93 protein-coding genes, 1 tRNA gene and 2 other annotated features are annotated in these 95,681 nt (G+C 37.5%); of the genes, 74 read left to right on the forward strand and 20 right to left on the reverse strand.

Translation table 11 applies throughout. The annotated features are described in order from the left end of the window. The 4 genes from CBF35_RS09515 to rlmD form a co-directional block, all read right to left on the reverse strand. A partial coding sequence (locus tag CBF35_RS09515; protein WP_148112181.1) for an IS3 family transposase occupies window positions 1–425 on the reverse strand: 425 nt, incomplete at its 3' end. Continuing rightward, complete coding sequence (locus CBF35_RS09520; protein WP_126780510.1) at window positions 394–726, reverse strand: helix-turn-helix domain-containing protein; 333 nt, start codon at window positions 724–726, stop codon at window positions 394–396. The genes CBF35_RS09520 and CBF35_RS09515, both read right to left, overlap by 32 nt. Before the next feature lie 116 nt (window positions 727–842). Beyond that, window positions 843–2,123: a serine hydrolase domain-containing protein gene (locus CBF35_RS09525; RefSeq protein ID WP_126780512.1), complete on the reverse strand. Its 1,281-nt coding sequence runs from the start codon at window positions 2,121–2,123 to the stop codon at window positions 843–845. A gap of 200 nt (window positions 2,124–2,323) precedes the next feature. Continuing rightward, a complete protein-coding gene (gene rlmD, locus CBF35_RS09530) occupies window positions 2,324–3,706 on the reverse strand; it encodes a 23S rRNA (uracil(1939)-C(5))-methyltransferase RlmD (protein WP_126780514.1) in 1,383 nt (460 codons plus the stop codon). Window positions 3,707–3,900: 194 nt separating this feature from the next. Here rlmD and recX point away from each other — a divergent pair, with 194 nt between their 5' ends. The 3 genes from recX (at window position 3,901) to ntdP (ending at window position 6,558) form a co-directional block, all read left to right on the forward strand. Beyond that, window positions 3,901–4,698 (forward strand): recombination regulator RecX, encoded by a 798-nt coding sequence (gene recX / locus CBF35_RS09535; RefSeq protein WP_126780516.1) that lies wholly within the window; start codon window positions 3,901–3,903, stop codon window positions 4,696–4,698. Continuing rightward, window positions 4,691–5,896: an A/G-specific adenine glycosylase gene (gene mutY / locus CBF35_RS09540; protein WP_126780518.1), complete on the forward strand. Its 1,206-nt coding sequence runs from the start codon at window positions 4,691–4,693 to the stop codon at window positions 5,894–5,896. Before recX ends, mutY begins: the two co-directional genes overlap by 8 nt. Window positions 5,897–6,024: 128 nt before the next feature. Next, window positions 6,025–6,558 (forward strand): nucleoside tri-diphosphate phosphatase, encoded by a 534-nt coding sequence (gene ntdP, locus CBF35_RS09545; protein WP_126780520.1) that lies wholly within the window; start codon window positions 6,025–6,027, stop codon window positions 6,556–6,558. 64 nt (window positions 6,559–6,622) lie between these two features. On the opposite strand, the gene CBF35_RS09550 is transcribed toward ntdP, so the two are convergent. Next, the gene (locus CBF35_RS09550; protein WP_126780522.1) at window positions 6,623–7,051 is read right to left on the reverse strand and encodes a GNAT family N-acetyltransferase; all 429 of its coding nucleotides are present in this window, start codon (window positions 7,049–7,051) and stop codon (window positions 6,623–6,625) included. A 186-nt stretch (window positions 7,052–7,237) separates the two neighbouring features. Here CBF35_RS09550 and CBF35_RS09555 point away from each other — a divergent pair, with 186 nt between their 5' ends. Together CBF35_RS09555 and CBF35_RS09560 are read left to right on the forward strand one after the other, a co-directional pair. Continuing rightward, window positions 7,238–8,359 carry an AI-2E family transporter gene (locus CBF35_RS09555; RefSeq protein WP_126780524.1) on the forward strand — a complete coding sequence of 374 codons (1,122 nt, stop codon included), beginning with the start codon at window positions 7,238–7,240 and terminating at the stop codon, window positions 8,357–8,359. 100 nt (window positions 8,360–8,459) lie between these two features. Beyond that, entirely contained in the window at window positions 8,460–9,827 is a 1,368-nt protein-coding gene (locus CBF35_RS09560) for a hemolysin family protein (protein ID WP_126780526.1), read from the forward strand. 47 nt (window positions 9,828–9,874) lie between these two features. Here CBF35_RS09560 and recQ read toward each other — a convergent pair whose 3' ends face one another. The 3 genes from recQ to CBF35_RS09575 all read right to left on the reverse strand — a co-directional run bounded on the left by recQ (window position 9,875) and on the right by CBF35_RS09575 (window position 14,322). Continuing rightward, window positions 9,875–11,692: a DNA helicase RecQ gene (gene recQ / locus CBF35_RS09565; protein WP_126780528.1), complete on the reverse strand. Its 1,818-nt coding sequence runs from the start codon at window positions 11,690–11,692 to the stop codon at window positions 9,875–9,877. A 135-nt stretch (window positions 11,693–11,827) separates the two neighbouring features. Beyond that, window positions 11,828–13,045, reverse strand: coding sequence for a glycoside hydrolase family protein (locus CBF35_RS09570; RefSeq protein WP_126780530.1), 1,218 nt, complete (start codon window positions 13,043–13,045; stop codon window positions 11,828–11,830). 71 nt (window positions 13,046–13,116) lie between these two features. Next, window positions 13,117–14,322 (reverse strand): glycoside hydrolase family 3 N-terminal domain-containing protein, encoded by a 1,206-nt coding sequence (locus tag CBF35_RS09575; RefSeq protein WP_126780532.1) that lies wholly within the window; start codon window positions 14,320–14,322, stop codon window positions 13,117–13,119. 276 nt (window positions 14,323–14,598) lie between these two features. Here CBF35_RS09575 and CBF35_RS09580 point away from each other — a divergent pair, with 276 nt between their 5' ends. Next, window positions 14,599–16,176 carry a peptide chain release factor 3 gene (locus CBF35_RS09580; RefSeq protein WP_126780534.1) on the forward strand — a complete coding sequence of 526 codons (1,578 nt, stop codon included), beginning with the start codon at window positions 14,599–14,601 and terminating at the stop codon, window positions 16,174–16,176. Window positions 16,177–16,413: 237 nt separating this feature from the next. Here CBF35_RS09580 and CBF35_RS09585 read toward each other — a convergent pair whose 3' ends face one another. Then, complete coding sequence (locus CBF35_RS09585; RefSeq protein ID WP_126780536.1) at window positions 16,414–17,193, reverse strand: DUF1266 domain-containing protein; 780 nt, start codon at window positions 17,191–17,193, stop codon at window positions 16,414–16,416. A gap of 114 nt (window positions 17,194–17,307) precedes the next feature. Between CBF35_RS09585 and CBF35_RS09590 the strand changes: the two genes are divergently transcribed. From CBF35_RS09590 to CBF35_RS09635, 10 genes are all read left to right on the forward strand, one after another. After that, a complete protein-coding gene (locus CBF35_RS09590; protein ID WP_126780538.1) occupies window positions 17,308–17,751 on the forward strand; it encodes a hypothetical protein in 444 nt (147 codons plus the stop codon). 299 nt (window positions 17,752–18,050) lie between these two features. Next, window positions 18,051–18,100 (forward strand) — a sequence feature (sodium ion sensor (DUF1646 type); this cis-regulatory element may regulate processes involved in with the transportation of sodium ions). Between the two features lie 136 nt (window positions 18,101–18,236). Beyond that, the gene (locus CBF35_RS09595) at window positions 18,237–18,560 is read left to right on the forward strand and encodes a hypothetical protein (RefSeq protein ID WP_126780540.1); all 324 of its coding nucleotides are present in this window, start codon (window positions 18,237–18,239) and stop codon (window positions 18,558–18,560) included. Continuing rightward, the gene (locus tag CBF35_RS09600) at window positions 18,547–20,511 is read left to right on the forward strand and encodes a V-type ATP synthase subunit I (RefSeq protein ID WP_126780542.1); all 1,965 of its coding nucleotides are present in this window, start codon (window positions 18,547–18,549) and stop codon (window positions 20,509–20,511) included. Before CBF35_RS09595 ends, CBF35_RS09600 begins: the two co-directional genes overlap by 14 nt. A 26-nt stretch (window positions 20,512–20,537) precedes the next feature. After that, complete coding sequence (locus CBF35_RS09605; protein WP_126780544.1) at window positions 20,538–21,008, forward strand: V-type ATP synthase subunit K; 471 nt, start codon at window positions 20,538–20,540, stop codon at window positions 21,006–21,008. A 19-nt stretch (window positions 21,009–21,027) separates the two neighbouring features. Then, complete coding sequence (locus CBF35_RS15025; protein WP_244922588.1) at window positions 21,028–21,642, forward strand: hypothetical protein; 615 nt, start codon at window positions 21,028–21,030, stop codon at window positions 21,640–21,642. Then, a complete protein-coding gene (locus CBF35_RS09615) occupies window positions 21,643–22,647 on the forward strand; it encodes a V-type ATPase subunit (protein WP_126780546.1) in 1,005 nt (334 codons plus the stop codon). It abuts the gene before it with no gap. Further along, window positions 22,637–22,948 (forward strand): V-type ATP synthase subunit F, encoded by a 312-nt coding sequence (locus CBF35_RS09620; RefSeq protein ID WP_126780557.1) that lies wholly within the window; start codon window positions 22,637–22,639, stop codon window positions 22,946–22,948. The genes CBF35_RS09615 and CBF35_RS09620 overlap by 11 nt, the downstream gene beginning before the upstream one ends. A 31-nt stretch (window positions 22,949–22,979) precedes the next feature. Next, on the forward strand, window positions 22,980–24,764 hold the full coding sequence (locus tag CBF35_RS09625) for a V-type ATP synthase subunit A (protein WP_126780559.1): 1,785 nt from the start codon (window positions 22,980–22,982) through the stop codon (window positions 24,762–24,764). After that, window positions 24,757–26,133, forward strand: a complete 1,377-nt coding sequence (locus CBF35_RS09630) for a V-type ATP synthase subunit B (protein ID WP_126780561.1) — start codon at window positions 24,757–24,759, stop codon at window positions 26,131–26,133. Before CBF35_RS09625 ends, CBF35_RS09630 begins: the two co-directional genes overlap by 8 nt. A gap of 6 nt (window positions 26,134–26,139) precedes the next feature. Beyond that, the gene (locus CBF35_RS09635) at window positions 26,140–26,769 is read left to right on the forward strand and encodes a V-type ATP synthase subunit D (RefSeq protein ID WP_126780563.1); all 630 of its coding nucleotides are present in this window, start codon (window positions 26,140–26,142) and stop codon (window positions 26,767–26,769) included. A gap of 46 nt (window positions 26,770–26,815) precedes the next feature. Here the strand turns inward: CBF35_RS09635 and CBF35_RS09640 are convergent, their stop codons facing one another. From CBF35_RS09640 to CBF35_RS09655, 4 genes are all read right to left on the reverse strand, one after another. Continuing rightward, entirely contained in the window at window positions 26,816–27,187 is a 372-nt protein-coding gene (locus CBF35_RS09640) for a hypothetical protein (RefSeq protein WP_126780567.1), read from the reverse strand. Between the two features lie 38 nt (window positions 27,188–27,225). Then, entirely contained in the window at window positions 27,226–28,521 is a 1,296-nt protein-coding gene (locus CBF35_RS09645; RefSeq protein WP_126780569.1) for a Y-family DNA polymerase, read from the reverse strand. A gap of 143 nt (window positions 28,522–28,664) precedes the next feature. Continuing rightward, window positions 28,665–28,976, reverse strand: a complete 312-nt coding sequence (locus CBF35_RS09650) for a DUF1827 family protein (RefSeq protein WP_126780571.1) — start codon at window positions 28,974–28,976, stop codon at window positions 28,665–28,667. Window positions 28,977–29,145: 169 nt separating this feature from the next. After that, complete coding sequence (locus CBF35_RS09655; protein WP_126780573.1) at window positions 29,146–31,344, reverse strand: ATP-dependent Clp protease ATP-binding subunit; 2,199 nt, start codon at window positions 31,342–31,344, stop codon at window positions 29,146–29,148. A 190-nt stretch (window positions 31,345–31,534) separates the two neighbouring features. On the opposite strand from CBF35_RS09655, the gene CBF35_RS09660 reads away from it, so the two are divergent. The 13 genes from CBF35_RS09660 to CBF35_RS09720 all read left to right on the forward strand — a co-directional run bounded on the left by CBF35_RS09660 (window position 31,535) and on the right by CBF35_RS09720 (window position 43,818). Beyond that, a complete protein-coding gene (locus CBF35_RS09660) occupies window positions 31,535–31,723 on the forward strand; it encodes a hypothetical protein (protein WP_126780575.1) in 189 nt (62 codons plus the stop codon). A 173-nt stretch (window positions 31,724–31,896) separates the two neighbouring features. Beyond that, window positions 31,897–32,163 carry a phosphocarrier protein HPr gene (locus CBF35_RS09665; RefSeq protein WP_126780577.1) on the forward strand — a complete coding sequence of 89 codons (267 nt, stop codon included), beginning with the start codon at window positions 31,897–31,899 and terminating at the stop codon, window positions 32,161–32,163. Continuing rightward, window positions 32,163–33,884, forward strand: coding sequence for a phosphoenolpyruvate--protein phosphotransferase (gene ptsP, locus CBF35_RS09670; protein WP_126780579.1), 1,722 nt, complete (start codon window positions 32,163–32,165; stop codon window positions 33,882–33,884). The genes CBF35_RS09665 and ptsP overlap by 1 nt, the downstream gene beginning before the upstream one ends. Window positions 33,885–34,129: 245 nt before the next feature. Then, window positions 34,130–35,182, forward strand: a complete 1,053-nt coding sequence (locus tag CBF35_RS09675; protein ID WP_126780581.1) for an LTA glycolipid anchor biosynthesis glycosyltransferase, IagA/BgsA family — start codon at window positions 34,130–34,132, stop codon at window positions 35,180–35,182. 26 nt (window positions 35,183–35,208) lie between these two features. After that, window positions 35,209–36,450 (forward strand): glycosyltransferase family 4 protein, encoded by a 1,242-nt coding sequence (locus CBF35_RS09680; protein ID WP_126780583.1) that lies wholly within the window; start codon window positions 35,209–35,211, stop codon window positions 36,448–36,450. A gap of 22 nt (window positions 36,451–36,472) precedes the next feature. After that, window positions 36,473–37,534 carry a lysylphosphatidylglycerol synthase transmembrane domain-containing protein gene (locus tag CBF35_RS09685; protein ID WP_126780585.1) on the forward strand — a complete coding sequence of 354 codons (1,062 nt, stop codon included), beginning with the start codon at window positions 36,473–36,475 and terminating at the stop codon, window positions 37,532–37,534. Between the two features lie 78 nt (window positions 37,535–37,612). Further along, window positions 37,613–38,494, forward strand: a complete 882-nt coding sequence (locus tag CBF35_RS09690) for an NAD(P)-dependent oxidoreductase (protein ID WP_126780587.1) — start codon at window positions 37,613–37,615, stop codon at window positions 38,492–38,494. Between the two features lie 120 nt (window positions 38,495–38,614). Beyond that, complete coding sequence (locus CBF35_RS09695) at window positions 38,615–38,848, forward strand: YkuJ family protein (RefSeq protein WP_126780589.1); 234 nt, start codon at window positions 38,615–38,617, stop codon at window positions 38,846–38,848. Between the two features lie 98 nt (window positions 38,849–38,946). Further along, the gene (locus CBF35_RS09700; RefSeq protein WP_126780591.1) at window positions 38,947–39,891 is read left to right on the forward strand and encodes a hypothetical protein; all 945 of its coding nucleotides are present in this window, start codon (window positions 38,947–38,949) and stop codon (window positions 39,889–39,891) included. A 114-nt stretch (window positions 39,892–40,005) separates the two neighbouring features. Next, complete coding sequence (gene tig, locus CBF35_RS09705; protein ID WP_126780593.1) at window positions 40,006–41,286, forward strand: trigger factor; 1,281 nt, start codon at window positions 40,006–40,008, stop codon at window positions 41,284–41,286. Window positions 41,287–41,472: 186 nt separating this feature from the next. Next, window positions 41,473–42,717, forward strand: a complete 1,245-nt coding sequence (gene clpX, locus CBF35_RS09710) for an ATP-dependent Clp protease ATP-binding subunit ClpX (protein ID WP_126780595.1) — start codon at window positions 41,473–41,475, stop codon at window positions 42,715–42,717. 180 nt (window positions 42,718–42,897) lie between these two features. After that, a complete protein-coding gene (yihA, locus tag CBF35_RS09715) occupies window positions 42,898–43,494 on the forward strand; it encodes a ribosome biogenesis GTP-binding protein YihA/YsxC (RefSeq protein ID WP_126780597.1) in 597 nt (198 codons plus the stop codon). An 18-nt stretch (window positions 43,495–43,512) separates the two neighbouring features. Beyond that, on the forward strand, window positions 43,513–43,818 hold the full coding sequence (locus tag CBF35_RS09720; protein ID WP_126780599.1) for a nucleoside triphosphate pyrophosphohydrolase family protein: 306 nt from the start codon (window positions 43,513–43,515) through the stop codon (window positions 43,816–43,818). 25 nt (window positions 43,819–43,843) lie between these two features. Here CBF35_RS09720 and CBF35_RS09725 read toward each other — a convergent pair whose 3' ends face one another. Together CBF35_RS09725 and CBF35_RS09730 are read right to left on the reverse strand one after the other, a co-directional pair. After that, complete coding sequence (locus CBF35_RS09725) at window positions 43,844–44,581, reverse strand: hypothetical protein (protein ID WP_126780601.1); 738 nt, start codon at window positions 44,579–44,581, stop codon at window positions 43,844–43,846. Window positions 44,582–44,743: 162 nt separating this feature from the next. Next, window positions 44,744–46,663, reverse strand: coding sequence for a fructose-1,6-bisphosphatase (locus CBF35_RS09730; RefSeq protein ID WP_126780603.1), 1,920 nt, complete (start codon window positions 46,661–46,663; stop codon window positions 44,744–44,746). Window positions 46,664–46,876: 213 nt separating this feature from the next. Between CBF35_RS09730 and CBF35_RS09735 the strand changes: the two genes are divergently transcribed. After that, entirely contained in the window at window positions 46,877–47,560 is a 684-nt protein-coding gene (locus tag CBF35_RS09735) for an O-methyltransferase (RefSeq protein ID WP_126780605.1), read from the forward strand. Window positions 47,561–47,650: 90 nt separating this feature from the next. On the opposite strand, the gene CBF35_RS09740 is transcribed toward CBF35_RS09735, so the two are convergent. Next, a tRNA-Arg gene (locus tag CBF35_RS09740) sits at window positions 47,651–47,724 on the reverse strand. Between the two features lie 321 nt (window positions 47,725–48,045). On the opposite strand from CBF35_RS09740, the gene CBF35_RS09745 reads away from it, so the two are divergent. The 17 genes from CBF35_RS09745 to recN all read left to right on the forward strand — a co-directional run bounded on the left by CBF35_RS09745 (window position 48,046) and on the right by recN (window position 60,997). Then, window positions 48,046–48,678: a TetR/AcrR family transcriptional regulator gene (locus CBF35_RS09745; RefSeq protein ID WP_126780607.1), complete on the forward strand. Its 633-nt coding sequence runs from the start codon at window positions 48,046–48,048 to the stop codon at window positions 48,676–48,678. Window positions 48,679–48,762: 84 nt separating this feature from the next. Beyond that, window positions 48,763–48,838, forward strand: a sequence feature (ribosomal protein L21 leader region). Window positions 48,839–48,857: 19 nt separating this feature from the next. Continuing rightward, on the forward strand, window positions 48,858–49,166 hold the full coding sequence (gene rplU, locus CBF35_RS09750) for a 50S ribosomal protein L21 (RefSeq protein WP_126780609.1): 309 nt from the start codon (window positions 48,858–48,860) through the stop codon (window positions 49,164–49,166). Window positions 49,167–49,195: 29 nt separating this feature from the next. Further along, window positions 49,196–49,561, forward strand: a complete 366-nt coding sequence (locus tag CBF35_RS09755; RefSeq protein WP_126780611.1) for a ribosomal-processing cysteine protease Prp — start codon at window positions 49,196–49,198, stop codon at window positions 49,559–49,561. Further along, window positions 49,555–49,842: a 50S ribosomal protein L27 gene (rpmA, locus tag CBF35_RS09760; protein ID WP_126780613.1), complete on the forward strand. Its 288-nt coding sequence runs from the start codon at window positions 49,555–49,557 to the stop codon at window positions 49,840–49,842. Before CBF35_RS09755 ends, rpmA begins: the two co-directional genes overlap by 7 nt. A 139-nt stretch (window positions 49,843–49,981) precedes the next feature. Continuing rightward, window positions 49,982–51,208, forward strand: coding sequence for a chloride channel protein (locus CBF35_RS09765; RefSeq protein WP_126780615.1), 1,227 nt, complete (start codon window positions 49,982–49,984; stop codon window positions 51,206–51,208). A gap of 102 nt (window positions 51,209–51,310) precedes the next feature. Beyond that, on the forward strand, window positions 51,311–51,727 hold the full coding sequence (locus tag CBF35_RS09770; RefSeq protein ID WP_126780617.1) for a phosphate-starvation-inducible protein PsiE: 417 nt from the start codon (window positions 51,311–51,313) through the stop codon (window positions 51,725–51,727). A 180-nt stretch (window positions 51,728–51,907) separates the two neighbouring features. Further along, a complete protein-coding gene (locus CBF35_RS09775; protein WP_126780619.1) occupies window positions 51,908–52,981 on the forward strand; it encodes a M24 family metallopeptidase in 1,074 nt (357 codons plus the stop codon). 100 nt (window positions 52,982–53,081) lie between these two features. Continuing rightward, a complete protein-coding gene (gene efp / locus CBF35_RS09780; protein ID WP_126780621.1) occupies window positions 53,082–53,639 on the forward strand; it encodes an elongation factor P in 558 nt (185 codons plus the stop codon). A gap of 26 nt (window positions 53,640–53,665) precedes the next feature. Beyond that, window positions 53,666–54,091, forward strand: a complete 426-nt coding sequence (locus CBF35_RS09785; protein ID WP_126780623.1) for an Asp23/Gls24 family envelope stress response protein — start codon at window positions 53,666–53,668, stop codon at window positions 54,089–54,091. After that, window positions 54,084–54,533, forward strand: coding sequence for a transcription antitermination factor NusB (gene nusB, locus CBF35_RS09790; protein ID WP_126780702.1), 450 nt, complete (start codon window positions 54,084–54,086; stop codon window positions 54,531–54,533). Before CBF35_RS09785 ends, nusB begins: the two co-directional genes overlap by 8 nt. A gap of 117 nt (window positions 54,534–54,650) precedes the next feature. Further along, window positions 54,651–55,481: a bifunctional methylenetetrahydrofolate dehydrogenase/methenyltetrahydrofolate cyclohydrolase gene (locus tag CBF35_RS09795; RefSeq protein ID WP_126780625.1), complete on the forward strand. Its 831-nt coding sequence runs from the start codon at window positions 54,651–54,653 to the stop codon at window positions 55,479–55,481. 23 nt (window positions 55,482–55,504) lie between these two features. Continuing rightward, window positions 55,505–56,854, forward strand: a complete 1,350-nt coding sequence (gene xseA / locus CBF35_RS09800; protein ID WP_126780627.1) for an exodeoxyribonuclease VII large subunit — start codon at window positions 55,505–55,507, stop codon at window positions 56,852–56,854. 1 nt (window position 56,855) lies between these two features. Next, window positions 56,856–57,086: an exodeoxyribonuclease VII small subunit gene (locus tag CBF35_RS09805; protein WP_126780629.1), complete on the forward strand. Its 231-nt coding sequence runs from the start codon at window positions 56,856–56,858 to the stop codon at window positions 57,084–57,086. A 2-nt stretch (window positions 57,087–57,088) separates the two neighbouring features. Further along, complete coding sequence (locus tag CBF35_RS09810; RefSeq protein ID WP_126780631.1) at window positions 57,089–57,985, forward strand: polyprenyl synthetase family protein; 897 nt, start codon at window positions 57,089–57,091, stop codon at window positions 57,983–57,985. A 15-nt stretch (window positions 57,986–58,000) separates the two neighbouring features. After that, the gene (locus CBF35_RS09815) at window positions 58,001–58,831 is read left to right on the forward strand and encodes a TlyA family RNA methyltransferase (protein WP_126780633.1); all 831 of its coding nucleotides are present in this window, start codon (window positions 58,001–58,003) and stop codon (window positions 58,829–58,831) included. Between the two features lie 19 nt (window positions 58,832–58,850). Continuing rightward, window positions 58,851–59,306 carry an arginine repressor gene (locus CBF35_RS09820; protein ID WP_126780635.1) on the forward strand — a complete coding sequence of 152 codons (456 nt, stop codon included), beginning with the start codon at window positions 58,851–58,853 and terminating at the stop codon, window positions 59,304–59,306. Window positions 59,307–59,317: 11 nt separating this feature from the next. Continuing rightward, window positions 59,318–60,997: a DNA repair protein RecN gene (gene recN, locus CBF35_RS09825; RefSeq protein ID WP_126780637.1), complete on the forward strand. Its 1,680-nt coding sequence runs from the start codon at window positions 59,318–59,320 to the stop codon at window positions 60,995–60,997. Between the two features lie 31 nt (window positions 60,998–61,028). Here recN and CBF35_RS09830 read toward each other — a convergent pair whose 3' ends face one another. Together CBF35_RS09830 and CBF35_RS09835 are read right to left on the reverse strand one after the other, a co-directional pair. Continuing rightward, on the reverse strand, window positions 61,029–61,142 hold the full coding sequence (locus CBF35_RS09830; protein WP_126780639.1) for a DUF4044 domain-containing protein: 114 nt from the start codon (window positions 61,140–61,142) through the stop codon (window positions 61,029–61,031). 132 nt (window positions 61,143–61,274) lie between these two features. Further along, a complete protein-coding gene (locus CBF35_RS09835) occupies window positions 61,275–62,228 on the reverse strand; it encodes a magnesium transporter CorA family protein (RefSeq protein WP_170174770.1) in 954 nt (317 codons plus the stop codon). A 285-nt stretch (window positions 62,229–62,513) separates the two neighbouring features. Here CBF35_RS09835 and CBF35_RS09840 point away from each other — a divergent pair, with 285 nt between their 5' ends. From CBF35_RS09840 to ileS, 17 genes are all read left to right on the forward strand, one after another. After that, window positions 62,514–62,882: a DUF3397 domain-containing protein gene (locus tag CBF35_RS09840; protein ID WP_126780643.1), complete on the forward strand. Its 369-nt coding sequence runs from the start codon at window positions 62,514–62,516 to the stop codon at window positions 62,880–62,882. 181 nt (window positions 62,883–63,063) lie between these two features. Further along, on the forward strand, window positions 63,064–63,495 hold the full coding sequence (gene mraZ, locus CBF35_RS09845) for a division/cell wall cluster transcriptional repressor MraZ (protein WP_126780646.1): 432 nt from the start codon (window positions 63,064–63,066) through the stop codon (window positions 63,493–63,495). A 23-nt stretch (window positions 63,496–63,518) separates the two neighbouring features. Further along, window positions 63,519–64,472, forward strand: coding sequence for a 16S rRNA (cytosine(1402)-N(4))-methyltransferase RsmH (gene rsmH / locus CBF35_RS09850; RefSeq protein WP_126780648.1), 954 nt, complete (start codon window positions 63,519–63,521; stop codon window positions 64,470–64,472). Window positions 64,473–64,490: 18 nt separating this feature from the next. Continuing rightward, a complete protein-coding gene (gene ftsL, locus CBF35_RS09855; protein ID WP_126780650.1) occupies window positions 64,491–64,868 on the forward strand; it encodes a cell division protein FtsL in 378 nt (125 codons plus the stop codon). Continuing rightward, window positions 64,865–66,733 carry a peptidoglycan D,D-transpeptidase FtsI family protein gene (locus CBF35_RS09860; protein WP_126780652.1) on the forward strand — a complete coding sequence of 623 codons (1,869 nt, stop codon included), beginning with the start codon at window positions 64,865–64,867 and terminating at the stop codon, window positions 66,731–66,733. The genes ftsL and CBF35_RS09860 overlap by 4 nt, the downstream gene beginning before the upstream one ends. Window positions 66,734–66,775: 42 nt before the next feature. Then, a complete protein-coding gene (gene mraY, locus CBF35_RS09865; RefSeq protein WP_126780654.1) occupies window positions 66,776–67,741 on the forward strand; it encodes a phospho-N-acetylmuramoyl-pentapeptide-transferase in 966 nt (321 codons plus the stop codon). 15 nt (window positions 67,742–67,756) lie between these two features. Next, window positions 67,757–69,121, forward strand: coding sequence for a UDP-N-acetylmuramoyl-L-alanine--D-glutamate ligase (murD, locus tag CBF35_RS09870; RefSeq protein WP_126780656.1), 1,365 nt, complete (start codon window positions 67,757–67,759; stop codon window positions 69,119–69,121). Window positions 69,122–69,136: 15 nt separating this feature from the next. Then, window positions 69,137–70,231, forward strand: coding sequence for an undecaprenyldiphospho-muramoylpentapeptide beta-N-acetylglucosaminyltransferase (gene murG / locus CBF35_RS09875; protein ID WP_126780658.1), 1,095 nt, complete (start codon window positions 69,137–69,139; stop codon window positions 70,229–70,231). A 16-nt stretch (window positions 70,232–70,247) separates the two neighbouring features. Further along, window positions 70,248–71,345 (forward strand): cell division protein FtsQ/DivIB, encoded by a 1,098-nt coding sequence (locus tag CBF35_RS09880; protein ID WP_126780660.1) that lies wholly within the window; start codon window positions 70,248–70,250, stop codon window positions 71,343–71,345. Between the two features lie 134 nt (window positions 71,346–71,479). After that, the gene (ftsA, locus tag CBF35_RS09885) at window positions 71,480–72,817 is read left to right on the forward strand and encodes a cell division protein FtsA (protein ID WP_126780662.1); all 1,338 of its coding nucleotides are present in this window, start codon (window positions 71,480–71,482) and stop codon (window positions 72,815–72,817) included. A 26-nt stretch (window positions 72,818–72,843) separates the two neighbouring features. Next, window positions 72,844–74,118 carry a cell division protein FtsZ gene (gene ftsZ / locus CBF35_RS09890; RefSeq protein WP_126780664.1) on the forward strand — a complete coding sequence of 425 codons (1,275 nt, stop codon included), beginning with the start codon at window positions 72,844–72,846 and terminating at the stop codon, window positions 74,116–74,118. 15 nt (window positions 74,119–74,133) lie between these two features. Further along, window positions 74,134–74,805 carry a YggS family pyridoxal phosphate-dependent enzyme gene (locus CBF35_RS09895; protein ID WP_126780666.1) on the forward strand — a complete coding sequence of 224 codons (672 nt, stop codon included), beginning with the start codon at window positions 74,134–74,136 and terminating at the stop codon, window positions 74,803–74,805. Between the two features lie 21 nt (window positions 74,806–74,826). Beyond that, on the forward strand, window positions 74,827–75,456 hold the full coding sequence (locus tag CBF35_RS09900) for a cell division protein SepF (RefSeq protein WP_126780669.1): 630 nt from the start codon (window positions 74,827–74,829) through the stop codon (window positions 75,454–75,456). Window positions 75,457–75,485: 29 nt separating this feature from the next. Further along, complete coding sequence (locus CBF35_RS09905; RefSeq protein WP_126780704.1) at window positions 75,486–75,743, forward strand: YggT family protein; 258 nt, start codon at window positions 75,486–75,488, stop codon at window positions 75,741–75,743. A 30-nt stretch (window positions 75,744–75,773) separates the two neighbouring features. Beyond that, window positions 75,774–76,556: a YlmH family RNA-binding protein gene (locus CBF35_RS09910; protein WP_126780671.1), complete on the forward strand. Its 783-nt coding sequence runs from the start codon at window positions 75,774–75,776 to the stop codon at window positions 76,554–76,556. Window positions 76,557–76,575: 19 nt separating this feature from the next. Next, window positions 76,576–77,346 (forward strand): DivIVA domain-containing protein, encoded by a 771-nt coding sequence (locus CBF35_RS09915; protein WP_126780673.1) that lies wholly within the window; start codon window positions 76,576–76,578, stop codon window positions 77,344–77,346. 321 nt (window positions 77,347–77,667) lie between these two features. Continuing rightward, the gene (gene ileS, locus CBF35_RS09920) at window positions 77,668–80,454 is read left to right on the forward strand and encodes an isoleucine--tRNA ligase (RefSeq protein WP_126780675.1); all 2,787 of its coding nucleotides are present in this window, start codon (window positions 77,668–77,670) and stop codon (window positions 80,452–80,454) included. Between the two features lie 47 nt (window positions 80,455–80,501). On the opposite strand, the gene zwf is transcribed toward ileS, so the two are convergent. Next, window positions 80,502–82,025, reverse strand: a complete 1,524-nt coding sequence (zwf, locus tag CBF35_RS09925; RefSeq protein WP_126780677.1) for a glucose-6-phosphate dehydrogenase — start codon at window positions 82,023–82,025, stop codon at window positions 80,502–80,504. 157 nt (window positions 82,026–82,182) lie between these two features. Further along, on the reverse strand, window positions 82,183–82,836 hold the full coding sequence (locus CBF35_RS09930) for a metal-dependent transcriptional regulator (protein WP_126780679.1): 654 nt from the start codon (window positions 82,834–82,836) through the stop codon (window positions 82,183–82,185). A gap of 209 nt (window positions 82,837–83,045) precedes the next feature. Between CBF35_RS09930 and CBF35_RS09935 the strand changes: the two genes are divergently transcribed. The 10 genes from CBF35_RS09935 (at window position 83,046) to CBF35_RS09980 (ending at window position 95,531) form a co-directional block, all read left to right on the forward strand. Then, window positions 83,046–83,777 carry an acyl-[acyl-carrier-protein] thioesterase gene (locus tag CBF35_RS09935; protein WP_126780681.1) on the forward strand — a complete coding sequence of 244 codons (732 nt, stop codon included), beginning with the start codon at window positions 83,046–83,048 and terminating at the stop codon, window positions 83,775–83,777. Window positions 83,778–84,001: 224 nt separating this feature from the next. Beyond that, window positions 84,002–85,687 (forward strand): potassium-transporting ATPase subunit KdpA, encoded by a 1,686-nt coding sequence (gene kdpA, locus CBF35_RS09940; RefSeq protein ID WP_126780684.1) that lies wholly within the window; start codon window positions 84,002–84,004, stop codon window positions 85,685–85,687. A gap of 63 nt (window positions 85,688–85,750) precedes the next feature. After that, window positions 85,751–87,781 carry a potassium-transporting ATPase subunit KdpB gene (gene kdpB / locus CBF35_RS09945; RefSeq protein WP_425330185.1) on the forward strand — a complete coding sequence of 677 codons (2,031 nt, stop codon included), beginning with the start codon at window positions 85,751–85,753 and terminating at the stop codon, window positions 87,779–87,781. A 13-nt stretch (window positions 87,782–87,794) separates the two neighbouring features. Continuing rightward, the gene (locus tag CBF35_RS09950; protein ID WP_244922589.1) at window positions 87,795–88,361 is read left to right on the forward strand and encodes a potassium-transporting ATPase subunit C; all 567 of its coding nucleotides are present in this window, start codon (window positions 87,795–87,797) and stop codon (window positions 88,359–88,361) included. Window positions 88,362–88,431: 70 nt separating this feature from the next. Further along, a complete protein-coding gene (locus CBF35_RS09955; protein ID WP_244922590.1) occupies window positions 88,432–91,116 on the forward strand; it encodes a sensor histidine kinase in 2,685 nt (894 codons plus the stop codon). 15 nt (window positions 91,117–91,131) lie between these two features. Further along, window positions 91,132–91,818 (forward strand): response regulator, encoded by a 687-nt coding sequence (locus CBF35_RS09960; RefSeq protein WP_126780691.1) that lies wholly within the window; start codon window positions 91,132–91,134, stop codon window positions 91,816–91,818. A 292-nt stretch (window positions 91,819–92,110) separates the two neighbouring features. Continuing rightward, on the forward strand, window positions 92,111–93,292 hold the full coding sequence (locus CBF35_RS09965) for a betaine/proline/choline family ABC transporter ATP-binding protein (protein ID WP_126780693.1): 1,182 nt from the start codon (window positions 92,111–92,113) through the stop codon (window positions 93,290–93,292). Then, the gene (locus CBF35_RS09970; RefSeq protein ID WP_126780695.1) at window positions 93,292–93,924 is read left to right on the forward strand and encodes an ABC transporter permease; all 633 of its coding nucleotides are present in this window, start codon (window positions 93,292–93,294) and stop codon (window positions 93,922–93,924) included. Before CBF35_RS09965 ends, CBF35_RS09970 begins: the two co-directional genes overlap by 1 nt. Window positions 93,925–93,929: 5 nt before the next feature. Further along, window positions 93,930–94,862, forward strand: a complete 933-nt coding sequence (locus tag CBF35_RS09975) for an osmoprotectant ABC transporter substrate-binding protein (protein WP_280530457.1) — start codon at window positions 93,930–93,932, stop codon at window positions 94,860–94,862. 3 nt (window positions 94,863–94,865) lie between these two features. Further along, entirely contained in the window at window positions 94,866–95,531 is a 666-nt protein-coding gene (locus CBF35_RS09980) for an ABC transporter permease (protein WP_126780699.1), read from the forward strand. The last annotated feature ends 150 nt before the right edge of the window (window positions 95,532–95,681 follow it).

The raw sequence follows: 95,681 nt of genomic DNA on the forward strand, positions 1-95,681 counted from the left end.
AGATAAAGTCTCTTAGGTCCATAATCAAGATAAGTAATGTCCGTTGTGATTTTTTCTAATGGTTTCTTTGAATGAAATTTTCTGTCAATCAAGTTAGATGTTTTGAAATAAGCCGATCCTGGTCGATATGCTTTTTTTGTTTTAACTCGACAATTCCAACCGTAGGTTTGCATAATTCGTTGAACAACCTTGTGATTAACTTGCCTTTCTTTTCTAAGAAGAAAAGTAATTTTTCGATAACCATAAGTATAATTATGTTCGTTGCAGAGTTCTTTAATACGAGCAACTCGGCTATCTGTTTTGTCACTTCTCTTAGTCCAACGATAATATGTGCTTCTAGGAATATTAAAATAATCGCATAACCAAGTGATTGAAACCTTTCCTTTAAACGAATCAACTAATTCTATAAATGTTTCTGCTTCCACTTCCTTTCCAACTCTTTGTATTTTTTAAGACATCAATTTCCTGCTTTAAATACTTATTTTCCTGTTTCAATCGCTCTTCAGAACTTAGTTCCTCTCTTCCTTTACCATAACTGTATTGTTTACCTACTCCTTGTGAGAATCGATAAGATTCTCCTTTTCTGTACCATTGCCACCACGTGCTTACTTGTGTTTTATTTCTGACATTTAATTCTGTCATGATTTCTCTAGTTGTTTTTCCTTCCAACTTCATTCGTATAGCTGCTTCTTTAACTTCTAATGGGTATGAAATTCGTTTGACCATAAAAATACACCGCCGTTTTCTTCATTTTACACGAATTCAACGGGGGTGTTTTTATATTTGTCTCAACCTATGGGGTCAGTTCATAAAGTGAGCCTTCCTTTTTATTGTCTTATTAACTATTCTTGAAGCTGTTGGAAAATACTATTTGTCAATTCGATGTTATTAGAATCGGCTAAGTAATAATTAGCTAAAGTAATCACAGCGGTGGAACCATCGTAAGAGAAAACAACGGTTGGTTCGTAGCCGTTAAATAAGCCATGAGAGCGAATGAAACTTTCTTTGTGGTAAAGGCCTGCCGTATAGGAATAATAAAACATCGTCGGTGATTGAGTCCACATGTCTTGTAAAAGTTCTGGTGGGACGATTTTTTTATCGATAATTCCTTGATAAACAGTTAACAAATCAGCTACGGAACTATAGACATTACCTGTCCCAAGCTCAATGGCATATCGTTCATGGGAAATAGTAATAGCTTTTTTGTAGGGAGAACTGTAATCTACTGCTCGGTATGATACAGCTTGGTCTGGCCGCTGAGAGTAGTCAGTATAAAAACCAGTATGAGTTAATCCTAACTTATCAATAATTTCTTGTTGAAAAAAGTCTTGATAGCTTTGTTTACTTAAGCGACGGATGATCCCAGCTAACAAGACATAGTTAGTGGAAGAGTAACGCCATTTAGTTGGTGCTTCATAAGTTAGATTCGCAAGGGTATAATCTAGAGCAGCTTGTTCATCTTGGACACTTTCGTCAGTACCTTTACTATAATAACCTGAAGTCATTGAGAGTAAATCGCGAATAGTTAAAGTTTTAGCATTAGGTAAATCAGGGTAAAATTCTGCTACTGGCGTGCCTAATGTCAACAAGTCTTGTTCAACTAGTTTCATGATCAGTAAAGCTGTAAACTGCTTTTGAAGTGAAGCAATCATAAATTCAGAACTATGGGTATTTAACTTATTCTCTTTTTTATTAGCATAACCATAGCCTTTTTCTAAAACTAACTGGTTATTTTTAACGACAATAATGCTTCCAATAAAACCAGAGTCATTGATTTGTTGATCTATCTGACGACTTAAGTTTTGAAATTTGGGATCAATTGATTTTGGGTCTAAGTTCATTCTAGGTTTAAAGCGTTGGGCCTCTTCGATTTGATTTGTTGTCTGTTTTTGCAGCCCTTGATTGGCTTGAGAACTAGAGTTAATAATTTCCGAAGCACCAGCCTTTAAAATCCTTCCCTCTGGTTTGACTACTGGTAATTGAGAACTATGCTGCTGAAAATAAAAGTAGCTAAGAAGACTGCCAGAAATGACAATCAAAGCCATCATTAAAGTCAGTAAGCGTCTGCGCCGTTTACGGGCTTGTCTTTTTTTATTTAAACGTTTTCGACGAGTAGGGTTCATTTCAACTTAACCTCCTATGGACAAATAAACAACTAGGATAGTTATATCATTAATACGAGGAATAATAAATAGTTATCATACAACCTTACAAAACCGTAACTAAAAGCTGTTTTAAAAGGTAGGTTTAAGTTAAAAAGGAAGATAAAAGCTTAATAAAAAAGAGCAGATTTCTCTGCTCCAATCAATTTTTTGGCAATGTCTTAACGAATTAAAGTTAACTTAGCAACAACTTCTGCCCGGGCTGTTTGGGGAAACATATCAACGGATTGTAAGTAGTCAACTTTGTAACGTTTCGATAGTTCGACTAAATCACGAGCTAAAGTTGAAGGATTACAAGAAACATAGACGAGTTTCTTACTTGGGTATTTTAAGAGGGCGTCAATTAAAGTGCCATCTAAGCCAGTCCGTGGGGGATCAACAACAATCCCATCTGGTTTAAAACCTGATTCTAACCAACGAGGTAATAATTCTTCAGCGGTTCCAACTTCGTAATTACTATTTAAGATTTTTAGTCGGCGGGCGTTACTAATGGCATCATCAATGGCGGCGGGGATCGTGTCCATGCCACGGACTTCTTTGACTTGTTTAGCCACACTTAAACCAATCGTCCCAACGCCACAATAAGCGTCAACAATTCGGTCTTGAGGTTGTGGATTTAAAGCTTTACGGGCTTCAGCATAAAGAATCGCCGTTTGTTCTGGGTTTAATTGGAAGAAGGCTCGTGGTGAAAGATCAAAAACTAAGTCTTCCAGCTGTTCTTCAATACTTTCTTTCCCCCATAAGTGAATCGTTTCATCGCCCATAACGAGAGAGGTTTTTTTCGATTGGACATTTTGCATAATTGAAACAACATCAGGTATCTCTGTCTTAATATCAGCGATTAGTGGGTTTTTCTTCGGTAGTTTAGGGCTATTAGTAATAAAGACTACTTGGAGTTCACCAGTAGCAATGCCGACCCGAATCATCACAGTTTTGACGATGCCGCTGTTCTTTTCTTCGTTGTAAATCGGCACATTATGCTTTTCTAGTAAACTGACAATTTTATTTAAGGTAGTCATTGTGGCTGGTTGTTGAACTAAACAGTCTTTAATCGCCACTAAGTCATGAGAATCAGCTTGATATAAACCAGCTTCAACTTTTGCTGTTTCCCCATTTTGCCTAATTTGAAATTGGAGTTTATTCCGGTAATGCCAAGGCTTATCCATACCGATTGTCGGTAAAAACTTATATTTTTCAAAGCCAGCAGGTTTGTATTTAGTCATGGCTTGTTTAACAACGTCTTTTTTAAAGTCTAGTTGTGATTTATAAGCTAAATGTTGGAGCTGACAGCCACCACATTCTTCATAAACTGGACAAGGGGGTGTGACACGGTCACTTGCCGCCTTATGAATAGTTAGTAAGCGACTTTCTACGAAACGAGGCATGACTTTAGTCACTTCGACAGTGACGGATTCAGTTGGTAAGGCACCAGGAACGAAAACAATCGTTTTTTTGTAGTAGCCAATGCCTTCCCCGTTAATACCTAAACGTTTAATAGTTACTTTTAGTTGTTGTGCTAATTCGATTTGATGTTGAGTTGTCATAAGCTCACCTTTTCTTCTTTAATCAATAGTAGTATCTTACCATATTTTTTAGTTAGAAAGACTTATTTTACTGGATAAAAGGAAAAGTAAGTCTTAAGTGTCCTTTGGCTTTTAAAAAATCCAATGCTTATCATCCAGCGGCAATCTGTGCTATATTAAGAAGAGAGATTAATTAAAAGGTTGGTGTAATTTTATTGGAAACAATTCAGAAAATATCCTTAGAGAAAAATAATCGCTATAAAATTTGGCTAGCTTCTGGCAAAAGTTTTCTTGCCTCGGAAGATGCCTTAGTGAGTTACCGATTGTCAAAAGGGATGGAAATTAGTTCGGAAGTGATTGCTGGCGCCAAAAAGGCCAGTCAATTAGATCACGGTTACCAAATGGCATTGAACTATTTAAGTTATCAATTACGATCTCAAAAAGAAATTGAAGATTATTTAGATGGCAAAGAGATTGAACGAGGGAGTATTAATGACATTGTCATCCGGTTAAAAGGTCTTATGTTAATTGATGATGTGGTTTATGGTGAAAGCTATGTCCGAACTCAGATGCGCTTGTCAGATAAAGGGCCACGAGTAATTAGACAACAATTGAAAAAAAGAGGTTTAAAGGAGGAGGTGATTGATATCGCAATGGATCAGTATTTAGACGAAGAACAATTAAGAGTGGCTTTAGAAGCCGGCACCAAAGCTGAACGTAAATACAGCAAACATAGTCACTACGAGAAGGGTCAGAAGATTCGGCAATATTTAATGACGAAAGGCTTTAGTGGCGAAGTCATCACAATGACTCTTGAAGCGTTGGCATTAGAAAAAGATGATGAAGTCGAAGAAGATTTAGTCGCTATCCAAGGAGATAAATTATGGCGTAAAAATCAACGCTTTGATTTAAAGAAAAAGAAGCAAAAAGTCACGACGTCTTTGTATCAAAAAGGCTTTAGTTTTGATTTAATCAATGAATACATTAGTCAGAAAGAGTTAGAAGATGAGTAACGAATATCTTGAAGCTTTAGTAGCAAATTGGGATGAACAAAAAATTAGTGAGTTTCAAACCGAGTTTTTAGCCTGGTATGACCGAGAAAGACGGTTACTGCCATGGCGAGAGAGCAACAACCCTTATTATATTTGGGTGTCAGAAATCATGTTACAACAAACCCAAGTAGTGACAGTGATACCGTATTTTCATCGTTTTATGGAATGGTTTCCGACAATTGCTGATTTAGCTGACGCCCCAGAAGAAAAAATTTTAAAAGCTTGGGAAGGCTTAGGTTATTACTCACGGGTTCGTAATATGCAAATTGCCGCCCAACAGATTATGACGGAATTTAATGGGGAGATGCCTCAGACAATTTCCGAAATTAGTACTCTTAAAGGCATTGGCCCTTATACAGCTGGTGCTATTGGTAGTATTGCTTTTGGTTTACCGGAGCCTGCTATTGATGGCAATGTCATGCGAGTTTTTAGCCGTTTGTTTGAAATTTCTGATGATATAGCGAAAGCGTCTTCCCGGAAAACTTTTGATTTTGTTGTCCGTAAGTTAATCTCTCATGAGGACCCTAGTAGTTTTAACCAGGCAATTATGGATTTAGGCTCAGGTACTTGTACGCCAACGAGTCCGAAATGTGAGGAATGTCCTTTAAAAAGCTATTGTTTAAGTTTTGAAAATCAGCGGATGACGGATTTTCCAGTAAAATCTAAAAAAGCTAAAAGTAAGCCACTGTATTATTTAGCTAATGTGATTCAAAACCAAGAAGGTGCCTTTTTATTAGAACAACGGCCAAGCCAAGGACTACTTGCTAATCTCTGGACGTTTCCCTTAAGCGAAGTGCCAGTAGAAGAGTATCAAGGGATCAAAGAAAATTGGTTAAGTTATCAAGAAAGTCAGGCTAATCAACTGAGTTTAGATTTAGTAGCAGAAGAAGATGCCCAGTTAATAACATGGGCTAAAAACCATGTTATGAGTCAAGAAGTGATTTGGCAAAAACAACCAGTCGGTGAGATTACCCATATCTTTAGTCATTTAAAATGGCATGTGATGCCAGTCTATGGCAAAGTAGCAGAGTCTCAGGAAATTAACATAAGTCCGAGGCAAAAATGGGTAAACGTTTCAGACTTTGAAAAATACCCCTTTCCGAAACCCCAACAAAAACTAGTCCAGTTATTAGAAAATTATCAATATCTAAAGGAATAAAGGCTAGTTTTTAACTCAGAGTATTTATTACTGTCTATTAATAAAATTTATGATATAATAATTCTGATGCCGGTGTGAATCACACCCTAACGAAATGGCTGAATCATTTCTAAGAAAGTAGGGTACTTATGCGTGTTCCTAGAGAAGGGGAATTCATAACCATTCAAAGCTATAAACACGACGGCAATTTGCACAGAACTTGGCGAGATACCATGGTATTAAAAACAAGTGAACATTCGCTTATTGGAGTAAATGATCATACATTAGTCACTGAGTCAGATGGTCGGAGATGGGTAACTAGAGAGCCAGCTATTGTTTATTTTCATAATAAATATTGGTTCAATATTATTGCAATGATTAGAGAAAAAGGGGTTTCTTATTACTGTAACTTAGCTTCCCCTTATTTGCTGGATGAAGAGGCACTAAAGTATATCGACTATGATTTAGATATCAAAGTTTTTCCTGATGGTGAAAAGCGTTTACTTGATGTGGATGAGTATGAAGAGCACCGAAAAGAGATGAATTATCCCCCTGAAATTGATTTTATCTTAAAAGAAAATGTCAAAATTTTAGTTGATTGGATAAATAATCAAAAAGGGCCATTCTCACCAGAGTATGTTGAACTATGGTATGAACGTTACCAACAATTGTCGCGTAAGTAGTAGTAATATGAGTTCTGAAAATAAAAAACACTTCCTCTTAGAAGGAAGTGTTTTTTGTTAAGACTTAAAGTGCTTTTTCCATATTATGATGAGGAATATTAGCATCCATAAATTCAGGGCCAGTAATGTGATAGCCTAGCTTTTCGTAAAATCCAATGGCCGTATTTTGAGCACCAAGAACAATGGTTTGAATGCCACGATTTTTAGCAATCTCTTCAGTTTCAGTGATTAAGATTTTTCCGAGATTTTGTTTACGGGACTCTTTACTAACAGCCATTCGTTGCAGTTTAGCTGTTGTTGCTGATTTTAGTAATAGACGACAAGTTGCCACAGGCCGGTGAGTATCATAAAGGACAAAGTGGAGGCACTCAGCTTCATTTTCATATTCTAATTCAGCTGGGACCCCTTGTTCATCAATGAAAACTTTTTTTCGAATTGTTAGGGCGTCATCGTATATTAAATTATTAAGGTTATCAGTATAGTTAACAATCATATAAATCCTCCTTTTAAAATTATCTATGGCTATCATATAATAAGAAGGAAGGAAAAAGCAAGAAACTGAAAAAAAATTTCACTTATCAGTCTTAAGTGTGAGAGCATTCCAAGTGAAATAGGTTATAATATAACATAGTTAAAGTGTTTATTAATTAAAAAATAAAAAAACAAGGAGGTTAGACTAATGTTTGAAAGAATCAAAGAGTCAAAATTAATGTTTTGGTCGCTAGAATTATTAATAATTGCCACCTTAATTTTTGTCGGAACAAAGATTAATTTTATGTTTAAACCAATTGGTACCTTATTTACGACGTTATTTGCACCAATCTTAATTGCTGGCTTTTTCTACTATATGTTAAACCCATTAGTTAAATTATTAACAGGAAAAATGAAAGTAAAAAGAAATTTAGCCATTGTTTTAGTTTTTTTACTATTAATCGGAATTCTTGCAGTCATTATTGTCGGAGTTATTCCTAACTTAGTGAAGCAAGTAGGACAACTAGTTAACGGTTTACCAGAGCTGGTAAAAGGCATGGAAACTTGGGCCAATGAGATGTTAAGACACCCGTGGTTACAAAACGTTGATTATGAAGAGTATTTAGGCAAATTAGATCTCTCTTTTGGTGAAATCGGTAAAAACCTTATTAATGGTTTATCGACAAGTGTTGGTACGATAGTCTCATCAATTGCTAATACAACAATCATAATTGTCACGGTGCCCTTTATTTTGTTTTATATGCTAAAAGATGGTAAAAAATTTGTACCTGGAATTGAAAAATATTTTCCGAAAGCCCATAAAAATGAAATTGTGGAATTGCTACATAAAATGAGTGAGACGATTTCGGCTTATATTAGCGGTCAAGCCTTAGAGTGTTTATTCGTTGCAGTGGCAACCTTTATCGGCTATCAACTAATTGGTGTTCAATACGCCTTTTTATTCGGTTGTATTGCGGGAGCCACAAACATGATCCCTTATTTAGGACCTTACATTGGGTTAGCACCAGCTGTCTTAGTCACCGTTTTCGATTCACCATTTAAAGCACTCCTAGCTTGTGGTGTCGTATTAATCGTTCAACAAATTGATGGCAATGTTATTTACCCATTAGTAATTGGCAAAAGCCTTGATATCCACCCCTTAACAATTATTTTAATCTTATTAGTTGCTGGCAATATGGCAGGACTTTTAGGCATGATTTTAGGGGTACCATTTTACGCAGTCTGTAAGACAATTTTTGTCTATGTTTTCGATATTATTCAATTAAATCGAAAAAAAGAACTATTGGACATATCTAAACCCCTTAAATAAAAGCAAAATATTGAATAAACCCCACTTTTATGATACGATTTTAAGGTAATTAGTAAAAAATAGTATAAAAATTTAAGCAACAAAAAGGAGAGAACAGCGTATGAATGCTGACCCGGAGAGTCAGTCGTTAATACTTCAGTTATTAGTATTAGTCGTATTAACATTACTTAATGCATTCTTTGCAGCCGCAGAGATTGCTGTCGTTTCACTTAATAAAAATAGGGTGGAACAAAAAGCAGAACAAGGAGATAAGAAAGCCAAAAGATTATTTGATCTATTAGGTAATTCAAGTAACTTTTTATCAACCATACAAGTAGGGATAACCCTGGTAAACATTTTAGCAGGAGCTTCCTTAGCTGATTCATTAGCTCGAAAATTAGCACCGCTCTTTGGTGAGGCAACTTGGGCAATGCAACTAGCAAAAGTTTTAGTGTTGATTTTACTAACCTATGTATCAATCGTTTTTGGTGAACTGTATCCGAAGAGAATTGCTTTAAACAAATCTGAGGAAGTAGCAAGCTTTGCAGTCGGACCAATTCAAGTCATTGGGGTCATTGCAAAACCATTTGTTTGGTTGCTCTCAGCTTCAACAGATTTATTAAGTAAGTTAACACCGATGAAGTTTGACGACGAAGATAACAAAATGACTCGTGATGAGATGCGTTATATGTTGGAAAAAGAAGGAATTCTGGAATTAGATGAACTAGAGATGGTTCAAGGAGTTTTCTCTCTCGACACAACAGTTGCCCGTGAAGTAATGGTTCCGAGAACCGATTCATTTATGATTGACTTAAATGATCCAATAGCTGAAAATTTAGATTTAATTTTAAGTAACAGCTTCTCACGAGTACCAGTTTATGATGATGATAAAGATAAAGTAATCGGCGTCTTACACTTGAAACGCCTCTTAAAAGAAGCTTATGAAAAAGGCTTTGATAAGATTGATTTATTATCAATTTTACAAGAACCGTTATTCGTCCCAGAAACAATCTTTACTGATGATTTATTATACGAGTTAAAACGGACCCAAAACGCCATGGCAATCTTATTAGATGAATACGGCGGAATGGTTGGTGTCGTTACTTTAGAAGACTTATTAGAAGAAATCGTTGGCGAAATTGATGATGAATCCGATGAAGTTGAGAAACTGTATACTCAAATCGAAGAAAATGTTTATTACGTCCAAGGTAGAATGCCAATTGGCGAATTTAATGAAGAGTTTAATACAAACTTAGACATGAAAGACGTTGATACTATGGCGGGATATTTAATTACAGCCTTAGGGACAATCCCAGATAAAGACCAAAAATTATCTTATGAAGTTGACAATGTTACTTTGATTTCAGAAGAAATGGAAGGGTCTCGGGTATTACTATTAAAAGTAATTTTTGCAGAACCAGAAGTTGAAGTTGTTGAAGAAGAAAAAAAATTCTTTAATAACAAAAATAAAAACACCGAAGAAGAATAAGCAAAAAAGAACGTCCTTTAGCCAACGAGCTAAGGGACGTTCTTTTCTTATTCATTAGTAAAGTTAGTTGTGATTTCTAAAAAGGCCGGGCCATACTTTTCTAATTTAACGGCACCAACACCACTGATTTCACCTAATTGGCTTAGAGTATTAGGAACAGAGGCAGACATCTCCCGTAAAGTAGCATCATTGAAGACAATATATGCTGGCACTTTTTGTTGATCAGCAAATTCTCGTCTAAGAATCTGAAGTTTAGCAAAGAGGGCCGGGTTAACAACATCATCCGTTTGAGTGACGCGTTTTTTAGGGGCTTCATCTTTAGCCAAGCTCATCATTAAGTTAGCATCAGCTGTTAGTAACTCACGAGCGCGAAAACCTAGCTCTAAAACTGGGTATTGACCGTCACTTGTTTGTAAGTAGCCTTCAGCCAACATAAACTCAATCATTTGGCGGATCTGCCTTTCACTTGTTTCTTTCATAATTCCGTAAGTTGAAATTTTATCTAACCCTAAACTTTTGATTCGTTGTTGAGCACTCCCTCGTAAAACGTCAATAACCATCTTACTGCCAAAGTTTTCTCGAAGCCGCTTAACACAAGAAATAATCTTTTGGCTTTCAGTCGTCACATCAACTTTTTCAAAGTTAGTTAAACAATTACTACAATTGCCGCAGTAACTAGGTGAGGTTTCCCCAAAATATTTTAAGACGTATTGACGAAGACAGTCTTGGGTAAAACAATAGAAGGACATCCGTTTTAAGCGTTCTTGTTCATGCTTTTTAAAGACGTCTCGTTCTTCAGGTGTCAATTGATCGTTTTCAGCATTGTTATCAATAAAAAACTGATTAGTCACAACATCACGGCCACCGTATAATAAAACACATTCTGCGGCAGTGCCATCACGACCGGCACGACCAGCTTCTTGATAATAACTTTCCATGTTTTTAGGCATGTTGTAGTGAATCACGTAAGCCACATTGGACTTGTCGATCCCCATGCCAAAAGCATTCGTAGCGACCATGATTTTAGTTTGATCAGTGACAAAGTTTTCTTGGTTTTCTTGACGTTCAACCGTACTTAAACCAGCGTGGTAACGAGTGGCTTGGTAACCGGCTGCAACTAACTTCTCACAAACATCTTCAACATTTTTACGAGATTGGCAATAAATAATGCCGCTAGCTGACTCATGCTTTTCAACGTAATTTTTAACATAATTAAACTTATCTTTCGGTTTATCGACGGTATAACTTAAATTCTTCCGATCAAAGCCAGTTGTAATGCGAAAGGGCTGATTCAGTTGTAATAATTGACTAATGTCATCTTTGACTAATTCAGTAGCTGTCGCAGTAAAGGCACCAACGATTGGCCGCGTAGGTAAAGCACTTAAAAAATCATTGATTTGAAGGTAGCCTGGTCGAAAATCTTGTCCCCATTGAGAGACACAGTGAGCTTCATCGACACTGACAAAAGGAATTGTCACAGCCCGAGCAAAGTTTAAAAATCGAGGTGTACTCAGTTGCTCAGGGGCCACGTAAATTAGTTTGTATTGGTTGTTACGAGCATTGTCTAACACTCGTTGCTGTTGGCTACTAGTCAGGGAACTATTTAAAAAAGCCGCTGGAATACCGACTTGATTCAAAGCTGTCACTTGGTCTTTCATCAGTGAAATAAGTGGTGAAATCACCACCGTTAAGCCCTCAAGTAGTAAAGCAGGGATTTGGTAACACAGGGATTTACCGGCACCAGTCGGCATAATACCTAAGACATCTTGCTGGTTGAGTAGTGCGCTAATTATTTCATCTTGTCCTTCTCGAAAATCAGCATAACCAAAATAAGTTTGCAGGACAGAAAATTTATTTTCAGGCATAAATGATAAGAGCTCCTTTCACTAATTATCAGCTGTCATTATAACATAGAAATGAACTTCTCAAAGAATGAAAAAAGAAACTAGGGGGAAGCCCGCTAGTTTCTAAGGATGAAGTTATTGAAAGATTAAGTCTAACTAATCATTAAAGAGATCAGACATATCGCTGTATGCTAAGCCTTTGAGGTGGTTAATATCATCACCATAAGCTAAACCGATGCCACGAGTATCATCAAAGCCGATGCCGCTATAAAAGACATAATACTTCCCTTTTTCTTTAATAAAGGCACTACGATAAATCCCTTTACCATCCCACTGATCATCAACTTGAGAGGGATATAAGATCGGTTCTAAATTGTTCCATTCTTGGCCATCAGTTGAGGTAGCATGATACAAATTCATTTTATGGCGGTCGGTAATGTCAGCTTTATCTCCAAGAATTTTGAAGCCAACCATTAACATTTCATAGGTGTCACCAAATTTTTGGACATCTAAATGCCAGTGTTTCATACTGCTAGCGTTATCGCGATATGGGACTTGTAATTCTTTAGGTTTTGACCAAGTCTCACCAGTTTGACTTTCTTGATACCACAGACGATAACCGTTAGCGATGTACCAAACTTTGTAACCCTTTTGATCTTTAATAAAGGCTGGTGAAACCCAGTCACCTTGTTTGCGATCCGCTTGATAGAAGACTTCTTTAAGGGACCAGTGACTGCCTTCAGAACTCGTTGAACGGAAGATAGTCACTTGATTGTTGACATCATCAACATAGCGCCAAAAGACTTCTAAGCGTTGTTTTTCCTCGTTGTAAATAAGATGTGTATCAGAGTTATATTGTTTCGGTCGGTCGAAACTATCATTCTCAGTAGAAACCGGTTCATCTAAAGGATTGGTTAAGCCAAGTGGGGCTTCCCAAGTAATTAAATCATTACTAACTAAAATATGAGGATTTTCAAAATTAGCATCACCTTTAGGATAAGCTGTCACCGCCATCCAATACTTAAAGCCTTGCCACTTTTCAGGCATATTAACAACTGAAGGATGAGTTGCTTCGATTGTCTCATAAGCCATTGGTAACACTAGTCGTTCTTTAGCGTTAGCTAGTGTTGAAATTTCTTTCCCGTCAATCACTACTGTGTTTGGTAAAACTAACTTATTGTATTTCGTTTGATAATAAATATTAGCGACATAAGTAAAACTTAAGCCACTAGTTACCGTGATTAGAGCTAGTAGTAGATAGACTAGCTTTTGATACTTCATTTCTTTCTTCCTATATACCGTAATAAACCCAGTCACAGCTAAAGTCAAAGCAACAACACTGACTAAAGCGATGATAACAAAACGTAAACGCATGGAACTCCCCCTTTTGTTTATATTATAGCGTATTTTATAAATTAAGTTGATTTAGGTGTCAATATTGTAAGCTAATCTAAACTCAGTAAGCCTAGTTTCTCTTTCAGTTTCAGGACCCTTAAAACGTGTTGGTCAATTTGACCTTCTGTGATTTCTTTTTTTTCAACACTTTTAATGACAGCTGGGATCTGTTGACTATAAGAAGAGCTTAAAATTAAATCAGCCCCACTTTTAATTGCTGTCACTGCGGCAGCTTCTTGGCTCGTAAATTCTTTTAAGCCAAGCATGTCAAAATCATCAGTCATAATGACGCCTTCAAAACCTAAGTCATCACGAAGTAATTGGTAAACGTTTGGTGAAATCGAAGCCGGCTGTTTTTTATCATAAGCTTCAACGATGTTATGACTAATCAAAATCGAGTCTGTCCCAGCTTTAATCCCTGCTTTAAAAGGTGGTAATGAGTCTGCTTCTAGTTCGGCTTTAGTACGCCGATCGCGAACGATTTCTAGATGGGAATCCCGGTTGTCACCGTAGCCGGGAAAATGCTTTAAGGTACTGCCTAGTTGAAGTTCAGACATCAAAGTCACAACTTCTTGAATATAATTAGTTGTCGTCCTCACGTCTTTTCCTAAAGTTCGGGAATAAATAAAGGCTTTAGGGTCAGTAGAAACATCTGCCACAGGCGCTAAAGGTAGGGAGATACCCAATGAGTGTAAGGTCTCTGCCTTAGCTCGCCAGTCTTTTTTGATACTAGTCAAACCATCTTTATTATATAAGGCTTGCGGTGAGGGAAAAGGTTGTTTTAAAAAACCAGGTTCATAGCTTAAGCGCGAGACCGTACCACCTTCTTCATCGGCAGCAATAAATAAAGGAAACTTGGCCTTTTTTTGAAAGGTAGCAATTTTTTTAGTTAAGCTTTCAGGTGTTTCTTCGGCAATATCACGACTAAAAAGTAGGTAGCCACCTAAGTGATAAGTTGTTAAATCAGCTAAGGCGTTACTTTCAGGCACCCGGGCTAAAAATAATTGACCGATTTTTTCGGCTAAAGTCATCTTCTCAATGATAGTCATTAGTTGGGTCTCCTTTTTTAAAGCAATCGTGATCTCTGGTAGTAGTTGCTTCTGATTAAGCTGGTCGGGGAAAGCTGTGATGACTTTACCAATACTAGATTTAGTTGGTAGTGGTTCGGCTATTGGTTCACGATAAAAAAACCAACTTGTCAAAATAACTAAACCAGTAATTAGGCTAATTAAATAATACTTTCTTTTCTTGTTCATAGTTAGTCCCTTCTGAGATGCGAAAGTTAGAGCAAGTATATATTATCACAGCGAGGAGTGGAGTGGCAATTTGCGGCTTAAATAAGTCGAACCATTTAGGAAAGGTATTTATTCTAGGCTTTCTTCGTGCTATACTTAATAGTGATTAAAAAAATCAAGGAAATAATAACCTTTGATAATGAAAGTAAAGGAGACTCGCCAATGTAAACACTAAATGCGGGCTTTTGATTAAGAACAACTATAAATAAGAAATTTTGATACTTAAGGAGATTTATAATGGATAAAAAACAACAAGAAGCTGTCGATAGTCGTCGCACCTTTGCGATTATTTCCCATCCAGATGCGGGGAAAACAACGATTACAGAACAACTTTTATTATTTGGTGGCGCAATTCGCCAAGCAGGAACAGTTAAAGGTAAGAAGACCGGTAACTTTGCAAAATCTGACTGGATGGAAATTGAAAAACAAAGAGGAATCTCTGTAACTAGTTCAGTGATGCAGTTTGACTATGATGACAAACGGATTAATATCTTAGATACACCAGGCCATGAAGACTTCTCAGAAGATACTTACCGGACACTAATGGCTGTCGATGCTGCGGTCATGGTAGTCGATAGTGGTAAGGGGATTGAAGCGCAAACGAAGAAACTTTTCCAAGTCTGTCGGATGCGTGGCATACCAATCTTTACATTTATGAATAAGTTAGACCGTGATGGTCGTGAACCTTTAGATTTACTAGCAGAGTTAGAAGAAGTCTTAGAAATTGAATCGTACCCAATGAATTGGCCAATCGGCATGGGAAAAGGTTTAGAAGGCTTATATGATGTGTATCATCAGCGGGTAGAGTTACACCGTCCTGAAAAATATGGCACGGAAAAATTCATCCCCTTAAATGAAGCTGGGGATATTCCAGCTGATCATCCATTACATCAAGACTCAGTCTACAGTCAAGCGATGGAAGATGTTGAGTTACTAGTTGAAGCTGGTAATGAATTTTCGAAAGAAAAAATTGCTAGTGGCCAATTGACGCCAGTTTTCTTCGGTTCAGCCTTAACAAACTTTGGGGTTCAAACATTTTTAGAAACGTTCTTACAATTTGCGCCCCAACCATCGGCACATATTACGAAAGCTGAAGAAGAAATCAGTCCTTACGAAGAAGAGTTTTCAGGTTTCATCTTCAAAATCCAAGCGAATATGAACCCGGCCCATCGTGACCGGATTGCTTTTGTGAGAATTTGTTCTGGAACTTTCGAAAGAGGAATGGACGTTTTCTTACAACGAACCGGCAAGAAATTTAAATTAAGTAATTCTACCCAGTTTATGGCAGACAGTCGTGAAACGGTGGAAGAAGCCGTAGCTGGTGATATTATTGGTTTATACGATACCGGAAACTATCAAATTGGTGACACTTTATTTTCAGGGAAGCTCAATGTGGCATATGAAGAATTACCACAGTTTACCCCAGAGCTCTTTATGAAAGTCTCAGCTAAAAACGTTATGAAACAAAAATCATTCCATAAAGGGATGGCGCAATTAGTCCAAGAAGGGGCTATTCAGTTGTATAAAACGATTCTTACAGAAGATTATATTATTGGAGCTGTTGGTCAACTGCAGTTTGAAGTCTTCCAACACCGGATGTTGAATGAGTACAACACGGAATTGATCATGACCCCAATGGGAACTAAAACCGCTCGTTGGATTGATCAAGCAGATTTAGACGAGAGCATGAGTTCAAGTCGGAATATCTTAGTCAAAGACCGTTTCGACAATCCACTATTCTTATTCGAAAATCAATTCGCTATGCGTTGGTTCTCTGACAAGTACCCAGATGTGGAATTAAAAGCGTTACTATAAAAGGAAAGGGGCCGTGACAATAGTCGACGGCCCCTTTTCAAAACGAACGTTATTTGATTAACGGGTTCCAAAAGTCAAATACTACGATAATTTCAATAAATCCGCACAATCAAAAGAACTGATTGTTCGGATTTATTTCCAATTGCCGTTATTCTTAAGGCTTTAGCCTTTAGAAATAAGGGACAACGAAGTACTTGTATTTAAACGACTTTTGTCACACCTCCTTTTTACTAGTTTTTATTTTTGGTTTAAAGGATATTTCTGATATAAATTAACTTCTGGATTAGTAAAAAGATGCATGATACTACTAGCCAAATTAATACCGTAAAAATTGCCCCAGGCAGTTCGACCGTACATAAAACTACTAGCATACTCTTCCCAAGTTTGAAATTCACTTTGAATGTGACTATAAATCTTTTCTAAGTAGGTCATCAGCTCTGTGTCAGATAAGTAACCTAAACCGTGGAACGTTCGGGCTAAAAAGGCGCCACGTTCTAAATCCCAAGCCCATAACCCTTTAGGACGTTGATAAAGAGTTAGATCAGTATAGTTTTTCATTGTAGGGCTAAGATAAGGGAGGGCTTGATAAGTTTGATTGAATGGATCAGCGACCTTCTTATCGTAAGTTGGACTTTTATAAGTAATAGCAGCCCAGAACTCATTTTCAAAGCTTGAGGTGACGTGATAGCCATCGGTTCGAGCTAAACCGTTTAAAAGTTCTAAGACATGCTCCGGGCGGCCATCAAAGCCCCAACTATCAGCTAGCATTTTGAGCTTTTCAGTTGTTTCGACATCATCATAAGCCATTGTGAAATTGAGAACGCTGCTCCCTTCATTATGGAGAATGTAAATCCCACCACAAGGCAAGAGGTGACGTTTATCTGTTGGCGGTGGATTGTCTAAAACTCGTTGATGACGATCTAAGATATACAAGTCATTATAGATTTTCTTTTGCTCACCAACTGAATCAACACCTGTAAAAATACTTTTCCCAATACTTAGTAATCTGTTTAACATGTTAACACTCCTATGATTTTTTTTCTTAGCAGAATTTTAGCTAAACTATAAAATGTATATATGTACATATATTGTACCATAAATGTGTTACAATCGATAATTAGGAGGGATTTCATGGTAGAAAAATTTTATTATCGAAAAAGTAAGCATCTTTTAAATTTTTGTATATTTACAATGTTTACCTTTTTAGCAGTTTTTTTCTCATTTTATTTCATTAAGTTATATGGCTTTGCTAGTGACATGCTTTATTATTTAATAATGACTAGTGGCATGGCTTTCCTTGGTTTATATGGGATTGTGTATACCGTTAAATTAAGCCGCCAGCCTTTATTTGAAGTCGGTACTCAAGGAATCACTTACTACGTGAAAACTAAAAAAGTAACAGTGACGTGGTCACGAATCGAGACAGTTACCTTTGAAAAAAAGCAATTAGCAATCAAGTTAATTGTCGGTCCGCCACTTATTTTAGATTGTCGTGAATTAAGTAAAAAAGGAACAGAGGTCATGGCAGTTATTAATGATTTTAAACCTGAGGTAGTTAAAATTTTTAATAAGTGACTATTTAATATAAAAAAAGAGCCAAGGTACAGCCAGAAAAAAAATATTTTGGCTGTGCTTTTTTTTTATTACTGGAGGGCACTTTATTTAATGAAGGAAACAGTTAGTCAACTCACAGCCAAAAATGAGTAACTCACAGAATAATCACATTGGAAGCGATTAACTTATGATAAAGTTTTGACATAAGTTACAAAAAAATGTGACTTATTTCTTACATAATTAGGAAAACTATGATATGATATTCCTGTGAGAAATCAAGTTTTACTGAAAGGTAAAATGAAGATTATTTTAATAAAAACGGTTGGGCGTAAGCTTTCAAGGAACGAGGTTTTTTCTGGGGTGAGAAAAAGCACGGGACGGTACTACGCTTATTTTCTATACACATAAGCGTATTCTGTTGAATATGATTATGTGTTTTTTTGTTACTTAAAAGTAATCGTAGTTGAAAGTTAACGGCAGTTGCTAGAAGAAAAGGAGGTGACAACATGATTGAAACGTTGTCAAAAATTAAAGAAGCAGAAGCAGTGATCAGTGCTGAAAAAGAGCAGTTTAAAACGGATTTAGCAAACTTAAGTAGCAACTTACAAAAGGAATTGACTACTCAAAAAAGTCAGATTGAAGATGATATCCAAAATTATCGTCAAGCTCAAGAAAAAGAAGCTCAAGCTTATTTTAACCAAGTGAAGGAAGAAAACAGTTTGAGGTTTAAGACAACTTCTTCAAGTTTAGATCAAAGCTTTGTTGAGAAGCAGACTAAAGTTGTTGGAGCTGTGTTGAAAGAGGTGAAAGAGATTTATGGCCGTTTCTAAAATGGAGAAGGTGACCCTGATTTCCTATCGTGAAAATGAAGGTCACTTATTGCAGTTACTCCAAGAGTTACAAAATATTGAAATGCTTGATAGTTTAAAAGACTTAACTCCCGAAGAAGTTGAGTTAGCCCAGTCTCTAGAAGGCACGATAACAAACAGTCAAAGCTCAGAAATGGAAGACTTAGAATTACAACTGTCAGCGGTTCGCAAAAGCATTGAATTTTTAGTCGACAGTTCTGCGGGGAAACCTTCAGTTATATTTAAAGAGGAGCAAACGTTAAGTGAGTTCGAAAATGCTGTCGATTTTACTGAAATTTCAGTCCTATTGGCGGAAGTGGCAGAACTGGGACAGCAAAAAACTGCCCTATTAAAAGCACAACAAGCCTTGCAATTAGCAGAAACGGATTTAAGTAAATGGCAATACTTAGACGTTCATCCAAATGCTTTAAAGACATCGGACTTTGTTTTAACACGTATGGGTTATTTCTCAGCCAGTGTTAGAGATAAGTTGTTAGCTGATTTAGGAGCAACGAAGCAAACCGTCCTGGAGTTACCTTATGAAAATCAGTCTCATAGCTATGCCTATTTAGTTTATTTAGCAGAGTCAGCTGAGGAAGTTGAACAACTGTTAACTAAGTATAGTTTTCAAACAGTCCCTTATAACTATGACTTAGCGCCTCAAGAACAGTATCAGCAAGTTAAAGCAGAATTAGCTACTAATGTCGATAAACTAGCTAATTTAAGCGAATATACCCGTGGTTTAAAAGGTCAGTTGTTAGCTTTACAAAAAGCCGAAGAAGTTTTATTAGCTAAACTTACGCGCTTTCAAGCGACAACGAAGATTGCTCTCTATCAAGAATTACTTGTGTTACGAGGGTGGATTGAAACCGACCGTAAAGAGCAGTTTAGCCAAATGATTAGCCAATTATCGACGAAAGCAAACCCAATTGTCCTAACTTATGAGGAAGCTCAAGGGACCGAAGATGTGCCGACCTTATTAAAAAATAATAAGCTAGTAGCCCCTTTTGAATCTTTAACTGAGATGTACAGCTTACCTAAATACGGTGAATTAGACCCAACTCCCTTTTTGATGCCCTTTTACATGGTCTTTTTCGGGATGATGGTTGCTGATTTAGGCTATGGCATCTTGATGTTAGTTGGGACGATCTTAGCTAAACGGTTTGTGACATTGCGAAAATCAACTCGTAAGTTCGTTGATTTTTTCCAAATTCTATCAGTACCAGTGATGATCTGGGGCTTGATTTACGGTTCCTTTTTTGGAATGAGTTTACCTTTCCATCTATTATCAACGACTGAAGACATGAACGCGATCTTACTTTTATCAGTTATCTTTGGGTTTATCCAGTTGTTAACTGGTTTGTTAATTAATGGCGTCCAGTTAGTCAAACAAAAGAAATACTTAGAAAGTATTAGTTCTGGCTTTGCTTGGCAAGGGATTCTTTTAGCGGTGGGGGCAATGGTCTTAGCTAAGTTGGTTTTAAACAACGAGACCCTCTTTACAGTTGGGATTGTCTTATTTATTGCTAGTGGGTTATCAATTATGATTATTCCAGCCTTTACGAGTAAATCCAAAGGTGCTGGTTTAGCATCAGGGATGTACGACTTCTATGGCATCACTGGTTATATCGGTGACTTAGTTAGTTACACTCGTTTAATGGCTTTAGGAATTTCTGGCGGCAGTATTGCGGCGGCTTTTAACATGTTAGTTAGCTTTATGCCACCCCTAGCTAAATTTTCAGTAGGAATCATTTTAATTGTGATTTTACACGCTTTAAATATCTTTTTAAGTTTACTAAGTGCCTATGTCCATGGCGCTAGATTACAATATGTTGAATTTTTCGGGAAGTTCTTTGAAGGTGGCGGACGTAAATTTAGCCCCTTGAAACCCCAAGAAAAATACATGGATTTTAAAATTAATGATGACAAATAATGAATTGAAAATTAGGAGGAAATTAGATGTTTAGTTACTTAGTAGAGAATAATGGTGGAATCGTGTTCGCGATTTTAGGAATGGCAATTGCAACAATCTTTTCAGGAATTGGTTCAGCCAAAGGTGTTGGTATGACCGGTGAAGCGGCAGCAATTTTAACGACTGAGCAGCCTGAAAAATTTGGTCGCGCGTTGATTTTACAATTATTACCAGGAACACAAGGACTTTACGGTTTCGTAATTGCCTTCTTAATCTTAGGTAAAATCAACCCAGATATGTCAATGGTTCAAGGATTAGCTTTATTAGGAGCATCATTACCAATCGCTTTCACAGGTCTTTTCTCAGGAATTGCCCAAGGTCGTGTGGCCTCAGCTGGGATTCAAATCTTAGCTAAAAAACCGGAACATGCAACGAAAGGGATTATTTACGCAGCCATGGTTGAAACTTATGCGATTTTAGGTTTCGTTATTTCAATTATGTTAGTTATCCAAAACTAAGAGAGAGTAGGCATGAATCATGAGTGAACAACAGATCCAGGCAACGCAAGACATGGTTGACGCGATTCTCGCTAAAGGTCATTCAGCAAATCACGACTATTTCTCAAAAGAAAAAGCTAAATTAGAATCAGAGTTTGCTGCTGAAATGGCTAAGTTAGAGACTGTTAAAGTGGAACAGTGTCAACGGATTAGCAAAAATTTAAAACATGAGTATGATCAAAAAGCCCAACGAGAAGTCTTATTAACAAATCAAAAGATTGTTCAAGAGAAACAAAATTACCTTGAGCAAGTCTTTCAAAAGAGTCTGACTGAGCTGAAAGCTTGGACAAAAGCTGACTACGAGGAACATATGACCGCTATTTTCATTAATAATGAACTAGTTGGCGAAGTGGAAGTCATCGTGGCAGAATACTCTCAAGGCTTTTTAACGGCTGAAGAGTTAAGCAAATTAAGTCAGAGTCAGGAAAAAGTAACATACCGTTTAAGCACTGACACAATTCCAAATGAAGGTGGTTTTATTTTAGCCCAAGGAGGAATTGAGTATAACTTCTTATTCTCAAGTATTTTAGCCCAAGTGCGAGATGAAAAGGAATTTGAGTTAGCCGAAGCGTTATTTACAGATGGGAGTGATTAAATGAAGGACACTTTATATAATCAAATTAACCCCTTAGTGCGAATTGAGGAAGGCAGTTTATTAAAACAAGAAGATTTCCAAAAACTACTGAACGCCTCAACCTTTGCTGAGGGCACAGAAGCTCTTAGAAATACGGTTTATGGCCAGTTTATTGAGGAATCCGATTTTAGTGAAAAGTTTGAATACTATTTACGGCAAGAACAGGTCCGGTTGTATCGCAAACTATATCAACTAGCACCTGAAAAGGCCGTCATTGATATTTATACAATGCGCTACACGTATCACAATTTAAAATTATTAACGAAGGCCCACTATACGAAACAAAACTTAGATGAATATGTGATTGAAGATGGTCAGTATTCTCTTGAGAGTTTAAAAAGTGCCATCGCTAACCAAAGCTCAACTTCAGTTAAAGGGCTACTAATGGCTAGTATTTTAGAAGTTACGAGCTATTTAGCGGAGTACGATAAGCCACGAGCGATTGATATTATTTATGATCGTTTCTACATGGAAAATCAACGACAAGCAGCGGAGTCATTGAAATACCCAGAACTATTACAAGAAGTGATCGCCTTTATTGATTTGACAAATATCTCAACAGTGATTCGAGGGATTAATCAAAAACAAGGGGAGAACTTTTTAAATACGGTTATCTCTGATTTTGGCTCATTGAACAGTCAAGAACTAGCTAGTTTTGCCGATCGGAGTTTAGCTGAGTTTACCGATTACTTGTTAAGTAGCCCCTATAAAGAAGTGGCGACTGATTTAATGGATAGCCAGACTGGTGAAATTAGTTCGATCTTTATTGAGCGGGAAAGAGATAACTTCTTAACTAAGTTATTTATCCCAGCGAAAGTTCAAGCCTTTGGTCCATTACCCTTATTAGCTTTATTAAATGCTAAAGACATTGAAGTCAAAAACATTCAATTAATTTTAGTCGGGCTAAAAAATAATTTTCCAGCAGAAGCGATTGCCGAAAGGATGAGAAAAAATTATGGCTTATAAGATTGGTGTTGTTGGTAATAAAGAATCAGTCATGCCTTTTAAACTCATCGGCTTTGATGTGGCTTACGCGGAAATCGAAAGTGACGCTCGTCAAGCCATTGATCGCATGGCTCAAGCAGACTATGGCATTATTTATGTCAGTGATCGCTTATTAATTAATATGTCAGATGTAGTTGAACATTATAAGAGTTTTGTGAGACCAGCGATTATTAGTATCCCCACTCATGAAGGTAGCAATGGCTACGGTCAAAAGAAAATTCAAGAGTATGTGGAAAAAGCCGTTGGCCAAAATATTTTATAATCAGTTTTAAGAACGAGGAAGGGTGAAACTGTTGCAAAATGGTAAAATTATAAAAGTCTCCGGACCGTTAGTCTTAGCTGAAGGGATGTCAGATGCAAGTATTCAAGATATCTGTCATGTTGGTGAGTTAGGTTTAGTTGGTGAGATTATTGAAATGCGTAATGATGTGGCCTCGATTCAAGTCTATGAAGAAACGTCTGGCATTGGGCCAGGAGAAAAAGTCATCACAACAGGAGAACCCCTAGTAGTTGAGTTGGCTCCTGGGGTTGTCTCACAGATGTTTGATGGGATTCAACGACCTTTAGATACGTTCCGAGAAGTCACAAAAAGTAACTATTTACAACGTGGGGTCCATATCCCAGCATTAAACCGAGAGAAAAAATGGCAGTTCGTTCCAACTGTCTCAGTTGGAGATGAGCTTTCAGCAGGTGATATTATTGGTACGGTTGACGAGACAAAATCAATCGTCCATAAAGTCATGGTACCAAATGGTCAAGCTGGTAAAGTGTTAGAAATCAAAGCCGGCGAGTTCACGATTGAAGAAATCGTCTGTGTGTTAGAAACAGCTCAAGGCCAAGTTGAATTAGCGATGTTGCAAAAATGGCCTGTTCGTCGCGCACGGCCAATATTAGAAAAAGTTAGTCCAACGGAGCCATTAATTACTGGTCAACGAGTGATCGATACGTTTTTCCCAGTGGCTAAAGGTGGGGCGGCGGCAGTTCCTGGTCCTTTCGGAGCCGGAAAAACCGTAGTTCAACACCAGATTGCTAAATGGAGTGACGTTGATTTAGTTGTCTATGTTGGTTGTGGTGAACGGGGCAATGAAATGACCGATGTTATTAATGAATTCCCAGAGTTAGTTGATCCAAATACTGGTGAGTCATTGATGGAGCGGACGGTTTTAATTGCCAACACGTCAAATATGCCAGTTGCCGCTCGGGAAGCCTCAATTTACACAGGGATAACGATTGCCGAATATTTCCGTGATATGGGTTATTCTGTTGCCATTATGGCTGATTCAACTTCACGTTGGGCCGAAGCTTTACGAGAAATGAGTGGCCGTTTAGAAGAAATGCCTGGCGATGAAGGGTACCCAGCCTACTTAGGTAGTCGTTTAGCCGAGTATTACGAGCGGGCAGGTAAAGTGATTGCTTTAGGTGGCGAAGGTCGTGAAGGAAGTATTACAGCGATTGGTGCAGTTTCGCCCCCAGGTGGTGACACATCTGAGCCAGTTACCCAAAATACGTTACGAATTGTTAAAGTGTTCTGGGGCTTAGATTCTGTTTTAGCCCAAAAACGCCATTTCCCATCAATTAACTGGTTATCATCTTATTCGTTGTATTTAACTGAAATGGGTAAAAAGCTCGATGAGATGTTACAAAGTGATTGGTCAGGCATGGTTACAAGAGCGATGCGAATCTTACAAGAAGAATCAAAATTAGAAGAAATTGTCCGACTAGTCGGAATTGATACTTTATCAGAAAAAGACCGCTTAACTTTAGATGTGGCAAAATCAATTCGTGAAGATTACTTACAACAAAACGCTTTTGATGATGTGGACACCTTCACTTCCCGGGAGAAGCAGTTTAAAATGTTAGATTTAATTTTAAGCTTTGGCACAGAAGGACAACGAGCTTTAGAATTAGGCGCTTACTACCATGAGATTATGGCTGGGACAAAAGTCTTAAGAGACCGGATTGCCCGTTCTAAATACATTCCTGAAGATAGTCTGAGTCAGATGGATGAAATCAAAGCTAATCTGAAAGTAGCGATTCAACAAGTGTTAGAAGAAGGAGGTTCAACGACTGATGCGTAAAGAATATCGAACAATTAGTGAAGCCGTCGGACCACTAATGTTAGTTGAAAAAGTCAGCGACGTTAAATTTGACGAGTTAGTCGAAATTCGCATGCAAAATGGCGAAACTCGTCGTGGTCAAGTATTAGAAATTCAAGAAGACAAAGCCTTAGTTCAACTTTTCGAAGGAACTAGCGGGATTAATATTCGTGATACGAAAGTTAAATTTCTAGGTCGTCCTTTGACTTTAGGTGTTTCTGAAGGGATGGTCGGCCGAGTCTTTGATGGTTTAGGTCGTCCGAAAGATGGTGGCTCACCGATTTTAGCTGAGTCCAACTTAGATGTTAATGGTGAAGCCATTAATCCGATGTCACGGGATTATCCCGATGAGTTTATCCAAACAGGAATTTCAGCCATCGACCATCTGAACACCTTAGTCCGTGGTCAAAAATTACCAATCTTTTCTGGCTCAGGCTTACCTCATAAAGAGTTAGCTGCCCAAATTGCCCGTCAAGCGAAAGTGTTAAACGATGATGAAAAATTTGCCGTAGTCTTCGCCGCGATTGGGATTACTTTTGAAGAAGCGGAATTCTTTATGAATGACTTTAAAGAAACTGGGGCAATTGATCGGTCAGTGATGTTTGTTAACTTAGCTAATGACCCAGCGATTGAGCGGATTGCCACACCAAAAATGGCTTTAACGACAGCTGAATATTTAGCTTACGAAAAAGGCATGCACGTTTTAGTGATTATGACAGATATGACTAACTACTGTGAAGCTTTACGAGAAGTTTCCGCGGCTCGCCGGGAAGTGCCAGGACGTCGTGGTTACCCAGGTTACTTATACACTAACTTAGCAACCTTGTACGAACGAGCTGGCCGAATAGAAGGTTTACCAGGTTCCGTGACACAAATTCCGATTTTAACAATGCCAGAAGACGATAAAACCCATCCAATTCCAGATTTAACAGGTTATATTACGGAAGGGCAAATTATTTTATCTGGTGAACTTTATAAGAGTGGGATTCAACCACCGATTGATGTTCTACCTTCTTTATCTCGTTTGAAAGATAAAGGAACAGGTGAAGGTAAAACTCGGGAAGACCATGCGGCTACAATGAACCAATTATTTGCAGCTTATGCTCAAGGTAAACAAGCGAAAGAACTAGCAGTTGTTTTAGGGGAAGCCGCCTTAAGCGATGAAGATAAAATTTACGCTAAGTTTGCTGAACGGTTTGAATTTGAATATGTCAATCAAGGCTTTAATACGAATCGTTCGATAGAAGAGACCTTAACTCTAGGTTGGGACTTGCTAGCAATGTTACCACGGACGGAATTAAAACGGATTAAAGACGACATGTTAGATAAATATCTTCCTGAAAGGGTGTGATTTTAGATGGCACGTTTGAATGTTAATCCCACTCGGATGGAGTTAACTAAGCTGAAAAGCCGCTTGTCAACCGCTGTTCGAGGACACAAACTTTTAAAAGACAAACAAGATGAATTGATGCGTCGCTTTATTCTCTTAGCAAAAGAAACGAATGTCTTACGAGGTCAAGTTGAAGCTGAACTAACAGCTTCAATGCGAGCCTTTGTTTTAGCCACAGCCTCGATTCATGAAGCTTATATCGAAGAGCTATTCGCAGTTCCAGCTGATGAAGTCACTCTAGATATTGTTTCTGCCAATGTTATGAGTGTGGAAATTCCTAAAATGAGTTTTCATTATGATGAAGAATTAAGAGACAATCCGTTAAGTTATGGTTATTTAAATTCAAATGGCGAACTAGATGTCTCGATTGATAAGACGATTGCTGTCTTACCAGAATTGTTAGCTTTGACAGAAAAAGAAAAAACTTGTCAATTAATGGCTGATGAAATTGAGAAGACTCGTCGGCGAGTCAATGCCTTAGAACATTTAACAATTCCCCAACTGGAAGAAACCATTTACTTCATTAAAATGAAACTAGAAGAGAACGAACGAGCAAATATTACACGTTTGATTAAAGTTAAAAATATGAAGAAATAAAATAAAAAGAATGCTGTGATTCCTTAAGGAATTCAGCATTCTTTTTTTATGAGTGACTCCATTTTTGAGGGGCAATTAATTCAATGTGGCGAATGTTAGCGTAGGGGATTTTTTCTTCGGCTACATAAATTCCTTGACTATCATAGCCTTGAATATTACCAGTTAAGTCAGGCTGGTAGCGACCTTCTGCATCGACTTCGCTTTTTTGGAGAGCAATCTTTGAACTTTTTAGAATCGCTTCTTGCAACAGTTCTTGAATGTCTGCGCTAGTTAACTGGGCTTTTTGCGGAACGTGGCGCTGGGATTGAGCCACAGATTTTTCAATGGCAGTCGTGTGTTCCGATAAATAAAAGCCTGCCCATTTTTTCATTCCTCGGTCGTGATAGTCATTAAAAAAAATCTCTTGTCGGTCTACCATTAGTTATCTACTCCTTTTCAGTTAAACTGGCTCGGCTATCAAAGACCGTCTAAACCGCCAGCATGGCCACCGACTAAAGTGCTACGTTTAATCGCTGTTCCCCCTGGCATTAAAGAATTAGCGTGAACGAGGGCGGTAAAGCCATATTTTTGGCGAATCTTATCGACTAAATACTCAAGGCGGTGAGCGTTTAATTGTTCCTGGCTGTCGGTAAACAAATCTAGTTGAATATTAGTATGATAGACTAGTTTCGTATAACTTAATCCTAGGTGGCGTAAAGTTTGACCACGCCAATGTTTATTAAAGAGAATTAAACAATAATTAGCGAGTTCTAAAGAATTATTAGTCATGGGGATTTTCATTTGACGGGAAAAACTCGCTTTACCTTCATAGTCAGGTTCAGCAAAACCAACAAATAAGCTGAGACATTCGGTTTGACAATGGTGTCTGCGCAAGCGAGTGGCCACTTGATCAGCCATTTCACGTAAGATAACTTCGATTTCAGATTGTTTAGTATAATCTCTCATTAAGACTTGGGAGTTACTGTAAGACTTTTCAAGGGGCTGATAAGTCTCATTTAACTGGCTACGGTCAATTCCCCAAGCGTGAGCGTATAACTGTTCACCAATCATCCCTAAGCGTTCTTTAAGGCGGTAGCGATCACTGTGAGCTAAATCATAAACAGAGTTGATCCCTAGTTTATTAAGACGGAGGGCCGTCCGTGTACCAATTCCCCACATGTCGGTTAAGTTTTCGATTTTCCAAATAGTTTTGGCAACATCTTGGTAATGCCATTGAGCAATAAAGTCAGCGTTGTGTTTTGCTTCAATATCTAAGGCTAGTTTAGCTAATAGAGGATTATCGCCAATGCCAATCGTACAGTGAAGGCCAGTTTCAGCGAAAATTAAGCTTTTAATCAAATGAGCAACGTCGTAAGGGGTCTTGCCAAAAAGCTGATAACTTTTAGTTAAATCAACAAAAAATTCATCGATTGAGTAAGCGTAAAAGTCTTCATCGGCCACATGGCGACGAATGATTTCAGCAATTTCCATGTTCTTTTGGATGTAATAAGTCATCCGAGGTGGAACGACGTATAAATCGGGATGGTCAGGTAAATCAAATTTACGAGTGACATTAGAAATCCCTAGTTCTTTTTTGGCAGCTGGCGAAGCGGCTAAAACTAGACCGCCATTACTTTCGGCATTGCTCATCACAACGAGCAAGGTGGTTAAAGGATCTAAGTTCCGATGGAGGCATTCCACTGAGGCGTAAAAAGACTTCATATCAATGCACAAAATCACCTGACTAGGTTCATTTTCGTAGTTATAGTACATTAGACAGACCTCCTTTATAATCTAAGTCTGATTACATTGTACGAACGTACGTTCTTTTTGTAAAGGGGAACAGGTGATTTTTAGGCAAAATAAAAAACGAGAAAGGTTTAGTTTCTCGTCTTTTATTGACTCATAAGCGATTATTAAGCTTTAACAGCATTAGGTAAGCTAATTTCTATTGGAATAGAAATTTCAACGATACCGTCTAGTTGGATCACACTAAGGCTTTCTTTATCGCTAGGGTCTTTAACTAAGCGTCTAAGAACAGTGTTAACTTCCTCTTTTTTGATATTGCGTTGCTTATTCGTAATTAAAATTTCTTTATGAGTAGGAGCTTCCGTATAAATAACAGAAGATTTGCCCAAAGTGAAGACTTTAATATAGTGAGCATCGGTACTTGCTAACTGTTTGTTAACTAAATCTGGGTAGCTATTTGTTACGTCGATCAGTTTCATTTCTTTTCACCTCGCAAACTGACATAATGGATTGATTAACATTTGTCGATGTTTAAGATTATCTTAAGTCTATTATAACTTTTTTATGTGAATTTTTCAAAGATATCTACTTATTTTCTTATAAAAAAAAGAACTGCTCGGAAAATATCGAACAGTTCTTTTATTTTTGTTATTTATCAACTATTATTTCGGCGTGAGCAACCGTTATTTCAGCATCTTCCGCTAAGTTAGCGACTAAAGTTTTGATTTCCGGATGGTCAAGGTAGAAGTCGGCGATGTTATCTTCAATTTCTTCTTGAATGACTCGTCTTAAAGGGCGAGCCCCCATAGCTGGATCATAACCGAGTTCAACTAATTTTTCTTTGACAGGTTGATCAACGGTAATATGTAAACCTTGCTCACTTAACATGTGATTAACATCGGCTAACATTAAGTCGACAATTTCTAAAAGATTTTCTTTAGAGAGAGCTTTAAATTCGACGATGCTATCAAAACGATTTAAAAATTCTGGTTTGAAATAATTATCTAGTTGACCAAGAACAGCTTTAGTTGTCCCTTCACGGATGGCACTGAAGCCAACGTTCGCTTCAACGTTGCTCGTACCAGCGTTACTGGTCATAATGATTAAAGTATCTTTGAAGCTGACGGTCCGCCCTTGAGAATCAGTTAAGCGACCATCATCTAGAATTTGTAAAAACATATGCAGAACATCAGGATGGGCTTTTTCAACTTCGTCTAACAGAATTAAACTGTATGGGGTACGGCGAACTTGTTCCGTTAATTGACCAGCATCATCATAGCCAACATAACCAGGAGGAGAACCAATCAATTTTGCCACACTGTGTTTTTCCATAAATTCACTCATATCAAAACGAATCATCGCTTCAGGAGAGCCGAACATTTCCGTCGCTAATTGTTTAGCTAATTCAGTCTTACCGACACCAGTCGGACCAACAAATAAGAAAGAACCAATCGGGCGATTCTTTTTGTTAAGCCCAATCCGATTCCGGCGAATGGCTTTCGCCACCTTATCAACGGCTTCGTTTTGACCAATCACCTGAGATTTTAAATCAACGGCTAGATTTTTCAGTTGGGTTTGTTCTTTTTCTTTTAAATCGCCAACAGGAATGCCAGTCTGTCTTTCGACAACTTCTTCCATATCTTTTTCCGTCACGATTGGCATATCTTCCTCAGTGACTTGCTTTTCTTTTAGCTCAGTTAATTTCGTTACTTGATCACGATAGTAGGCGGCTTTTTCGTAATCTTCTTCAAGGGAGGCTTGTTGCTTGTGCACTTCGGCTTGCTGTAATTTTTCTTCTAAGACTTTAGGGTCCATTGTTTGAATCGTTAAATTTTTCTTAGAACCAGTTTCATCTAGTAAATCAATGGCTTTATCTGGTAAGAAACGGTCTTGAATGTAACGACTAGAGAGGCTAACAGCACTTTCGATAGCTTCTTCAGTGTACTTGACGTGATGATAGTCTTCGTAGCGCTTTTGAATCCCTTGTAAAATCTTGATTGTTTCCTCTTCCGTCGGTTCATCGACTTGAACAGGTTGTAAACGACGTTCTAAGGCGGCATCTTTTTCAATAATCCGATACTCATTTAAAGTCGTGGCGCCAACCATTTGAAATTCACCACGAGCCAAGGCGGGTTTTAAAATATTACCAGCGTCCATATTTCCTTCACCGGAACTACCAGCCCCGACTAACTCATGAACTTCATCAATGAATAAAATAATTCGTTGGTCGTTTTGGACTTCCGTCATTAATTGTTGCATCCGTTCTTCGAATTGCCCGCGGATGCCTGTGCCTTGGACTAAAGAAACCACATCTAATTGAATGACTTCTTTGTCTCGAAGTTTTTGAGGAACGTCACTATTAGCGATCATCAAAGCTAGACCTTCAGCGACAGCTGTTTTACCGACACCAGGTTCACCGATTAAAACAGGATTGTTTTTTGTTCGGCGGTTTAAAATTTCAATCACCCGGGTAATTTCTTGATCGCGACCAATCACTGGATCAATTTTACCTTGCCGGGCTTGTTCGGTTAAATTTAAACCATATTCTTGTAATAAAGAACGGCCTTGTTGTTGTCTTGGCTGTTGAGGTGGAAGGTTACCACCTTGATTTTGAGTTGGTGGTGTTCCTTGATTAGTGGCCATTTGTTGTGACATTGCCTTGAACCAATCATCAATGGAACTAAAGCCATAGGGATCTTGCTTACTGCCTTGTAACGGCTTTCCTTGTTGGTAGTTTTTAAGTTCTTGATAACACGTTTGGCAGTAATCAATTTGTTTGCGCTCGCCACCGAGATTAGCATATAAATGGATTGTAGCATCATTTTTTTGACATTTTTGACATAACATTCAGATCACATCCTTAATTAGTAAGTTGTCAAAGTAGTCATTGACCTATTTTGACCTTTGGTTTTAGTATACCATTTTTAAGGAGTCAATCAAGAAATATGACTAGGGCGGAAAGTTCTCATCTCAGAAGGGTTATATCAAGAACCGCTCTCTTTTTTGTGGTAAACTAGATAGAAGAAGAGGTGATAATGTGAGTGAAAATCCGTACACAGCTAAAATTGATCAATTAGTTGCTGGTCTTTTGAATGAAATTGTCATTGAACATGCTGAATTTATGTTATTTCGTGAGGCTTGGCTCGTTCATTCCCAACGAAAGTCGATTATTGGTGAAGCGACTTTAGGTGGCGGAGTGACTTATAGGTTTCTGAAAGAATCATAAAAATAGAACATAATTTACAGAAAGTTCACAATGTAATATAAAAATGTTGTAACTAAGCCAAAAAAATGGTAATGTTTAGAATTGAAAGGGTAAATAATTAAGGTCTAAATTTAGTCCATTTTAACCTTAATATACCCTGATAAATAAAACCCACTTAAAGGAGAACGATTCTTATGGAAAAAAAAGATTTTCACATTGTAGCTGATACAGGTATCCACGCACGTCCAGCAACACTATTGGTTCAAACTGCTAGTAAATTTAACTCAGATGTTAACTTAGAGTATAAAGGTAAGTCTGTAAACCTTAAATCTATTATGGGTGTTATGTCATTAGGAGTTGGTCAAGGAGCTGACGTAGTAATCACTACTGAAGGCGCTGACGAAGCTGATGCTATGGCAGCGATTGTTGATACAATGACAAAAGAAGGATTATCTGAATAATGGTAGAAATGTTAAAAGGGATCGCGGCTAGTGATGGTGTTGCTATTGCAAAAGCTTATTTGTTAGTGCAACCTGATTTGTCATTTTCTAAAATAACTGTTGAAGATTCAGAAGGCGAAATCGCCCGCTTAGAAAAAGCGTTAGCGAAATCAACAGAAGAACTTCAAGCCATTCGGACAAAAGCAGCTGAAGCCTTAGGAGAAGAAGAAGCGCAAGTTTTTGACGCTCACTTAATGGTCTTAGCTGACCCAGAGATGATTGGTAGTATTGAAACAAGTATCCGCGACAATAAAAATAATGCAGAGTCTGGCTTAAAAGAAGTCACTGATATGTTTATTGGCATGTTCGAAGCAATGGATGACAATCCATACATGCAAGAACGAGCAGCAGATATTAAAGATGTTACAAAACGTGTCTTAAGTCATTTGTTAGGCGTTAAATTACCAAACCCATCAATGATTGATGAAGAAGTAATTGTCGTTGCCCATGACTTAACACCAAGTGATACAGCTCAATTAGATCGTCGTTACGTTAAAGCCTTTGTTACTGACATTGGTGGACGGACGTCTCACTCAGCAATTATGGCTCGTTCTCTTGAAATTCCGGCAATTGTTGGAACAATGGAAATCACAGCTAAAGTTGTTGAAGGGGATATGTTAGCGGTTAACGGTATTGATGGTGATGTTTACATTCATCCAACAGATGAACAAAAACAAGCAGTTCAAGCCAAAGGTGCTGAATATGATGAACTTAAAGTAGAATGGGAAAAGCTGAAAGATGCTGAAACTGTGACTGCTGACGGTAAACATATTGAATTAGCAGCTAATATCGGAACACCTAAAGACCTTGACGGTGTTAGAAATAATGGTGCGGAAGCCATCGGTTTATACCGAACTGAATTCCTGTATATGGACTCACCTGACTTTCCAACTGAAGAGGCACAGTACGAAGCTTATAAAGCAGTATTAGAAGGTATGAACGGTAAGCCAGTTGTTGTCCGCACAATGGACATCGGTGGCGATAAAGAGTTATCTTACTTAACACTGCCTCATGAAATGAATCCATTTTTAGGTTACCGTGCAATTCGGATTTGTTTAGCTGAAGATGAAATGTTCCGAACACAATTGCGTGCACTTCTACGTGCGTCAGTTCACGGACCATTACGCATCATGTTCCCAATGATTGCTACACTTCAAGAATTTAGAAGTGCTAAAGCATTGTTAGAAGATGAAAAAGCTAAATTAGTCGCTGAAGGTATTGCTGTATCTGAAGAAATTCAAGTAGGTATCATGATCGAAATTCCAGCTGCGGCTGTAATTGCTGATAAATTCGCTAAAGAAGTTGACTTCTTCAGTGTAGGTACTAATGATTTAATTCAATACACAATGGCAGCTGACCGAATGAATGAACGTGTCTCTTACCTTTACCAACCATATAACCCAGCTATCTTACGTTTACTTAAAAACGTCATTGACGCAGCTCACGCTGAAGGCAAATGGGCAGGGATGTGTGGAGAAATGGCTGGGGATCAAACAGCTGTTCCTTTACTAGTCGGTTTAGGCTTAGATGAGTTTTCAATGAGCGCAACGAGTATCTTAAAAACTCGTAGCTTGATGAAACGTTTAGATACAACGAAAATGGCTGAGTTAGCGGAGAAAGCAATCAATGATTGTGATACTGCTGATGAAGTTGTTGCCTTAGTAGCTGAATACACAAAATAATAATCACTAAGACCATTTCTTTTTAGAAATGGTCTTTTTTGTTGTCTTTTTTTAACGATACGTTAATTAATAGATAAGTTTATTCAATTAATCTATAAGGTGAATTATGGTATAATATCACAAGACTAACAAAAGTTCAGACTTTAGATTGAGTGACAAGAAGTCTTGATATGTTATAGTAAATATAATTACTGAACTAAAGTGAAAAAAATGGAATGAACGGTCCAACTATTGGAGGGAACATCATGAAAGTATTACTGTATTTTGAAGGTGAATCTATCCTTGCAAAATCGGGAATCGGTCGGGCTCTAGAGCATCAAAAACGAGCATTGACAGAAATGGGCATCGACTATACGACAGATCCCTTAGCCACTGATTATGATATTTTACATATCAACACTTACGGCATAAATAGTCGTTCGATGATAAAAAAAGCTCGAAAACTCGGGAAAAAAGTTATTTATCATGCTCATACTACGGAAGAGGATTTTAGAGATTCATTTATTGGCTCTAATCAATTATCGCCCTTAGTCAAAAAATATTTAATTGGGTTATATTCACGGGCAGATTGTTTAATTACTCCGACCCCTTATTCAAAAAGTTTGTTAGAAAATTACGGCATTGAGCTACCAATTAAAGCCATATCTAATGGCATTGATTTGGATAAATATCAACGAAACCCAGACAAAGAAGCTCTGTTTAGACAACATTTTCAAATCAAGGAAGCAGAAAAAGTGATTATCTGTGTTGGTTTATATTTTGAACGAAAAGGGATTACCGATTTTATTAAAATCGCTGAAGCTCTACCAGAGTACCGATTTATCTGGTTTGGTCACACGCCATTAATTTCAATTCCTAACCACGTTAGAAAATTAGTTTTAGACAAACATCCAGAAAACGTTGAATTTCCCGGTTATATCAAAGGGGATGTCATCGAAGGTGCCTTTTCCGCTAGTGATCTATTTTTCTTTCCTTCTTATGAAGAAACGGAAGGCATCGTTGTTTTAGAAGCCTTAGCCAGTCAACAAAATGTCTTAGTTAGAGACATTCCCGTTTATGATAAATGGTTAGAAGATGGTGTTAACTGTTATAAGGGTCAAAACAATCATGAATTTATTACTAAAATTCAACAAATCATTAATCAAGAATTACCAAGTACGAAAGAAAAAGCTTTAGCAGTAGCCGAAGAACGGAGCATTACTGAAGTTGGAAAATTATTGAAGGCAGTTTACGAAGAGGTCTTATCCCAAAAGGAACTGGAAAAAACAGAATCAGAGTATTCTTATCAACAAAATTAGTTCCGGGAGTTACGGAGGAATAAAAAGTGAAAATTGGTTTTTTTACAGATACTTATTTCCCACAAGTCAGTGGGGTCGCAACATCAATTAAAACATTAAAAGAAGAGTTAGAAAAGCGGGGACATGACGTTTTTATTTTTACGACCTCAGATCCGAAAGCTGATGAAGCTGAGCTAGGAATTATTAGGATGCCTAGTATCCCCTTCATTTCTTTTAAAGATCGCCGGGTCGTTGTTAGTGGGATGATCGATGCCTATGAAAAGGCTAAAAAATATCATTTAGATATTATTCATACCCATACCGAATTTGGCACAGGTTGGTTAGGGAAGTATATTGCCAAACGGTTGAAAATACCTGTCGTTCACACTTATCATACGATGTATGAAGACTACTTACATTATATCGCTCATGGGAAGCTGATCCGTCCTTATCACGTCAAACAAGCCTCACGAGCCTTTTGTCGGAATGCTAGTGGAATTGTCTGTCCTAGTGAACGAGTCGTCACAAAGTTAGAACAGTACAATGTTCAAGCCCCCTTATCGATTATTCCAACTGGGGTTAATTTAAGCCAGTTTGAGGAATCAGCGACACAGGATAACCAAATTAGCATTAGAGAAGAACATGGCTTAAGTCAAGAGGATGTCATCTTGCTTTCACTTAGCCGACTTTCTTATGAGAAAAATATTCACACGCTAATTAAAGGTTTGCCAGAGATTGTTGCGGCAATTCCTCAAGCCAAGCTGTTGATTGTCGGGAATGGACCATACTTACCTGAATTAGAAGCCTTAAGAGCGACCTTAAATTTAACGGAAGCGATTATTTTTGTCGGAGAAGTTAACCATGATCAAGTTGGCCGCTATTACCGCCAGGCAGATTACTTTGTCAATGCTTCGGATTCAGAATCACAAGGCTTAACTTATATTGAAGCTTTAGCAGCAAGTACTAAATTAGTTGTTAAACATAACGATTATTTGGCTCAATTAATTGTCGATCCGTCCTTAGGGAAGACTTTTACGGAAGACGAAGACTTTGCCTCAGCCTTTATTGAGTATTATCAAAGTCAGCCAGTGGATAATCCCGTCTTGCGACAAGAAAAATTATACGAAATATCTAGTGAAAACTTTGGGGCTAAGATTGAAAGATTTTATGAAGAAGCTCAGAGCTATTTCGAGACTCACGTCAGAGATGTGATTGAAGAAAGTTTAGAAGATAAGCAAAATGATGAAAAGCTATTATTACCTTTAAAATTATTTAAGAAAAAAGACTAGACTTGCAGAAAGGGCCAATTAGATGAATAAAAAGAATCGGCGTTACCTCTACCTAGCCCTCATTGCTGGGCTAGTCGTCCTTTTTTACGAAATGGGCCAAGTCAATGGTCAAGCCTTAATTCACGAATTAAGAGACATTAACTTTTTTTGGCTAGCTGTGGCTGTGCTCTGCATGCTTTGCCACTGGGTCATTGAAGCCAAAATTATCCAAACGATGTTAAAACGGCAAATGAGCCGTTTTTCTTTTAAAAATGCTTTACGAATCCCTTTAATCGAACATTTATTTAACTCGATTACGCCTTTCTCAACTGGGGGGCAACCAGCCCAATTAGTCGCTTTAATCAAATCAGGTGTTGATCCTGGGGTTAGTGGGTCGGTGTGCTTAATGAAGTTTGTGACGTATCAAATTATGATTGTCTTGAATTTTTTAGGCTGTCTTGTGTTTGGTTTTAAACTTATTTCTGGCGAGCTAGCTCATTTATCTTATTTAGTCCTCCTAGGATTTGTCATAAATGTTATCGTCGTTCTAAGTTTACTGATGCTGATGTATTGCTACCCAGTCACCAACTGGTTAGTTGCCACAGGAATGAAACTAGTAAAAAAAGTTATTTCAGTTGAAAAAGCTAATAAAATTGAAGCAAAACTGTTAGAAAAAATGACTAACTTTTACGCTGAAAGTCATTACATGCGGAAAGAAAAATCAGTGATGGTTAAAACCTTTGTTTTGACCTTTTTACAACTTATTTGTTATTATATCGTCCCTTATTTCATATTACTAAGCTTAGGTGTCAAAACGGCAAATGCCTTACAAGTGATGATTTTTCACGCCTTTATCGTCTTAATCATTTCGCTGTTTCCGATTCCTGGGGGAACTGGTGGGGCAGAATATACCTTTAAACTCCTTTTTGGTGGCTTCTTAGTCGTACAAACTAAATTGGTGTTAGGAATAATTTTGTGGCGCTTAGTGACGAATTACTTAGGGATTTTTCTAGGTGTGATCGCTTTAGGCGTTCAACCTGATCAAAGTGTTAAAGTTAAAGAACGAGAAGAAAAAATAACCTTGGAAAAAGTCAGCCTCAATTAGTCGGGGCAGGCTTCTTTTTTTTGCAAAGAAAAGGAAGAAGGGTATAATAAAATTAACGATTAATAAAGGAGTGGCAAGATGAAAAAAATTGGTTTTATTGGAACTGGCGTAATGGGATCAGCAATTGTAAAACATTTATTAGCGGCAGGTTATCAGGTGAATGTGTATAATCGAACAAAAGCTAAAACAGCTGAGTTAGTTGAGCTAGGTGCCTTATGGCAAGATAGCCCTCAAGCCATTACCGCAGCAAGTGAGATTATTTTTACAATGGTCGGTTATCCTCAAGACGTTGAAGAAACATATTATGGCGAAAAAGGCATTTTTGGAACCGAAGTAGCAAATAAAACATTGATTGATATGACTACAAGTACCCCTTCTTTAGCAGAAAAGATCGCTAAAACCGCTAATGAAAAAGGTGCCTTCAGTTTAGATGCCCCTGTTTCAGGTGGCGACTTAGGGGCTAAAAATGGGACTCTAACAACGATGGTTGGTGGGGAAGAGGCAGTCTTTGCAACAGTCGAGGATTTACTACAAGTCTTTAGTTCAAAAGTGAAGCGTCAAGGGCTAGCGGGAGCAGGTCAACATACTAAAATGGCGAATCAAATTATGATTGCTGGGACAATGACAGGGATGACTGAGTTGTTAGTTTATGCAGATAAAGCTGGTTTAGACTTGGAAAGTGTGATTGAAACAGTCGGTGGCGGCAGCGCGGCAAACTGGTCATTAGCAAACTATGCACCGCGAATTTTACGGGAAGATTTTACACCAGGTTTTTTTGTTAAACATTTCTTAAAAGATTTAAATATAGCCTTAAATGAATCAGAAAAATTAGGACTGAAGCTGCCAGCTACTGAGCGAGCCAGAGAACTCTATGAAAAGCTTGTTACAGAGGGCTTTGAGAATGATGGTACTCAAGGGTTGATCAAACTTTGGTGGCCAGAAGGTCGTAAATCAAATTAAAATTTAATGAAGAGATAAACAAATTATGAAAAAAAATAAAAAAAATGGTTATTTTCGGTGCATGTTATAAAAGAGTCTGATACAATGTAACAGAAAGTGAAATTGAAGGAGGCTTGCCCTATGAAACATTCACAATTGGTTGCAATTATTAAAAGATTGGAAGCCATGACTGAAGCGACAGATAACGAAATCCAAGTTCGTCGTTTTGAGCGTGAAGGAAATGAAAGATGTATCGTGACTTATGACTCAGCTAATGAGATGTTTGAATTGACGGAATCAGATACGCAACAAGTTTATCAATTTGATGATATTGATTTAGTTGCTATGGAAATTTACGAATTATTACAAGCCTAATAAGGACTTAAACAACCCCAAGAAGAACATCTTCTTGGGGTTTTATTTTGTCACTATGTTAAACTAGACATAAGAAAAATAGAAAAAGGATGATGAGCGTGAGCGAACCGATTGAATTTCCCTTGAACTTTGCAAGGTACCTAGAAATGGGGAAAGCTGCCTTGGCAGAAAATAAGTTAGAATTAGCACGAGATAATTTTTTCGATGCCTATAATTTGGAAGAAAGTTTCGAAGCGAATTATTTGCTAGTCCAAGTTCTAGTAGCCTTAGGAGAATTTCCAAGTGCAAAAAAAATTGCTAATGAGATGAAAGCTAGCTATTTAGCAAGTGAGGAACAGATCGCTTTATTTTTACAAGTTCTTTTAGGGAACCAAGAGTTTATTCTTGCTCGGAAAGTCATCCAGTCAGTTGTTGAAAAGACTAAAATTAAAGAAACGTACTTGGAAACTGTCAGTCAGCGAGAAACAGTATTCATGACGTATCAACAAAAAGAGTTATTAAAAAAGCAAGGGGACATTAACCAACAATTAGCAGGTGATTTTATTAAGCAAGCCCAAGGGCTACGCCAACTAGAAACGTTACCCCTCAGTTTATATTTAGGGCAAAGTCAGCAACTAATTACAAATAAGGCATTTCCTTTAGTTTTACGAAATTCTTTATTAGAAAGCCTAGCTGAATTAGGGGAATCAATTGAGTTAGTGATTTTTGATATAATGTCGAAAGAGCATGTCGTTAATACTAGTGAGATTGGAACAGTTCAGCAACAAAAAAGTTATCAAGGCAGTCTGGCAGCAGTTCAATTAGCCTTTGAGCAAAGTGAGTCTGATTTGTTTAGAGAACTATTAGAGGAGCTAAGATTACATTTTACGTGCTTGTATCCGCTAGCTGATACTTTTGTCAGTGATGGTGCTAAGTGGGGCGACCTTGTTATTGCTAATTATTTAGGGCAGGAGCATCAACTAAGTGGCGAAGAATTACTGACTTATCAAAAACTCCAAAACTTAATCAAGAGAGAACAGATGGAAATGCTAGTCTACTTTTAGAGAAAGAGCAAATCCTTTAAAAATGTTTACATTTTGGAAGTGATGGTGTACTATTGTAAGGTATGCAATTGATAAGAATTGTGAAAATTAGATATTTCTGGAGGGAATCATAACATGACAGCCAAGTGGGAAAAGAAAGGCACCAACGATGGTGTATTAACATTTGAAATTGAGAAAGAAATTATTGAGAAAGGGTTAACAACAACCTTTGATCGTGTGAAAAAAAACCTTAGTGCACCAGGTTTCCGTAAAGGTAAAATCTCGCGCCAATTATTCAACAAAATGTACGGCGAAGGATCACTTTATGAAGATACATTAAATGCTTTATTACCAGAAGCTTACGATAAAGCCGTTAAGGAAGCTGGGATCGATCCAGTTGCTCAACCAAAAATCGACGTTACAAGCATGGAACAAGGTGCTGATTGGGTAATTACAGCTGAAGTTGTTGTTAAACCTGAAGTTAAATTAGGGGAATACAAAAACTTAACTGTTGCTAAACAAGAGCGCGAAGTAACGGATGCTGATGTTGAAGAAGCAATTACAGCTAAACAAGCGTCATTAGCAGAACTAGTTATTAAAGAAGATGCAGCAGTTGAAGGCGATACTGTTGTTATCGACTACAAAGGTCTTAAAGACGGTGTGGCTTTTGACGGCGGCACAGCTGAAAACCATTCATTAGAATTAGGTTCAGGTTCTTTCATTCCAGGATTTGAAGAACAATTAGTTGGCGCTAAAGCTGGCGAAGAAGTGGAAGTTAAATTAACTTTCCCTGAAGAATACCACTCAGAAGATTTGGCTGGCCAAGCAGTTGTCTTTGAAGTTAAATTACATGAAGTTAAAGGTAAAGAACTACCAAAACTTGATGATGAATTTGCTAAAGATGCTGACGAAGACGTTGAAACATTAGACGAATTAAAAGCTAAAATCCGTAAAGAATTAGAAGAAAGCAAAGTTTCTGCTGCTGACGAAGCAATTCAAGAATTAGCAATCCAACAAGCTGTTGAGAATGCTGAAATCGTTGATTTACCAGGAGAAATGGTTCATGATGAAGTTCACCGTTCAATGGATGAATTCTTAGGTAACATGAAACGTCAAGGAATCGAACCTGAAATGTATTACCAATTAACAGGTACGACTGAAGCTGACTTACATGTCCAATTTGAAGGGGAAGCTGAGACACGAGTTAAAACTAACTTAGTGATTGAAGCAGTTGCTGCTGCAGAGTCATTTGAAGCAACAGAAGAAGACCTTGAAAAAGAAATCGAAACATTAGCTGAAGCTTACAAAATGGAAAAAGATGCTGTCCGTAACGTATTGACAGACGACATGTTAAAACATGACATCGTTCTTAAAAAAGCTTTAGATGTTATTACTGAAACAGCTAAAGAAGCTTAATTAAAGCAAGTAACTAAGAAAGAGCGAAGGTTTTCCTTTGCTCTTTCTTGTCTTTTTTAATAGAATAATTCATTCTATGCACGTAAATTAGACTTGTGTGTTACTATGATTACTATGCTAAACAAGAAGTCCGGAATTAAAGCGGTTTAAATCCCTTTAGTTCCTAACCTAATAGGAGGGTTTTGTATGTACGACAATACAGACGATAGTGGCACAGTACGTTGCTCATTTTGTGGTAAATCTCAAGAAGAAGTCAAAAAAATAGTAGCTGGACCAGGTGTGTATATTTGTAATGAATGTATCGACTTGTGTAAAGACATTATTGATGAAGAATTTCATGAAGATGCAATTCACGACTTTTTAGATGTTCCAAAACCAAACGAGATTTTAAATGCCCTTGATGAATATGTAATTGGTCAAGATCGCGCTAAAAAAGTATTATCTGTGGCTGTTTACAATCATTACAAACGTGTAGGCAACATGGAAGAATCAGATGATGGTGTTGAATTACAAAAAAGTAATATTTGTTTAATCGGACCAACTGGTTCAGGAAAAACTTTCCTTGCTCAAACACTTGCTCGGACGTTAAACGTACCATTTGCCATTGCAGATGCCACTAGTTTAACTGAAGCTGGTTACGTCGGTGAAGATGTCGAAAACATTTTACTTAAATTGTTACAATCTGCAGACTTCAATGTGGAACGCGCAGAAAAAGGCATTATTTACATTGATGAAATTGATAAGATTGCCCGTAAAAGTGAAAATGTCTCAATTACTCGAGATGTTTCTGGTGAAGGGGTTCAACAAGCTTTGTTGAAAATCTTAGAAGGAACAACAGCTAGCGTACCGCCACAAGGTGGTCGTAAACACCCACAACAAGAGTTTATTCAAATTGATACTACTAACATCTTGTTTATCGTTGGTGGGGCCTTCGATGGCATTGAGACAATTGTTAAAGAGCGTTTAGGAGAAAAAGTTATTGGATTTGGTAAGAAGAGTTCAAAACTTGATGATGATAAGAGCTTAATGCAAGAAATCATCCCTGAAGACTTACTAAAATTCGGCCTGATTCCAGAGTTTATCGGACGCTTACCAGTGACTGCTGCTCTAGAAAAATTAACAGTTGCCGACTTAGTCAGAATCTTAACAGAGCCTAAGAATGCCTTAGTTAAGCAATATAAAAAATTACTTGCCCTAGATAATTCAGAGTTGGAATTCCAACCTGAAGCGTTACAAGCGATTGCGAACCAAGCAATCGAGCGTAATACTGGTGCTCGTGGCTTACGTTCAATCATCGAACACTTAATGATGGATGTCATGTATGAAATTCCGATGCGTGAAGAGATCAAAAAAGTAATCATGACTGAAGATACGGTAGTCAACGATGGTAAACCAACCTTAGTCTTAGAAGACGGTAAAAAAGTCAGTTAAACAAATAAGCAGGGCTGTGGCGTAAAGTCACAGCTCTGCTTTTATCTAACAGAGAATCCTAGTTAGTTTTATGATATTGTGGTAAAATAAATAATGAATTGCGTCATATGACTGTATGGTGTAAATTAGCTGATGAACAAATAAATTCTTGAGCCATCTAGCTAAAATAGGAGTGAAGTAATGAAAGTAAATAATGCAGAAATTTTAATTAGTGCTGTGTCACCTAAACAATACCCGGAAGAAGACTTACCAGAGATTGCCTTAGCAGGTCGTTCAAACGTTGGTAAATCATCTTTCATTAATACCTTAATTGACCGTAAGAATTTAGCACGAACGTCAAGTAAACCTGGAAAAACCCAAACGTTAAATTTCTATTTAATTGAAAATAAGTTTCGTTTTGTCGATGTACCAGGTTATGGTTATGCCAAAGTCTCAAAAACAGAACGGGCTAAATGGGGAGAAATGATTGAAACGTACATTACTCAACGGAACCAATTACGAGCGGTGATTTGTGTCGTTGATTTACGTCATAAGCCTAGTGTTGAAGATGTTCAAATGTACCAATTTCTAAAGTTTTATCAAATTCCCGCAATTGTTGTGGCGACTAAAGCTGACAAAATTCCTAAAGGTAAATGGAATAAACATGAGTCGATTGTTAAGAAAGCTTTAGAATTTGATAAACATGATGGCTTTATTATGTTTTCTTCTGAAACTAAAAAAGGAAAAGAAGAAGCCTGGGAAGCGATCGAATTGTACTTAGAATTAGAAAATGAGTAAAGTTGAGGGATGAATCTGATGGAATTTAATGAGTATCAATCATTAGCTAACCGCACCTTACATGGTAATGAGCAAGTTTTAACAAACTGTGCTTTAGGGTTAGCTAGCGAAGCCGGCCAAGTCTTAGAAGTTATCCGAAATTATACATTTGAAAATCATCAAATGGACCAAGAGGAGTTAATTAAAGAGATGGGGGATGTTCTGTGGTACTTGTCCCAAATTGCCGAATGGGCAAACATTCCATTTGAAGAAGTCGCTAAGCAAAATATTGATATGTTGCAGCAACGTTATCCAGAACGTTACGCCTTAGTAGAAAAAAAATAAGAGCAGCTCCCCTCGGGGACTGTTCTTATTTTTTTAGTAATTTAAATAGGAAAGGCGTCGTAAAAATCAAGCAACCAGCAAAAGTTAACAAGTCGTCTCTATGGTTACTAGTCTTAGGCAAGTTCAAACCTTGCTTTTTTTTGCTTGGTTTGTCTGAAGAGCTAGTAGGTTCAGTTTTTGTTGGTGTTTTAGTTGAATCCGTCGTTGTTTCCCTAGTGGATTCAGTGCTTGATGTCGTAGATTCTTCAGCTTGAGAGCTAGTCTCGGAACTAAAAGCTTCGGTCTTTTCTGTCTGCTCAGAACTTTTAGGAACTTGATCTGGATTAGTCGTTGAATTTTCAGTAGTTGAGATTGTTCCTTCAGGGACTGAACTAGTTTCCGTTGTTTCAGGTTCTTCTGTGTTAGCAGGCGGTTGATTTTTCTTCATATAGTGAATAGGGAAGACGTAATCTTTTTCTAAAATTTCAAGTTCATCGACTAACAGCACATCAGCCAAAGTATAGTCTTCAATCTCTTTAAGGTCAATCGGGACTGTCGTACCATGTTCACCACTGTGAGTAACTGATGGCACGATGTCTTCTTGGGTATCCACATCAACATATCTGATTTTAATATTACCAGTTGACGGCAAAGGCTCTTCTTCAGAACTTTCAGGCTCTTCAGTAGAAGTTGAGGGTTCAGTCGTAGTATCAGCTAAGACTGGTCTACTGCTAACTAAAAGCAGGCCACAAGTAAAGATTAAGGCAACTGCAAACTTTTTCATGACTCTAACCTCCTAGTCGTATTATTTATCTTCATTATACGAGGTTAAAATTACATTAATGTTACAGTTATCCTAAAAATAATTATGAAAGATGACAACAAGTCGGCTGGCACTTGGTATGATGGTCTTTGATAAGTAATATATGATCTTTAAACTAAGAATTTATTCCATGAAAAAGGCATTTTCTTGTTCTTTTAATAAGTTTTCTAAGTAGGCAATCTCTTGTGCCAGCTTGGCACCAACATTAGTATCTTTGACGTGCTTTCTTCTGACTAAGCGATCAACGACTCGTTTAGTAGAGGCGATATCAGAAAAGTTAGCAATCGCATTAGCTTTTGTTTCAAAGGGTTGGTGGGCGACGAGCTGCATGCCGTAAGAATTATAAATTAACGTATAGCCAGCAATCCCTGTAGTTGATTGGTAAGGTTTTGAAAAACCACCATCGATGACAATCATTTTGCCTTTTGCTTTGATCGGCGTTTCCCCTTTGATTTCTTTGATCGGAGTGTGTCCATTAATAATATGGCCATCTTGAGGAGTTAAGCCAAACTCTTTTAAAATCAAGTGACACGTATCGACAGAGTTACGTAAAGAATAATAAGGGTTTTTTACTTCAGTGTGAGTACTTTTATCATTAATAAAGTAACGTTCAAACGTTGTCATTTCATTTTTTCCGAAAAGTGAGGAGCATTCCCCAGTCCATAAGTACCAAACTAAGTCCGTAGCTAAATCCGTCTGAACAGCTGGTGAAGCGTGGGCTTTCCGTAGAGCTTTTTCGAAAGTATCCAGTAAAGCGCGACCTTTCAATTCTTGGCCTTTAATCTCTAACGCCTTAAAGTCCCCCTCAGCGGTTAAAGGAATACAACCATGAATAAGTAAGTTGTTATTATAGCAAAGATAAATACTGCCTTTAGCCATTAAGAAATCAACATGGCGTTTTAATTTTTCAGAATTACTAAAGACAGTCACTAAGTGTTCTAAAATTCCGACTTCAGCTGGCGTCAACTGATCAGGGGCTTGAGGATCAATCGTTTCGAAAGCGGGGTTACTCAACTGGAAAGTTTGACCTTTAAGTTGAATGGTGCCTTCTTTAAAATTAATCTTGTCTAAGAGTAACCGGTGCTCCATTTTAAACTCTGGACGGCGTTTAATTAATTGAGACTCTAATTTAAACTGAATGATTGCCACCGCTTGTTGCATTTGTGTAATTTGTAAGATTTCTTTATTGGTTAAAGAATGATTTTTTTCAAGTTTCGGTCGAAAGCTTGGATTATCTTGGTAATGCTCTTCAGCGAAGGTTTGTAAAGGCCGTAAGTTAATGCCGTAAACATCTTCAATGATATCTAAGTTGCTATAACGAGCCGAAATTCGTAAGACGTTCATCACTGAAAGAGGGGAGCCTGAGTAAGCACCAATCCAAGTGATGTCGTGATTCCCCCATTGGATATCAAGGGAGTGGCTTTGAATCAAGGTGTCGATAATTTTGTCAGGAGCAGGTCCCCGATCATAAATATCACCAACGACATGTAAGTGATCGACGATTAATTGTTGAATAGTATAGGCTAAGCCGGTAATTAAACTATCGGCTTGATTAAGTCTAATAACTTCCGTTAAAATTTCAGCAAAATAGGATTCTTTATTTTTATCTAACTTATCACGGTAAAGTAATTCTTCCGAAATATAAGCGAAATGTCTTGGGAGAGCTTTGCGAACTTTTGAGCGTGTGTATTTAATAGCAACAAAATCAATTAAATCGATTAATTGCAAAATTGTTGTTTGGTACCAGTTGTTTAAATCAGTTGAAGAATCATAGTTAAGATGCTTCTTAGCTAACATGTCCTCAGGATAGTAGACAAGAAAGGTAAGTTCTTCTTTTTCTTGCCGTGTTAAGTCATTATTAAAAAGCAAATTGATTTTCTCTTTGACATTGCCAGAAGCATTTCTAAGGACGTGCTGAAAGGCTTCATACTCGCCGTGAAGGTCGCTAATGAAGTGTTCTGTCCCTTTAGGCAAATTCATAATCGCTTTCAGATTAATAATTTCAGCGATAATTTCGTTGTTAGTAAGTTGTTCTTTTATCATAAGTCACCTCGACTAGACCAATTTTTATAATACTAGATTAATCATATTGTTTTTAAAGAATAAAGTCAACAATACCAATTTTAAATAAAGAGGGAATAATCAATGGGAAGAATAGTTGAGAAAAGAATTTGATAAATCAAGGAATTATCAGTATAATAATAAGTTGTAAAAGTCCGACTGGATTTAGTGATGTGTAATTTAAGGAGAGAAAAGATGAGAAATCCAATGATGAGTATGCCTGTAGTAAAAGAAGAGATTGTTAAATTTATGCGGGAAAGCCAAAAACCTTTAAGTGGGGATTTAGGACGTTTACAAAGGCAGGCAAATGAAGATGGTGTACCGATTATCCCTCATGAAACAGTCGTCTTTATGCAATTTTTATTAGGGCAATTAAAACCAACAACGATTTTAGAAATCGGCACAGCGATTGGTTTTTCAGCGAGCTTAATGACTAAGTATCTACCAGAAGATGGACACATAACGACAATTGATCGTTTTGATGTCATGATAAAAAAAGCCAAAGCTAATTTTGAAAAACTAGGATTAGAAAAGCAAGTAACCTTGCTAGAAGGCCAGGCTGCGGATATTTTACCAACGTTAGAAGGGCCTTATGATTTTATTTTTATGGATAGTGCTAAGTCTAAATACATTGAATTTTTACCAGAATGTTTAAGAGTTTTAAAAGTTGGTGGGGTTTTAATGATTGATGATGTCCTACAAGGGGGCACTATTTTACAGCCAATCGAAGAGATCCATCGTAGTCAAAGAGCAATTCACCGTAAGTTAAATGAATTATTTGAGACTGTGATGACTCACCCTGATTTAACTGTTAGTTTAGTCCCTTTAGGGGATGGGGTTTTATTAATCACTAAAGAAAAAGCTGAAATTAACTTATAATTAATAATAAAAAAGCTCTAAGCCTGATAAAAGGCTTAGAGCTTTTTTTGGAAGACGCAGCTGAAAAGCTGAGCCAACAAGATAGTAAGACGTCACAGGAGGGATTCGAACCCCCGACCGTCCGCTTAGAAGGCGGATGCTCTATCCTACTGAGCTACTGTGACAAATTTAGCAACAAAGCTTATTATATGGAATAAACTTGAAAAAGTCAACAATCTTTTTAGGAATAAATTTATCTATCATATTTTTTATTTTAAACTCGTGTAAAAAAAAAGAAAAGCAGTTATAAAAGGAGGGCAAAAAAACAGGATGATTGTTAACAAGCTGTTTATCGAGTTTTATGAACAAGAAAGCCTTTCCCTAGGGGATTATTAGCCATTGTTTTAAGTAGACAAACAAAAAAAATCAAGATATACTAATTTTGTTGGAAAATGTGCTGGGGAAAGCCACTAATCAACACAAAATATGGGAAGAGGTAAACAACAATGGGGAAAATAGATCCACGAGTTATAAAAACAAGAAGTAAGCTGAAGAAGGCCTTTTTGACATTGTTATCAACACATCGTCTTGGGGAAATGAATGTTAAAGATTTGACGCAAACTGCTGATGTCACTAGAGGAACTTTCTACTTGCACTACAAAGACAAAGAAACCTTTATTCAAATTATGATGGAAGAATTAATAACAGAGTATTTTGAGGCGGTTATTTATAAAAAAGGGGTAGAAGAAGAGGGAACAACACCGATTATCTCACTACTTGCTACATTTGAATATGTCGGTCATCATCCTGATTTCTTTAAAGTGCTTCTTAGTGAGCAAGATGCCCTAGTGTATCAAGAAGTCTTTAGTGATAAACTTTATGAAGTCATTCAAGAGCACCAAAGAGCTGGCCAAGTAAATATAAAAAATAACGTCCCGAAAGAGTTACTAATGAGTTTCTTAATGTACGGTATGTTAGGTTATATTAACAGTTGGTTAATTAACGGAAAAATTTACGCTAATCATTTTATGGCAAGTAACCTTGAAAAAATGTTATCATCAACTTTGATTGAAGAAGCAGGCTTAGCAGACTTTTTTGTGACAGATGTTACTGAATTAGAAGTCGTTGCAAGTGAATAAATGATTAAATAAGCGAGAGCGGTCAAAAGTTTATTGACTTAGCTCTCGTTTTTTGATATGATACTAATGTTGTAATTGTGGGCACCACAGCTACAACCGCACGAAGTAAGTAAGTAAGAACAAGAGATTGTCGCTTATGACGGCGAGTCTAAGTAAAATATAAGGAGGTGCTTAACAGCATGTACGCAATTGTTAAAACAGGTGGTAAGCAAGTAAAAGTAGAAGTAGGTCAAGCAATTTACGTTGAAAAATTAGACGTAGAAGCAGGTGGCAAAGTAGTATTTGACGAAGTGATTTTAGTCGGTGGCGAAACAACGAAAGTTGGAACACCAACAATCGCCGGAGCAACTGTTGAAGGAACTGTTGAAAAACAGGGAAAACAAAAGAAAGTTGTTACTTTCAAATACAAACCTAAAAAACATACTCACCGTAAACAAGGACATCGTCAACCGTATACAAAAGTTGTCATCGATGCCATTAATGCATAAGCTTAATTACAATGAGAGAAGGCAGTAAAATGATTAAAGGTACATTTAAGCGTGATGAAGATGGTAGGCTTATTTCTTTTGAAGTTAGTGGACACTCAAACGCAAGTACTCATGGTAGTGATGTTATCTGTGCAGGTGTTTCAGCTTTAACTTTTAATGCTGTGAACAGTGTTAAAGCCTTAGCGGGATTTACCCCAATTCTTGATGTTGATCATGAAGCGGAAGGGTATCTTTATTTTGAAACGATTGCTGATATTACTCAAGAACAATCAAATATTGCTCAAATTTTATTAGAGAGCTTATTATTAGGTTTACAAAGTATCCAAACAGAACATTCAGAATTTATGACTATAAAGACTGTAACGAAAAACCGAGGAGGTGCGACCCAATGTTAAAAATGAATTTACAATTCTTCGCGACTAAAAAAGGTGGTGGTTCTACTGCCAATGGCCGTGATTCACAATCTAAACGTCTAGGCGCTAAACGTGCTGATGGACAAACTGTTACTGGAGGTTCTATTTTATACCGTCAACGCGGAACTAAAATTTACCCTGGTGCTAACGTAGGTATTGGTGGAGACGATACATTATACGCTAAAGTTGATGGCGTTGTCCGTTTCGAACGTAAAGGACGCGACAAAAAACAAGTGTCAGTTTACCCAGCAGTAGCACAATAATTAAACTATAAAGCTTCTTATCTCGATCTTATTCGAGGTAAGAAGCTTTTTTGTTCGCTAAATAAAGTGTCCATCATGAATGAAGACTGGTATAATAGTAGGAAAAGTTAATGGTTGAAAACGTAGAAGGTGGTCGAAGGTGTTGAATAAAAAGTATGTTAGTTTATTCTTTTATGGTCTAGTACTCAGTTCGATAATAGGTGGCATCTCATTTTTATTTTTATTTATTGAAAGAGTTTTGACAAGTTTTATTTGGGAGGAAGTCCCGTTATATTTTAACAATCGAATAGCTGGCTTAGTAGTTATATGTTTAACTGGCAGCTTGTTAGTCGGCGGCATTAGAAAACTATGGCCAGGAGTTCCACGAACAGCTCATGAAACATTAGATGAGTTTAAAGCAAATCAAACTTTAGATTATCGATTAGTTATTCATAGTCTAGTCTCAGCCTTAATTATTTTAAGTTTCGGGGCAGGTGTTGGGCCAGAAGCGACTTTATTAGGGGCAGTTATCTCCTTATCAATTGTTCAAGCGGACAAGATGCGTTACTTCTATTTTAATTATACTGAACTTAACCAACTTGATCGAAAAACAAAATATTATCGCTTATTAAATCCTTTTAACTATCATCTAACTTATGATCAAAGTCGTTATTTATCTAATAATGAAAAAATAATTAAAAAAATCCTTTTAGTTTTATGTATTTTCAATGGCTTAATAAGCTTCGTTCTATTGCTGAGAGCAACGAATCAACCAGGATTTATTACTAAATTAGGTGAGTCCCAGTGGTTTGTGACAGACTTATGGCTAATCTTGCCAGTTGCTGCTTTTGCAATTGTTTATAAAAAAGCCTATGAATTAATGAATCAGTTAATTCAGAAATTAATGTTACCTTTTAAAAAATCGGTCATGATTCAAGCTTTAATTGGTGGGCTAAGTATCTTTTTGATTGCTTACTACACACCGAGATTATTATTTTCAGGTCAACAAGCGATCGAAGTGCTAGTTACCCAAGAGATAGCGACTTCTTTTTTAATCCTTAGTGGATTAGGCGTTATTAAGTTGATTTTTTTAGAAGTTTGTTTACACACAGGTTGGATTGGCGGGAATATCTTTCCGATATTTTTGGCTGCGATTTTACAAGGCTTTGGTATTGCCGTATTACTGCCTAATTATGATCCGTTGTTCGTCGTTGCCATTGTCAGTACTTGTTTGTCGTTAGTGATGATTGACAGTCCTGTAGTTACGGGAATCTTCATTTTATTATTTTTCCCTTTGAACTTAGCGCCCGTGATCATTAGTTTAGTTTTAAGTTATGTTGGTGTTAAGAAAATCCAAAGGAAGGTTAGGGAAAAGGGCCTAGCTTAATCGACAGTTGGTAAATTTGCGTTCATTATATTAACACGTTATAATTAAATACTTGATGTCCTTAAGAAGGATAAAACTGAAGATAACTTATGAGGTGTAGTGATGAATAAACAACTAAACAAAATAGTGTATACAATCGTAGATGGGTTTTTAATTATTCTAGGAGCATTGTTATTAATTTTAATGATTCAGCAAATTTGGCAGATTGGTCATTACGTGATTTTTGGTAACCCAGAAAATGTTGAAGTGATTGTCGGTAAAGTCTTAGCTTTCTTTTTAGTGTTTGAGTTTTTAACAATGATTATTCGTTATTTACAAGAAGGTCATCATATACCGATTAGATACTTAATTTATATTTGTATTACCGCAATTTTACGACATGAAATTGGGAATCATACGACATCTGGCGATACACTGCTAGTGGCTTTGGCTATTTTAGTTCTCGTTTTAACCTTATTTATTATTAAAAAATCTAATTATTATGGCAACGAAGATTCAGAAAAAGAATATCATATTTAACAAAAACAGTTAACTTGAATTTTAAGTTAACTGTTTTTTGTTAAAGAAAGTTCAGTTAAAGTATTTACTATCAATCTGTTTAACTAAGCCTTTAATGAAAGGGAGGAGCTTTAGTTTAAATTCAATTGAATATTTGATATAATAGTAGCAATGTTAAGAATAATGGAAGAGGGTAAATAGATGATAAACCGGATTGAAAAAATTAGAGCAGCAATGAAACAAGCTGAGTTACCAGCTTTATTAATTACAAGTCCTTATAATTTAAGATATGCGACTGGGTTCACGGGTTCTACAGGTTTAGCTGTCATTACATTAGAAAAGGCTTATTTCGTAACGGACTTCCGTTATACTAGCCAAGCGGCCACTCAATGTGTCGGTTATGAAGTTGTCCAAAATTTAGGACCAATATTCGAAGAAGTTGCTGAGATTGTTGAAAATGAGCAATTATCAGGCCTTGGTTTTGAAGAAGCCTTTATGTCATTTAGTACTCATAGCACTTTAACTGAACTTGTGGCAGCCCCATTATTACCAGTTGCTGGTTTGATTGAAGAATTACGTGAAGTTAAAGAAGAATCAGAAATTGCGATTATTCGGAAAGCTTGTGAAATTGCTGATGCAGCCTTTATGCATATTTTAACTTATATCAAAGTTGGTATGACGGAAATACAAGTTGCTAATGAATTAGATTTCCATATGCGTTCATTAGGAGCCACAGGGGTTTCATTTGAGACGATTGTTGCTAGTGGCTTACGTTCAGCCATGCCTCATGGTGTAGCTAGTGACAAAGTCATTGAAATCGGCGACATGATTACTTTAGACTTCGGTTGTTATTACCAAGGGTATGTTTCTGATATGACACGGACAATTGCTTTAGGGGACCCTGGCGCAGAGTTGAAAGAGTTACATCAGTTAGTTTTAGATGCCCAACTTAAAGTCTTAGCTGCTGCTAAACCTGGCATGAGTGGGGTTGAGTTAGATGCAGTTGCTCGTGATTATTTTGCTTCTAAAGGTCACGCTGAAGCTTTTGGCCATTCCACAGGACACGGCATTGGGTTAGAAGTTCATGAAGGGCCAAGTGTCTCACGTTTAGCTGAGAAAAAGTTTGTTGAAAACAACGTGATTACGAATGAACCAGGTTTGTATTATCCTGAAATCGGTGGAATTCGGATCGAAGATGATATGTTAGTAACGGCATCAGGAGTGGAAGTATTGACTCACTCACCAAAAGAATTAATTATTTTAACTGGCAATTAACTAGTTATGCTACTTATAGATAGAAGCTTTGCGATTTTTAATGACAAGACGGGGCTTTTAATGATAAACTAGGCATGAGTACGATGATGGGAGGTAACTGATGATTTCTGTCAATGCTTTTGAAAAAGGCTTAACGATTGAAGTTGCTGGTGAGATTTATCGCATCCTTGAGGTAGAACATGTTAAACCTAGTAAAGGCTCGGCCTTTGTTCAAACTAAGTTGCAAAACTTAAGGACAAGTGAGAGTCAAAAAATGACCTTTCCAGTAGATGAGAAAGTTGCTAAAGGGCAAATTATTCAGCGTGAAGTGCAATACTTGTATGGAAATGGGAGTAGTCATGTCTTTATGGACACCGAAACCTATGAACAAGTGGAGTTACCAACTAAACAAATCGTGGTAGAGTTAAATTACTTATTAGAAAACAGTCTCTGTCAACTGATGTTGGTAGGTACTGAAACACTTGGGGTAATTTTACCTAAGACCGTTGAACTAACAGTAAAAGAAACAGAACCAGGTATTCGTGGCAACACATCAGGAAGTAGTTTAAAAGCTGCCCTGATGAATACGGGGTTCATCGCCCAAGTGCCATTCTTTGTAAATACGGATGACAAATTATTAATAAATACAGATGATGGCTCATATGTGTCTCGAGCTTGATCAAAGGATCAGAAGGAGGTTTCCAAATGACTGAAGAAACAACATTTGTAATCGAAAACGGACAAGAAAACTTAGGTGGCGAGATTGTCATTGCGCCAGAAGTAATTGAAGTAATTATCGGAATTGCCGCCTCTAAAGTTGAAGGTGTTTATGGCATGCGTGGAAATTTAGCGTCTAATGTCAATCAATTGCTTGGAAGAGCAGCTCACGGTAAAGGTGTTTATTTAAAAAATGACGATGATGGTTTAATCGTTGACTTGTACTGTTACTTAAACTACGGTGTAGCTGTGCCGAAAGTTGCCTTAGACATGCAAGAAAAAGTGAAACAACAAGTTCTTTATATGACAGATATCAACTTATCAGAAGTTAATATTCACGTTGTTGGAGTAGTCACAGAAAAGTTAGCAAGCCCAAGTCTAGAAGACTTATTTGATGCAGAAGAGGATGAATAGTGTGGAATTAACTCGACATGAGATAAGAGAAAAAGCATTACAATCGTTGTATCCATTTGATTTCAACGAAGAAATTACTAAAGAAGAAGCAATTAGTTACGCTTTTGAGTATAATAACTCCGACTTAGTTAGTGAGGATGGGGAAGCCTTTGTACCTGGCTATCTTGATACTTTAGTTACAGGGGTTTGTGCTCATCGCGAGGAGTTAGACGAACTCATTAAAAACAATTTAAAAAAATTCACTTTAGCGAGAATTGCTAAACCAGATTTAATTATTTTACGAATGGCAATTTTTGAGATTAAGTATGTCCCAGAAGTTCCTGCCAAAGTCGCTCTAAACGAAGCTCTCGAGTTAACTAAAAAATATAGTGATGATGAGTCCCGGAAATTTGTAAATGGTGTCTTATCAAATATTATTAAACAATTAAGCTCAGCGGAATAGACTTCTATTCCCCTGAGTTTTTCTTTGTCATACTAGCTAGTCAATTCTACCTTGTCAGGGGAAACTATGCTAGAATAAAAGCAGTGATTAATTATAAATCTAAGGGGGAATTTAGTAGTGGGAGAAATTATCGATGGCCGTGCTTTAGCTGATAAAATGCAAGAAGAGATGAGAGTAGAAGTTGAGAAGATGACAGTCAAACCAGGTTTGGTTGTGATCATCATTGGGGAAAATCCTGCCAGTCAAACTTACGTTAGGAATAAAGAATTAACAGCTAAGAAGATTGGGATTAATTCTGTAGTCGAAAAGCTGCCAGAAATAACGACAGAAGCAGAGCTAATCGCTTTAGTCGAAAGTTATAACGAAAATCCTGAGTTTCACGGTATCTTAGTTCAGCTACCATTGCCTAAACACATTAATGAGGAAAAAGTCTTGTTAGCAATTGCAGCTGAAAAAGACGTCGATGGCTTCCATCCTTTAAATATGGGCCAACTCTTTAGTGGTGAGCCGAATTTAATTCCTTGTACACCTTATGGCATCATGAAAATGTTCGATGCGTACGACGTTGATTTAACTGGTAAGCACGCCGTCGTTGTTGGTCGAAGTAACATTGTCGGAAAACCGATGGCCCAACTCCTTTTAATGGCTAATGCCACAGTAACTATTACCCATTCCAAAACAGTTGACCTAGAAAAAATTACTCAACAGGCGGATATTTTAGTCGTTGCCATTGGTCGAGGTCACTACATAACTAAAAAACATGTGAAACCTGGGGCAGTTGTGATTGATGTCGGCATGAATCGAAGCCCAGCTGGCAAATTAATTGGTGATGTTGCCTTTGATGAAGTCAAAGAGGTCGCTAGTTTAATTACCCCTGTGCCTAAAGGTGTCGGTCCAATGACAATCACGATGTTAATGGAACAAACGATAGCTAATGCTCGAAAATAGAAGATAAAGAGGTGACAGGCGCTGTGTCAGAACAATACTTAACGGTAACTGCCTTAACTAAGTACTTAAAACGCAAATTTGAAGCTGACCCATACTTGGAGCGGGTTTATTTAACTGGTGAAATATCTAACTTTAGACCTCGAGCCAATGCTCATCAATACTTTAGTTTAAAAGATAACCAAGCTAAAATCTCCGCGATAATGTTTAAAGGGGCCTTTCAAAAGTTGAAATTTCAACCAAAAGAGGGGATGAAAGTCCTAGTTGTTGGACGGATTTCGCTCTATGAAGCAAGTGGTAATTATCAAATTTATATTGAACATATGGAACCAGATGGCGTTGGGGCTTTGTATCAAGCCCTAGCTGAAATGAAAGAGAAATTAGCTAAAGAAGGCTTATTTGAAAGTCCGAAGCAGCTATTACCGAAATACCCTAAGAAAATCGCCGTCATCACTAGTCCTAGTGGGGCAGTCATTCGCGATATTATCACAACGGTGCAACGGCGTTATCCGATTGCTCAATTAGTTCTCTACCCGACCTTAGTCCAAGGGGATAAAGCGGCAGCTGATATTTGTCGTAACATTCAACGAGTGGAAGAGCAGGGGGATTATGATACGTTGATTGTCGCTCGGGGTGGCGGTTCGATTGAAGATCTCTGGCCTTTTAACGAGGAAAGTGTTGCTCGAGCAATCTTTCATGCTAAAACACCAGTGATTTCTTCTGTCGGTCATGAAACAGACGTGACGATTGCTGACTTAGTAGCTGATGTCCGTGCAGCGACACCTACGGCAGCAGCTGAATTAGCGGTACCAGTTTTTAATGATGAGCTACTAAAAATCAAAGAAAAAGAAAACCGCCTAATTAAAAGCTATTCTTATCACCTTAGTCGTCAAAAGCAACGACACCAACATTTGTTAAACTCTTTTATCTTTACTAATCCGGAACGTTTGTATGAAGGATTTTCAATCAAACTGGATTTATTAAAAGGTAAATTTCAACAAAGTGGTTTGAATCTAGTCAATAATAAGTCCCGCTATTTTAATGAAGTCAGTCATCAACTACAATTACAAAGCCCGATTAATCGGGTGCAATCAGAGCAGCAAAAAATATCTAACTTACAACAACTACTAAGTAATGAAATAGTCCGTTTAGTTAATAATCGTCACAAGGAGTTTGATCAACTCCTTCAATCATTAGACTTACTAAGCCCCTTAAAAACTATGGGACGAGGCTATACTTATGTGACAGAAAAAGAGCAAGTATTGGGCTCTACGAAGGACTTACAAGTCGATCAAACCTTAAAACTACATTTTATCGATGGTGAAGCAGATGTGCTAGTTACCGATGTGCGAGCAAACAAAGGGGAGGAAAAATAAGATGGCAAAAGAAAAAGAGTTAACTTTCGAAGAATCAATGGGCGCTTTAGAAACAATTGTCAAAGAATTAGAACAAGGGGATGTGCCCTTAGAAAAAGCTTTAGAGCAATTTCAAAAAGGCATTGAATTAAGTAAAGTGTGTCAAGAGACCTTAACGAAAGCTGAAAAAACCTTGACTAAAATTATGACGGAAAATGATGAAGCGGTTGTTTTTGAAGAAGGCGAAGGGTAGTCATGGAAAAAGACTTACAACTTTTTCAAAGGGAACAGTTACCGAAAATCAAAAAAGAAATCCAAGACTTTTTAAGAGCAACTGCAACTGAAGATCGTTTACTTGAGAGTATGTTGTACTCGCTTGAAGCAGGTGGGAAACATGTCCGCCCCTTACTTTTACTTGCTACTTTAGATTTTTTTCAAGAACCACTTCAGCAAGGACACTACCAAGTGGCTGGTGCTTTAGAGATGATCCATACGTACTCATTAATTCATGATGATTTACCAGCCATGGACAATGATGATTTACGACGTGGCAAGCCGACGAATCATGTTGTTTTCGGTGAAGGCCAAGCAATTTTAGCTGGTGACGGCTTATTGACAGAAGCTTTCCATTTGATTAGTAACAGCCCTCTTTCAGCAGAAGATAAAGTCTGGTTAATGAGGGAATTAGCTAAGGGAGCAGGAACTAGTGGGATGATCGCTGGTCAAGTTGCCGATATTGAAGGAGAGCAAAAAGAGTTAACGTTAGCAGAACTTCAAAGAGTCCACAGTCGCAAAACCGGGGCCTTGATTGAATACGCAGTGATCTCTGGGACTTATTTAACTAAGCAATCAGTTGAAATTGCGGAAGCCATGAAAGCATATGGTCGTCATTTTGGCATGGCATTTCAAATTAAAGATGATTTGTTAGATGTGATTGGTGATGAAAATCTTATCGGCAAAAAGACGGGGATGGATGCAGTAAGGCATAAAAGCACTTATACATCTTTATTAGGACTTGAAGGAGCCCAAGCTGCTTTAAGCAGCCATTACCAGCAAGGGATGGCGGCAATTGCCCAAGTCAAAACAATTAAAGGACGTCAAGGTGAAGAAACGTTGTTAGAAGCGTTATTAGGAACATTAATGACTGTCTAAAGGAAGAAGAGGACTATGAAAAAAGAACGAGTAGACGTCTTAGCTTTTAATCAAGGCTTGTGTGAGACGAGAGAGAAAGCTAAACGGAGTGTCATGGCAGGTTTAGTTTACGATAGTAATAACGAGCGGATGGATAAGCCAGGAGAAAAAATCTCTGTGGAGACGGAGTTGCATTTAAAAGGGGAAGGGTTGAAGTATGTTTCCCGAGGTGGCTTAAAATTAGAAAAAGCCTTAGAAGTTTTTGATTTCAACGTCACAGATAAAATTTTATTAGATATTGGTTCCTCCACTGGTGGTTTCACTGATGCTGCCTTACAAAATGGCGCTAAAATGAGTTATGCACTTGATGTTGGCTACAATCAACTCGCTTGGAAACTACGGCAAGATGAGCGGGTAGTTGTCATGGAGAAAGTTAATTTCAGATATTCGAAACCGGAAGATTTTACGGAAGGTTTGCCAGATATTGCCACGATTGATGTTTCTTTTATTTCTTTAAAACTCATCTTACCAGTCTTAAAAACGATTATTCGTGATGGCGGTGATGTCATGGCGTTAATTAAACCACAATTCGAAGCAGGCAAAGAGTTAGTCGGTAAAAATGGTGTCATTCGTGACCCCCAAGTCCATCAATTAGTCATTGAAAAGATTTTAACTTTCGCAGTGATGGAAGGTTACCAAGTGGTTGGAATTGATTACTCACCGATCAAAGGTGGCGAAGGCAATATCGAGTTCATCGCTCATTTAAAATGGTCGGAACAAAAATCACCAGAAGTCGTCGATGTTCCTTTGTTAGCAGAAGAAATTGTGAGTAAAGCCCATCGTGAATTAAAAGTCAAAGCTGACTAACAGCCTGAAGGAGGTAACTATGAAAAAAGTAGAACGTCAACGCTTGATTAGAAAAATTATTAAAGATTACCCAGTCAAAAAACAAGAAGAGTTTGTTGAATTATTGAATCAAAAAGGTGTCGATGTCACTCAAGCGACAATCTCACGGGATATTAAAGACTTGAAGTTAGTTAAAGTCAGTAATGAGGACGGTTCTTTTTATTATAGTACTTCCCTAGGAAAAACCGCAGCTGACAGTGACAAGCTCAATAAAATGTTACAAGTCTCAGTTTTGCATTTTGATGTGATGGATAAAAACCTAGTCTTAAAAACGATTCCCGGAAGTGCGACCGCTTTAGGCATGCTTGTGGAGAAAGTTTATGATAAGGAATTATTTACTGTCTTAACGACAGACGATAAAGTGTTAATGATTTTTAAAACAGAGCTTAGTGCGGAAACTCTTGAACAGAGTTTAGCGACACTAATTTATGGTTAGGAGGTTTGCTGATGTTACAAGAACTATCAATTCAAAATTTTGCGATAATCTCTAACTTAGATGTCTCTTTTAAAGAAGGGATGACGGTCTTAACAGGTGAAACCGGCGCTGGTAAATCGATAATTATTGACGCTGTTGGTTTATTAGTCGGCGGGCGAGGCTCAAGTGACTATATTCGCCAAGGCGCTCAAAAGTGTACGTTACAAGGCCAATTTAGCGTGACGCTAAACCCTAATTTAAGCCGATTGCTGACAGAGTTAGCAATCGAATTAGATGACAATGTGTTAATTGTTTCCCGGGAAATCCACCGAAGCGGTAAGAATGCTTGTCGCATCAATGGAACCTTAATCAATACCGGTAAATTAAGAGAAATTGGCACCTATTTAGTTGATATCCACGGTCAAAATGAGCATCAGGAATTAATGCATGCCGACAGTCATTTAAATTTAGTGGATCAGTTTGGTGGGGAAGAGTTAAAACGACTCTTAGTCAATTATCAACTTGCATACAACCAGTACCGGCAAACGTTACAACAAATTAAAGCGAAACGAACAAATGAAAAAGCTTTTGTGCAACGCTTAGACATGTTGAAATTTCAATGTGATGAAATTGCCAGTGGGGAATTAACCGTTGGCGAAGAGGTCACTTTAATTGAAGAGCGAAATCGGTTAAGTAATTTTCAGAAAATTGCTGATGCTTTAAGTAATAGTTATGAAGCCATCGTTGGTGGAGAAGACAGTAGTCTGGACCGAGTGGGGATGGGGATGAATGAATTAATTGAAATTGAAGACATTGACACAGAGTACAGTGACATTTCTGAAGTTTTGAAAAACAGTTATTACCAACTCCAAGAAGTTAGTTCAACTATTTCCCGTAGTCTAGATGCTTTAGAAATGGACGAAGGCCGCTTAGATGAAGTCGAAACCCGTTTAGCAGTTATTCGTCAGTTGAAGCGCAAATACGGTGAAACAGAAGAGATTATTTTAGCTTATTACGAAGAGATTAGTGAAGAATTAGCAGCTGCTGATCAATTAGAAAATCGCAGCGAGCATTTAGAACAACTTCTAGGTGAACAAAAAACAGTCTTAGATATTGAAAGTCAAAAGCTGACGAGTAAACGTAAGCAAATTAGTAAAAAGTTAGAACAGGCAATTTTGGGCCAATTAAAAGAATTATATATGGATAAAACCGAGTTCGAAGTCCGTTTTGCCGAAAGTGGTTCAGACAATTACAGTGAAACAGGTGTCGATCAGTTAGAATTTTACATCACGACCAATCCTGGGGAGCCTTTGAAACCCTTAGTTAAAGTTGTGTCTGGTGGCGAATTATCACGAGTGATGTTAGCCTTAAAAACAATCTTTTCTCAAAGCCAAGGCATTACGAGTATTGTTTTTGATGAAGTCGACACTGGAGTGAGTGGCCGAGTGGCTCAAGCAATCGCCAATAAAATTCATCAAGTAGCAGAAAATTCCCAAGTCTTATGTATTACGCATCTGCCTCAAGTGGCAGCAGTAGCTGATATTCAATACTTTATTGAAAAAACTGTGACAAACCAGCGAACAGAGACTTCTTTAAGACAGTTAGATGCTGAGGAACGGGTCTTAGAAGTTGCTAGAATGTTATCAGGTGATGCCATTACGACGTTAACAAAAGAACATGCTCGTGAGTTATTACAATTAGCAAAAAAATAAAGAGTTAAGTCAGATTATGACTTAACTCTTTTTAAAATAAGATGGCAATACTACCAATGACAGTTCCACCAACGATTGCAATAATCATTAGCCAGACAACGACTTTAGTAATTTTTGAAAATGTACTTGTTTTTTTATTTCCCACGAGAACAAACCTCCTTTTGAAATGAGACTGTGTAACGAGCTACTTGGTGCAAAGAGTGAGTCGATACAAGGATTAACTCATTAGTCAATAGTCATAGTTTACACCTTTTACTACTATGAAAGCAAGGTTTTACTAGAAAAATTTCTTCTTTCGTAAATACCAAAAAGTTAATAAACTAAAAGTGACAGTTAAAATAATCAACCACCAAAAAGCGTTCTTCTCAGTAGCAAAAGGTAACTCAACGTTCATGCCGTAAATGCCGCCGATAATCGTCGGAATCGTTAAAACAATCGTAATCACTGTTAAGACTTTCATAACAATGTTCATATTATTGGAAACGATGGCCGAAAACAAATTACTTAATTGAGCCAGTAGTTCGGTTTGGATTTTACCAGAGGCAATCGCTTGTTTCGTTTCTACGATGATGTCGTAGAGTGCCCCTTGACTCGCTTCGGAAGACATAATTAGTAAAGAGGTGCGAGCATTTTCTAAAACGTGTAAATTTTGTTCTAAGGCGGAATCAAAGTAAACTAAGCTTTTTTGCATGTCCATCAATTGGAAAAGTTGTTGATTTTCCGTTGCTTGGTGTAACTCGCTTTCGAGATGATCTGTTTTTAGTTTAATCGATTTTAAATAGTAATTAAACAAATCTGAAAAATGCCAGGCTAGCTGGATGGCAATCTTTTCAGGTGTCTTGATGTTAGTTTTAAAGGCTTTGCCTTTGACTAAATTTGGAAGCAAATCTAGTGGCACGTTGCAGCTTGTAATTAATTTGTCTTGGGTCAAAATTAAACTAAAAGGCAAGGCTTCAATTTGTTCAAAGCCACTAGGGCTAATCACGGTCTGGGGAAATTGTAATAATAGCAATAAAGGTGTTTCAATCGAGTCTTGTTTAAAGCCTTCATGGCGGGAAATTTCTTGATTATCTAAAACCGCTGATAAGTAGTCACTTGGGAAGTGGTAATGATTGGTCGTTTCTAAAATCTCTTTAGTCGTAGGTGATTCGATATGAATCCAATCAGCATCCTGCTCCTCAGAGACGGTCTTTAGTTGGTTTTCTTTGGTTAAGGTAAAGTAAGTTATCAAAATAAGCTCATCCTTTCACTAAAACTAGTTAACTAAAAGGTTACACAATCTTTCGACAATAAGCAACTTCTTATTGCCAAAAGCACTTCTTTTAACTATAATTATTAATTGGTTAAAAACAATAAAAGGATAATTACAAACTAGCGAAGATTACATAGAGGTTAGCAGTCAGAAGTTCGTAATAAATGTCGTGGAAACACAACTAAATTTAAACTGTCTGACATCTGAATGTAACGATTAAAGTGTATAGTTAGTTGTAGTTAGAGAATAGGAAGGATTAGTAGAATGAAAGCTATACCAATCATCATGTTTTTTTGGTACATATTTCCAATAGTATTGCTATTTGCCTGTAACTTTATTGTACAGTCCCTATCTTTAGCAAAAAAATATAAAGTAAAATCTCCAGACATAGCGACTCCTTTCTTATTGATGGGAATCCACGAGTTGTCTACGGACGCCTTTCAAGTCTCGGCTGTTCCGTATGTGATGATTATGATATTGCTACTTGGTATCGCAATAGCAGTGGCTCATGCTTACTACTATGGTGACATCCAATACAAACGTTTTTTCAAAATGTTTTGGCGTGTAGTCTTCTTAATCACACTCTTATTATACATTCTTTTGATAATCTTAAACGTTAGTCATTATATGTAAAAATGTAAAATAAAAAGCGACTTAGTCTATTCTAATGTTGCTTTTTTTTAATGCATGTCGCTCAAAAACACATAAATTTAGACCTTTTCCAGAAAAATACATTTTTTTTGCCTAGAATGTGGTAGAAAGTGGGGGAATGTGGTAGACTAAATATACTATGTGGGTGAGTGAGGTGTCTGACATGTTTATGGGAGAATTTAAACATAATATTGATGCTAAAGGTCGACTAATCATGCCAGCGAAATTTCGTGACGAACTTGGAGAAAAGTTTGTCGTGACTCGAGGGATGGACGGCTGTTTATTTGGTTATCCGCAAAGTGCTTGGGCAGTTTTAGAAGAAAAATTAAAAGAAATGCCCTTATCTAAAAAAGACGCAAGAACATTTGTCCGCTTTTTCTATTCAGCGGCAACAGAATGTGAAATTGATAAACAAGGTAGAATTAATTTACCACCAGCTTTAAGAAGTCATGGTGGCTTAGAAAAAGAATGTGTCGTCATCGGTGTTTCTGATCGGATTGAAATTTGGAGTCAAAGTAAGTGGGACGCCTTTTCAATTGAAGCAGAAGAGAATTTTGATGAACTAGCAGAAACAATGATTGATTTTGGCTTTTAATGACTTAGGAAAGGAATGACAGAATGACTGAAGAATTTTCACATGTAACAGTCCTCTTAAATGAAACGGTAGATGAGTTAAATATTAAGCCGTCAGGTGTTTATGTCGATTGTACTTTAGGTGGCGCAGGCCACAGTGAGTATCTGTTATCCCAATTAGATGAAACAGGTCACTTATATGCCTTTGATCAAGATCAAACAGCAATTGATTTTGCTGAAAAAAAATTAGCGCCTTATGTTGAAAAAAACATGGTGACCTTTATTAAATCAAATTTTAAAAACTTAAAAACAGAATTAAATCAATTAGGCGTAACAGAAGTCGATGGTATCTTATATGATTTAGGAGTTTCTTCTCCTCAATTAGACGAAGCCGAGCGGGGTTTCAGTTACCATCAAGATGCTCCTTTAGACATGCGCATGGATCAAGAAGCTGAACTAACAGCTAAAGAGTTAATTAACACTTATGATTATCATGAATTAGTTAAAATCTTTTATCGTTACGGTGAAGAAAAATTTTCTAAACAAATCGCAAGAGAAATTGAAAAACGCCGCCAAGAAAAAGAAATTACGACAACTGGGGAGTTAGTTGAAATTATTAAAGATGTGATTCCAGCCCCAGCTAGACGAAAAGGTGGACATCCTGCTAAGCGGGTTTTCCAAGCAGTCAGAATTGCTGTTAATGATGAACTAGGTGTTATTGAAGAATCTTTAGAACAAGCGATCGAAATGTTGAGCTTAAATGGACGTGTGAGTGTTATTACGTTCCATTCTTTAGAAGATCGGATCGTTAAAACGATGTTTAAAGAATACAGTCAACCTAAAGACACACCGCCAGGCTTACCAGTCTTGCCAGAAGAATTTGAACCGCTACTAAAATTAGTTAATCGTAAACCAATTGTTGCCTCGGAAGAGGAATTAACAGAAAATAATCGTGCTCGAAGTGCGAAATTAAGAGTGGCTGAAAAGCAGAAGCCTTGAAAGGGAGGGGAAGAACAGGTGGCAGAATTAAAAGAATTCCAACAGTATGATATTAGTATACCTCAAGAAATCGAACCAGTTAGAGAAGAACAACCTGTTTTGACCTACCCTAAGAAGAAATTGCAAAATATTTCCAGGGCCGAGAAAGTTATTGTCGCTTTAATGGTAGTTGCCTTTTTGACAATTGCCGTCGTAACAGTCAAACTAACAACGACTATTTCCCAAGCAGAAGAAGATATTTCAGTTATCTTACAAGATATCACTGAGCAAGAAAGTCGGGCAGCAAAATTAGAACAAGAAAAAAGTGAATTGTCTCGGACTGAAAGAATTAAACAGGCGGCTGAAAAAGCCGGTTTAACAGTCGAAGATGAGAATATAAGGAACGTGAAAAAATGAATCAGAAGAAATGGCGAAATTACATTCAAAGTAAGGGCTTAGACCCAAAAATGAATCGGAAAAAATTTGGTTCAATTCTCTTTGGAACTACTATCCTTGTTTTTCTAGTCTTCGTTATCAGATTTGTTTACATCGTCGGAGTTGGGAAAGTCGGGACAACCTTACTAGATGAAAAAACTCAAGATTTATATCAAGGTAGTAGCGTAGTCAAAGCAAAACGAGGAACCATTTATGATCGAAATGGGGAGCCAATTGCAGAGGACGCTACTTCTTATTCGTTATATGTGATACTAGACGAAAGCTATGTCGGTTTATACGACCGAAAAACAAAAGAACCAGAAATCCTTTACTTAGAGAAGAGTAAAAAAGAGGCAGTAGCGGATGTTTTAAATTCTCATTTGAAGATACCTAAAGATGAAGCGATGACAGCCATGAACCCAGGGAAAAATGAGAGTGGGAATGATATCACTCAAGTTGAATTTGGGAATAAAGGCAACCAAATATCTTTAGAAACTAAAAATAAAATTGAAGAAGACTTAAAAAAACAAGACATTAGAGGGATTTATTTTACGGAACATCCTGACCGTATTTATAAAAATGGGATATTCTCTCCTTATTTAGTTGGTTACGTGCGCCGTGCCGATGAAGACGACGAGTCAAAAGGACTTGTTGGACAAATGGGTGTGGAACAAACTTTTAATGAAAAATTAAGCGGGACTGACGGTAAGATTCGTTATCAAAAAGATAACAAACAAAATCCTTTACCAGGTAGTACAGTGGTTGAAAAAGAAGCCATTGATGGCGAAGATATTTATTTAACGATTGATCGAGGCATGCAAGCTCGCATGGAAGATTTACTTGATGAGATTTTTGAAGAATTTGAGCCAGAAGATATGACAGCGACTTTAATGGAAGCGAAAACTGGTAATATCTTAGCGGCCTCACAACGACCAGCCTTCAATCCAGAAACCTTAGAAGGCTTAGATAATAAAGGCCAATGGCAAAACTTACTACTAGAACTGCCTTTTGAACCTGGTTCTACAATGAAAGTTTTTACTGTAGCGGCAGCCATTGAAACAGGGAATTTCAATCCTAATGCAACCTTTACTTCAGGTAGTATTCAAGTCGATGACCGAAAAATTAGTGACCATAACCCTGATGGCATCGGCACAATTACTTACCGTCAAGCCTTAGCTTGGTCAAGTAACGTTGGGATGGTTAAGTTACAACAAGCCATGGGACCAAACTGGCAAGATTACATGCACCGCTTTAAATTTGGCGAAAAAACGAATGTGGATTTGCCAAATGAAAAAGAAGGTAATATTCAAAATGAAACGACTGTAGATAGAGCGATGACTTCATACGGTCAAGCGATGGCGACAACGCCCCTTCAAATGTTACAAGGTTTTACAGCCTTGACTAATGAAGGGAAAATGTTGAAACCAAACTTTATTAGCAAATTCGTTGAAGCCGATGGAACAGAAACTAAAATCCAACCAGAAATTGTTGGTGAACCAATTAAAGCGAGCACTGCTAATCAAGTCCTTGATATGATGACAGATGTGGTTGATGACCCGACATACGGAACAGGTAAAGCTTATGCCTTAGATGGCTATAAAGTAGCTGCCAAAACCGGGACGGCAGAAATCAATGAAAAAGGGAATTACCTTAAGGATCAGTATTTGTATTCAGTTGTTCAAATCGCACCGGCGGAAAATCCTGAGTACATTATGTACGTGACGATTAGAAAACCGCCAATTGGTAAGTCAGCTTCAGAAATGTTATCAAAAGTCTCTAACTCACTACTTGAGCGAGCGTTGAACATCGACGTGACGAATCAGCTTGTTGAGACAACAGAAGAATAAACTAATAAGTAGCAGTTACTTAAATATAGGAGATAATTTATTATGGAATGGACTCAAATGTTTTTACCAATTGCCTTAAGTTTTGCAATTACTTTGTCAATCATGCCTTTTTTTATCGGCTATTTTCAAATGAAAAAACAAGGTCAATCGATTCGTGAAGAAGGACCTACTTGGCATAATCAAAAAGCCGGCACCCCAACTATGGGGGGCTTAGTCTTTTTGATTAGCACAGTCTTAGGGTCACTTGTTTTTGCTTTTTGGAAAAAAACGCTGACTCCTGAATTTGGGATTGTTATCTTTATTCTTGTCCTTTACGGCGGACTAGGCTTTTTAGATGACTTTATTAAAATCTTCAAAAAAAGAAACATGGGCTTGAACTCGAAACAAAAATTAATTGGCCAAGTCTTAGGTGGAATCATTTTTTATGTCGTTTTTCGAATGGTTGGTTTTCCTAATACCTTAAAATTACCACTTTTAGGTGAACTTAATTTAGGCATTGTTTATGGTCTGTTTATCATCATTTGGTTAGTCGGCTTTTCAAATGCCGTTAACTTAACAGATGGGTTGGACGGATTAGTTGCTGGTCTGGGGATGATTTCCTTTGGGACTTATGCTATTATTGCTTGGAATCAACAACAATATGACATCTTAATTATCTGTCTATCGACTTTTGGTGGTTTACTAGGTTTCTTCTTGTTTAATAAAAAACCAGCTAAAATATTTATGGGGGACGTTGGTTCCTTAGCTTTAGGTGGGATGTTAGCAGCTATTTCAATTTTATTGCGACAAGAATGGACATTATTGTTGATTGGTCTGGTTTATGTCATTGAAACTGCAAGTGTGATGCTTCAAGTTGGCTCATTCAAACTAACTGGGAAACGCATCTTTAAAATGAGTCCGATTCACCACCACTTTGAAATGAGTGGTTGGAGTGAATGGAAAATTGATATTGTTTTTTGGATAATAGGATTACTAATGTCAATTCTTACGTTAATAATTTTATATTAAGGAGAAGTTGCCACGATGAAAACTGTAACGAACTATGAAAATAAAAAAATACTAGTCTTAGGCTTAGCGAGGAGCGGTGTAAGTGCAGCCAAATTGCTACAGCAATTAGGCGCACTCGTGACTGTGAATGATGCTAAGGAATTTTCTGAAAATCCAGAAGCCCAAGACTTATTATCTTTAGGCATTCGTGTCGTTACAGGGAGTCATCCTGTGGAACTATTAGATGAGGAGTTTACCCTGATTGTCAAAAATCCGGGAATTCCTTATTCTAATCCTATTCTCGAAAAAGCAATGGCTTTAAATTTACCGATAATTACTGATGTTGAATTAGCTTACCAAATCTCCGAGGCAATGGTCATCGGAATTACTGGAACGAATGGTAAAACAACAACAACAACAATGTTGGGCGATATTTTAAACAACAGTCCAGTTGTAGGCAAAGGTTTATTAGCTGGTAATATTGGTTCACCGGCTAGTACGGTGGCTCAACAAGGGACAGCGGAAGACATCTTAGTGACTGAATTATCAAGTTTTCAGTTAATGGGAATTCAAGAGTTCCATCCTCATATTAGTATCATTACTAATTTATTTGAGGCCCATTTAGATTACCATGGAACGAGAGCTGAATACGTTCAAGCGAAATGGAACATTCAAAAGCAGATGACTCAAGGGGATTATTTAATTATCAACGCTGATCAACAAGAACTGATTGCCTTAAGTCAGACAACTAAAGCCCAAGTTATCGGGTTTTCGACTAAAGAAGTCCTTGAAAATGGTGCCTATCTACAAAATGAAATGATTTATTTTCAAGGGGAACCTGTTATAGCAGCAACTGACATTGGTGTGCCAGGGGCTCATAACATTGAAAATGCTATGGCAGCAATCATTGCAGCCAAACTTCTCAAAGTTAGTAATCAGACAATTAAAGAGACGTTGTCAAATTTTTCTGGTGTTGAACATCGAACGGAGTTTGTGACGGAAAAAGCCGGACGTAAGTTTTACAATGATTCTAAAGCGACGAATAGTTTAGCCACTGAGATGGCTTTAAGTGGGTTTGATAATTCAAAAGTGATTTTGTTAGCAGGGGGCTTAGACCGTGGTAACGAATTTACTTCTCTCGTACCAGCCATCAAAGGCTTAAAAGGGATTGTGTTGTACGGTCAAAGTCGTCAAAAATTAGTTGTTGCGGCCAAGGAAGCAGCGATTGAAAAAATTAGCATCGTCGAAAATATTCAAGAAGCAGTCGCTGAAGCAGTGGCCTTCTCAAGTAGTGGCGATATTGTGTTATTATCACCTGCTTGTGCCAGCTGGGATCAATTTGAAAACTTTGAAATTAGAGGCCAAGCCTTTAAAGAAGCAGTAACAAAAATAAACTTATAGAAACGAGAATGGATTATGAGAGTATTAGTATCGGGTGGTGGCACTGGTGGTCATATTTATCCAGCAATATCCCTAGTCAATCATTTAAAATTAAGTGACGCCAATGCTGAATTTTTATACGTGGGAACTGAAAAAGGCTTAGAAAGCACAATTGTCCCTGAGTATGACATTCCTTTTAAAACAATTGAAATCCAAGGATTCAGACGTTCCTTGTCAGTAGCAAATTTTAAAACAGCCTATTTATTTATGAAAAGTATCGGCGACTCTAAAAAATTGTTGAAAGAATTTAAACCTGATGTCGTAATTGGGACCGGGGGCTATGTTTGTGGGGCAGTTGTTTATGCGGCTCATAAACTAGGTATTCCAACAATTATCCACGAACAAAACAGTGTGCCGGGAATAACGAATAAATTTTTAGCTAAATACGTTGATAAAATTGCCATTTGTTTTCCTGATGCTGCCCAATATTTTCCGCAAGAGAAAGTTGTTTTGACGGGAAACCCCCGAGCTCAAGAAGTTGTTAACATTGAGAAAACAGCTGTTTTAGAAAGTTATGGGTTAAAACAAGGCAAACCGACAGTTTTAGTATTTGGTGGCAGTCAAGGGGCTTTAACGTTAACTAATGCCATGAAAGAAAGTTTAGTTGAATTAGCTAAGCGCGACTACCAGATTGTTTATGGAACAGGGCAACGCTATTACGAAGACATTCAACGCTTCTTGATCGAGCAACAAATTGAGGCAGAAAACATTGCTATTTTACCTTATATCGATAATATGGCGATGCTTTTAAAAAATATTGACTTAGTAGTTAGTCGGGCAGGAGCAACTAGCTTAGCGGAAATTACGGCCTTAGGCTTACCGAGTATTTTAATTCCTAGTCCAAATGTAACGAATGATCATCAAACTAAAAACGCTCAAAGTTTAGTAAAATCTGGGGCGACCAGTTTGTTAAAAGATAGTGAATTGACAAGTTTAAGCTTAGTCAGAGAGTTAGACAACTTGATGCTAAACTCAGATAAATTGGAACAGATGGCACTGTCGGCTAAAGGGGAAGGAATCCCTGATGCCAGTGATCGTCTCGAAGCAGTAATCGATAACTTAACGAAGTGAAAAGGAGGTAAGCATCATGACAAAAGACGACCAGCCATCAAGTGAGCAAGACTCAAATGAGACCCGCGAGGAGATGCTTACACCTTGGCAACGAGAAAATATTAGATACTTAGAACAACATGGTGATCGCCCTCAGTGGCAAGATGTTGAAGAAGAGTTAGAAGCAGATCAGGAACTTGAAGAAGAACTCCTTGAAGAGGAAGAAAGCCCTGAAATAGTAGAAGAAATTGAAACGGATGAGTCAAGAGAAGAACAAGATAAGAAAGTTTTAAAAGACTTACCTAAATCTCGGTCTTTTGCTGATAAACTACCTAAAATGAAAGTCCAAAGACAACAACGGCTTAAAAAACGGTTAACGTTGTTAGTTTCTCTTTTTGGCATAGCCGCTTTAGGGATGATTTATTATGTCTCGCCTTTAAGTAAAGTTAACCGTTTGGAAATAGTTGGTAACCAAAAAGTTGAGGCTAGTTTAATTGCTAAAGCAACGAAACTTAGTGACAAGGACGGCATTTGGTCGGCCTATTTTGATAAGTCAGTGTTGGCAAAAGTAAAAGCAAGCCATCCTCGCATAAAAGATGTTGAAGTTCATCTGTCTAAAATAAACAATTTAAAAATTGTCGTCACTGAATTTTCTGAAATTGCCTATGCTAAGGAAGGTAAAGTATTTCACCCAGTCTTAGAAAATGGCGTTATTTTAACTAACGAAACAGTTGAACAAGCAGATGATCAATTTTTAGTTTTAATTAATTTTACGCCAGGAGTTAGTTTAGAAAACTTAATGGCAAATATTAATAAAGTTGATGAGGTTGTGAAAAATAACATTAAAGAAATCAGTAGCACACCTTCAAAAAATAATGAGTATTTAGTCACGATGACAATGAAAGATGGGAACCAAATCATTGCATCAACGAAAGATTACCAAGACAAAATTAATTATTATCCTCAAGTTGCCTCAGAAATGAGTGAAAAAGGAGTCGTAGACATGGAGGCAGGAATATTTTCTACGTCTTTTGATGAAATAAAGAAACAAAAAGCCGAAGAAAAAGCCAAAAATGACTATGAAGCATGGTTAAAACAGCTTGAAGATGAAAATAAAGAAAAAAATAACGAATAATTATGTATTCTTCTTTTGTAAAGTCTGCGATTTATGGTAGAATTGTAAGAAGATAGTTATTTAGAAATTAAAATATAAAAATATGATTTTCTCATGAACGAAATTGCAATTTAAAATAGGAGGGATTACCTTTCATGGCAAAAACAGGGATTTACGTTGGCCTAGATATTGGTACAACATCAGTTAAGGTTGTTGTAGCTGAATACATAGAAGGACAAATAAATATTATTGGTGTAGGAAATGCTAAAGCTGAAGGGTTAAGTCGCGGTATCGTGATTGATATTGATAAAGCTGTTAATTCAATTAAACGAGCGATTAGCCAAGCAGAAGAAAAATCAGGCATTCAAATTAGAAAAGTTAATGTTGGTTTACCAGCTAACTTACTAGAAGTTGAAAAATGTGAGGGCATGATCGCCGTTAGTACTGAATCAAAAGAAATTACCGATGCAGATGTTCGCAACGTTGCCTCAGCGGCAATTGTTCGTTCGACACCGCCAGAACGTCAAATCATTACTTTAATTCCACAAGAATATAAAGTTGATGGTTTTGATGGCATCAAAGATCCACGAGGTATGATTGGTGTTCGTTTGGATATGAATGGTCTAGTCTTTACTGGTCCTAAAACTATTATTCACAACATTAAAAAATGTGTTGAAAAAGCTGGCTTACAATTAGCTGAAATTGTGATTACCCCCTTAGCCTTAACAGAGTCTATTTTATCAGATGGTGAAAAAGATTTTGGGACGATTGTCATCGACATGGGTGGTGGTCAAACAACGACTGCTGTAATGTACGAAAACGAATTAAAATTTACACATGTTGAACAAGAGGGCGGAGAGTTTGTGACAAAAGACATCTCAGTCGTCTTAAATACGTCACTAAATAACGCTGAAGCACTAAAAATCAACTATGGTGATGCCTACCCAGAGAGAACTTCTTCTCATGAAGAATTTCCTGTTGATGTCATTGGTCAAAATGATCCAATCAAAGTAGATGAGCGTTACTTGTCTGAAATTATTGAAGCCCGCATGGAACAAATTTTCACTAAAGCAAAAGTTGCTTTAGAAGAAATTGACGCTTTAGGCTTACCTGGTGGAATTATCTTATCAGGTGGGAATGCTAGCATTCCTGGGATTGTAGAGTTGGCAAGTGATATTTTCGGCGCTCATGTTAAGTTACATGTACCGAATCATATGGGCTTAAGAAACCCAATCTTTGCTAATGCAATTAGCATTGTTGAGTATGGTGCTCAATTGAATGAGATCTATCATATTTCTAAAGTAGCCGTAACGGGTGGCAAACTTTCTGTCAGTCAGTCGAATGACGAAGTCCACTACGAGAAAGCTTATCCAAAAGAACAAGAAGTTAAACAAGAACAAGCAGTCGTTTATGACGACTACACTGGCGATGAGCCAAAAGGCGAGAATGTGAAGGATAAGCTTAAAGGTTTCCTTTCTAATATTTTTGACTAATAAAAAAATAGGAGGACTAAAACGAGATGGAATTTTCAATTGATAATAATATTGATAACGGCGCAGTAATTAAAGTAATCGGAGTTGGTGGCGGTGGTGGTAATGCTGTCAATCGCATGATCGATGAAAACGTTAAAGGCGTGGAGTTTATCGTTGCGAACACAGATGTTCAAGCACTAAAAGATAGCAAAGCTGAAACAGTTATTCAATTAGGACCTAAGTACACAAGAGGCCTAGGTGCTGGTTCACAACCGGAAGTTGGCCAAAAAGCCGCGGAAGAAAGTGAGTCAATCTTAGCCGATGCTATGAGTGGTGCTGATATGATTTTCATTACTGCTGGTATGGGTGGTGGAACTGGTACAGGAGCTGCTCCAGAAGTAGCCCGTATCGCTAAACAACTTGGAGCTTTAACAGTCGGAGTTGTGACACGTCCCTTTAGTTTTGAAGGACCAAAACGTGGCCGTTACGCTGCTGAAGGAATTTCTCAATTAAAAGAAAACGTGGATACATTACTAATTATTTCAAACAACCGTCTATTAGAGATTGTTGACAAAAAAACACCAATCTTAGAAGCCTTCCGTGAAGCTGATAACGTTTTACGCCAAGGGGTACAAGGAATTTCAGATTTAATTACTGCACCTGGTTACGTTAACTTGGACTTCGCTGATGTTAAAACAGTTATGGAAAACCAAGGAACAGCCTTAATGGGAATCGGTTCTGCTAGTGGTGAGGATCGTGTGATCCAAGCAACGAAACAAGCTATTTCTTCACCATTACTTGAAACATCAATTGATGGCGCAGAACAAGTCTTACTTAATATTACTGGTGGCCTTGATATGACTTTATTTGAAGCCCAAGATGCTTCTGACATTGTCACAAGTGCAGCTAATAGTGATGTCAACATCATTTTAGGAACTTCAATTAATGAAGACTTGAAAGATGAAATCATCGTAACTGTTATTGCAACAGGGATTGATCCAACTAAAAATGAAAAAAAAAAGGGACGCACCGTCGCTAGACAAGCAAGCCCACAACAAGCGACTACAGCACCGTCCCATGTCGTAGCACCAACACCAAGACCAACGATGGACATCGAACCGGTTAAACCAGAGTCAGAAGACGAAAGTGCTTTTGGAGACTGGGATATTCGCAGAGAACCAAGCCAACGTGGTAATTTTGAAGAAACACAATTTGAAAAATTAGAGAAAAAAGATTTCGACACTTTTTCAAAAGACCCAGAGCCATCAAACAATGATGACGATGAGTTAAATACACCGGCATTTTTCCGACGTAAACGCTAAAAGGAGTTATGAGTCATGCTTGAGAGCAATCTTAATCAAATAAGAGCAACAATCTCTCAAGCTTGTACTTTAGCTAAGCGAGATCAAGAGACAGTTAAACTAGTTGCAGTTACTAAGACGGTCTCGATTGAAAAAATGTTACCTTTGATTTCAGCAGGTATTAATGAGTTTGGTAAAAATCGTGTTGAAAGTTTGCTAGAGAAACAAAGGCTGCTACAAGATCATGAGATTGTGTGGCACTTTATTGGCCGTCTCCAACGTCGAAAAGTCAAAGAGGTAATTAATCAGATTGATTACTTCCATGCTTTAGACAAAGAATCATTAGCCATGGAGATCCAAAAACGTGGAACAAGAACAATTAAATGTTTTGTACAAGTCAATGTTTCTGAAGAAGCAAGTAAACAAGGCTGTCTTTTAGAAGACACAATCAAATTTATTGTTAATTTAGAAAGATTTGATAGAATTAAAGTAGTTGGTTTAATGACTATGGCTCCGTATGATGCAAGTGATGAAGAAATCGTAAGATATTTTGAAACATTGGCTAAAAAAAAGGAAGAAATTGTTAAGTTAAACTTGAGTCACGCTCCCTGTACAGAACTTAGTATGGGAATGAGTCAAGATTATCCCTTAGCGATTGAATCTGGTGCTACATTAATTAGAATAGGTACTGCTTTTTTTAAAGAATAGAAAATAAAAGGGTGAGTTAGGATGAATATGTCAACAGCAGCTGAGAAAATACAAAAATTTTTCGGACTTAGTGATAGTGATGCATTAGAAGAATCATATTCGGATAATGCATATGTTGAAAAACCAAAAAATAGTTATTCAAGCCAAAGCCGTTCATATTTTCAAGATGAAGGGAAAGCAGAGAATACCTATTCGAACAACACTATGAAGACAAGTCAAAAGCAACCTAGAGTTGAAAAAGTTGAACAACAGCAGGAAGTGATTCCTAAGGTTGAAAAAACGGCTCCGTTGGAAAACGTTAGAATGCCTAAAAAAGTAGTGCAAATGAGCAAGAAAGAATCAATGCTCCAAAGAGATGTGGCAGGTGAAGACAAAGTGAAAAAGATTTCGATTTTAGAACCACGAACATATACTGAATCTAAAAATATTGCAAAATGTATTTTCAGAAATGAAATAGTCATTATTAATTTCCATCTTGTTGAAGAAACACAAGCCCGTCGGATAGTCGATTTCTTGACAGGAACAGTTTATGCTCTTGATGGGGATATCCAACGGTTAGGAAATGAAATATTCATTTGTACTCCTCCAAATACGGAAATTGATAGTGAAACAGCCAAAAGCCTATTAAGTACTCAGTTTAAAGAATACTAGAAGGACGTGTTAGTTTGATAGGAAGTTTAATGTATTTAATATATAAAATTGTTGGTATTTACTCCGGCGCATTAATGATTTATGCATTATTATCATGGTTTCCAGGTGGTTATCAATCAGCCATCGGCCAATTTCTTGGAAGAATCTGTGAGCCTTACATAAAAATCTTTGATCGCTTGAATTTAAGGTTTGGCGGGATTGACTTTACTATTTTAGCAGCAATTTTAGCTTTAAACTTTGGTGTTAAAATACTGTCACAAGTAATGTTTAGATTTATGATGTTTTAGTAAATTATATTATTGAAAGGATGTGTATCTATGAATGCAAATGTTTACCAACATTTTCGCAAAGATGAACATCCTTTTGTTGATATGATTGGTGGTTGGATTGAACAAGTTGAAAGTCAGTACGCTCCGTACTTAACTGACTTTTTAGATCCTCGACAGGCGTTCATTTTAGAATCTATTATCGGAAGTGATAGCGAATTAGTCTATTCTTTCTATGGTGGGTACGAAAGTGCTGAAAGACGCCGAGCCTTAATTTATCCAGCATACTATGAGCCGACAGAGGAAGATTATCAAGTAGAACTGTATGAAATTCAGTACCCAGTTAAATTTGGTAGTTTGTCTCATGGAAAAATTTTAGGAACTTTGTTAAGTTCTGGAATTCGTCGAGAATTTTTCGGCGATATCATTTCTGATGGCGAACGTTGGCAGTTTTTTATTAATCATGAAGTTGCTAATTTTGTTATCAGTCAATTAGATAAAATTGGTAGTATGTCTGTGAAAGTTAAGCAAATTAATTATACTGATATTTTAGTAGCTAAAGATAGCTGGGAATTTGAAACTGACACGGTTACGTCATTACGTGTAGACAACATCATTTCGGCTGTTTTTAATATCTCAAGACAACGTTCAAAACTCTTAGTTGATTCCGGGAAAGTAAAAGTCAATTGGGTTGAAATTCAACGAAGTGATTTTATGTTAGCTTTGTTAGACATTATATCAATCCGTGGCTTTGGCCGAATCCAGTTACGAACGATTGAAGGAAAAACTAAAAAAGATAAACACCGAGTACAGCTTGCTGTTCTCAGAAAATAAAAATGTTGAGGTGAATGATATGGCTTTAAGTCCATTAGATATTAAAAATAAATCCTTCCCAACGAAAATGAGAGGGTATAATCAAGAAGAAGTAGATGATTTTTTAGATCAAGTAATTGCTGACTATGAAGATGCTCTTAGAGATAAGCGAGAACTTGAAAAAAACTTGAAACATGCTGATGAAAAATTAACATATTTTAATGAATTAAAAGATGCTTTAAACCAATCAATCATTGTTGCTCAAGATACAGCTGATAAACTTAAAAATACAGCAGTCAAAGAATCTGATGTCTTAGTTTCTTCAGCCGGTGCTGATGCGAAAGCGATTTTAACTAAAGCTCAAGAAGAAGCTGATCGAACAACTCGTGAAGCAAATCAAAAAGCAGAAGAGATTATGCGTAATGCGACTCAAAACGCTAGTCAACTTGCCCATGAAACTGACGACTTGAAAAAGAAAACAAGAGAATTCCATAGAAGCTTAGCTTTATTACTTGAGTCTCAGTTAGAGATTGTTAAGAGTAAAGATTGGGATAACTTGCTACAACCTTTTGCTAACTACATTGGTGATGATCATTCAGCAGTTAGAGAGCTTTTGGAAAAAGAAGTTGACAACAAACAAGAAGTTAGTGTAGAATCTGAAGGACATACTCAAGCAATTGAAATTTCTGACTTAGTTGAACAAAGTAACGTTTCAGAAAGCCCAGAAGAGAGTATTGAAGAGATTCGCAAAAGTATGACAGCTGATGATAAATCAGATCGTAAAGACCGTAAAAGTCGTCGCGATCGTTAAAAGTGAGAAATAGAAAAGTTAATCATTAAACTTAACAGCGAGCCAATGAAAGTGAAAGTTTGGTAGTCCATGATGATTAAAAAGATCCTTCTCTAATACTTTAGTTATGAACTTAAGTAATAACTAACGCCTAATTCCCGTTACGAATCTTGAGAGGGAATTTAAGCAATTAAATTCTAAATCTGGGTGGTAACACGAGCACTTCGTCCCTATTAGGGGCGAAGTGTTTTTCTATTGACTCACAACTCAGTTCGAAGGGTAACACTGACTAAACATGTTTTAAATTAAACTTATTAATATAAATAAAGGGGCAAACGGATTATGAAAATGAAAGAAACATTGCAATTAGGTAAAACAGATTTCCCAATGCGTGGTAATTTACCAGTAAGAGAAGTTGAATGGCAAAAAGATTGGGAAGAGAAACAAATTTATGAAGAACGTCAAAAAATTAATGAAGGCAAACCGACCTTTATTTTACATGATGGCCCTCCATACGCCAATGGGAACATCCATCTTGGTCATGCTTTAAACAAGATTAGTAAAGATATTATTGTCCGTTCAAAATCAATGTCTGGTTTCCGTTCGCCTTACGTGCCTGGTTGGGACACTCATGGTTTACCAATCGAGCAAGTTTTAGCTAATAAAGGGGTTAAACGGAAAGAATTAACTCGCGCAGAATACTTAAAAAAATGTGAAGAGTATGCCTTAACGCAAGTCGACACTCAACGTGAAGATTTTAAACGTTTAGGAGTTGCTGGTGAATGGGATAACCCATACATTACATTAACGCCTGACTACGAAGCCGCTCAAATTCGCGTCTTTGGTAAAATGGCTGAAAAAGGTTATATTTATAAAGGTTTAAAACCAATTTATTGGTCACCATCAAGTGAATCATCATTAGCCGAAGCAGAAATTGAATACAAAGATGTTAAATCAGCTTCAATCTATGTGGCTTTCCCAGTTAAAGATGGTAAAGGTAAATTAGATACTGATACGTCATTTGTCATTTGGACAACAACTCCTTGGACGTTACCATCAAACTTAGGGATTTCAGTTAACCCAGAATACACGTATTTAGTCATTAAAGCTGATGGCCGTAAATTTGTTGTGGCGAAAGATTTACTAGAAACGGTATCTCAAGCGATTGAGTGGCAAGAAGTTGAGGTCTTATCTGAAATTGCCGGGACAGAACTTGAAAACATGACAGCTCAACACCCATTTTATGACCGTGAGTCACTATTAATGTTAGGGGATCACGTAACCTTAGACGCTGGTACTGGACTTGTTCATACGGCACCAGGCCATGGTGAAGATGACTACATCGTCAGCAAACGTTATGGCATCGAGCCTTTATCACCAGTCGATAACCGTGGTGTTTATACAGCAGAAGCGCCTGGTTTTGAAGGGATTTTCTACGATAAAGCTAACCCGATGATTACTGAATTACTAAGTGAAAAAGGGGCACTCTTAAAACTAGACTTCTTCACTCATAGTTACCCACATGACTGGCGGACTAAAAAACCAGTGATTTATCGTGCAACGCCTCAGTGGTTTGCATCGATTGATAAATTTAGAGAGAAAATTTTAAGTGAAGTAGAAGCTGTTGACTGGGTAATTCCTTGGGGGAAAACACGTCTTTATAACATGGTTCGTGACCGTGGCGATTGGGTGATTTCCCGTCAAAGAGCCTGGGGTGTGCCATTGCCAATTTTCTACGCTGAAAATGATGAGCCAATTTTAACAACTGAAACGATTGAACATGTAGCGAATATTTTTGAAAAAGAAGGCTCTCGCGTTTGGTACGAGCGGGATGCGAAAGATTTATTACCAGCTGGCTTCAGCCACGAAGGTAGTCCAAATGGTGAATTCCGCAAAGAAACTGATATTATGGACGTTTGGTTTGATTCAGGATCTTCTCATGAAGCTGTCTTACGTGGCCGTGATAATTTATCATTTCCAGCAGATATGTATTTAGAAGGGTCTGACCAATACCGTGGCTGGTTTAACTCAAGTATTACGACAAGTGTGGCAATTAACGGTGTAGCGCCATACAAAGCAGTTTTATCACAAGGCTTTACTTTAGATCCTCAAGGCCGTAAACAAAGTAAGTCACTTGGTAACACAATTGAACCAAGTAAAGTTATCAACCAAATGGGTGCCGATATTCTTCGTTTATGGGTAGCTAGTGTTGATTACGAATCAGATGTTAAAGTCGATATGAATACGATGAATCAAATTTCTGAAATGTACCGAAAAATCAGAAATACAATGCGTTTCTTATTAGCCAACACAACGGATTTTGTGCCAGCAGAACATGCTGTTGCTTACGATGATTTACGTTCAGTTGATAAATTTATGACTATCCGTTTAAATGAAATTACAAAACAAAGTCGTGAAAAAGGATATGATAAGTACTCATTCTCAACAGTCTACAAAACAGTAGTTAATTTCTGTACTCAAGAATTATCATCATTCTACTTAGACTTTGCGAAAGACGTCGTTTACATCGAAGCAGAAGATAATTACGAACGTCGTTGCATGCAGACTGTTTTCTATGATATTTTAGTAACCTTAACAAAACTATTAACACCAATCTTACCTCATACAACGGAAGAGATTTGGAGTCACTTAAAAGAAACAGAAGCTTACGTCCAATTAGCAGAATTACCTAGTTATCAAGAATTCCCTAACCAAGCAGAGTTAACAGACATGTGGTCAGCCTTTATGGAATTAAGAGACAACGCATTGAAAACTCTTGAAGAAGCCCGGAATGAAAAATTAATTGGCAAATCATTTGAAGCGAAATTAACGATTTACCCAAGTGAACCAGTTAAGGTTTTAATTGGTAGCTTAAACTCAAACTTAGAACAATTGTTGATTGTTTCTCAAGTAGAAGTTGCGGCTGTGGGAACTGTTCCGCCAGCTGGCGCCCATGATTTCACTAATATGGCTATTTTAGTTGAAAAAGCCCTTGGTGAAACGTGTGACCGTTGTCGCGCAGTTAAAGAAGACGTTGGTAGTCACGCTAAATTACCAACACTTTGTCAGCGGTGTGCTGAAATTGTTGAAACTAACTTCCCAGAAGCTGTAGCAGAAGGCTTCGAATAAAAAGCAAGCAAAAAAACCTCCGAGTTCATCGGAGGTTTTTCTTTGTTTTAAGATAGTTGACCATTGTCACGGTACCACTCGTCTGGATGCCAGATCCAATCGAAGCCATCTTTGGCTAATAAGTCAAAAGCACAGTCAGGTCCCATTGTTCCACTAGCATACTTAGGAATGTCAGTTTGATCTTTATCCCATGTTTGACGTATAACGTCCACTAGACGCCATGATTGAGCCACTTCGTCCCAATGTGTAAAGTTAGTGCTATCACCCTTCAAACAGTCTAAGATTAGCTTCTCGTAAGCTTCTGGACTATTATCTAAAGACTCAGCAGAGTGACGGTAATCTAATTTGATTGGATCAATGTTAAAGCCATCACCAATTTCTTTGCCATTAACAGTTAAAGAGAAGCCTTCAGTCGGTTGAATATAAATCGTTAAGACATTTCTCGGTAATTCTTCAGCGTCACAAGCGGAATCATGTTGATTACGGAAGACATTAATCGGCGATGGTTTAAAGACAATATTAATACGTGAGCCTTTTTCTGTTAACTGTTTACCAGTTCTAACGTAAAAGGGTACCCCACGCCAACGGAAGTTATCAATCATAAATTTCCCAGCGACAAAAGTTTCTGTTTGTGAAGCAGGATCGACATTGACTTCTTGACGGTAAGGTAAGAAGTTGCGGTTAGCTAATTGACCGGCATCGTATTGGCCACGAACGAAGTTTTCTTGGGCCTCAGCTTCAGAATAAATGCGGATTGAGTTCAAGGCTTTAATTTTTTCATCACGAATCGTCGTTTCAGAGAAAATCGCAGGTGGTTCCATCGCTAATAATGAAACGACTTGTAAGATATGATTTTGAACCATGTCTTTTAAAGCCCCACTTTGATCATAGTAGCCTCCTCGTTCTTCAACACCAAGGGCCTCAGATAAAGTGACTTGAATATTGTCAATGTATTTATTGTTCCATAAAGATTCAAAAATGTTATTGCCAAAGCGGACAGCAGAAATATTTTGAATCATCTCTTTACCTAAGTAATGATCAATTCTAAAGATTTGATCTTCTTTAAAGACAGCCCGGATTTCATTGTTTAAAGTTTCAGCCGTTTGATAGTCCGTTCCAAAAGGTTTTTCAATAATTAAGCGGTTAAAACCATCCGTGGTCATAATACCTTCTGATTTAATATGTTCAGTAATTGTTCCAAAGAAGTTTGGTGCCATCGCTAGATAGAAAATACGATTGTTTTGTAAGTGATACTTAGTATCTAGTTTAGTTGATAGCTCTTTTAAGTTAATATAGTGGGCAGTATCCGTCACATTATGTGCTTGATAATAGAAGTGACTAGTGAAATCAGCAAGCTCAGCTGGGGTTGGTTCTAAGTCTAAAATTGTTTCACCAACGATTTCACGGTAATACTCATCGGTCCATTCACGACGGGCAGTGCCAATAACGGCAAACTGCTCTTTTAAAAAGCCTTTTTTATAGAGTCTGAAAAGGGAAGGATAGAGCTTTCTTTTGGCTAAATCGCCAGTTCCTCCAAAAATTGTAAATAATGCTACTTGTTCATTCGACATGATAAGTCCCCTAACTTTCTTTATTTGATCAGGATAACCTCAGAAAAATTCTAGGTTAGTTAAATACAACAGTTTTATTCTACTAGTTTAAATGCTGTGAATCAAGGAGAAGGGAGTCATTAGTTTAAGATAAAGGAAAAACCTCGCTTAAACGAGGTTAACTTAAATCACTGACAAAAATATTATGGGCAGCTTTAAAGCTCACATGATATTTTTTACCAGCAGCATTAACTAAAGTCAAAGGCCCTTCATAGGCGCCAATCTTTTTGACAGTGACAATTTCATTGATGCCTAAGTCAATACTAGCTAAATAATCTAGAAGCTCCGTTTCATCGATGACCCGGGCAATTTTAACTTCCTCATCCAGGCTACATTGATTAAGAGATTTCATTTTCCGTTCTTGAATCATCTGGTTATTGCCAGGGATCACTCCGCCATGAGGGCAGACATCAGGGAAGCCTAGGTAAGCTTCGATTCGATTTGCTAATTCTTCAGAAGTCACATGCTCCAAAACCTCAGCTTCTTCATGAACTTCATTCCAAGCGTAATCCAAATGTTCGACTAAAAAGACTTCCCAGAGGCGGTGTTTTCTAACTAAGGTGCTAGCATGTTGTAAACCAGCATCGGTTAATTGGACGCCTTGATAGGGAGAGTGTTTAACAAAGCCGTCTTTTTCTAATTTAGAGATCATTTCACTGACAGAGGCTGCAGAAACATTTAGGCCTGCGACGATTGATTTATTATTGATTTTTTTACTGTACCCACCTAATTCAAAAATGAGTTTTAAGTAGTCTTCTTTATTCGGTGTCATAATACGAGGCCTCACTTTCTCATTTACTATTCTATCAGATTTAACACGCTTCTCGCAATCTTAATGAAACAGTCTTTCTTAAGAAGAACGCTTCCATTTTTTAAAAAATAAAACAATCTTTAAAGATGATTTATTTACTTGTATCTATTTTTTGTCTAGTTTAGAATAGTAAGTATTGAATAAATCCAAAGATAGGGGCTTAGTTACTTATGGCAAAGAAATTTACTGAAAAGCATGAAGTCATGTTTTACGAATGTGACGTTACCGGCAAACTAACATTACCAATGGTTTTAAACATTGTGATCAATACGTCTGAATCACAAAGTGAGGCTTTAGCAAGAGGCTCACACTATATTAATAGCCTAGGCTTAGGTTGGGTGATTACTCAACATGAAATGCGGGTCAGTCGTTTACCAAAAGCTGGTGAAACAATCGCAGTAACAACTGCGGCAACGACTTACAACAAGTACTTTTGTTACCGTGATTTTTGGATTCATGACGCTGAAGGTAAGGAGTGTGTGGCGATTACCTCAACCTTTGTTTTAATGGATCTAACGACGCGTAAGATGGTTAGTGTGCCATTTGAAGTTATCGAACCTTACGAAAGTGAAAAAATTACTAAGTTACAACGAGGAACTAAAATGTTACCAAAAACTACCGGCGAGAGTCGGCCTTACCGGGTCCGCTTTAATGACATTGATGGTAATCAACACGTTAATAATGCTCGCTACTTAGATTGGATGGTCGATTGTTTAGACTACGATTTCTTAACGAGTCATCAACCAACAGTCGTTAATATTCGCTTCGATAAAGAATTAAACTATAGTGAAATGATCGACAGTCAATGGGGCTTTGTTCCTGAAATTGCTGAGACAATTAGTCATCATCAAATCTATTCAGGTGAGACCTTATGTGCCGAAGCCAATATTAGTTGGCAATAATTAAATAATTTCTAAAAGCTGTCTCATCTGAGACAGCTTTTTTCTTTACACCTTCTTAACATCAGAACAATTTATCTTAACACTATCTTAATAAGAAAAAGCTTATCCTAAAGATAGCATAAGATAAGGAGTCGAAAGATGAATATAATTATTATAATTTGTGGGCTAATCGGTTTGTTTTTATTTATGTATTTATTATATGTCTTATTTTGGGGGGATTTACAATGACAGCAATCTTTTTATATCAAGGCTTATTTTTGATAACGTTAATTTTAATCAGCCTACCTTTAGGAAAATATGTCTTTAAAGTAATGGCAGGGGAAAAAGTTTTCACAACTAAATTGTTTTCCCCCATTGAAAAAAGTATTTATCGCATGATTGGTAAGGAAAGCCAACAAGAAATGAGTGGCAAACGCTACGGATTATCACTGATTAGCTTTACGTTAATTAGTTTTGTGACAGTCTTTGTGATGTTAGTGCTACAAGGGATATTACCAGTTAACCCTGGCGATGTTTCAGGAACGAGTCTGAGTTTAGCCTTTAATACAGCTTGGAGTTTTGTAACAAATACAAACTGGCAAGCTTACGCCGGTGAGACAGCTGTTTCCCCTTTAATTCAAGGTCTAGGCTTAACAGTTCAAAATTTCTTATCAGCAGCAGTTGGCATATCTGTGTTATTTGTTTTACTCCGGGGCTTTATGGCAAAAAGTGCTACTAGTATTGGTAATTTTTGGCAAGATTTAACTCGTTCCACGGTGTATTTTCTGTTGCCACTATCTTTTATTGTCGCCTTAATCTTAGTCTCACAAGGCGTAGTCCAAAGTTTGGCAGGGCCTGTCAGTTATCAAAGTCTAGAAAGTAGTCAAGAAAGCTGGTTATTTTTAGGAACTGCGGCTAGTCAAGTTGCGATTAAGCAACTAGGAACTAATGGCGGTGGCTATTTTGGTGGAAATTCAACCCACCCTTTTGAAAATCCAACGTTACTAAGTAATATTGTCGAAAATTTTGCGATTTTATTAATTCCAATGACTTTATTAATTTCTTTTGGTTATTTTGTTAAAGACCATAAGCAAGGTCGGACGATCATTGTTGTGACACTAATCATCTTTGTCTTAGCCTTAGTAGGTGTCACGATGAGTGAAATGAACCATCAACAATTACAACCAGAAATTAGTCAAATGGGCAATCTTGAAGGGAAAGAAACCCGTTTTGGCATCGGTTGGTCGGCTTTGTGGGCAGTTAGTACAACGGCTGCCTCAAATGGTTCTGTGAATGCTATGATGGATAGTTTTACGCCAATTGGCGGACTGATTCCGATGTTTTTAATGCAGTTAGGAGAAATTGTTTTTGGTGGGGCAGGCAGTGGCTTATACGGCATGATTGCTTTTGTCTTACTAACGGTATTTATTGCGGGGCTATTAGTCGGACGAACCCCTGAGTATTTAGGTAAGAAAATTGAACCATTTGATATGAAAATGGTCTGTCTAGTGATCTTAACACCACCTTTAATGACGTTATTAGGGACGATGGTTTTTGTCCTGTGGCCACAAGCCCCGAGCATGTTAACTAACAGTGGCGCTCATGGCTTTTCAGAAGTCTTATATGCCTTTTCGTCATTAGCTAATAATAATGGCAGTGCCTTTGCAGGTTTAGAAGCCAATACGACGTTCTTAAATATAATTGGCGGTTTCGTGATGCTAATTGTCCGTTTTGTACCAATGTTGGCAATTATTTTTCTAGGTGCTAACTTAAGTAAAAAACAAACTGTTGCAATTAGTGAAGGCACACTTTCAACTACTAATGGCACATTTACAGCGATGCTATTAATCGTGATCTTTTTAATTGGTGCCTTGAGTTTTTTACCAGCCTTAGGGTTAGGTCCAATTGCAGAGTTTTTTGTGACAAAATAATCAGTTAGGCTATTAAATAGAAATCAGGTGGAGACGATGAAAGAAAAAATTTCAAAAAAAAATATGTTAATGGATGCCTTGAAACAAGCCTTGGCAAAATTGTCCTTTAAAACCCAACTAGCTAATCCAGTCATGTTTGTTGTTTATTTAGGAGCCATGATGACAACCCTCCTTTATGTCTTAACCTTTTGGGGTATAGGTGATACATCAAGTTGGTTTACTTTAGCAATTGCTATGATATTATGGGCTACAGTCTTATTTGCTAACTTTGCAGAAGCGATTGCCGAAGGACGGGGTAGAGCCCAAGCGGATAGCTTAAAAAGTGCACGGAAAGAAGTCTATGCTAAAAGAGTTAAGTCAAAAGAGGAACTGACCCTTTTTGAAATGGTTAATTCAACAAACTTAAAACGTGGTGATCTAGTTTATGTCGTGGCGGGCGAACAAGTTCCCATGGACGGCGATGTTATTTTCGGGGCAGCCTCTGTTGATGAAAGTGCCATAACGGGTGAATCAGCGCCAGTTATTCGTGAATCTGGCGGCGACCGCAGTGCCGTGACAGGAGGCACAACTGTTGTTTCAGATGAATTAGTCATTCAAGTAACTGCCGAAAGCGGCGAAAGTTTTTTAGATAAAATGATTGCCATGGTCGAAGGCTCAGCCCGTAAAAAAACACCAAATGAAATTTCCTTACAAATCTTACTAATTACCTTAACTTTAATTTTTTTAGTTGTGTCAATGACCTTATTGCCGTATACCCAATTTGCTAGTAAATTAACTGGAACGGGTGAATCATTATCAGTGACAATTATTATTGCTCTCATCGTCTGTCTAGCACCGACAACTATCGGAGCGTTGTTATCTTCGATTGGAATTGCCGGTATGAGTCGCTTAAATCAAGCTAATGTTCTCGCAATGAGTGGACGAGCGATTGAAGCAGCCGGGGATGTTGATATTTTAATGTTAGATAAAACTGGCACGATTACTTTAGGCAATCGGAAAGCAAGTGCCTTTTATCCTGTTAAAGGGGCTTCGGAAAAGGATTTAGCTGATGCGGCTCAGTTAGCTTCCTTAGCAGATGAAACAGCTGAGGGCCGGAGCATCGTAGTTTTAGCCAAAGAACTATTTGATATTCGTGGCCGTAATTTAAAAGATTCAGAAGTGACATTTATTGATTTCTCTGCTAAAACGCGAATGAGTGGCATCGATTATCAAGGTGCTGAAATCCGTAAGGGGGCAGCTGATACGATTAAAAGCTATGTTGAAGACTATGGGGAAAGTTACACGGAAGAATGCCACAAACTAGTTACGAAAATTGCTAATTTAGGCGGAACGCCCTTAGTTGTGACTAAAAATCATCAAGTCTTAGGAGTCGTTTATTTAAAAGATATAGTTAAACAAGGAGTCAAAGAACGCTTTGATGACATGCGGAAAATGGGCATCAAAACCATTATGATCACAGGGGACAACCCGCTGACAGCCGCTGCCATTGCCGCCGAAGCTGGTGTCGATGATTTTTTAGCCGAAGCTACGCCAGAAGCGAAGTTAAACTTAATTCGCCAGTATCAAAAGGCTGGCCATTTAGTTGCGATGACTGGTGATGGGACTAATGATGCTCCCGCTTTAGCCCAAGCCGATGTGGCAGTTGCAATGAATACAGGAACCCAAGCAGCTAAAGAAGCTGGGAATATGATTGATTTAGATTCAAGTCCAACTAAACTCATCGATATTGTCCGCATAGGCAAACAGCTCTTAATGACTCGTGGTGCCTTAACGACCTTTAGTATTGCAAATGACGTTGCTAAATACTTTGCGATTATTCCAGTCTTGTTTTATGGCATCTACCCAGAATTAATTAGTTTAAACATTATGGCGTTAACTAGTCCAACAAGTGCAATTTTAGCGGCGATTATTTATAACGCCTTAATTATTATTGCCTTAATCCCTTTATCGTTGAAAGGCGTCCCTTATAAAGAATTACCAGCTAGTCAAATGCTACGTCACAATTTATTAGTTTATGGATTAGGCGGCTTAATTGCCCCCTTTATCGCTATTAAATTAATTGATGTTTGTCTGACCTTAGTTGGGTTAGTTTAGGAGGAAGTGTAAATTGAAAAAACTTATCGAAATTATTAAAGCATCCTTAATGATGTTAGGCTTAATGACCTTTCTTTGCGGATTACTCTACACGCTGACTGTGACGGGAATTGCTCAAGTATTTTTTCCAGATTTAGCTAATGGTAGCCAAATTTCAGTAATTGATCAAGGTGGCAAGTCGGTAATAGTTGGCTCTGAGTTGATTGGTCAAGAGTTTACAGCCCCTCAGTTTCTACAAGGACGACCAAAGGCTGGACCGAGTAATTTATCACCAGTCAGTCCTGAACAACAAGGGATTATTGCTGAACGGATCAAAACGTTGCTGAAAGAAAATGGTTCTAAAGAAGAGATTCCGAGTGAATTAGTTTTAGCTTCTGGAAGTGGCTTAGATCCAGAGATTAGTCGACTTGCAGCCGATTATCAAATCCCCCGCCTTGTGGAAACTACTCACTTAAATCAAGCTGAGATTACTAGGCTTTTAGATAAGCATACAAAAGGTCGTTTATTTGGTAAAATAGGAGATGAGCGAGTGAATGTTTTACAAGTTAATCTTGAGCTAGCAAATTTCCAAGTCAAATAGAAAAATAAAAAGAAACTTTAGCTTTGGCTGAAGTTTCTTTATGATTAATTGTCGAAAGGGGCGTTGTCTCGTGCTAATAGAAAGTGAGCGACCGAATCCAGATCATTTATTAATTAAATATCAACAAAATAATCAACAACGGGGCTCTTTAAAAGTTTTCTTTGGTTATGCAGCAGGTGTCGGAAAAACGTATGGCATGTTAAGAGCAGGGATTGAAGAACAGGCCAGTGGTCGTAAAGTCTTAATTGGTTACGTGGAACCTCATGCTCGCCCTGAAACGACGGCATTAGTCCAACAGTTACCGATGTTACCGATTAAAAAAATGAACTATCGCAGTCTAGACTTGGCAGAATTTAATCTCGAAGAGGCCTTAAAGCTAAAACCAGAATTGATTTTAGTCGATGAATTAGCCCATACGAATGTTGTTGGGTCACGAAACCGTAAACGGTATCAAGACATCGACGAATTGTTGCGAGCGGGGATTGATGTCTACACGACTGTCAATGTTCAACATATTGATAGTTTAAATGATGTTGTGGAAGATATTACTGGCATATCTGTCCTTGAAACAGTACCAGATAGCTTTTTTGAAGAAGCTCAAATTAAGTTAATTGACATTGAACCGAAAGAATTATTACAAAGACTCCAAGCGGGTAAAATTTATTCAGCTGAAAATACGGAGAAAGCCTTAAATAATTTCTTTACTTTAGAAAACTTAAGTTTGCTCAGGGAAATAGCTATTCGGAAGGCTGCTGACCACATCAGCCTAGAAAATCGTTTTGAAAAAACCGCGGCTAAAACTAAAATTCAAAGTAAGCTATTAGTTTATCTTGATACCCGGTCTTCGAAAGGGACTGAAAAGTGTTTACGTTGGACAGCACGGTTAGCAGCTGCTTTTCGCGTTGCTTGGGTGGCCCTTTGTATTTTAGATGAAGATCAAGACGAAAAAGGGGAATCTCATCCATCTTTTGAACTAGCTGAAAGTTTAGGGGCCGAAACAGTCACCTTACAGTCAGACGATAAAATTGCTACCTTAGTTCATTATGCAAAAATTACAGGTGTGTCGGATATTATTTTAGGTAAAAATCGTCATAAAAAATACCGTTACCATCTGTTTCATCAAGAAATTGAAGATCAGTTAATTAATGAATTAGCAGATGTTGAAATTCATATTGTGCCTTTTTTTGATGGTGGCAAGCTAGCAGAGGATAGTAAAAGGAATCACTATAACTTTAAAAAGAAGTGGCTGAATCTTAGTGATTTAGTTAAAAGTACTAGTTTACTATTAATTGGCACACTACTTTCAGAAGTATTTTTACTCCTAGGTTTAGGGGATCAAAATGTAATTGTCATTTATTTGTTCATTGTTTTAATTATCTCACGAATTACTGAAGGGTACTTATATGGCGCCTTATCTTCAATTATTAGTGTTTTATTATTTAACTGGTTTTTTGTGGAACCACTATTTTCATTAACTGTTTATAAAGCAGGCTACCCGATTACAATGGTGATTATGTTTAGTGTGGCTTTAATTACTAGTAATATGATGATTAGAGTCAAAAAGCAAGCTTTAGTGTCAGTTGAAAAAGAGCATCGCATGACAATTATTTATGAGTTAAATAAAAATTTATTAGGCACAAAAAACTTTAGTGAAATTGTGACGCTAGTTAATAATTACTTAGGAAGAACTTTAGAACGTAGTATTATTTTTTATACAAAAGACCCAGAAAAAGCCACCTTAGTTTATGAGTTAACGAGTTTCAATCATTTAGAAGTTCCTCAAGCAAGTTTATTAAGTGAAGAAGAACAAGCTGTAGCCAATTGGGTTTTTACAAATGGTCAAGTAGCAGGCTATGGCAGCGATACTTTAATGGGCGCCAAGGGCTATTATTTACCGGTCTTTGCTAATCAAGAAGTCGTTGGGGTAATCGGTATTTTATGTCAAGGCAGTGGCCCTTTAAACTACGAAAATCACAATTTCTTGAAACTAATTGGTTTTCAATTGTCTCTGGCAATCGAGCGGCAGCAATTAGCAGATGAGCAACAAAAAATCATGATTGAAAATGTTAAAGAAAAAATGCGTGGCAACCTTTTACGAGGGATTTCCCATGATTTAAGAACGCCGTTAACTGGGATTTTAGGCGCAAGTTCTGCCTTATTAGATAATAAAGGGAAAATCTCTTCAGAGATAGAAAAACAATTATTGACAGATATTAAAGAAGACTCGGAATGGTTGATTCGCATGGTGGAGAATATTTTATCAGTAACCCGGATTGATGAAGGGAGAATGGCAGTAAAAAAAGACCCAGAAGCAGTCGAGGAAATTATTGGCTCGGCAGTCAATCGCATTCGCAAACGCTTTAAAGAACAAGAGATTCATGTGGAAGTACCTAGTGAATTATTGCTTGTTAAGATGGATGGCAAGTTAATTGAACAAGTATTAATTAATTTAATGGAAAATGCCATTAAACATGGGGGAAACTCAGCTAATATCGCTGTAACTGTTACTAAAGGCAAGCAAGAAGCGCTATTTAAAGTGAGAGATGAGGGCAGAGGCTTAACTACCCAAGAATTAGCCAATCTTTTTAGTCAGCAACGAGGGGCAGATGATAGTCAGCTTCCGATTGATAGTAAACGTGGCTTAGGAATCGGCTTATCGATTTGTCAAACAATTATTCTCGCACATGAGGGCAGTATTTATGGTGAAAATAACGAAGATAAAGGCGCAACCTTCAGTTTTAGTTTACCACTGTAGAGAGGAGGCAATAACATGCATCAACAAACAATCTTAATCATTGAAGATGATCCAGCCATTATGAATTTTATGACAGCTATTTTAGAAGCCGCAAACTATCAAGTGTTACAGGCTGGAACCGGCAAAATTGGTATGAGCTTGTTAATTAGTTATCAACCAGCTTTATTGATTTTAGATTTAGGACTTCCAGATATGGATGGCTTTACTATTTTAGAAAAAGTTAGAAGTTGGTCGGAATTACCAATTATCATTGTTTCCGCCCGGGAGCACGAATCAGAAAAAGTTAAAGCCCTAGATTCAGGAGCAGATGATTATATTACGAAACCTTTTGGGACTTCAGAATTGTTAGCGAGAATTAGAACGGCGTTGCGTCATAGTCGCAAACCCGTTGAAGCAGAACAAACCTTACAAGTTAGGGAGTTAAGCTTTGATTTTGAAAAACGCCAAATTAAATTAGCTGATAATGTTGTTCACTTAACACCAACAGAATATAAAATCTTACAACTCTTAGTGAAACACCAAGGAAAAGTCTTAACCCATGATTTTATAACTAAGGAAGTTTGGGGACCTTACCTTAATGAAAACCAAGCGTTACGTGTAAATATGTCAAATATTCGTCGAAAAATCGAAAAAAACCCAGCTGATCCTGAGTATATTATTACTGAAGTCGGCATTGGTTATCGGTTCGTTGAAGGCAATTAGTTAACTAGATCTAAGTTACAGTCATTTGTAACTTAGATTAGCTGACTAGTCATAAAAAAGTCATCTTTTAGACATATTTAAGGTACTTTTATAATAAAAAGCTAAAAGCGCTTTCTAAACTGTTATAAAGGGGCTGATGCCAGACTTAAAATGCGTAAATACGCCATTTATAACCTTTAAAAGTTGTAATTTTTTTTTAGATGCCCCATACTTGTAAGTGTACAAACATTTTATTTCAATACTAAATTCGAAGAAAGCTTTTATTTATTTGAGAAAGCTAAAAAAGTAAGGAGTGAAGAATGTGATTGAATTTAAAAATGTAACGAAAACTTTTAAAGGTGGCAAAGTCGCCGTAGATAACGTCAATATTTCATTCAATAAAGGTGAGTTTGTCTGTTTTATTGGCACAAGTGGGAGTGGTAAGACAACGACGATGCGAATGCTGAACCGGATGATTGAACCAACGAGCGGTCAAATTTTAATTGATGGTGAAGACATTCAAAAGAAAGACCCAGTGGAGTTACGACGAGGGATTGGTTATGTCATTCAAAATATTGGCTTAATGCCCCATATGACTATTCGGGAAAACATTGTCATGGTGCCTAAGTTGTTAAAATGGCCTGAAGAAGAACGGAATCGAATTGCCGACAAGTTAATTGACTTAGTTGAATTGCCACGAGAGATGCTAGACCGTTACCCAAGCCAACTTTCAGGTGGGCAACAACAACGGATTGGTGTCGTTCGGGCCTTAGCAGCAGATCAAGATTTAATCTTAATGGACGAGCCTTTTGGTGCCTTAGACCCTATTACCCGAGAGTCATTACAAGACTTAGTTAAAGAATTACAAGAAAAAATGGGTAAAACCATTGTTTTTGTAACTCACGATATGGACGAAGCCATCAAATTAGCTAACCGAATTTTAATTATGGATGATGGTAAGGCGATACAATTTGATACCCCAAGTAATATTTTAAAAGCGCCAGCTAATGAATTTGTTGAAAATTTGATTGGTGAAGATCGCTTAATGCAAGCCCGTCAAGAAGAAACCACAGTTGAGCAAGTGATGTTGAAAGCGGCAATTTCGATTACGCCAGAGAAATCTATTAGTGAAGGCATTAAACTAATGCGTGAAAAACGGGTGGATACGTTACTAGTTGTTGATGGCAGTGGAGTCTTAAAAGGCTTTATTGATGTTGAAGACATCAATCGTAATCGCAAAACTGCCACAAGTGTTGGCGACATTATGCAAAAAGAAGTCTTCTTTGTTCGCAAAGATTCGTTCTTACGAGATACACTTCAACGGATTTTAAAACGAGGCTTGAAATATGTGCCTGTAGTTGATGAGAACAGCCGCCTTGTTGGGATCGTCACCCGTTCCTCACTAGTCGACATTGTTTACGATGTTGTCTGGGGCGACGAAGATTACCTTGAAACTGCTATAGAGGAAAATCAAAACGGTCAGGAGGAAGTCTAATGAATGCTTTTTTATTAGAACATGGCCAAGAATTATTTGTTAAAACATGGGAGCACATTGGCATCTCAGCAATTTCCTTATTACTAGGTGTTTTAGTAGCGGTCCCTTTAGGAGTATTTTTAACCCGTTTACCTAAAATCTCAAACGTAGTTATTGGCATTGCCAGTCTCCTACAAACGATACCGTCACTAGCTCTCTTAGCTTTAATGGTTCCTTTACTCGGAGTTGGTAAACTTCCAGCTGTCATTGCCTTATTTATTTATTCCCTCTTACCGATTTTACGAAATACTTTTATCGGGATGGATGGCGTCAATGAAGATTTAAAAGATGCGGCTAAAGGAATGGGTATGACGAATCTCCAATCGATTATTATGGTAGAAGTCCCAGCCGCCTTGCCAACGATTATGGCTGGCATTAAATTATCAGCAGTCTATGTGATTGCTTGGGCTACCTTAGCTTCATACATTGGTGGTGGTGGTTTAGGTGACTTGATTTTCAGTGGCTTAAATAACTATTTACCAGAATTAATTATTGGTGGAACAATCCCAGTGACAATTTTAGCTTTAGTCACTGACTTTGGCTTCTCAAAGCTCGAAGATAAACTGACTCCTGTTACTGAAAGGAGTGAGTAAGTATGTTGAAACAATTTAAAAAAGCGTCTTTAACACTGCTTATCTTGCCGTTGCTCCTGTTATCAGCCTGTTCACTGCCAGGTTTGCCAAGTGGCAATACAAAAGATACGGTTTCTGTTGGTAGTATGTCAACCTCTGAATCTCAGATTTTAGCGGGGATGGTTAAAGGGATGATCGAACATTATACGGATATCAAAGTTAATATGGTCAATAACTTAGGAACCTCAACAGTGATGCACCAAGCCATGTTAAATGGCGATGTGAGTATTTCAGCTTCCCGTTACACGGGGACCGATTTAAGTGGCGCCTTAAAGCTACCACCTGAAAAAGATCCAGATAAAGCGATGGCCATCGTTCAAAAAGAATTTAAAGAACGATTTGACCAACGTTGGTATGACTCTTACGGCTTTGCGAATACGTATGCTTTCATGGTTAGTCAAGAAACGGCTGAAAAGTATGATTTAAAGACTATTAGTGATTTAAAAGACGTTGCTAAAGAATTAACCGCTGGGGTAGATACGTCATGGTTAGACCGTAAAGGTGATGGCTATAAAGGCTTTGTTGCAGACTACGGTTTTGACTTCGGTAAAGTTTATCCGATGCAAATTGGTTTAGTTTATGACGCAGTTAATGCCGGTAAAATGGATGTGGTTCTTGGTTATTCAACTGATGGCCGGATTGCTAGTTATGACTTAGTCGTTCTCGAAGATGATCTCCAGTTTTTCCCACCTTACGATGCGTCGATTGTCGTTGGTGAAACGCTCTTAGCAGAACATCCTGGCTTAGATGAAATTTTAGCTAAGTTATCAGGAAAAATCGATACTAAAACTATGCAGCAATTAAACTATGATGTTGATAACGATTTGTTAGAACCAGAAATTGTGGCTACTCGCTTTTTACAAGACAATCGTTACTTTTCAGAAGAAGGGGGGAAATAAGCGATGAAAGATTTAAATGTCATCCAACAATTTTTCTACTATTTTAATGAAAATGGCAGTTATGTGATTAGTCAGTTTAGTCGACATTTCTTAATCTCTTCTTACGGGGTGTTGTTTGCAGCACTAGTCGGTATTCCTGTTGGGATAATGATTGCCCGTCGGAAAAAGTTAGCTAAATGGGTAATAGGTGCTGCTAATGTGATTCAAACAGTCCCTTCCTTAGCGATGTTATCAATCTTAATGCTGGGCTTAGGCTTAGGTGTTAATACCGTCATCGTCACAGTCTTTCTATATTCACTACTGCCGATTATCTCGAATACGTATACTGGGATGATTCAAGTCGATCCAACAGTCTTAGATGTTGGTAAAGGGATGGGCATGACCCGCTTAGAATTATTATTCCAAGTCGAGTTGCCACTATCAATTTCCGTGATTATGGCAGGGATTAGAAATGCTTTAGTCGTTGCCATCGGGATTACTGCTATCGGTTCCTTTGTTGGGGCAGGGGGCTTAGGTGATATTATTAGCCGAGGAACTCAAGCCACAGATGGAACAGCCTTAATTTTAGTTGGGGCGTTACCAACGGCCTTAATGGCGATTATGGTTGACTGGTTATTAGGAATTCTTGAAAGAAGACTAGACCCGGCTTCAAAAATGAAGACAAATTAAGTTAATAAAGTCTTAAAATTAAGGCTCTACGTCAAATTGTGTGGATGGCTAAAATTTAGTCGAATAAATAGTTACTTAGGCAGCTTCATCAGAAATGGTGAAGTTGCTTTTTTGTGTCACTTTAAAACTGATTAGAATGCGGTGTTTAAA

It is taken from the genome of Vagococcus salmoninarum, from assembly GCF_003987495.1.
In the GTDB taxonomy this organism is placed as follows: domain Bacteria; phylum Bacillota; class Bacilli; order Lactobacillales; family Vagococcaceae; genus Vagococcus_D; species Vagococcus_D salmoninarum.

Coding starts and splice junctions, on each gene's coding strand:
- CBF35_RS09520 (WP_126780510.1), bottom strand. CDS start 726: ATGGTCAAACGAATTTCATACCCATTAGAAGTTAAAGAAGCAGCTATA.
- CBF35_RS09525 (WP_126780512.1), bottom strand. CDS start 2,123: ATGAACCCTACTCGTCGAAAACGTTTAAATAAAAAAAGACAAGCCCGT.
- rlmD (WP_126780514.1), bottom strand. CDS start 3,706: ATGACAACTCAACATCAAATCGAATTAGCACAACAACTAAAAGTAACT.
- mutY (WP_126780518.1), top strand. CDS start 4,691: ATGAGTAACGAATATCTTGAAGCTTTAGTAGCAAATTGGGATGAACAA.
- ntdP (WP_126780520.1), top strand. CDS start 6,025: ATGCGTGTTCCTAGAGAAGGGGAATTCATAACCATTCAAAGCTATAAA.
- CBF35_RS09550 (WP_126780522.1), bottom strand. CDS start 7,051: ATGATTGTTAACTATACTGATAACCTTAATAATTTAATATACGATGAC.
- CBF35_RS09555 (WP_126780524.1), top strand. CDS start 7,238: ATGTTTGAAAGAATCAAAGAGTCAAAATTAATGTTTTGGTCGCTAGAA.
- CBF35_RS09560 (WP_126780526.1), top strand. CDS start 8,460: ATGAATGCTGACCCGGAGAGTCAGTCGTTAATACTTCAGTTATTAGTA.
- recQ (WP_126780528.1), bottom strand. CDS start 11,692: ATGCCTGAAAATAAATTTTCTGTCCTGCAAACTTATTTTGGTTATGCT.
- CBF35_RS09570 (WP_126780530.1), bottom strand. CDS start 13,045: ATGCGTTTACGTTTTGTTATCATCGCTTTAGTCAGTGTTGTTGCTTTG.
- CBF35_RS09575 (WP_126780532.1), bottom strand. CDS start 14,322: ATGAACAAGAAAAGAAAGTATTATTTAATTAGCCTAATTACTGGTTTA.
- CBF35_RS09580 (WP_126780534.1), top strand. CDS start 14,599: ATGGATAAAAAACAACAAGAAGCTGTCGATAGTCGTCGCACCTTTGCG.
- CBF35_RS09585 (WP_126780536.1), bottom strand. CDS start 17,193: ATGTTAAACAGATTACTAAGTATTGGGAAAAGTATTTTTACAGGTGTT.
- CBF35_RS09590 (WP_126780538.1), top strand. CDS start 17,308: ATGGTAGAAAAATTTTATTATCGAAAAAGTAAGCATCTTTTAAATTTT.
- CBF35_RS09595 (WP_126780540.1), top strand. CDS start 18,237: ATGATTGAAACGTTGTCAAAAATTAAAGAAGCAGAAGCAGTGATCAGT.
- CBF35_RS09600 (WP_126780542.1), top strand. CDS start 18,547: ATGGCCGTTTCTAAAATGGAGAAGGTGACCCTGATTTCCTATCGTGAA.
- CBF35_RS09605 (WP_126780544.1), top strand. CDS start 20,538: ATGTTTAGTTACTTAGTAGAGAATAATGGTGGAATCGTGTTCGCGATT.
- CBF35_RS15025 (WP_244922588.1), top strand. CDS start 21,028: ATGAGTGAACAACAGATCCAGGCAACGCAAGACATGGTTGACGCGATT.
- CBF35_RS09615 (WP_126780546.1), top strand. CDS start 21,643: ATGAAGGACACTTTATATAATCAAATTAACCCCTTAGTGCGAATTGAG.
- CBF35_RS09620 (WP_126780557.1), top strand. CDS start 22,637: ATGGCTTATAAGATTGGTGTTGTTGGTAATAAAGAATCAGTCATGCCT.
- CBF35_RS09630 (WP_126780561.1), top strand. CDS start 24,757: ATGCGTAAAGAATATCGAACAATTAGTGAAGCCGTCGGACCACTAATG.
- CBF35_RS09635 (WP_126780563.1), top strand. CDS start 26,140: ATGGCACGTTTGAATGTTAATCCCACTCGGATGGAGTTAACTAAGCTG.
- CBF35_RS09640 (WP_126780567.1), bottom strand. CDS start 27,187: ATGGTAGACCGACAAGAGATTTTTTTTAATGACTATCACGACCGAGGA.
- CBF35_RS09645 (WP_126780569.1), bottom strand. CDS start 28,521: ATGTACTATAACTACGAAAATGAACCTAGTCAGGTGATTTTGTGCATT.
- CBF35_RS09650 (WP_126780571.1), bottom strand. CDS start 28,976: ATGAAACTGATCGACGTAACAAATAGCTACCCAGATTTAGTTAACAAA.
- CBF35_RS09655 (WP_126780573.1), bottom strand. CDS start 31,344: ATGTTATGTCAAAAATGTCAAAAAAATGATGCTACAATCCATTTATAT.
- CBF35_RS09665 (WP_126780577.1), top strand. CDS start 31,897: ATGGAAAAAAAAGATTTTCACATTGTAGCTGATACAGGTATCCACGCA.
- ptsP (WP_126780579.1), top strand. CDS start 32,163: ATGGTAGAAATGTTAAAAGGGATCGCGGCTAGTGATGGTGTTGCTATT.
- CBF35_RS09675 (WP_126780581.1), top strand. CDS start 34,130: ATGAAAGTATTACTGTATTTTGAAGGTGAATCTATCCTTGCAAAATCG.
- CBF35_RS09685 (WP_126780585.1), top strand. CDS start 36,473: ATGAATAAAAAGAATCGGCGTTACCTCTACCTAGCCCTCATTGCTGGG.
- CBF35_RS09690 (WP_126780587.1), top strand. CDS start 37,613: ATGAAAAAAATTGGTTTTATTGGAACTGGCGTAATGGGATCAGCAATT.
- CBF35_RS09695 (WP_126780589.1), top strand. CDS start 38,615: ATGAAACATTCACAATTGGTTGCAATTATTAAAAGATTGGAAGCCATG.
- tig (WP_126780593.1), top strand. CDS start 40,006: ATGACAGCCAAGTGGGAAAAGAAAGGCACCAACGATGGTGTATTAACA.
- clpX (WP_126780595.1), top strand. CDS start 41,473: ATGTACGACAATACAGACGATAGTGGCACAGTACGTTGCTCATTTTGT.
- yihA (WP_126780597.1), top strand. CDS start 42,898: ATGAAAGTAAATAATGCAGAAATTTTAATTAGTGCTGTGTCACCTAAA.
- CBF35_RS09720 (WP_126780599.1), top strand. CDS start 43,513: ATGGAATTTAATGAGTATCAATCATTAGCTAACCGCACCTTACATGGT.
- CBF35_RS09725 (WP_126780601.1), bottom strand. CDS start 44,581: ATGAAAAAGTTTGCAGTTGCCTTAATCTTTACTTGTGGCCTGCTTTTA.
- CBF35_RS09730 (WP_126780603.1), bottom strand. CDS start 46,663: ATGATAAAAGAACAACTTACTAACAACGAAATTATCGCTGAAATTATT.
- CBF35_RS09735 (WP_126780605.1), top strand. CDS start 46,877: ATGAGAAATCCAATGATGAGTATGCCTGTAGTAAAAGAAGAGATTGTT.
- CBF35_RS09745 (WP_126780607.1), top strand. CDS start 48,046: ATGGGGAAAATAGATCCACGAGTTATAAAAACAAGAAGTAAGCTGAAG.
- rplU (WP_126780609.1), top strand. CDS start 48,858: ATGTACGCAATTGTTAAAACAGGTGGTAAGCAAGTAAAAGTAGAAGTA.
- CBF35_RS09755 (WP_126780611.1), top strand. CDS start 49,196: ATGATTAAAGGTACATTTAAGCGTGATGAAGATGGTAGGCTTATTTCT.
- rpmA (WP_126780613.1), top strand. CDS start 49,555: ATGTTAAAAATGAATTTACAATTCTTCGCGACTAAAAAAGGTGGTGGT.
- CBF35_RS09770 (WP_126780617.1), top strand. CDS start 51,311: ATGAATAAACAACTAAACAAAATAGTGTATACAATCGTAGATGGGTTT.
- CBF35_RS09775 (WP_126780619.1), top strand. CDS start 51,908: ATGATAAACCGGATTGAAAAAATTAGAGCAGCAATGAAACAAGCTGAG.
- efp (WP_126780621.1), top strand. CDS start 53,082: ATGATTTCTGTCAATGCTTTTGAAAAAGGCTTAACGATTGAAGTTGCT.
- CBF35_RS09785 (WP_126780623.1), top strand. CDS start 53,666: ATGACTGAAGAAACAACATTTGTAATCGAAAACGGACAAGAAAACTTA.
- nusB (WP_126780702.1), top strand. CDS start 54,084: ATGAATAGTGTGGAATTAACTCGACATGAGATAAGAGAAAAAGCATTA.
- CBF35_RS09805 (WP_126780629.1), top strand. CDS start 56,856: ATGGCAAAAGAAAAAGAGTTAACTTTCGAAGAATCAATGGGCGCTTTA.
- CBF35_RS09810 (WP_126780631.1), top strand. CDS start 57,089: ATGGAAAAAGACTTACAACTTTTTCAAAGGGAACAGTTACCGAAAATC.
- CBF35_RS09815 (WP_126780633.1), top strand. CDS start 58,001: ATGAAAAAAGAACGAGTAGACGTCTTAGCTTTTAATCAAGGCTTGTGT.
- CBF35_RS09820 (WP_126780635.1), top strand. CDS start 58,851: ATGAAAAAAGTAGAACGTCAACGCTTGATTAGAAAAATTATTAAAGAT.
- recN (WP_126780637.1), top strand. CDS start 59,318: ATGTTACAAGAACTATCAATTCAAAATTTTGCGATAATCTCTAACTTA.
- CBF35_RS09840 (WP_126780643.1), top strand. CDS start 62,514: ATGAAAGCTATACCAATCATCATGTTTTTTTGGTACATATTTCCAATA.
- mraZ (WP_126780646.1), top strand. CDS start 63,064: ATGTTTATGGGAGAATTTAAACATAATATTGATGCTAAAGGTCGACTA.
- rsmH (WP_126780648.1), top strand. CDS start 63,519: ATGACTGAAGAATTTTCACATGTAACAGTCCTCTTAAATGAAACGGTA.
- CBF35_RS09860 (WP_126780652.1), top strand. CDS start 64,865: ATGAATCAGAAGAAATGGCGAAATTACATTCAAAGTAAGGGCTTAGAC.
- mraY (WP_126780654.1), top strand. CDS start 66,776: ATGGAATGGACTCAAATGTTTTTACCAATTGCCTTAAGTTTTGCAATT.
- murD (WP_126780656.1), top strand. CDS start 67,757: ATGAAAACTGTAACGAACTATGAAAATAAAAAAATACTAGTCTTAGGC.
- murG (WP_126780658.1), top strand. CDS start 69,137: ATGAGAGTATTAGTATCGGGTGGTGGCACTGGTGGTCATATTTATCCA.
- CBF35_RS09880 (WP_126780660.1), top strand. CDS start 70,248: ATGACAAAAGACGACCAGCCATCAAGTGAGCAAGACTCAAATGAGACC.
- ftsA (WP_126780662.1), top strand. CDS start 71,480: ATGGCAAAAACAGGGATTTACGTTGGCCTAGATATTGGTACAACATCA.
- ftsZ (WP_126780664.1), top strand. CDS start 72,844: ATGGAATTTTCAATTGATAATAATATTGATAACGGCGCAGTAATTAAA.
- CBF35_RS09895 (WP_126780666.1), top strand. CDS start 74,134: ATGCTTGAGAGCAATCTTAATCAAATAAGAGCAACAATCTCTCAAGCT.
- CBF35_RS09900 (WP_126780669.1), top strand. CDS start 74,827: ATGAATATGTCAACAGCAGCTGAGAAAATACAAAAATTTTTCGGACTT.
- CBF35_RS09905 (WP_126780704.1), top strand. CDS start 75,486: ATGTATTTAATATATAAAATTGTTGGTATTTACTCCGGCGCATTAATG.
- CBF35_RS09910 (WP_126780671.1), top strand. CDS start 75,774: ATGAATGCAAATGTTTACCAACATTTTCGCAAAGATGAACATCCTTTT.
- CBF35_RS09915 (WP_126780673.1), top strand. CDS start 76,576: ATGGCTTTAAGTCCATTAGATATTAAAAATAAATCCTTCCCAACGAAA.
- ileS (WP_126780675.1), top strand. CDS start 77,668: ATGAAAATGAAAGAAACATTGCAATTAGGTAAAACAGATTTCCCAATG.
- zwf (WP_126780677.1), bottom strand. CDS start 82,025: ATGTCGAATGAACAAGTAGCATTATTTACAATTTTTGGAGGAACTGGC.
- CBF35_RS09930 (WP_126780679.1), bottom strand. CDS start 82,836: ATGACACCGAATAAAGAAGACTACTTAAAACTCATTTTTGAATTAGGT.
- CBF35_RS09935 (WP_126780681.1), top strand. CDS start 83,046: ATGGCAAAGAAATTTACTGAAAAGCATGAAGTCATGTTTTACGAATGT.
- kdpA (WP_126780684.1), top strand. CDS start 84,002: ATGACAGCAATCTTTTTATATCAAGGCTTATTTTTGATAACGTTAATT.
- kdpB (WP_425330185.1), top strand. CDS start 85,751: ATGTTAATGGATGCCTTGAAACAAGCCTTGGCAAAATTGTCCTTTAAA.
- CBF35_RS09960 (WP_126780691.1), top strand. CDS start 91,132: ATGCATCAACAAACAATCTTAATCATTGAAGATGATCCAGCCATTATG.
- CBF35_RS09970 (WP_126780695.1), top strand. CDS start 93,292: ATGAATGCTTTTTTATTAGAACATGGCCAAGAATTATTTGTTAAAACA.
- CBF35_RS09980 (WP_126780699.1), top strand. CDS start 94,866: ATGAAAGATTTAAATGTCATCCAACAATTTTTCTACTATTTTAATGAA.